Annotated in this window: 116 protein-coding genes and 2 tRNA genes (2 of these 118 running past the window's edge); 49 read left to right on the forward strand and 69 right to left on the reverse strand. The window is 68.1% G+C overall.

Features of this window, described 5'->3' with window-relative positions; translation table 11 throughout:
- The 4 genes from C5B91_RS07660 to C5B91_RS07670 all read right to left on the reverse strand — a co-directional run.
- Positions 1-1,135 carry the 5' portion of an alkaline phosphatase PhoX gene (locus tag C5B91_RS07660; protein ID WP_115819753.1) on the reverse strand. It extends 1,028 nt beyond the left edge of the window, so only the first 1,135 of its 2,163 coding nucleotides appear in the window; its start codon is at positions 1,133-1,135; the stop codon falls past the left edge of the window.
- 85 nt (positions 1,136-1,220) lie between these two features.
- A complete protein-coding gene (locus C5B91_RS07665; protein ID WP_049913677.1) occupies positions 1,221-1,703 on the reverse strand; it encodes a hypothetical protein in 483 nt (160 codons plus the stop codon).
- A gap of 174 nt (positions 1,704-1,877) precedes the next feature.
- Positions 1,878-2,048, reverse strand: a complete 171-nt coding sequence (locus tag C5B91_RS22360; RefSeq protein WP_004976399.1) for a hypothetical protein — start codon at positions 2,046-2,048, stop codon at positions 1,878-1,880.
- Positions 2,048-3,121 (reverse strand): aldo/keto reductase, encoded by a 1,074-nt coding sequence (locus C5B91_RS07670; protein WP_008096529.1) that lies wholly within the window; start codon positions 3,119-3,121, stop codon positions 2,048-2,050. Before C5B91_RS07670 ends, C5B91_RS22360 begins: the two co-directional genes overlap by 1 nt.
- 174 nt (positions 3,122-3,295) lie before the next feature.
- Here C5B91_RS07670 and C5B91_RS07675 point away from each other — a divergent pair, with 174 nt between their 5' ends.
- On the forward strand, positions 3,296-5,473 hold the full coding sequence (locus C5B91_RS07675) for a GH32 C-terminal domain-containing protein (protein ID WP_115819752.1): 2,178 nt from the start codon (positions 3,296-3,298) through the stop codon (positions 5,471-5,473).
- A gap of 13 nt (positions 5,474-5,486) precedes the next feature.
- Here C5B91_RS07675 and C5B91_RS07680 read toward each other — a convergent pair whose 3' ends face one another.
- A complete protein-coding gene (locus tag C5B91_RS07680; RefSeq protein ID WP_115819751.1) occupies positions 5,487-6,776 on the reverse strand; it encodes a glycoside hydrolase family 68 protein in 1,290 nt (429 codons plus the stop codon).
- 228 nt (positions 6,777-7,004) lie between these two features.
- On the opposite strand from C5B91_RS07680, the gene C5B91_RS07685 reads away from it, so the two are divergent.
- The 3 genes from C5B91_RS07685 to C5B91_RS07695 all read left to right on the forward strand — a co-directional run bounded on the left by C5B91_RS07685 (position 7,005) and on the right by C5B91_RS07695 (position 8,565).
- Positions 7,005-7,922 carry an acyltransferase gene (locus tag C5B91_RS07685; RefSeq protein ID WP_008096526.1) on the forward strand — a complete coding sequence of 306 codons (918 nt, stop codon included), beginning with the start codon at positions 7,005-7,007 and terminating at the stop codon, positions 7,920-7,922.
- A 116-nt stretch (positions 7,923-8,038) separates the two neighbouring features.
- Entirely contained in the window at positions 8,039-8,335 is a 297-nt protein-coding gene (locus C5B91_RS07690) for a hypothetical protein (RefSeq protein ID WP_008096524.1), read from the forward strand.
- A 50-nt stretch (positions 8,336-8,385) separates the two neighbouring features.
- Complete coding sequence (locus tag C5B91_RS07695) at positions 8,386-8,565, forward strand: hypothetical protein (protein WP_004976393.1); 180 nt, start codon at positions 8,386-8,388, stop codon at positions 8,563-8,565.
- Positions 8,566-8,579: 14 nt separating this feature from the next.
- Here C5B91_RS07695 and C5B91_RS07700 read toward each other — a convergent pair whose 3' ends face one another.
- Positions 8,580-8,759, reverse strand: a complete 180-nt coding sequence (locus tag C5B91_RS07700; protein ID WP_049913676.1) for a hypothetical protein — start codon at positions 8,757-8,759, stop codon at positions 8,580-8,582.
- Positions 8,760-9,308: 549 nt separating this feature from the next.
- Positions 9,309-9,379, reverse strand: a tRNA-Gly gene (locus C5B91_RS07705).
- Between the two features lie 317 nt (positions 9,380-9,696).
- Between C5B91_RS07705 and C5B91_RS07710 the strand changes: the two genes are divergently transcribed.
- Positions 9,697-10,527 (forward strand): NAD+ synthase, encoded by an 831-nt coding sequence (locus C5B91_RS07710; RefSeq protein WP_008096520.1) that lies wholly within the window; start codon positions 9,697-9,699, stop codon positions 10,525-10,527.
- 30 nt (positions 10,528-10,557) lie between these two features.
- On the opposite strand, the gene C5B91_RS07715 is transcribed toward C5B91_RS07710, so the two are convergent.
- Entirely contained in the window at positions 10,558-11,253 is a 696-nt protein-coding gene (locus C5B91_RS07715; RefSeq protein WP_115819750.1) for an enoyl-CoA hydratase/isomerase family protein, read from the reverse strand.
- Between the two features lie 60 nt (positions 11,254-11,313).
- Here C5B91_RS07715 and C5B91_RS07720 point away from each other — a divergent pair, with 60 nt between their 5' ends.
- Entirely contained in the window at positions 11,314-11,991 is a 678-nt protein-coding gene (locus C5B91_RS07720) for a hypothetical protein (RefSeq protein WP_004041762.1), read from the forward strand.
- A 78-nt stretch (positions 11,992-12,069) separates the two neighbouring features.
- A tRNA-Thr gene (locus C5B91_RS07725) sits at positions 12,070-12,141 on the forward strand.
- An 88-nt stretch (positions 12,142-12,229) separates the two neighbouring features.
- On the opposite strand, the gene C5B91_RS07730 is transcribed toward C5B91_RS07725, so the two are convergent.
- Complete coding sequence (locus tag C5B91_RS07730; protein WP_115819749.1) at positions 12,230-13,216, reverse strand: pectinesterase family protein; 987 nt, start codon at positions 13,214-13,216, stop codon at positions 12,230-12,232.
- A 171-nt stretch (positions 13,217-13,387) separates the two neighbouring features.
- Between C5B91_RS07730 and C5B91_RS07735 the strand changes: the two genes are divergently transcribed.
- Complete coding sequence (locus C5B91_RS07735) at positions 13,388-14,710, forward strand: MFS transporter (RefSeq protein ID WP_008096516.1); 1,323 nt, start codon at positions 13,388-13,390, stop codon at positions 14,708-14,710.
- 29 nt (positions 14,711-14,739) lie between these two features.
- Here C5B91_RS07735 and C5B91_RS07740 read toward each other — a convergent pair whose 3' ends face one another.
- The gene (locus tag C5B91_RS07740) at positions 14,740-15,351 is read right to left on the reverse strand and encodes a class I SAM-dependent methyltransferase (protein ID WP_008096515.1); all 612 of its coding nucleotides are present in this window, start codon (positions 15,349-15,351) and stop codon (positions 14,740-14,742) included.
- Positions 15,352-15,497: 146 nt separating this feature from the next.
- Entirely contained in the window at positions 15,498-16,109 is a 612-nt protein-coding gene (locus C5B91_RS07745) for a metal-dependent hydrolase (RefSeq protein ID WP_172795736.1), read from the reverse strand.
- A 98-nt stretch (positions 16,110-16,207) separates the two neighbouring features.
- Between C5B91_RS07745 and C5B91_RS07750 the strand changes: the two genes are divergently transcribed.
- A complete protein-coding gene (locus C5B91_RS07750; RefSeq protein WP_049967411.1) occupies positions 16,208-16,825 on the forward strand; it encodes a hypothetical protein in 618 nt (205 codons plus the stop codon).
- A gap of 41 nt (positions 16,826-16,866) precedes the next feature.
- Positions 16,867-17,520 (forward strand): TrkA family potassium uptake protein, encoded by a 654-nt coding sequence (locus tag C5B91_RS07755; protein ID WP_008096513.1) that lies wholly within the window; start codon positions 16,867-16,869, stop codon positions 17,518-17,520.
- 294 nt (positions 17,521-17,814) lie between these two features.
- On the opposite strand, the gene C5B91_RS07760 is transcribed toward C5B91_RS07755, so the two are convergent.
- The 3 genes from C5B91_RS07760 to C5B91_RS07770 are packed head-to-tail and all read right to left on the reverse strand — an operon-like array spanning position 17,815 to position 20,429.
- On the reverse strand, positions 17,815-18,681 hold the full coding sequence (locus tag C5B91_RS07760; protein ID WP_049967412.1) for a phosphate ABC transporter ATP-binding protein: 867 nt from the start codon (positions 18,679-18,681) through the stop codon (positions 17,815-17,817).
- A complete protein-coding gene (locus C5B91_RS07765; RefSeq protein WP_004976378.1) occupies positions 18,678-19,376 on the reverse strand; it encodes an ABC transporter permease in 699 nt (232 codons plus the stop codon). The genes C5B91_RS07760 and C5B91_RS07765 overlap by 4 nt, the downstream gene beginning before the upstream one ends.
- Positions 19,377-19,400: 24 nt before the next feature.
- Positions 19,401-20,429 carry a substrate-binding domain-containing protein gene (locus tag C5B91_RS07770; protein WP_115819748.1) on the reverse strand — a complete coding sequence of 343 codons (1,029 nt, stop codon included), beginning with the start codon at positions 20,427-20,429 and terminating at the stop codon, positions 19,401-19,403.
- A gap of 231 nt (positions 20,430-20,660) precedes the next feature.
- On the opposite strand from C5B91_RS07770, the gene C5B91_RS07775 reads away from it, so the two are divergent.
- Positions 20,661-21,137, forward strand: coding sequence for a PIN domain-containing protein (locus C5B91_RS07775; protein ID WP_115819747.1), 477 nt, complete (start codon positions 20,661-20,663; stop codon positions 21,135-21,137).
- Between the two features lie 23 nt (positions 21,138-21,160).
- On the opposite strand, the gene C5B91_RS22365 is transcribed toward C5B91_RS07775, so the two are convergent.
- The 12 genes from C5B91_RS22365 to C5B91_RS07830 all read right to left on the reverse strand — a co-directional run bounded on the left by C5B91_RS22365 (position 21,161) and on the right by C5B91_RS07830 (position 29,191).
- Positions 21,161-21,337: a hypothetical protein gene (locus C5B91_RS22365; RefSeq protein ID WP_008096505.1), complete on the reverse strand. Its 177-nt coding sequence runs from the start codon at positions 21,335-21,337 to the stop codon at positions 21,161-21,163.
- 194 nt (positions 21,338-21,531) lie between these two features.
- Positions 21,532-21,951, reverse strand: coding sequence for an ACT domain-containing protein (locus C5B91_RS07780; RefSeq protein ID WP_115819746.1), 420 nt, complete (start codon positions 21,949-21,951; stop codon positions 21,532-21,534).
- 150 nt (positions 21,952-22,101) lie between these two features.
- Positions 22,102-22,734, reverse strand: a complete 633-nt coding sequence (locus C5B91_RS07785; RefSeq protein WP_115819745.1) for a non-canonical purine NTP pyrophosphatase — start codon at positions 22,732-22,734, stop codon at positions 22,102-22,104.
- 54 nt (positions 22,735-22,788) lie between these two features.
- On the reverse strand, positions 22,789-23,067 hold the full coding sequence (locus tag C5B91_RS07790; RefSeq protein WP_004976371.1) for a DUF5808 domain-containing protein: 279 nt from the start codon (positions 23,065-23,067) through the stop codon (positions 22,789-22,791).
- A 65-nt stretch (positions 23,068-23,132) separates the two neighbouring features.
- Positions 23,133-24,791: a bifunctional N(6)-L-threonylcarbamoyladenine synthase/serine/threonine protein kinase gene (locus C5B91_RS07795; protein ID WP_049967415.1), complete on the reverse strand. Its 1,659-nt coding sequence runs from the start codon at positions 24,789-24,791 to the stop codon at positions 23,133-23,135.
- A 33-nt stretch (positions 24,792-24,824) separates the two neighbouring features.
- Positions 24,825-25,130 carry a 30S ribosomal protein S24e gene (locus C5B91_RS07800; RefSeq protein WP_004976369.1) on the reverse strand — a complete coding sequence of 102 codons (306 nt, stop codon included), beginning with the start codon at positions 25,128-25,130 and terminating at the stop codon, positions 24,825-24,827.
- 68 nt (positions 25,131-25,198) lie between these two features.
- Positions 25,199-25,738 (reverse strand): GTP-dependent dephospho-CoA kinase family protein, encoded by a 540-nt coding sequence (locus C5B91_RS07805; RefSeq protein WP_008096497.1) that lies wholly within the window; start codon positions 25,736-25,738, stop codon positions 25,199-25,201.
- Positions 25,739-25,740: 2 nt separating this feature from the next.
- Positions 25,741-25,938: a transcription elongation factor subunit Spt4 gene (gene spt4 / locus C5B91_RS07810; RefSeq protein WP_004041779.1), complete on the reverse strand. Its 198-nt coding sequence runs from the start codon at positions 25,936-25,938 to the stop codon at positions 25,741-25,743.
- Positions 25,938-26,510, reverse strand: a complete 573-nt coding sequence (locus C5B91_RS07815) for a DNA-directed RNA polymerase (RefSeq protein WP_008096490.1) — start codon at positions 26,508-26,510, stop codon at positions 25,938-25,940. Before C5B91_RS07815 ends, spt4 begins: the two co-directional genes overlap by 1 nt.
- Before the next feature lie 7 nt (positions 26,511-26,517).
- Positions 26,518-26,886: a hypothetical protein gene (locus tag C5B91_RS07820; protein WP_008096489.1), complete on the reverse strand. Its 369-nt coding sequence runs from the start codon at positions 26,884-26,886 to the stop codon at positions 26,518-26,520.
- A gap of 22 nt (positions 26,887-26,908) precedes the next feature.
- Complete coding sequence (locus C5B91_RS07825) at positions 26,909-28,144, reverse strand: translation initiation factor IF-2 subunit gamma (RefSeq protein ID WP_049913674.1); 1,236 nt, start codon at positions 28,142-28,144, stop codon at positions 26,909-26,911.
- Between the two features lie 237 nt (positions 28,145-28,381).
- The gene (locus C5B91_RS07830; protein WP_115819744.1) at positions 28,382-29,191 is read right to left on the reverse strand and encodes a DUF6517 family protein; all 810 of its coding nucleotides are present in this window, start codon (positions 29,189-29,191) and stop codon (positions 28,382-28,384) included.
- Between the two features lie 126 nt (positions 29,192-29,317).
- On the opposite strand from C5B91_RS07830, the gene C5B91_RS07835 reads away from it, so the two are divergent.
- Positions 29,318-30,301, forward strand: coding sequence for a DUF5787 family protein (locus C5B91_RS07835; protein WP_199514370.1), 984 nt, complete (start codon positions 29,318-29,320; stop codon positions 30,299-30,301).
- Positions 30,302-30,325: 24 nt separating this feature from the next.
- On the opposite strand, the gene C5B91_RS07840 is transcribed toward C5B91_RS07835, so the two are convergent.
- The 5 genes from C5B91_RS07840 to C5B91_RS07860 form a co-directional block, all read right to left on the reverse strand.
- On the reverse strand, positions 30,326-30,508 hold the full coding sequence (locus C5B91_RS07840; protein ID WP_233514253.1) for a hypothetical protein: 183 nt from the start codon (positions 30,506-30,508) through the stop codon (positions 30,326-30,328).
- 73 nt (positions 30,509-30,581) lie between these two features.
- Positions 30,582-30,794 (reverse strand): hypothetical protein, encoded by a 213-nt coding sequence (locus C5B91_RS07845; protein ID WP_115819742.1) that lies wholly within the window; start codon positions 30,792-30,794, stop codon positions 30,582-30,584.
- Entirely contained in the window at positions 30,791-31,615 is an 825-nt protein-coding gene (locus C5B91_RS07850; protein ID WP_049967418.1) for an MBL fold metallo-hydrolase, read from the reverse strand. Before C5B91_RS07850 ends, C5B91_RS07845 begins: the two co-directional genes overlap by 4 nt.
- 50 nt (positions 31,616-31,665) lie before the next feature.
- The gene (locus C5B91_RS22630) at positions 31,666-32,277 is read right to left on the reverse strand and encodes a hypothetical protein (RefSeq protein WP_233514252.1); all 612 of its coding nucleotides are present in this window, start codon (positions 32,275-32,277) and stop codon (positions 31,666-31,668) included.
- Between the two features lie 50 nt (positions 32,278-32,327).
- The gene (locus tag C5B91_RS07860) at positions 32,328-33,749 is read right to left on the reverse strand and encodes an ATP-binding protein (RefSeq protein ID WP_115819741.1); all 1,422 of its coding nucleotides are present in this window, start codon (positions 33,747-33,749) and stop codon (positions 32,328-32,330) included.
- Positions 33,750-34,097: 348 nt separating this feature from the next.
- On the opposite strand from C5B91_RS07860, the gene nasA reads away from it, so the two are divergent.
- The 6 genes from nasA (at position 34,098) to C5B91_RS22370 (ending at position 40,700) form a co-directional block, all read left to right on the forward strand.
- A complete protein-coding gene (gene nasA, locus C5B91_RS07865; protein ID WP_008096478.1) occupies positions 34,098-36,212 on the forward strand; it encodes an assimilatory nitrate reductase NasA in 2,115 nt (704 codons plus the stop codon).
- Between the two features lie 58 nt (positions 36,213-36,270).
- On the forward strand, positions 36,271-36,903 hold the full coding sequence (locus C5B91_RS07870; RefSeq protein ID WP_008096476.1) for a molybdenum cofactor guanylyltransferase: 633 nt from the start codon (positions 36,271-36,273) through the stop codon (positions 36,901-36,903).
- Positions 36,904-37,168: 265 nt separating this feature from the next.
- Positions 37,169-38,923: a nitrite/sulfite reductase gene (locus C5B91_RS07875; protein WP_115819740.1), complete on the forward strand. Its 1,755-nt coding sequence runs from the start codon at positions 37,169-37,171 to the stop codon at positions 38,921-38,923.
- 2 nt (positions 38,924-38,925) lie between these two features.
- On the forward strand, positions 38,926-39,105 hold the full coding sequence (locus C5B91_RS07880) for a hypothetical protein (protein WP_008096472.1): 180 nt from the start codon (positions 38,926-38,928) through the stop codon (positions 39,103-39,105).
- A 130-nt stretch (positions 39,106-39,235) separates the two neighbouring features.
- Positions 39,236-40,369, forward strand: coding sequence for a thiolase family protein (locus tag C5B91_RS07885; protein WP_008096471.1), 1,134 nt, complete (start codon positions 39,236-39,238; stop codon positions 40,367-40,369).
- A gap of 160 nt (positions 40,370-40,529) precedes the next feature.
- Positions 40,530-40,700: a hypothetical protein gene (locus C5B91_RS22370; RefSeq protein WP_004976349.1), complete on the forward strand. Its 171-nt coding sequence runs from the start codon at positions 40,530-40,532 to the stop codon at positions 40,698-40,700.
- A gap of 50 nt (positions 40,701-40,750) precedes the next feature.
- Here C5B91_RS22370 and C5B91_RS07890 read toward each other — a convergent pair whose 3' ends face one another.
- The 3 genes from C5B91_RS07890 to C5B91_RS07900 all read right to left on the reverse strand — a co-directional run bounded on the left by C5B91_RS07890 (position 40,751) and on the right by C5B91_RS07900 (position 45,910).
- Entirely contained in the window at positions 40,751-42,658 is a 1,908-nt protein-coding gene (locus tag C5B91_RS07890; protein ID WP_049967422.1) for a cation:proton antiporter, read from the reverse strand.
- A 129-nt stretch (positions 42,659-42,787) separates the two neighbouring features.
- A complete protein-coding gene (locus C5B91_RS07895) occupies positions 42,788-44,788 on the reverse strand; it encodes a long-chain fatty acid--CoA ligase (protein ID WP_115819739.1) in 2,001 nt (666 codons plus the stop codon).
- Between the two features lie 213 nt (positions 44,789-45,001).
- The gene (locus C5B91_RS07900; protein WP_004976346.1) at positions 45,002-45,910 is read right to left on the reverse strand and encodes an MBL fold metallo-hydrolase; all 909 of its coding nucleotides are present in this window, start codon (positions 45,908-45,910) and stop codon (positions 45,002-45,004) included.
- Between the two features lie 82 nt (positions 45,911-45,992).
- On the opposite strand from C5B91_RS07900, the gene C5B91_RS07905 reads away from it, so the two are divergent.
- The 3 genes from C5B91_RS07905 (at position 45,993) to serS (ending at position 49,498) form a co-directional block, all read left to right on the forward strand.
- A complete protein-coding gene (locus tag C5B91_RS07905; RefSeq protein WP_049913673.1) occupies positions 45,993-46,253 on the forward strand; it encodes a hypothetical protein in 261 nt (86 codons plus the stop codon).
- A 140-nt stretch (positions 46,254-46,393) separates the two neighbouring features.
- On the forward strand, positions 46,394-47,962 hold the full coding sequence (locus C5B91_RS07910; protein WP_008096466.1) for a DASS family sodium-coupled anion symporter: 1,569 nt from the start codon (positions 46,394-46,396) through the stop codon (positions 47,960-47,962).
- Positions 47,963-48,115: 153 nt separating this feature from the next.
- On the forward strand, positions 48,116-49,498 hold the full coding sequence (serS, locus tag C5B91_RS07915; RefSeq protein WP_008096464.1) for a serine--tRNA ligase: 1,383 nt from the start codon (positions 48,116-48,118) through the stop codon (positions 49,496-49,498).
- 111 nt (positions 49,499-49,609) lie between these two features.
- Here the strand turns inward: serS and C5B91_RS07920 are convergent, their stop codons facing one another.
- A complete protein-coding gene (locus C5B91_RS07920) occupies positions 49,610-49,963 on the reverse strand; it encodes a nuclear transport factor 2 family protein (protein WP_008096462.1) in 354 nt (117 codons plus the stop codon).
- Between the two features lie 112 nt (positions 49,964-50,075).
- Here C5B91_RS07920 and C5B91_RS07925 point away from each other — a divergent pair, with 112 nt between their 5' ends.
- Positions 50,076-50,573 carry a DUF367 family protein gene (locus tag C5B91_RS07925; protein WP_115819738.1) on the forward strand — a complete coding sequence of 166 codons (498 nt, stop codon included), beginning with the start codon at positions 50,076-50,078 and terminating at the stop codon, positions 50,571-50,573.
- A gap of 39 nt (positions 50,574-50,612) precedes the next feature.
- Here C5B91_RS07925 and C5B91_RS07930 read toward each other — a convergent pair whose 3' ends face one another.
- Positions 50,613-51,389, reverse strand: coding sequence for a hypothetical protein (locus tag C5B91_RS07930; protein ID WP_115819737.1), 777 nt, complete (start codon positions 51,387-51,389; stop codon positions 50,613-50,615).
- 137 nt (positions 51,390-51,526) lie between these two features.
- Entirely contained in the window at positions 51,527-51,889 is a 363-nt protein-coding gene (locus C5B91_RS07935; protein WP_115819736.1) for a DUF5518 domain-containing protein, read from the reverse strand.
- Positions 51,890-52,100: 211 nt separating this feature from the next.
- Here C5B91_RS07935 and C5B91_RS07940 point away from each other — a divergent pair, with 211 nt between their 5' ends.
- On the forward strand, positions 52,101-53,078 hold the full coding sequence (locus C5B91_RS07940) for an NOG1 family protein (protein WP_049967425.1): 978 nt from the start codon (positions 52,101-52,103) through the stop codon (positions 53,076-53,078).
- Positions 53,079-53,223: 145 nt separating this feature from the next.
- Here C5B91_RS07940 and C5B91_RS07945 read toward each other — a convergent pair whose 3' ends face one another.
- The 4 genes from C5B91_RS07945 to C5B91_RS07960 form a co-directional block, all read right to left on the reverse strand.
- The gene (locus C5B91_RS07945) at positions 53,224-53,961 is read right to left on the reverse strand and encodes an SIMPL domain-containing protein (RefSeq protein ID WP_115819735.1); all 738 of its coding nucleotides are present in this window, start codon (positions 53,959-53,961) and stop codon (positions 53,224-53,226) included.
- A gap of 90 nt (positions 53,962-54,051) precedes the next feature.
- The gene (locus tag C5B91_RS07950) at positions 54,052-55,356 is read right to left on the reverse strand and encodes a TIGR00341 family protein (protein ID WP_004976337.1); all 1,305 of its coding nucleotides are present in this window, start codon (positions 55,354-55,356) and stop codon (positions 54,052-54,054) included.
- 42 nt (positions 55,357-55,398) lie between these two features.
- The gene (locus C5B91_RS07955; RefSeq protein WP_008096451.1) at positions 55,399-56,121 is read right to left on the reverse strand and encodes a 5-formyltetrahydrofolate cyclo-ligase; all 723 of its coding nucleotides are present in this window, start codon (positions 56,119-56,121) and stop codon (positions 55,399-55,401) included.
- An 84-nt stretch (positions 56,122-56,205) separates the two neighbouring features.
- A complete protein-coding gene (locus C5B91_RS07960) occupies positions 56,206-56,868 on the reverse strand; it encodes a helix-turn-helix domain-containing protein (protein ID WP_115819734.1) in 663 nt (220 codons plus the stop codon).
- 479 nt (positions 56,869-57,347) lie between these two features.
- Here C5B91_RS07960 and C5B91_RS07965 point away from each other — a divergent pair, with 479 nt between their 5' ends.
- The gene (locus tag C5B91_RS07965; RefSeq protein WP_008096448.1) at positions 57,348-57,680 is read left to right on the forward strand and encodes a hypothetical protein; all 333 of its coding nucleotides are present in this window, start codon (positions 57,348-57,350) and stop codon (positions 57,678-57,680) included.
- 139 nt (positions 57,681-57,819) lie between these two features.
- Positions 57,820-58,437 (forward strand): GTP-binding protein EngB, encoded by a 618-nt coding sequence (gene engB, locus C5B91_RS07970; protein ID WP_115819733.1) that lies wholly within the window; start codon positions 57,820-57,822, stop codon positions 58,435-58,437.
- A gap of 45 nt (positions 58,438-58,482) precedes the next feature.
- Here the strand turns inward: engB and ddh are convergent, their stop codons facing one another.
- Together ddh and C5B91_RS07980 are read right to left on the reverse strand one after the other, a co-directional pair.
- Positions 58,483-59,409 (reverse strand): D-2-hydroxyacid dehydrogenase, encoded by a 927-nt coding sequence (gene ddh, locus C5B91_RS07975; protein WP_049913693.1) that lies wholly within the window; start codon positions 59,407-59,409, stop codon positions 58,483-58,485.
- 351 nt (positions 59,410-59,760) lie between these two features.
- Positions 59,761-60,993, reverse strand: coding sequence for an NUDIX domain-containing protein (locus C5B91_RS07980; protein ID WP_115819732.1), 1,233 nt, complete (start codon positions 60,991-60,993; stop codon positions 59,761-59,763).
- Between the two features lie 60 nt (positions 60,994-61,053).
- On the opposite strand from C5B91_RS07980, the gene C5B91_RS07985 reads away from it, so the two are divergent.
- From C5B91_RS07985 to C5B91_RS07995, 3 genes are all read left to right on the forward strand, one after another.
- A complete protein-coding gene (locus tag C5B91_RS07985) occupies positions 61,054-61,548 on the forward strand; it encodes a metallophosphoesterase family protein (RefSeq protein ID WP_049967429.1) in 495 nt (164 codons plus the stop codon).
- Positions 61,549-61,667: 119 nt separating this feature from the next.
- A complete protein-coding gene (locus tag C5B91_RS07990) occupies positions 61,668-62,423 on the forward strand; it encodes a coenzyme F420-0:L-glutamate ligase (protein WP_115819731.1) in 756 nt (251 codons plus the stop codon).
- Between the two features lie 33 nt (positions 62,424-62,456).
- Positions 62,457-63,443: a 5,10-methylenetetrahydromethanopterin reductase gene (locus C5B91_RS07995; RefSeq protein WP_115819730.1), complete on the forward strand. Its 987-nt coding sequence runs from the start codon at positions 62,457-62,459 to the stop codon at positions 63,441-63,443.
- Here the strand turns inward: C5B91_RS07995 and C5B91_RS08000 are convergent.
- Positions 63,397-63,633 carry a hypothetical protein gene (locus C5B91_RS08000; RefSeq protein ID WP_008096430.1) on the reverse strand — a complete coding sequence of 79 codons (237 nt, stop codon included), beginning with the start codon at positions 63,631-63,633 and terminating at the stop codon, positions 63,397-63,399. The two genes, C5B91_RS07995 and C5B91_RS08000, sit on opposite strands and share 47 nt — an antisense overlap.
- 154 nt (positions 63,634-63,787) lie before the next feature.
- Here C5B91_RS08000 and C5B91_RS08005 point away from each other — a divergent pair, with 154 nt between their 5' ends.
- Positions 63,788-64,102, forward strand: coding sequence for a zinc ribbon domain-containing protein (locus C5B91_RS08005; RefSeq protein WP_115819729.1), 315 nt, complete (start codon positions 63,788-63,790; stop codon positions 64,100-64,102).
- Positions 64,103-64,213: 111 nt separating this feature from the next.
- On the opposite strand, the gene mutL is transcribed toward C5B91_RS08005, so the two are convergent.
- Positions 64,214-65,902, reverse strand: a complete 1,689-nt coding sequence (gene mutL, locus C5B91_RS08010) for a DNA mismatch repair endonuclease MutL (protein WP_115819728.1) — start codon at positions 65,900-65,902, stop codon at positions 64,214-64,216.
- On the reverse strand, positions 65,899-68,643 hold the full coding sequence (gene mutS, locus C5B91_RS08015) for a DNA mismatch repair protein MutS (protein ID WP_115819727.1): 2,745 nt from the start codon (positions 68,641-68,643) through the stop codon (positions 65,899-65,901). The genes mutL and mutS overlap by 4 nt, the downstream gene beginning before the upstream one ends.
- 186 nt (positions 68,644-68,829) lie before the next feature.
- On the opposite strand from mutS, the gene C5B91_RS08020 reads away from it, so the two are divergent.
- From C5B91_RS08020 to yciH, 6 genes are all read left to right on the forward strand, one after another.
- Positions 68,830-69,786: a MoxR family ATPase gene (locus tag C5B91_RS08020; RefSeq protein ID WP_049967434.1), complete on the forward strand. Its 957-nt coding sequence runs from the start codon at positions 68,830-68,832 to the stop codon at positions 69,784-69,786.
- A gap of 5 nt (positions 69,787-69,791) precedes the next feature.
- Positions 69,792-70,814 carry a DUF58 domain-containing protein gene (locus C5B91_RS08025; protein ID WP_049967435.1) on the forward strand — a complete coding sequence of 341 codons (1,023 nt, stop codon included), beginning with the start codon at positions 69,792-69,794 and terminating at the stop codon, positions 70,812-70,814.
- A 61-nt stretch (positions 70,815-70,875) separates the two neighbouring features.
- The gene (locus tag C5B91_RS08030) at positions 70,876-73,173 is read left to right on the forward strand and encodes a transglutaminase domain-containing protein (RefSeq protein WP_115819726.1); all 2,298 of its coding nucleotides are present in this window, start codon (positions 70,876-70,878) and stop codon (positions 73,171-73,173) included.
- A 52-nt stretch (positions 73,174-73,225) separates the two neighbouring features.
- On the forward strand, positions 73,226-74,503 hold the full coding sequence (locus C5B91_RS08035) for a hypothetical protein (protein WP_115819725.1): 1,278 nt from the start codon (positions 73,226-73,228) through the stop codon (positions 74,501-74,503).
- Between the two features lie 147 nt (positions 74,504-74,650).
- Positions 74,651-75,688, forward strand: coding sequence for a hypothetical protein (locus tag C5B91_RS08040; RefSeq protein WP_115819724.1), 1,038 nt, complete (start codon positions 74,651-74,653; stop codon positions 75,686-75,688).
- 66 nt (positions 75,689-75,754) lie between these two features.
- On the forward strand, positions 75,755-76,048 hold the full coding sequence (gene yciH, locus C5B91_RS08045; RefSeq protein ID WP_004976316.1) for a stress response translation initiation inhibitor YciH: 294 nt from the start codon (positions 75,755-75,757) through the stop codon (positions 76,046-76,048).
- 124 nt (positions 76,049-76,172) lie between these two features.
- On the opposite strand, the gene C5B91_RS08050 is transcribed toward yciH, so the two are convergent.
- The 8 genes from C5B91_RS08050 to C5B91_RS08085 form a co-directional block, all read right to left on the reverse strand.
- On the reverse strand, positions 76,173-76,523 hold the full coding sequence (locus C5B91_RS08050; RefSeq protein WP_115819723.1) for a rhodanese-like domain-containing protein: 351 nt from the start codon (positions 76,521-76,523) through the stop codon (positions 76,173-76,175).
- On the reverse strand, positions 76,524-77,087 hold the full coding sequence (locus tag C5B91_RS08055; protein WP_008096409.1) for an NUDIX hydrolase: 564 nt from the start codon (positions 77,085-77,087) through the stop codon (positions 76,524-76,526).
- The gene (locus C5B91_RS08060) at positions 77,084-77,587 is read right to left on the reverse strand and encodes a DUF5809 family protein (protein ID WP_115819722.1); all 504 of its coding nucleotides are present in this window, start codon (positions 77,585-77,587) and stop codon (positions 77,084-77,086) included. The genes C5B91_RS08055 and C5B91_RS08060 overlap by 4 nt, the downstream gene beginning before the upstream one ends.
- 24 nt (positions 77,588-77,611) lie before the next feature.
- Positions 77,612-78,100, reverse strand: coding sequence for a DUF5810 domain-containing protein (locus C5B91_RS08065; protein ID WP_008096406.1), 489 nt, complete (start codon positions 78,098-78,100; stop codon positions 77,612-77,614).
- Between the two features lie 233 nt (positions 78,101-78,333).
- On the reverse strand, positions 78,334-78,681 hold the full coding sequence (locus C5B91_RS08070; protein ID WP_008096404.1) for a HalOD1 output domain-containing protein: 348 nt from the start codon (positions 78,679-78,681) through the stop codon (positions 78,334-78,336).
- A gap of 161 nt (positions 78,682-78,842) precedes the next feature.
- Entirely contained in the window at positions 78,843-82,055 is a 3,213-nt protein-coding gene (locus C5B91_RS08075; RefSeq protein WP_049913692.1) for a bacterio-opsin activator domain-containing protein, read from the reverse strand.
- An 82-nt stretch (positions 82,056-82,137) separates the two neighbouring features.
- Positions 82,138-82,626 (reverse strand): ribosomal protein S18-alanine N-acetyltransferase, encoded by a 489-nt coding sequence (gene rimI / locus C5B91_RS08080; RefSeq protein WP_115819721.1) that lies wholly within the window; start codon positions 82,624-82,626, stop codon positions 82,138-82,140.
- A gap of 166 nt (positions 82,627-82,792) precedes the next feature.
- Entirely contained in the window at positions 82,793-84,757 is a 1,965-nt protein-coding gene (locus C5B91_RS08085; protein WP_008096398.1) for an aconitate hydratase, read from the reverse strand.
- A gap of 304 nt (positions 84,758-85,061) precedes the next feature.
- Between C5B91_RS08085 and C5B91_RS08090 the strand changes: the two genes are divergently transcribed.
- From C5B91_RS08090 to C5B91_RS08110, 5 genes are all read left to right on the forward strand, one after another.
- A complete protein-coding gene (locus C5B91_RS08090) occupies positions 85,062-85,535 on the forward strand; it encodes a deoxyuridine 5'-triphosphate nucleotidohydrolase (protein WP_004976305.1) in 474 nt (157 codons plus the stop codon).
- Between the two features lie 403 nt (positions 85,536-85,938).
- Positions 85,939-87,177, forward strand: coding sequence for a proteasome-activating nucleotidase Pan2 (pan2, locus tag C5B91_RS08095; RefSeq protein WP_008096396.1), 1,239 nt, complete (start codon positions 85,939-85,941; stop codon positions 87,175-87,177).
- A gap of 107 nt (positions 87,178-87,284) precedes the next feature.
- A complete protein-coding gene (locus C5B91_RS08100) occupies positions 87,285-87,758 on the forward strand; it encodes a pyruvoyl-dependent arginine decarboxylase (protein WP_049967440.1) in 474 nt (157 codons plus the stop codon).
- Positions 87,759-87,851: 93 nt separating this feature from the next.
- Positions 87,852-88,700, forward strand: coding sequence for a sensor histidine kinase KdpD (locus C5B91_RS08105; RefSeq protein ID WP_008096392.1), 849 nt, complete (start codon positions 87,852-87,854; stop codon positions 88,698-88,700).
- A 148-nt stretch (positions 88,701-88,848) separates the two neighbouring features.
- Complete coding sequence (locus tag C5B91_RS08110) at positions 88,849-89,232, forward strand: DUF5811 family protein (protein WP_004976300.1); 384 nt, start codon at positions 88,849-88,851, stop codon at positions 89,230-89,232.
- Positions 89,233-89,450: 218 nt separating this feature from the next.
- Here C5B91_RS08110 and C5B91_RS22375 read toward each other — a convergent pair whose 3' ends face one another.
- On the reverse strand, positions 89,451-89,891 hold the full coding sequence (locus tag C5B91_RS22375) for a hypothetical protein (protein WP_199519524.1): 441 nt from the start codon (positions 89,889-89,891) through the stop codon (positions 89,451-89,453).
- Positions 89,892-90,175: 284 nt separating this feature from the next.
- Here C5B91_RS22375 and C5B91_RS22380 point away from each other — a divergent pair, with 284 nt between their 5' ends.
- On the forward strand, positions 90,176-90,337 hold the full coding sequence (locus tag C5B91_RS22380; RefSeq protein WP_008096390.1) for a hypothetical protein: 162 nt from the start codon (positions 90,176-90,178) through the stop codon (positions 90,335-90,337).
- A 29-nt stretch (positions 90,338-90,366) separates the two neighbouring features.
- On the opposite strand, the gene C5B91_RS08120 is transcribed toward C5B91_RS22380, so the two are convergent.
- On the reverse strand, positions 90,367-90,690 hold the full coding sequence (locus tag C5B91_RS08120; RefSeq protein WP_115819720.1) for a hypothetical protein: 324 nt from the start codon (positions 90,688-90,690) through the stop codon (positions 90,367-90,369).
- Between the two features lie 73 nt (positions 90,691-90,763).
- A complete protein-coding gene (infB, locus tag C5B91_RS08125; protein WP_049967442.1) occupies positions 90,764-92,566 on the reverse strand; it encodes a translation initiation factor IF-2 in 1,803 nt (600 codons plus the stop codon).
- Between the two features lie 195 nt (positions 92,567-92,761).
- Between infB and C5B91_RS08130 the strand changes: the two genes are divergently transcribed.
- Complete coding sequence (locus tag C5B91_RS08130) at positions 92,762-93,007, forward strand: PRC-barrel domain-containing protein (protein ID WP_008096388.1); 246 nt, start codon at positions 92,762-92,764, stop codon at positions 93,005-93,007.
- A gap of 18 nt (positions 93,008-93,025) precedes the next feature.
- Positions 93,026-93,484: an NOB1 family endonuclease gene (locus C5B91_RS08135; RefSeq protein ID WP_008096387.1), complete on the forward strand. Its 459-nt coding sequence runs from the start codon at positions 93,026-93,028 to the stop codon at positions 93,482-93,484.
- Positions 93,485-93,523: 39 nt separating this feature from the next.
- On the opposite strand, the gene C5B91_RS08140 is transcribed toward C5B91_RS08135, so the two are convergent.
- Both C5B91_RS08140 and C5B91_RS08145 read right to left on the reverse strand, forming a co-directional pair.
- Complete coding sequence (locus C5B91_RS08140; protein ID WP_008096386.1) at positions 93,524-94,261, reverse strand: CPBP family intramembrane glutamic endopeptidase; 738 nt, start codon at positions 94,259-94,261, stop codon at positions 93,524-93,526.
- Between the two features lie 329 nt (positions 94,262-94,590).
- Complete coding sequence (locus C5B91_RS08145; protein WP_008096385.1) at positions 94,591-95,883, reverse strand: hypothetical protein; 1,293 nt, start codon at positions 95,881-95,883, stop codon at positions 94,591-94,593.
- Between the two features lie 72 nt (positions 95,884-95,955).
- Between C5B91_RS08145 and C5B91_RS08150 the strand changes: the two genes are divergently transcribed.
- On the forward strand, positions 95,956-96,489 hold the full coding sequence (locus C5B91_RS08150; RefSeq protein ID WP_008096384.1) for a hypothetical protein: 534 nt from the start codon (positions 95,956-95,958) through the stop codon (positions 96,487-96,489).
- Between the two features lie 33 nt (positions 96,490-96,522).
- Here C5B91_RS08150 and C5B91_RS08155 read toward each other — a convergent pair whose 3' ends face one another.
- The 4 genes from C5B91_RS08155 to C5B91_RS08170 form a co-directional block, all read right to left on the reverse strand.
- The gene (locus C5B91_RS08155; RefSeq protein ID WP_115819719.1) at positions 96,523-97,206 is read right to left on the reverse strand and encodes a TVP38/TMEM64 family protein; all 684 of its coding nucleotides are present in this window, start codon (positions 97,204-97,206) and stop codon (positions 96,523-96,525) included.
- Positions 97,203-97,907: a PHP domain-containing protein gene (locus tag C5B91_RS08160; RefSeq protein ID WP_115819718.1), complete on the reverse strand. Its 705-nt coding sequence runs from the start codon at positions 97,905-97,907 to the stop codon at positions 97,203-97,205. The genes C5B91_RS08155 and C5B91_RS08160 overlap by 4 nt, the downstream gene beginning before the upstream one ends.
- Positions 97,904-98,602 (reverse strand): CDP-alcohol phosphatidyltransferase family protein, encoded by a 699-nt coding sequence (locus tag C5B91_RS08165; RefSeq protein ID WP_049967445.1) that lies wholly within the window; start codon positions 98,600-98,602, stop codon positions 97,904-97,906. Before C5B91_RS08165 ends, C5B91_RS08160 begins: the two co-directional genes overlap by 4 nt.
- Positions 98,603-98,729: 127 nt before the next feature.
- Positions 98,730-99,365: an N-acetyltransferase gene (locus C5B91_RS08170; protein ID WP_115819717.1), complete on the reverse strand. Its 636-nt coding sequence runs from the start codon at positions 99,363-99,365 to the stop codon at positions 98,730-98,732.
- 114 nt (positions 99,366-99,479) lie between these two features.
- Between C5B91_RS08170 and C5B91_RS08175 the strand changes: the two genes are divergently transcribed.
- On the forward strand, positions 99,480-99,977 hold the full coding sequence (locus tag C5B91_RS08175) for a DUF5812 family protein (RefSeq protein WP_115819716.1): 498 nt from the start codon (positions 99,480-99,482) through the stop codon (positions 99,975-99,977).
- Between the two features lie 57 nt (positions 99,978-100,034).
- Here C5B91_RS08175 and C5B91_RS08180 read toward each other — a convergent pair whose 3' ends face one another.
- The gene (locus C5B91_RS08180) at positions 100,035-100,376 is read right to left on the reverse strand and encodes a hypothetical protein (RefSeq protein ID WP_049967448.1); all 342 of its coding nucleotides are present in this window, start codon (positions 100,374-100,376) and stop codon (positions 100,035-100,037) included.
- A gap of 127 nt (positions 100,377-100,503) precedes the next feature.
- Between C5B91_RS08180 and secF the strand changes: the two genes are divergently transcribed.
- The 3 genes from secF (at position 100,504) to C5B91_RS08195 (ending at position 103,457) form a co-directional block, all read left to right on the forward strand.
- A complete protein-coding gene (gene secF, locus C5B91_RS08185; RefSeq protein WP_049913667.1) occupies positions 100,504-101,367 on the forward strand; it encodes a protein translocase subunit SecF in 864 nt (287 codons plus the stop codon).
- Positions 101,364-102,941 carry a preprotein translocase subunit SecD gene (gene secD, locus C5B91_RS08190; protein ID WP_115819715.1) on the forward strand — a complete coding sequence of 526 codons (1,578 nt, stop codon included), beginning with the start codon at positions 101,364-101,366 and terminating at the stop codon, positions 102,939-102,941. The genes secF and secD overlap by 4 nt, the downstream gene beginning before the upstream one ends.
- Before the next feature lie 285 nt (positions 102,942-103,226).
- Positions 103,227-103,457, forward strand: coding sequence for a hypothetical protein (locus C5B91_RS08195; RefSeq protein WP_008096372.1), 231 nt, complete (start codon positions 103,227-103,229; stop codon positions 103,455-103,457).
- A 67-nt stretch (positions 103,458-103,524) separates the two neighbouring features.
- Here C5B91_RS08195 and rnhB read toward each other — a convergent pair whose 3' ends face one another.
- From rnhB to C5B91_RS08210, 3 genes are read right to left on the reverse strand one after another with little or no spacing between them, the layout of a single operon-like run.
- Complete coding sequence (rnhB, locus tag C5B91_RS08200; protein WP_008096369.1) at positions 103,525-104,172, reverse strand: ribonuclease HII; 648 nt, start codon at positions 104,170-104,172, stop codon at positions 103,525-103,527.
- Between the two features lie 26 nt (positions 104,173-104,198).
- Complete coding sequence (locus C5B91_RS08205) at positions 104,199-104,828, reverse strand: hypothetical protein (protein ID WP_115819714.1); 630 nt, start codon at positions 104,826-104,828, stop codon at positions 104,199-104,201.
- Between the two features lie 39 nt (positions 104,829-104,867).
- Positions 104,868-106,151: a tRNA pseudouridine(54/55) synthase Pus10 gene (locus tag C5B91_RS08210; protein WP_008096365.1), complete on the reverse strand. Its 1,284-nt coding sequence runs from the start codon at positions 106,149-106,151 to the stop codon at positions 104,868-104,870.
- A gap of 193 nt (positions 106,152-106,344) precedes the next feature.
- On the opposite strand from C5B91_RS08210, the gene C5B91_RS08215 reads away from it, so the two are divergent.
- Positions 106,345-107,322, forward strand: coding sequence for a DMT family transporter (locus C5B91_RS08215; RefSeq protein WP_008096363.1), 978 nt, complete (start codon positions 106,345-106,347; stop codon positions 107,320-107,322).
- A 149-nt stretch (positions 107,323-107,471) separates the two neighbouring features.
- Here the strand turns inward: C5B91_RS08215 and C5B91_RS08220 are convergent, their stop codons facing one another.
- Positions 107,472-108,068: a twin-arginine translocation signal domain-containing protein gene (locus C5B91_RS08220; protein WP_115819713.1), complete on the reverse strand. Its 597-nt coding sequence runs from the start codon at positions 108,066-108,068 to the stop codon at positions 107,472-107,474.
- A 100-nt stretch (positions 108,069-108,168) separates the two neighbouring features.
- A protein-coding gene (locus tag C5B91_RS08225; protein WP_008096359.1) for a DUF4112 domain-containing protein crosses the window boundary here: on the reverse strand, positions 108,169-108,364 show its 3' portion. It continues 380 nt past the right edge of the window; the window shows 196 of its 576 coding nt (coding positions 381-576); the start codon falls outside the window, past its right edge; it ends in the stop codon at positions 108,169-108,171.

Consider the following 108,364-nt stretch of genomic DNA (forward strand, 5'->3'; position numbering starts at 1 on the left):
AGGCGGCCCGGCCCATGACGTAGTACTTGACGGGTTCGGGGGTCTCGGCGGCCGGTTCGCGGAAGTCGACGATGTAGCCGTAGCGGTACGGGTTCGGGTACACGTCGCCGATGGGCGTCAGGTCGTTGCCGTCGGCGGATTGGTTGACCGGCTCTGCGCCGAGGTAGTACGCGAGGAGTTCGACGCCGGCGACCGCCCAGTAGCTCTGGACGAACCACGAATCGTCATCGTAGTAGTCGTCGACCGCGGACTGAATCTCGGTCGGGTTCGGTCGGTTCCAGAACTCGTGTGCGCCGCGGAGTCCCTCGCCGGTGCCCTTCTCGACGATGTCGCTCACGGTCGCGGTCAGCGAGACGCGCGGGTGGGCGTAGTTCTCCTCGGCCGACAGCATCGTGTTCCACGGGCTCAGGTCGCCGTAGCAGTTGATTCGCGTCCCGCCGAGTTCGCGGAGCGCCTCGGTGTTCGCGAGGTTCAGCGCGTTTTTGAGGTCGGCCTCCCACGAGCCGTCGTCGTCCTGACTGAGTGGAATCCGCGAGACGTTGCCCGGACTCGCCTCCCAGTTGGTAAACAGATAGCCCTCGGTTCCCTCGTCGTTCGTGGCGACGAACTGGTTGCAGTCGGGGGTGTAGCCGGCGTCGGCGTACTTCGACCCGCTGAACTGGCCGCTCGTGATGTTCGTCCCGTCGGGGGTCTGTGGGACGCCGAGGAGCTCCGACCCGCCGTTGATGGCGTCGCCTTCGCGGGCCAGCATCTCGTAGTCGCCGGCGGCGGACCGGACCGCGCGCCGCTCTTCGTTCGTCTCGGGCGTCGATAGCTCGTCGAAGTCGCTCTCGCCGTCGAACGAGAACTGGAAGCCGGAGAAGTAGCCGATGGCCGCCTTGTCGTAGGGCGCGGGGTTCTCGCGGTCGGGGTGCTGGAGGCTGTAGAGGAGCGACCCGTCGTCGAAGACGAACGGCCCCGTCACCTCGGCCCCGAACGCCGTCGTCGAAAAGCGCTTGAGCTCCCCCCGCACGAGCGGTGCCCGCGGCGTGTTCGGGTCGTCGGGTTCCGCCGCCTGACCGACGCCTGCCACGCTCGCTCCCAGCGCGGCGGCGACGGACGATGCCATGAGAGTTCGTCGAGTGAAGTCGACCATGCGACCGAAGAAGCGAAACCGGCCCCCGTGTAGGTTTATATGACAACAGGGTTGCAATACTGTCCGGAAGAGAGCGGTCTGTTGATTATATATCGGTCCTGACTTGACACCCGACCGACGCGTCGTCCGCGACGGAGTTCCCCTCGCGTTCGAGCGCCTCGACTCCCTCCCGAATCTCCTCGGCCCGTCGTCGGACGGCCGCGGCGTAGCGCTCGATTCGCGCCCGTTTTTTGCCGTAGAACGACGCCACCCAGTCGGCGTCGGCGTAGGGTTGCGTCAGAAAGTACGCCGCGAGCGTATCGCGGCCCGCTTGGATGACTTCGGGCGGCACGCCGCGGTCGCCCGTTCCGGCCTCGACGAACCCGTTCACGTCGAAGTACACGTCGGCGTAGAGCGCGGCGGTGTCAGGGTCGTCGAACTCGCGGCCCGCGTGGTCGGGGGCGCGGAAGCCGTACCGGCGACCGTCTCCGTCCGGGTCGTCGTACTCGACGATGCGGACGCCCAACGGGTGGGTTCTGTACGCGCGCTCCGACTGCCTCTCGGTGGGATGGGATGCTGAATTCGACATGTTCGAGCGGGTCGGCCCGGCGCGAGCGCGCCGCGGCGACCGTACCGGTCGAGTTCGGCGGCGGCGGTGTAGTAGGCTGCTAAGTGCGATATATATCGAAAGGGAGCCCTCGTGAGCGTCAGAAGTGAGTCGCGACAGAACGGAACGTCACCGAGGTCGACCGCGGACGCGCCGTTAGCGCCCGTTTCGGACGTAGTCCACAGCGCCGACGACGCCGGTGAGGAGCGTCAGCGCTATCCAGCGACCGGCGTCGTCGCCGCGCTTCTTGGCGTCGAGGCTGACCAGCCACGCGAGCGCGACGTGGGCGACCGCGGTGACGCCGAGGAGGGTTTTCAGGCGACCCATCAGGCTTCGTTGCGCGCGCCTTTCGCGACGCGCTTGTCGAGGCCGGCCGCGCGGATGTCGTCCCCGTCGACCGACGAGCGGAGCGCGTCCATGCCGTCGAAGCGGTCGATGCCGAAGTTGTCCGCGTACAGTTCCTCGACGCGGGTTAGCTCCTCGTCGGTGAGCTTCGGCACGTCGGAGGCCTTCGCCCACTCGTCGATGTCGTCTTTCGTGCGGAACGTCGGCGTGACGGCCGCGGTCTCGTCGTAGCCGAGGAGGTAGGCGATGGACGCCTGCGCCATGGTCCGCTCGCCGTCGCGTTCGAGGAAGCGGAGTTGTTCGAGCTTCTCCCAGCCCGTCTCGTACCACTCGTCGGGGCGGAAGCCGCGGTGGTCGCCGGAGCCGAGTTCGGTCTCGGGGCGGACCTGCTCGTTCAGGAGGCCCGAGGAGTGCGGCACGCGGGCGATGAGGCTCGTCGAGGAACCGGTCTCGCGGATGGTGTCGAGGAAGTGGTTTCCCACGTCCTGTTCGAAGGCGTTCCAGACGATTTGGAGCGCGTCGAACTCCTCTTCGATGGCCATGTCGCCTTCGGCCAGCCAGCCGATGGAGGGGCCGAGCGCCCAGCCGGTGGCCTTGATGAGGCCCTCCTCTTTGAGTTCGTCGAGGGCTTCGAGCACGTCGGGCGTGACTTCGTCGACGTTCGCGTTGTGGAGTTGCAGGAGGTCCACGTACTCCATGTCGAGGCGTTCGAGGCTCTTTTCGGTCGCCTCGCGGACCCACTCGCCGGTTATCTCCTTGGGGAGTTCGCCGTGACCGGCCTGCGGGTTGTTGTAGAAGTCGTAGCCGATTTTGGTGGCGACGGTGACCTCGTCGCGGTAGTCGGCGAGCGCTTCGCCGACGACCTCCTCGGAGTGGCCGTGGCCGTACACGTCGCCCGTGTCGAAGAAGTCGATGCCCCGGTCGATGGCGTGATGGAGCATCTCGATGGAGTCTTCGTCCGAGCGGTCGCCCCACCAGTCGGTCCCGACGACCCACGCACCGAAGCCGACCTCGCTGACTTCGATTCCGGAGGTGCCGAGTTCGCGGTAGTGCATGGCCGGCCCTACGGATTGGGGCGACTTATTGGGTGTGTTTTGTTTCCGTCTCGTGGGAATCCCCGGCGTGGGCGGCGCTCGCGTCCCGCGCTCGGCCTCCGGGCGCTGTGTGAATTTGCTCGCCACCGAGTGAATCCGCAGATTCATGCACGGTGATGCCGAACCACGCCAGCAATGGACGTGATCCCGGTTCGAGTCGGATTTCTCTTCGCGACCGAACTCACGGAGGAACAGCGAGTGGCGTTCGAGTGGGCCGAGTCGATAGCGAGCGTCGAAACAATCTCCCTCGACGCCGTCGCAACCGGGGAGACCGACCTTTCCGAGTTCGACGTGCTGTGGTGGCATTCTGACCGCCACGTCGACGCCGACGTGCGTGCCCTCGCGGCCGAGTGTGTGCCCGCACTGGACGCGTACCTCGCCGACGGCGGCGGACTCCTCCTGACGCTCAACGCCCTCTCGGCGGTCGACGCGCTGGGAATCGACCCCGTCGCGCCCGACGCGGTCGGGACCGAGAACTCGCCGCACCCGACCGGACTGCTGACGAAGTCCATCCACGCGGACCACCCGCTGTTCGACGGGTTCGATACGCTGGGCGTCCACCTCCAACCACCCGAAGCGCCGCGCCCCTTCGCCCGGTACGAACACGTCCTCCCCGAGAACGGGCAGGTCCTCGCCAGCACGCTCCACGGCGACGACTTCCTCGTCGCGCTCAAGTCCGTCGTCGCGTGGGACCGCGGCGCGGGCGCGGTCTACGGTATCGGTGCCGAAGTCGCCTTTCTCACCCACCACGGCAACGACTTCGAGACGATGGGCGCGAACGAACACCTCCTCCGCAACGCGCTCGCGGTCCTCGGCGGCCCCGCCCACCGCAGACCGGCGTTCACCGACCGCCCCGCCGACGCCGAGGGGTTCGCCGCGATGCGCGAGCGACTCGGCGACGACCATCTCCGACCCCGGTACCACCTCGCCGGCCCCGCAAACTGGCTGAACGACCCGAACGGCGTCATCCAGCACGACGGGACCTACCACCTGTTCTACCAGTACAACCCCGGCGGACCGTTCCACGGGTCGATTCACTGGGGCCACGCGACCAGCGAGGACCTCCTGCACTGGACGGACCGACCGGTCGCGCTCGCGCCGGACCCGGACGGTCCGGACCGCGACGGCTGTTGGTCCGGGTGCGCCGTCGTCGACGACGAGGGCGTGCCGACGATTATCTACACGGGCGGCCGCGACCACCACCAGCTTCCCTGTCTGGCGACGACGAGCGACCCGCTGCTCCGGTCGTGGGACAAAGCGCCCGACAATCCCGTCATCGAGACGCCCCCGGACGACCTCGACATCCTCGGGACCGACGACTGGGCCGCGGAGTTCCGCGACCACGCCGTCTGGAGGGTCGGCGACGACTGGTACCAGCTCATCGGCTCCGCAATCGCGGCGGTCGGCGGCGTCGCGCTCCTCTACCGCTCGCCCGACTTGCGCGAGTGGGAGTACGTCGGCCCGCTCCACTCCGGTAGCGAGGGTCACGGAACCGTCTGGGAGTGTCCGGAACTCCTCGACTTCGGCGACCACCAACTGCTGCACGTCTCGAACTACGAGGACGTGCGCTACTTCGTCGGCACCGCCGACCTCGACGCCCCGGAGTTCGCGGTCGAACGCGAGGGCCTGCTCGACTACGGCGACTTCTACGCCCCGCAGTCGACCGTCGTCGACGACGGCCGGACGCTCGCGTGGGGGTGGGTCAAAGAGACCCGCGGCGTCGACGCGCAGTGGCACGCCGGCTGGTCCGGGTTGCTCTCGCTCCCGCGCGAGCTTTCGGTGAACGCCGACGGCGAGTTCCGACAGCGACCCGCCGGAGAACTCGCCACCCTCCGCGGCCGTCACGTCGAACTCGACGCGAGCGCGCTCGACGCCGACGAGCACGCGTCGCTCGACCTCTCGGGCAACGCCTACGAACTCGCCGTCGACGTCGCGGTCGACGGCGACGGGGCGTTCGAACTCGGGCTGTTCGAGTCGCCGGCGCTGGGCGAGCGGACCGTCCTCCGGTACGACGGCGACCGCGTCACGGTCGACCGCGGGCGGAGCACCCGAGCCCACGACGCGGACCGAGAGCCCCGCTCGATGCCCGTCGAAGGCGAGTCGGTGTCGCTCCGCGTGTTCGTCGACTGTTCGGTCGTCGAGGTGTTCGCCGACGAGCAGCGCTGTCTGACGACTCGGGTCTACCCGACGCGCGCGGACGCCGACGGCGTCTCGGTCACGGTCCGACGCGGCGAGGGCGGCGGTCGGGTCGACGTCCGCTCGCTCGACGCGTGGGAACTCGACGCGACGTTCGAGGCGCGAAAACGAGAGTGACCGCCGCGTTCGTTCAGTAGTCGCCGCCGCGAGTGGCGTCCCCGTCTCGCTCCCACCACGGCGTCGGGAGCGTTTCGCGGGGGAGCGGCAGGTGCCCGTGGCCGAGCGTCCCGAGGACATCCGTCTCGTCGCCGTCGAGAGCGACCCGGACGGTCGGCGCGAGCGTGCCGCCGAACCGGCGCTGCTGTTCTTCGGGTGGGAGGAGTCCCACGTCGTCGAGGCTCGGTCGGTCGTAGTCGAAGTAGTTGAAGAACGACGAGACGAGGAGGTCGTCGCCGTGGTCGTAGACGAGCCACGAGTACGCCTGGAAGGGCGCGCCTTTCGGGTTCGTGAGAACCATCCCGTGGCCGTTCAGGGGTTCGTAGTCGCCCGCGAGGTCGTCGGCGACGAACCCGTAGAGGGCATCGTAGCCCGTCAGGCCGGGCGCGAACGTGTGGACGTGGCTGGAGACGAACAGGTGGTACGTCCCGTCGCGGACGACGAGGTGCGGGCGCTCCAGTTCCTGATTGACGCAGACGGCGTCGAGAAGCGGCGGCCGGAGTTCGAAGTCGGTCGGGTCGCCCGTCGGCGAGTGGGCGATGCCGACGCTCCCGTTGAACTCCTCCCAGACGGGGTCGTCGCACTCGCCGGCACCCTCGGGGACGGGCGTGTTCGCCTCGAAGAGGAGGTACGTCTCGCCCGACGCGGGGTCCTCGAAGAACCACGGGTCGCGGAAGGTGTATATCATCCCGCGCGACTGGTCCTCGCGCTCGTACCAGTCGCCGTCCGGCGTGAGGATGATTCGGTGGTCCCACGACCCCTCGATGCTGAATCCGGCGTCGTCGGTGCGGACGGTCCCCCCGGTGGCGACTGCGATGCGCTGGGTGTAGGTCAGTTCCTCGGCGCCGTCCTCTCCGGCCGCGGTGTAGTAGAGATAGACGTCGCCGCCGTCGCCGTCCGGGTCGTACATCGCCGACCCGGCCCACTGACGCTGGCCGAGCGCGCCGCCGTCGAAGACGACGCCGCCGGTGGTCCACTCCTCGCCGTCCCGGGAGTAGAAGTAGCGAATCGTCGCCACGTCGTGGCGCTTGCCGGGGAGGAGGTCCGCCGACGACGTCAGCGAGAAGACGACGCGGTAGCCGTCGATTTCGGCGACGGAGCCGTCGCGGTTCCGGAGGAACCACGTGTCCCAGATGTGCAGGTCGTCGTCCAGTCGCTCGTCCGGGGGGTAGATGACCGGCGCGACGTTCGAGTCGTCGCGGCGGAGGCTTTCGGCGTGTTCCCGCGTCCACGCCGGAATCCCTTCTCTGAATTTTTCACTCATTATCGTGTAAACTCGGGCAACTGTGATAGGTTTCACCATTCGTGTCACCCATCGGAGAGACGCCCCACTCGGTCCGTTTCGGGTTCCGTTCGCCACTAGCGACGGGCCGAACCTGTCTCATCAGACACGCACCAGACGCCCGAAACCAGCTAATATTGCCCGGAGGAGGCCTGACGCGGGGTTCGCACAACCGAATCCCTTTGAATCTCGACGGCTTACGACGGTGCAATGACGAAGGTCCACGTTTCGCTTCCGGCGGACGCCGAGGAAGGCCTCCAGGCGTTCATCGACGAGGTCGACGGCCGCCTCGCCTCGGACGAAGACACCTGCACGGTCGTTCGGGACACCCTCGTCGACCTGTTCGGCGACCGCGAGGCGTGGGAGCGCTGGCAGAACGGCAAGCCTGTCTCGCCCGCGACGCGGGTCCGACTGCAGGGGTACGACCCTTGCAACGCGACGCTCGAAGCCGAGTACTACGCCGAGAAGGACGACGAGAAGTTCAAGCGCTCGAAGCACCTCCAGTGGCTCTGGCGGCAGTTCGACGCGACGCCGATGGCCGACAACGTCGCCTTCGCCCTCCGATTCCGACAGATGCTCGCCAACCACCTCTTCGAGGAGGCCGGAGACAGCCTCCGCATCTTCAAGGGCGTCACCTTTTCGTACGGCCACAACATCTCCGTCGGCGACAACACGGTCATCCACGACGACGTGCACCTCGACGACCGCGGGAAACTCACCATCGGCGACCGCGTCTCCATCTCCGACAGCGTCCACATCTACAGCCACTCCCACGACACCGTCGACCAGACCGAGGTCAGAAACTACCACACGACCGTCGGCGACGACGCGCGCATCACCTACGACGCGATGGTGAACGCCGGCGTTTCGGTCGGCGAGAACGCCATCGTCGGGGCCCGGTCGGTCGTGCAGGGTGACGTGCCCGCCCACCACATCGCAGTCGGCTCGCCCGCCAAGAGCGTGAAAGTAAAGCCCGGCTTCGAGGACGCGGCCGAACCGCTCGACGTCGGCGGCGAGCGCCGCGCCGACGAGCGCGAGATTCCCTACGAGCTCCCCGACGACCTCGACGCCTTCGACGAGTTCGACCGCGACCTCGACGGACCGGTGGATTCTCACCGACGCGAGTAACTCCTTTTTCAGTGCGAGACCGCCGCGCCGGCATCGCCCGCGACCACCGTCGAGAGCGTCAGCAGACCCGTTCGACCGAAGAACCGATATAGCATGCTAACGTAAGTCAATGTGTGATGGACATCTGGGGTTGGATCGTCGTCTACGCCCTCGGGCTGACCCTGCTCCAGCTCCTGGTCTATCGGTACCTCGTCAACGGCGGTGAGCCGACGATGGGCGAGGGGGCCGGTCGGGACTCCGCCCGGACGGACCGCTACGCCCACCCCGAAATCGCGGCGTCGTTCGACGACGGCTCGCAGGCCGGCGTGCAGACGACGCCGACGGGCGAGCGCATCTGCCCGAACTGCGGGGTCGAAAACGAGGCCGACACCACCTTCGACCTCTGCTGGAACTGCACCCGACGGCTCCGGTGACGACTCGCGGCCGAGCCCGTTTTACCAGCCCTCGACTAACTACGCGTATCATGGCCGACGACGACGAACTCCACGGCGAAATCGACGCGCTGGCCCGCGACATCGAGCGGGCGATTCTCGAATTCGACTCGGCCCTCGAACGCCACGCGATGCTTCGGCAGACCGCCCGTGAGCCAGTGTTTCGCTCCGAATCGCCGGAGCTCGACGACGTGCAGAACCTGTTTTTCTGAGCCGGTGAGGCGGGTTACTGTTCGAAGAAAGTGAGCAGCAACGCGACGGCGATGTAGACGCCCGCACCGAGCAGCGCGAGCGGGGCCGGCTGACCGGTCCAGCCGACTGCGTCGGTGTACATCTGGAACGTGAGTAACAGCGCGAGCACCATCAGCCAGCGCCGAATCGACAGGAGGGCCGCTTCGATTTCCATGTCGTTCCGTTCGAACAACTGTCAGTAAAACCGGCTGTTCGCCGACCGGGAGTCCCGCGAGCGACGGTAGGAAGCGAGCCGACCGGGACTGAGCAAACCGAAGGTTTGCGAAGGTTGGTCGGCAAACGACCGCAGGGAGTACCGTGAGTGAAACGAACGGTACGTCGGTGAGACTCTGTCTCACCGGAAATGCGCCGACCGGGAATTGAACCTGAGCCAGACGTTCCTCCTCGCGTTGCTCGTCGGCTGCGACTGGCAGGGTTCAGATTCCCTGCGAATTTCGTCTCACTACGTTCGACAGAAATGCGCCGACCGGGAATTGAACCTGAGCCAGACGTTCCTCCTCGCGTTGCTCGTCGGCTGCGACTGGCAGGGTTCAGATTCCCTGCGAATTTCGTCTCACTACGTTCGACAGAAATGCGCCGACCGGGAATTGAACCTCACTCGCAACGCTCCGCGTTGCTCGCTGCTTCAATTCCCTCGGGGCGTATCTCTTCACGCCACGGGACTCGGAGCCGTTCGGCTCCTCGTCTGGTTCCGTTCAGAAGATGCGCCGACCGGGAATTGAACCCGGGCTCCGAGCTTGGGAAGCTCGTGTCCTACCACTGGACCATCGGCGCGCTTCGCTTGCGCCCCTGACTCGACCTCGCTCCGCTCGGTCGACCATCGGCGCTCATTGCATTCGCCCCGTGGCTGACTTCACTTCGTTCAGTCACCCATCGGCGCTCACATTCTTCGCCCCGCGCGTTGTCTCACTCCGTTCGACAACACATCGGCGCGCTTCGCTTTGAACCGCTTTCCGAAGCAAAAATCCGTAGATTGCGGGGGCACTTGAACGTAGCGCTTCACCCCATCACAGCCCCGCGAAAACTGGACGGCCGTCCATTGTTTTCGCGTGACACGTGACTATTTGGGCCCCCGGTCCCAACCGGCGCTCATGACATCCGTCGACGTTCTCTCGGAGGACGCCCCGTTCGACCTCCTGTTCTCCGAAGCGGAACTCGAAGCGCACCGCGAACACATCACGACCTTCATCGAAGACACCGTCGAGGCCGCCGGAGCCGACGGGGCCGTCCTCGGCCTGTCCGGGGGCATCGACTCGACGCTCACCGCCTTCCTCGCCGTCGAGGCGCTCGGAAAGGAGAATCTCCACGGGCTCGTCATGCCGAGCGTGGCGAACGCCGAGGACATGATGAGCGACGCCGAGGGGGTCGCCGAGATGCTGGGAATCGAGTACGACGTGGTCGAGATTCAGCCCATCGCCGAGACGTTCTTCGACACGTTCCCCGAGGCGGCCGACGACCGCATGGCCGCCGGGAACGTCTACGTCCGCACGCGGGCGGTGCTCAACTACTTCGTCGCCAACCACGAGAACCGCATCGTGCTCGGGACGGGCAACCGCGCCGAGGCGATGACCGGCTACTTCACGAAGTACGGCGACCAGGCGGTCGACTGCAACCCCATCGGGAACCTCTACAAACAGCAGGTCCGCCAGCTGGCCGCCCACGTCGGCGTGCCGGAGGAACTCGTGTTACAGACGCCCTCGGCCGAGATGTGGTCCGGCCAGACCGACGAGGGCGAACTGGGGCTCACCTACGACGCGCTCGACGCGATTCTCGCGCTCCACGTGGACGGCCCGCTCTCGAAGTCCGCGACGGTCCGCCACCTCGGCGTGACCGAAGCACAGGTCGACCGCGTGGTCGACCTCGTCGCGGGGAGCGCCCACAAGCGGTCGATGCCGCCCGCGCCGTCGGCGCTCGACGTGTAACCAGCCGTCGAATCGCTCCGTTCGCAGCACTCACTTTTCGCGCGACGCCGCGATGTCGTCGACGTTCGCCCGGTGAAGCTCGGCGAAGCCGGCGGCTTCGCGTTCGAGTCGCGCCTCCCGCCCGTCGCGGTCGCGCAGTCGTTCCTTGATGATTCGGAGCGACCGATGGTCGTTGTCGGCCATCGAGGCCGCGACCGCGCGCGGGTCGTCGACGATTCGGGAGACGAGGCCCATTCGGAGCGCCTCGTCGGCGTCGACGACGCGACCCGAAAGCGAGAATTCGAGGGCGTGACCCTCGCCGACGACCCGCGGGAGGCGGACGGTCCCGCCCCACGCGCCGAACAGCCCGAGTCGGACGCCCGGTTCGCCGAGGGTCGCCCGCGGGGTGGCCACCCGCACGTCGCAGGCGAGCGCGAGTTCGACGCCGCCGCCGCGGGCCGCGCCGTCGATGCCGGCGACGACGACCGATTCGGCGGCTTCGATGGCGTCGGCGACTCGTTGGCCCCGTTTTGCGAACGCCTCGGGGTCGTCGAGGTCGGCGACGCTGTCGAGGTCCGCGCCGGCGCAGAACGCCGGGCCGCTCCCCCGGAGGAGGACCACCGGCGCGTCGGCCTCGATGACCGCGGTTTCGAGGGCGTCGAGGTCGGTCGGTCTGAGCGCGTTCCGCCGCGCCGGGCGGTCGATGGTCACGACCCGGAGGTCGCCGTCGTCCGTCGTCCGTATCATACGCCCGTTGTGCCGTGGTTTTCCAAAGGTCTTTGCCCTCCCAACCGTAAGTCTCGGCCGATGGACGACGCCGTGCGAGCCCGCGAGGCCGCGCGCGAGGCCCTCTCCGATATCGAGCCCGAGGCCCTCCGTGCGGCGCTGGACGAACGCCTCGACGCCGCCTCCCTGACGCCGGCAGTGCTCACGTTCGTGAGCGCGCGGGCCGTCGAACCGAAGGTCGACCTGAACGGGATGGCCTCCCGCGCGGCCGGAGTGCAACTCATCTACGAGGGCCTCCGGCTCACCCGGTCGCTCGCCCACGACGAGCCGTGGACGCATCTCGAGAGCCCCGAGGAGGACACCGACGCCGACCTCGACATCCTCGCGGCGGACGTGCTCGTCTCGCGCGGCTTCTACCTCCTCGCTCGAACCGAGGCCGCCGACCACGCCGTCGAGACGGTTCGCGCCTTCGGCCGCGACCAGACTCGCCGCCGCTCGGCAGACGAAGCGGCACGCCCGAAGCTCGACGGCGAACTCGAAGTGAACATCTGCACGCTCGCTGTCGTCGCCGGCACCACGGCCGTCGGCTCGGCCCCGCCGACCGCCCTCGTGGAGTACGCCGCCGGGCTGGCCGATACCCACGACGGCGACTTCCCCCCGGCCGACGAGACCGTCTCCGAGGGGACCGTCGAGCGCATCGCGGCCCTCTACCGAGGCGGCGGTGGCGACGACGCGGTTACCTCCGCGGCGGACCGCTAATCGACATACGCTACCACGGTTCCGGGTCGGTTCGAATCGAAACCCCTAAAGAGTAACCCGGACAACCAAGGAATGCCTGCCTGGGTAGCTTAGCGGTAAAGCGCGTCCTTGGTAAGGACGAGACCCCGGGTTCAAATCCCGGCCTAGGCTCTTCTCGAAATCCAACTGTTGAGAGAGGCGTCTCGTCGCCGAGCAGTTGTTGGATTCCAGTTGAGACTGACACGTCTCACTCGCACGCTCATTCCTCCCAGTCCCACCACTCTCCACGACTCGCAGAACCCAGCACGTTCGCCTTCGCATACCGCCCAGCCTCGTCCTCGGTCAACGCCGTCGCCCACGAGACCCGCTCGCCCTCTGCACCCGGGCCTCGACTGTCGTACTCCGCGTATTCGACCGTCTCCTCGGCTTCCGGGCGCGACCAGTTGTGCCAGCCGGCGGGGATGACGTGCGAGTCCATCCGCGCGCGAATAAACGCGGTCCGGGCGTGATTCCGCCACGGCCGGCCGAGATACACCTCGGAAACGTCGGGGTCGGCGGTCAGTTCGCAGTCGAGAAAGACGAAGCCGAAGGGCTCGTCCGCCGGCGTCGAGGCCGCCGTCACGTACGAGTCGGCTTTCGAGTGGACGCGGCAGTCCTCGAAGACGGCGGTCGCACCGCCGAAAATGAAGTCGGTCGTCCCCTCGACGTAGCAGTCCGAGAAGTACTGGCACGCCCCCTCGCCGGCGGCGTAGATGGTGTCTTGGTGGCCGAGGAAGCGACAGTTCTCGAAGACCGCCCGGTCGGCATCCACGTGGAGCGAAACGGCCTGTCCGACCGGGCCGGCGCTGTTCTCGACGGTCAGGTCGCGGGCACGGAAGTCGTTGCCGCGGACCTTCAGCGTGTAGGTGAAGAAGGTGCTGTTGCGCCCGCGGTCGATTTTCTCGAAGTGGTCGTCGTGGGTGATGACCGTCCCCTCGGCGCTCTCGCCGACGAGGGTGATGTCGGGGTTCCACGCGTGGACTTCGACCTTCTCGTCGTACACGCCGTCTCGGACGAGAATTCGGATTCGCTCCGGCGGGAACGACTTCGCACCGTCGATGGCGGCCTGAATCGTCTCGTAGTCGCCGGTGCCGTCCTTCGCGACGACGTAGTCGTACTCGTCGGGGTCGTCGGCCTCGGCGAGCGTACCGAGCAGTCCGACGGCGACGCCGAGCGAAATCAACGCGAGGATGAGAGGCGCGAGCATGGCACGTACGTAACGTGCCGCCGATATACGCTTGGGGGATAGCGGAGGAACTCACGGTCGGGCTGGGAACGGGAACGGGAACGGGAACGGGAACGGGCCACCGCTTACCCGCAGCACCCCACACGAATGTTCACGATAGACATTTACACGCACGCGATGTCGCACTGAGTCATGAGACGGCTTTCGCGGTTCGGACCGACCCGCGTCCGGTGGGCGCTCTGGGCGCTCCTGACGACGGGCTTTCTCCTCGTCAGCTTTCATCGCGTCACCTCGGCGGTCCTCGCCGACGACCTCGCGCGGACGTTCGACACGACCGGCGCGGAGCTCGGCATGCTCCACGCCTCCTTTTTCTACATCTACGCCGGCCTGCAGCTCCCGGCGGGCATCCTCGTGGACCGCGCGGGGTCGCGCCGAGTCGCCGCCGGTGGACTCGCCGTGATGGCGCTCGGCGTCTTCGGCTTCGCGCTCGCGCCGACCTACGGGGTGGCGTTCGCCTCGCGGGCGCTCCTCGGCCTCGGCGGGAGCGTCCTCTACACGGCGACGCTTCGATTCCTCGCCAACTGGTACCGGCCGAACGAGTTCGCCACGATGACCGGGTGGACCGTCGCCGCGGCGGGCATGGGCGGCGTGCTGGCGACGACGCCGCTCGCGGTCGCAATCGACTCGGTCGGCTGGCGTTCGGTCCTCCTCGGGGTCGGCGTCGGCGGCGTCGGCCTCGCCGTCGTGACGTACCTCGCGGTCCGCGACCGGCCGCGAGACGCCGGATTCGAACCCCTCGACGGCGTCCGCCCGCCCGCGTCGTCGGTCGAACTCGGGACGGTCGTCGAGAACACGAGGCGCGTCCTCCGCGAGGGCGAGACGTGGCTGATGGGGACGATGCTGTTTCTGGTCTTGGGCACGAACTTCACCGTCACCGGCCTGTGGGGCGTGCCCTACATCGCCGACCTCTACGACGTGTCGGTCCGGACGGCGTCGCTTTTCGTCTTCGTCGGTAACGTCGGCTTCCTCCTCGGGTCGCCCGTCCTCGGGACGCTCTCGGACCGCATCGGCTACCGCACCGAACTCATCGTCGCCTCCTGTGTCGTCTTCACCCTCGCGTACGGACTCGTGTTCCTCCTCGTGACGCCGCCGCTCCTCGTGGTCGGCGTCCTGCTGTTCTCGGCGCTGTTCGTCATGGGCGGGGCCGTCATCGCCTTCACGGTCGCCAAGGAGCGCCACGACGCCACCGCGAGCGCGACGGTCACGGGCGCGATAAACAGCATGGGATACTTCGGCGCGGCGCTGTTTCCGGCGGTGATGGGTCTCGCCCTCGACGCCTACTGGACGGGCGAGACGGTGGCCGGCGCGCGGGTCTACACGCCGACCGGCTACCGCGTCGCGTTCGGCATCGCCACCGCCGCGGGCGTCGTCGCGGTGTGCTGTGCGTACCTGCTCCATCGGCGGGAGTCCCGTGCCGATGCGGCCCCGTCGCCGACCGCGAAACCGACCGACTGAGCCGCGCGTTCGCCGAGAACATAGCCACCTCAGCCGTCGTACCGCGCTAACACGAACGGGTACTGGCTCCCCAGCTCGTCGTCCACGACGAACTCCGCTTCGACCGCGAACCCGGTCGAATCGAGCGTCTCGTAGGTCTCGTCGATGTCGGGGAAGCTCCAGCGCATCTCGACGCCGCTGTCGAGCCAGTCGGGGTTCGACCCGGTCCACGCCTCGCCGCCGACGGTCGAAAGCAGGGTGCCGCCGGGCCGGAGGACGCGGGCGAACTCCGCGAACACCCGCTCGTGTTCGGCCACCGGAACGTGGATGACGGAGTAGAACGCGCAGACGGCGTCGAAGGAGTCCGACCGGACCGGAAGCGCGGTCATGTCTCCCTGTGCGAACCGCGCCGCCGGCACGTCTCGGCGGGCGCGGCGCAGTTGCTCGCGGGAGAAGTCGACGCCGACCACGTCGAAGTCGGCCGCGAGGGCGTCCGTCACGGGCGTTCCCTGCCCGCAGCCGGCGTCGAGCACCCGCGCGTCCGGGTCGAGGGCGTCGGCAAGTTCGTCGAGCACCGCGGGTGCGTCGTCGCTCCGCTGGTCGAGGTAGTCGTCGGCAAGGCGGTCGTACGCATCTCTGACGGCGCATCGTTGGTCTGTCATTCTGGAACTCGGGTGAGTTCGACCGCGCGGCCGTCAGATAAGTGTCTTGTCCCGGTCGGCCCTCTCGCGGGCTGTCGGGTCGAGACGCAAGCGACGCTGAAAAAACGGAGAATCGGCGGTCGAGACGCCTCGAAAACGGGAGTCGCTTACCGGAGGTCGCGGACGAACCGCTCCGGCACGTAGTCGACGACGTGGTCGGGTATCGCCGCGACGGCGGTCTCCGCGATGGCGACCATCGGTTTCCGGAGCAGGACGTAGACGCCGGAGACGGCGACCGCGGCGATGACGAGCGTCTCCGCGAGGCCGTCGAAGGCGAGGACCGGCGGGACGGCAAAGGCGAGCGTCAGCGCGAGGTCCTCGGGCGCGCCGTCGTAGCGAATCAGGCGCTTCGGAGCGAGCCACCGGCCGTTCCAGTGGTCGTAGACGGCGCGCTCGGAGGTGCCGAGCCACGGCTTGAGTTCGAGGCCGCCGCCGAGCACGTCGGACGCGGAGTGGAGCGCGGCCGCCGCGAGGAACAGCGCGACGGCGAGCGTCGTGGTCGTCGGGTTCAGCGCGGCGACCGCTACCGCGGGCACGGCGAGCGCGCTGAAGTACACGGGGAAGTGGAGGGTCTTCCGGTGGCCCGCGTACAGATCGAAGTCGGGGAACAGGCCGCCGAGTGCGGCCGCGAGCACCGGGAGCATCCCGGCCTCGGGGACCAGCGCCCACACGGCGGTGCCGAGGACGACACCCGCGAGGGCGTGAGTGGTGGCCATCATCGATGGGGCGTATGCAATCTGGAGGAAAAACGATGTCGGTGGTCGTGCTAGCTAGACTCACGGTCGAATTTAGGCTGCTCAGGTCGTAGCACACCGCGATGGTCCCCAGTCGAATCGAGCGACTCGCGGGGCGGGCGATTCAGGCCATCATCGTGTGTATCTTCCTCGTCGGTCTCTACACGCGGAACCTGAGCGTCACCGTCAACGCCGTGCTCGCGCTGGCGGCGACGTTCCTCCCCGCGGTGCTCCGCCGCGACTGGCAGATTCGACTCCACCCGCTTCTCGGCCTCTGGCTGGCGTTGGCGGTGTTGCTCCACGCCATCGGCATGCTCGGCCCGTACCACTACATCGACTGGTGGGACCACGTCACCCACACGCTCTCGGCGACCGTGGTCGCGGCGGTCGGCTACGTCACCGCGCGGGCCGTCGACGAGTACACCGAGACCGTCTACCTCCCCGACCGCTTCATGTTCGTCTACATCCTGCTTTTCACGCTCGCGGCCGGCGTGTTCTGGGAGGTACTTGAGTTCGGTGCGCGACTCGCCGCCGACGCCGTCGGCTCGGAGGCCGTCCTCGTTCAGTACGGTCTCGACGACACTATCGTCGACCTCGTCTTCGATACGGTCGGCGCGGTGCTCGTCGCCCTCTTCGGGACGCCGTCACTCGCGGACACCATCGATTCGGTCACGGAGCGACTCGAACGGACTCGACCCTGACGGGGGCCATCTTTTAGCCATCCGGTGTGCATACTACTACCATGAAATTCGTTATCGTTGGCTACGGCCGCGTGGGCTCGCGGACCGCCCGCGTGCTCCGGGAGGAGGGCCACGACGTGACGGTCGTCGACAACAACGACAAGAAAGTCGACCGCGCCCGCGACGAGGGCTTCGAGGCGGTTCTCGGCGACGGCGGGACCGAAAGCGTCCTGCGGGAAGCGGGCGTCGAGGGCGCAGACGCCGTCGGCGGGCTGACCGGCGACCCGAACATCAACTTCGCGGCCTGCATGCTCGGAAAAGAGTACGACTGCCGGACGGTCATGCGCATCAGCGAGGACTACCGCCAGGAGATTTACGAGCGCTACGCCGACGACGTGGACGAGATTATCTACCCCGAACGCCTCGGCGCGGCCGGCGCGAAGACGGCGCTCCTCGGCGGCGACTTCAACGCCATCGGCGACCTCACCGACCAGCTCCGACTGACGACGGTAACCGTCCCCGACGGCGCACCCATCGTCGGCGACCACGTCGCCAACATCGACCTCGGCGCGGACGGTCGCGTCTACGCCCACGGCCGGGAGCGCGAGCCGATGACGATTCCGCTTCCGGGGACCGTCGTCGAACCCGGCGACCAACTCGCGCTGCTCACGGAGCGAAACGCGTTGGAACGGGTTCGGTCGAAACTACTCGGCTGACGCCGCGCCGACGTTCGCGGGTCGAAAGGCTTCTCTGCGGTGTAATTTGTTTCGGAAAACAGCGCCGTGGTGGCGGCGCCGCATGTCGTACCGGGGGAACCAGAACGACGATGGTGGTGGTGGTTTTCGTGCCGGGCGCGCCGGTGGGAGGATGGGAACTGAGGCCGAGTGCGCGCCCCATACTCGGGTACGTACGGGGAACCTTAAATCTGCGTCAGACAGGGGTCACACGCTATCTACGTGCAATATCTGCTGTTATACCGCGGTCGTTGCGCCCCGCCAATCGCCCCGCACTCAGTAGACGAGTTTCCCCTCGACGAACTGGCGGACCCGGTCGTCGTCCGGCGACCCGAACACCTCGTCGGTTGGTCCCGATTCGATACACGTCCCGCCGAGGATGACGGCCGTCCGGTCTGACACCCGCCGGGCCTGTTGCATGTCGTGAGTCGCGAGTGCGACGGCGATGCCGCGGTCCCGTGCCGCCCGCATCGCAGACTCGATGGCGGCGGTGTTCCGCGGGTCGAGGTTCGAGGTCGGTTCGTCCAGCAGTAACACGTCCGGGTCGGGTGCGAGCGCCCGCGCGATGGCGACGCGCTGGGCCTCGCCCGCCGACAGCGACCCGGCGTCACGGTCGACCTTGTCGAACATCCCGACGGTCCGAAGCGCCTTTTCGACCGTGTCCGACGGCTCGTCGCGGCCGAACAGCCCTTCGACCGCGTCGCGGATGCGAGCCGACCACGACCGGCGGACTCGGAGGCCGTAAGAGACGTTCTCTTCGACCGTCGTCGAGAAGAGACTCCGCGTCTGGAACGCCATCCCGATTCGCCGTCTGACCGCCAGTCGGCGCGCTTCGGGGAGGTCCCATACGTCGTCGCCGCCGACTTCGACCGTCCCCTCGTCGGGACGCTCGAACATGGCGAGCAGTCGGAAGAGCGTCGTCTTGCCCGTCCCCGAGGGGCCGACGACGGCGAGAATCTCGCCCGGTTCGACGGCCAGCGAGATATCTTCCAGCACCGCGCCGTTGCCGAAGCCGTGGCCGAGGTCGTGAGCCGCGAGTCGGGTCCCGCCGCGCCCCGCCCCGTTCGACGCCGGGTCGGACGCGGCTGGTTCGTCGGCCCCGCCGACACCGGACCCGTCGGTGCCGGGTCTCTCGGCCGTCATCGCCCCCTCCCGTTCCGTCCGGGGGTCCGGTCGCGGAAGCGCGCGCCGAGGGCGTTCACGCCGAGGACGAGCGCGAGCAGGATGGCTCCGAGCGCGATGCCCGTCTCGATGTTCCCCTTCCGCGCCTCGACGGTGATGGCCGTCGTGAGCGTCCGGGTGAACGACGTGCTGTCCGAGAAGACGATGTTGCCGCCGACGATGAGGACGGAGCCAACCTCGCTGATGGCGCGGCCGTAGGCGGCCAGAAGCGCCGTGACGATGCCGTAGCGCGCCTCGCGGACGACCAACAGGGCGACGTCCGTCGAGGTGCCGCCGGCGGCGAAGGCGGCGTCTCTGAGGTCCTGTGGAACCGACTGGACCGCCGACAGCGAGACGCTCACGAGGACGGGGAGCGCGAGAATGGTCTGCGAGAGAATCATCGCCTCGGGCGTAAACAGCAGGTCGAACGTCCCGAGCGGTCCCGAGCGGGACAGCGCCAAGAGGACGACGAGGCCGACGACGACGCTCGGAAAGCCCATCCCCGTCGAGATGACGGAGGTGACGACCGACTTCCCGTAGAAGTCGCGGAACCCGACCGCCAGCGAGATTGGGAGGCCGAGCGCGGCGCTCAGCGCGACCGCCGCGGTGCTCACGTACAGCGAGACGGCCGTGATGCTGACGAGGTAGGTGAGGTTCAGGTCGCCGAGGGCGAACACGGGCGGTGGTGGGGTCCGACCGGACTAAAAGTCCTCGGGGACGTGCTGTGTCACCCACGACTCGAACTGCGCGTCGGAGACCGACGCCGACGACGAGGCGTTCTCCCCGCCGTCGTAGTTCTCGGGGACGTACTGGCCGAACTGCGGCCCCTCCGAGAGCGCGTTGGGGAAGAACAACTGCGACCCGTTAGCCGTGTAGTTGCTGATTATCTCTTGGCCCTCGGGGCTCGTGAGGAAGCCGGCGTACGCCATCGCCAGCGAGTAGTTCACGTCGGGGTACTTCGCGGGGTTGACCGGGATGACGCCGTAGGGATTCTTCAGGATGGTCGGGCCGCCCTTGAGCGGGCCCTGGACCTGGATTTCGAGGTCGATGTTGTCCTGCGTCGCGAGGAACGTCCCGCGGTCGGAGAGCGTGTACGCGCCCGACTGGTCGGCCTGCACGAGCGTGTCGCCCATGCCTTTGCCGATTTCGCGGTACCACGTCCCCGACGGCTCGACGCCGGCGGCCTCCCAGATGAGCAGTTCCTTCTTGTTCGTCCCGGAGTCGTCGCCGCGGGAGACGAACGTCGCCTCGGCGTCCGCGATAGTCGCGAACGCGTCGGCCGCGCTCTCCATCCCCGAGCTGCCCGCGGGGTCGTCCGCCGGCCCGACGACGACGAAGTCGTTGAACATCACGTCGCGGCGGTTGACGCCGTAGCCCTCTCGGAGGAACTCGTCTTCCGCGCCGCGGGCGTGGACGAGAATCACGTCGGCGTCGCCGTTCCGCGCCGTCTCGATGGCCGCGCCGGTTCCCTGCGAGATGGTCTTCACGCGGGCGTTGAACTTCTCTTCGAACACCGGGTTCAGCGCGTCGAGCAGGCCCGTGTCGTAGGTGCTCGTCGTCGTCGCCAGCGTCAGTTCCTGCGTCGCGCCGCTCCCGCTTTGGCTCTCTTCGGTTCCTTCCGCACCCCCGCCGTTCGCCTGCGGAGGGCTCGTGTCGCCCGTGCATCCACTCAGTCCGAGAATCGCGCCGACACCGGCCGCCTGTAAGAAACGCCGTCGCTCTATCGCCATGCATTGTGGTTTGCCGAACGCGGATTAACTGTTTCCCACGCAACGTAATCACAAATCCTTTCAATATCAGTGAATCGTAATGATTCGAGTCCGAAACCGGTTGCGTCGGATTCTTTTCGACCCGTCTCGTGGTGACGGACATGAGTTGGGAGTCGCTTTTCGCTCGCGCCGCCGCCTACGAGACGACCGAGGCCGACATCACCGAGGCGCTTCGCGCCCGCCGAGGTGACGATGTCTGAGACGGAGCCCTCGCCCGCGCGGGTCGTCGCCGACGCCGACGTGCTCGCGGCCGACCTCCTCGCCGACGGCCCCGCCAGAGCGGCGCTCGACCACCTCCGCCGGCACTCGTGGACGACGCTCGTCGCCAGCGACCCGCTTCTCGACGACGCCGAGGCGGTCGTCTCGTCGCTCGCGGACGCCGACCTCGCGGCTGACTGGCGCGAGAAGGTCGAGTCGTGGGTCGAACTCGTCTCCCACCCGGACGGTGACAACCCCGCGCTGGCGTCGGCCTACCGCGGCGGCGCGATGCACCTCCTCACGTTCGACGACCGCCTCAGTTCGGCGCAGGCGGGCGCGGCGCTCGGCGGTCGCTTCCCCGTCAGCGTCCGACACCCGAAGGCGTTCGCGACGCTGTTCGCGCCGGAGAGTCTCTACGTCGAGGTCGAAGGCGGGTCGTACCCCGGTCCGGACCGCGACCCGCGGGCGTAGACGCCGGCCGCCCGCCCGACGGCTCAGTCGCCGTTGACGATTCGAGTCACCGCGAAGATGGCGAGAACGGTCACGAGACCGAAGGCGAGGGCGACGCCGAGGCTCCGGGAGGCGTCGCCGAAGAACACCGCGATGGCGGCGAAGACGGCGATGCCGTAGCCGCTCGCCGCGCCGGCGGCGACGACGTTCGCTCGGTTCATGCGTCTCCGTAGGCGCTCGCCGACCCTGAGTGTGAACCCCCGCGATTGTGGGGAGTGGCGGGAGCGGCTCTCGCGGGGCGTGTGCTGTCGATACCGTTGGAGGGGCCGATGGCGAGCCCGACGGGCTCGTCGTAGTCGGGGAACATCGTGGCTAATGTGTCACCGCCGAACGTATCAACCTGTTTGCTTGCGAACTAGTTTCGACAGTAGTTCCCGTCGTCGGTGGTCCCGGCGCGCTCGACGGTACAGCCGAGCGATTCGAGTTTCGCCGCGGCCGCCGTTACGTCGTCCTCCCGGACGAGCACGTGGTCGGTCGAGTACGCCGACAGCGCGAATATCGAGATGTCCTCTTCGGCGAGCGCGCCCGCCACCTGCGCCAGAAAGCCGACGAGTTCGAACGGCAGGACCATCTCGAAGGAGAGTCGCTTCCAGCCCCGCTCGACTTCGACGGCGGACGCCTCGTCGACGCACTCTTCCTCGACGACGACGGTCGTCTCGTTCTTGTCTCGAATCGTCGCGAAGGCGTCTGGGTCGCCCCGCTCGGCCTTGACGACCGCGTAGGTCGCCGCCGAGACGATGACGGTCCCGCCCTCGAAGAAGTCGCTCGGGTCCATGCGGTTCGGGGTTGCGCCGGCGAGGTAAACGTAGCGGTCGGTGGGGTGGTCGTGGCGGCTCCCGCTCACTCGGTTCGTCCGATGGCGGACGCCTTACTGACGTTCGACGAACTTCCGTCGGACGCTTCGCGCCCGACGGCGTTTGCTTCGCTACCGCTCGGCGTACCACGTCGCGAACTTCGCTAACGCCCGCCCGCGGTGGGAGATGCCGTTTTTCTCCTCGGCGCTCAGCTCCGCGAACGTCGCACCGTCGTGCTCGAAGATGGGGTCGTAGCCGAAGCCCCCCTCGCCGCGCGGCGGGACGATGCGGCCGTTGACGCTCCCCGTAAACAACTTCACCGGGAGCGTCTCCGTCTCCTCCGCGTCTTGTTCCGCGCCGCGGGCGGCCGCCACGGTCCGGTCGTCGCGGTCTATCGGGTCCGGACTCGCCTCGAAGGCCTCGCCGTCGCAGTACGCGAGGACGCAGCGGAACGAGGCTCGACGGGGCTCGTCGAGTTCGGCCGCGGCCAGCCGGTGGACTGCCTCGACGCCGAGGGTGTCCTCGACGTACGAGGAGTACGGGCCGGGAAAGCCCTCGAAGCCGTCAATAAAGAGACCGGCGTCGTCCACGAGCACCGGTTCGTCGGCGTAGCGGTAGGCCTCACGCGCGCCGTGCGCCGCGATGGGACCGAGCTCGGACGCCTGTACCTCGGTGTAGTCGAAGTCGAGTTGGGTCACGTCGTCGTCGAGGTACGAGAGCGCCTCGCGGACCTTCCCCGCGTTCGTGGTGACGTATCGGAGCATGCCCGCCCCTCCGCGGGCGGACGTGGAAAAGTCGTCGGTGTCGGTCGCTTCGCCTCAGTCGACGATGACTTCGACGGGGCCGTCGTCGGCCTCGGCCTCTTCTTCGGACTCTTCCGCCTTCTGTCGCTCGTTCCAGAGGAGGCCCCCGGCGACGAGGAGGACGACCCACGACCGCCAGCTCGCGAGATTCAGGGTGTAGCCGATGCCGAAGGGCTTCTCGACCAGCATGCCCTTACCGGGCTGCCAGTACGACGAGAGCAGTCGGCCGGCGCTCGGGCGCTCGAAGTTGTACGGGATGCCGAAAAGCGTTCCGCGCTGCGGTTTGTCTGCCATGTGAGACGAATACGCCGGCTCGGGATAAATCGTTTTGGCCTTCCGACGAGTTCGGTCGCGGCGACCTACCGGTACCGACCGCGGGATTCGACCTCTCGCAACCGGGCGATGACCTCCTCGGAGCCGACGGCTTCGTAGCCCGCTTCGAGCGCGTCGATGAGGGGCTCGGCGTCGTCGGCGGTCCCCTCGACGCTCTGGGCGAACACGTGGAGGTCCATCGCGTGGTCCTCGACGTGGCCCGTGTGGAAGCCGAGACCGAAGTCGATGAGGTACACGCGCCGTTCGCCGCCCGGTCCGGTCCCGACTCGGATGTTCCGCGTCGTCGGGTCGCCGTGGACGATACCCGCCTCGTGGAGGCGCGCGAGATACTCGCCGACGATGCGGACGGCCTCGGGGTCGAGTCGCTCCGCGAGGTCCGCGTCGCCGACTCGCTGGAACGCGATGACGCCGTCGACGGGGTCCACGTCGCGGACGACGGGCGTCCGGACGCCGGCGCGCCGGGCGTCGCTCGTCAGCCGCGACTCGGCTTTCGTCCGCTCGCGGCGGAGTTTGTCGTCCAGTTCCGGGTGGCGGTACGTCTTCGGGACGCGCCGCTTGACGACCTCGTCCGCGCCGATGTCGACGGTCGCTTCGGCCCCGCGAATCGCGCCGTCGTCGGTGTAGGCGCGCGCGACCGACTCGTCCGCGCCACGCCACGTCACTTCGACCTGGTCGGGACGGAAGTTCGGGTCCACGGTCGATTTCTCGACCGTGAGCGTGTCGCCCGCGGCGAGCATCCGCGCGCCGAGCACGGCTATCATGCCGGCGTTGTCGCGGAGGAACCGCGGTTCGGGCGCGTGGAACTTCGCGCCGCGCTGGTCGCACATCTCGGCGAGCATCTCGCGCAGGCGGGCGTTCTGGCCCACGCCGCCGCCGAGGACGAGTTCGTCTGTCCCCGTCAGCGACAGGGCGCGCTCGGCCACCTCGGTGAGCATGGCGAAGATGGTCTCCTGCAGGCCGGCGCAGATGTCTGGCACGGGCGTGCCCGCGTCCGCCTCGTCCTTCGCGGCGCTCATGATGCCTGAAAACGAGAAGTCCATCCCCTTGACGACGTACGGCAGTTCGACGTAGTCGCCGCCCTTCGCGGCCTCTTCGACTTTCGGGCCGCCGGGGTGGGTCCAGCCGACGTGACGGGTGAACTTGTCGATGGCGTTGCCGACGCCGGTGTCCATCGTCTCGCCGAGGACGCGGTAGCGGCCGTTGTGGTAGCCCAGCAGGTGGGCGTTCGCGCCCGAGGCGTTCAGACAGACCGGCGAGTCGAAGCCGGACTGGTAGCGGCCGATTTCGAGGTGCGCGACCATGTGGTTGACGCCGAGTAGCGGTACGTCGAGCGTCTGTGCGACCGAGCGCGCCGCAGTGCCGACGATGCGGAGACACGGGCCGAGCCCGGGTCCGCGGGAGAACGCGACGCCGTCGACGACGGGGCCGTCGCCGTCGTGTCGCTCCGCGGCGTGCGCGAGCGCGGTCTCGACGACCTCGGGGATGGCGGTTCCCATGTGCTCTGCGGCCTCTCGCGGGTGGATGCCGCCGCTGTCGGGCTGGTACGGGTCAGATTCGATGAAGACGTGGTCGGCCGCGGGGTCCGGCGTCCGCCCGGTTCCGGAGCGGAGCGCGTCGGGGTCGTCGGTCTCGAAAACCGCGGCGCTCGCGGCCCACGCTGTACCTTCGATTCCGAGAATGCGCATCGAGTGTGAAGAAACGGCGGTTCGAAGCCGGGACTACGCCTCTTCGGCTTCGACTTCGGCGTCGGTGATCTTGTTGCGCTCGAGCATGTGCTCCTGCTCGACGTCGCGCGCGAATTCGGGGCTCTCGTAGACCTTCGCGTAGCCCGCGGTCTTGCGCATGCCGAACTTCGTGTCGAGTTCGTGGACGACGACCTCGTCGGAGTCCTTGTTCAGCTTGGCCGCGAGCGAGTCGCGAACCGACAGACGCGAGGGCGTCGCTTCCTCGTGGACGATCTCGAATCGAACGTCCGTCCGGTGCAACATGGGGTTCTCCTCCTCGGAGATGATTTCGATATCCATGGTTCAGTTACCAGTAATTCCCCCCGAAGCAAGTAAAAGGATTTCGAAGGGACGAGCGCGCCCGCGTCTCAGGCGTCGATGGGCGCGACCACGGCGTCGAAGTCGCCGTCGAACTGCGCGAGGAGGTCCCGCATCTCGGTCTTGGCCGCGTCGGTGACGGTCACGCGGACCATTCCCTCGTCGGGCTGGCCGTAGACGACGGTCGAGCCGACGGGCGCGGCGAGCACCGCCGGGAGTGTGGCGAGGTCCTCTTCGCCCTCGACGAGGAGCGTCGTCGGCTCGTCGGCGTCGAGCGCGGCCACGAGCGCGGCCACGAGGTCGACGGAGACGGTTCCCGGTTCGTTTTCGACCTCGACGAGACGGCCGGTCTCGACCGCGCGGCGAATCTCCTCGCCGACGGCCTCGCGCTTCGTCTTGCCGTCGACGACTGCCACGTCCGGCGGGCGACCGGCGCGGCGGAGGTGGAAGGTGACGACGTCGCCGACGGCGACGAGCGGCGCGCCCGCGTCCTCGCTGGATGCGTCTGCGAGGAGGTCGTCGGCCTCGGTGTACACCGGGCCGAACGGCTCTTTGAACGCCGCTCGAAGCGCCGTCGGCAGGGTGAGCATCCTCAGCGGACCTTCAGCGCGTAGCCGCCGGGCTCGGTGACGTTCATCTCGGTGGCGATTTCGCTGTCTTCGGGGTGGGTGATGACGACGTAACCCGCCCAGTCCTCGGTGAGACTGCTCGACCCGCAGTTCTCGCACGTCTGTTTGTCCGGGTCGTTGACGAAGTGGCACTCGCGGCAGGCGAGACGGGGCTTCGCCATCAGTTACCCTCCGCCGAAGCCTCGCTCTGCTGGCGCTTCGATTCGAGCCAGCCGTGCTTGCCGAGCCCCGGCTGTTTGGCCGTGAGGCCGATCTTCGAGTCGCGCGGGTTGCGCTCGTCGATGCTCTTGGTGACGATGCGTGCGCGAACCTCGTCGTCGACGGCGAGCGTCTGGTTGGACTCGGTCGACGCGAGCTGTTGGTTCTCGCCGTCGTAGGCGAGGTATTCGTCGGATATCTGCGAGACGTGGAGCAGCCCGTCGACCGGCCCGATGCCGACGAAGGCACCGAACTCGACGACTTCGACCACGATGCCGTCGACGACCTCCTGCATGTCGGGGTCGTAGGTGATGGCGTCGAAGTCGGCCTCGTAGTAGACGCCGGGGCGGCTGGGCAGCACGGTGCCCTCGCCGATGTCGTTGACGTTCACGACGCTCACGACGCTCCCCACGTCCTCGTCCATCCGTCCTTCCAACTTGTCCTGCAACAGTCGCTTGACCCGCTCGGGCGTCACGTCGCCCAGGTGTCGGGGTGGGACTTCGACTGTATCTTTGAGTCGTACCCGTTTGTACATAGTTTCGTTAAGGTTCCGTGATTGCCAGCGTGGCGTGCCCCCGGATGCCGACGACGGGAATCCCGCAGTCGAGCACCCGGTCACGGAGGGGCTTGTCGTTCGTGACGACGTAGTCGACCTCGCCCGATTCGGCGAGTTCGACGACCGCGTCGTCGGCGTACGATTCCTCGGTTTCGACCGCCCGGCACCGGGTCGCCAGGTCCGCGCCCACGCTCGCCGCGACGCCTTCGGTCCCGCTGCCCGTCGAGAGCTTCTCCAGCTCGTCGAGGACGGCTGTGGGGACCACGAGGTCCGCGTCGGCCGCGAGCAGCCGGTCGAGTTCGTCGAACACGCGAACGTCGAGCTCGACCGGCATCATGAGCGCGTTCGTGTCCATGACGACTACGGTGGCGGTCACGTCACTTGAGCGTCCCGATACCGATGAGCCGCCAGCGGGCGCCCACGCGGCGGTTGATGGCTATCTTCGCGCCTTCGGCGGCACAGACGGGGCGCTTGAGCGAGACTTCCGCCTCGCCGCTTCGCGCGCTCGTCACCGCGCCGACGGTCGTCGCGGTGCCGACGGTGAGCATCAGGGGCTCGCCGGTGGATATCTCGTCGATACCCTCGTCTTCCTCGCCGCCGACGACGCGGTCGAGCAGTTCGACGTCCATGGTGAACTGCTCGCGTGTCGGCGGGAGCGTGCCGGGCTCGCCGGCGACCTGTCCCGCGAGCGCGTCGCCCTTCGTGAAGCTCGGGTCGAGACCGGTCCCGACGCCGCAGAGACCACCGGGCTGGACTTCGTCGACCATGTTGCCGCCCGCCTGTAGCGAGCGGACCTCGGTCGTGATGGAGCGCCATTCGGTCTGGCCCTCCTCGTCGACCTCGCGGCCGGGGCGAAGTTCGAGTTCGTCGCCCTCCTCGAGCTTGCCGGCGACGACGCTGCCGCCGATGACACCGCCCATGAGTCCATCCCAGGTCGTCCCCGGGCGGTTGATGTCGAAGCTGCGCGCGACGAACATCCGGCTGTCTTCGGTCTCGTCGCGGTCGGGCGTCGGAATCTCCTCCTCGATGGCCTCGATGAGGAGGTCGAGGTTGACCTCCTGCTGGGCGCTGATGGGGACGATGGGCGCGTCTTCGGCCACCGTTCCCTTCACGAACTCCTTGATCTGTTCGTAGTTGTCGAGGGCGCGCTCGCGGTCGACGAGGTCGACCTTGTTCTGCGCGATGACGATGTTCTCGATACCGATGATATCGAGCGCCATCAGGTGCTCTGCTGTCTGGGCCTGCGGCACGTCCTCGGTCGCGCTCACGAGCAGGATGGCGCCGTCCATGATGGCGGCACCAGAGAGCATGGTCGCCATGAGCGTTTCGTGGCCGGGCGCGTCGACGAACGAGACGGTGCGGCGCACTTCGGTCTCTTCGCCGTCTTCTGTCTCCTCTTCGACCGTGTAACACTCCGGCGCGTCAACGCCGGGAATCTGACGGAACGTCGCGTCGGCGTACCCGAGTCGGATGGAGATTCCGCGCTTCATCTCCTCCGAGTGCTGGTCCGTCCACGAGCCGGACAACGCTTGAACGAGCGTCGTCTTTCCGTGGTCGACGTGACCGACGAGTCCGATGTTCACCTCCGGTTGTTGTGGGTTTTTCGTCACCATTGACCTCCTGAGAGTAATCTTGCGTGAACTTGGCTCCGAACGACTGATAAAGGTGCTGTTCTCGGACCGGGGCTGCTGTGGCTACGTCGGGCGGTCACACACCGCGCGCGGCGATTCAGCGGCGTCTCCCGCTCCCGGCGCTGCTTCGGAAAATGGTTCGTCGTGCCCCCCAGCACGACGGTTCGTAGACCGATTCGAGTAACCCCTCGAACGGCTATCGGCTCCGGAATCCGTCGGTTATTCGACGCCCTTGACGAGCGAGCGAAGCTCGTCTCGGTAGGCGTCCGGCGTGAGTCCGAGGTCGATGTCGACCGAGACCTCGATGGCCTCGGTCGGCTCCTTGGTCACGCTGAGTTCGATGTTCTCGCCGGGGTGTGCGCCACCCGCGACGAGAATCGCCCCGTCGTGCTCCCAGACGGCCAGCATCCCGCTGACGTCGAACTCCTGTCCTTCGATTGTGAACTCCTTTTCGTCCGTGAACGGGAACGTAATCGTATCGAAGGAAATCGTCGCCCCGTAGTCGGTAACGCGCGCCGAATCGCCGGTATCGACCGTCGTCGACCGCGTGTCGGTCTGTTCGATGTCCGTGACGCCAACGTCCGATAACTGCGTCTCGTAGTGTTTCCGCGCGTGCTTCTCGACCAAGTCGACGACCGTTCCGCGGACCGTCTCCGGGAGGTTCGACAGGCTCGGGTCGAGCGTCACGCGCGTCGCGAAGAACAGCGAGAACTGCCCCTCGGCCTGCCCGAGCGTCTTCTCTTTCAGCGTCTCGGAGAGGTCCGTGTCTTCGTACACGACCGTCTCGAACGCCGCGGAGACGCTCGCCGGGCCGACCGACCGCTCGAACGCCGGGTCGAGAGAGTGTCCCCCGATGTACTCCCAGCCGCCGGCTTCGAGCGCCCCCTTCGGAACCTTCGGCGGTGCCCGCGCGGCGCTCGCGGTCGTTCCGGAACTACAGCCGGCGAGACCGGCGAGCCCCGCGCTGGCCGCGATACCGAGGTACGTTCTCCGTCTGATACTGTGGGTTGCGTTGTCTTCCCCCTTCATCGGTCAGTACTGCCTCGCTCTGTTTCAAATAGGTATCTCCCCGAAAATCAAATGCGAGAACATAGACACGACGGGTCGACCGCTCTGAGAGCGAGCTTTTTGCCGCTCCATCCCCGACCGTACCACGTGCCCGCTCCGGTGTCGTCGCCCTCGGAGTTCGCCTTCGAACTGGCGCTCTGCGCCCAGCTCGAACAGACGACAGACTGGCTGCCCGCGCGCCAACTCGGCGCGTCGGTCGCCTCGCCCGGGAGCCGCATCATCGACGTGTGCGCCGTCGTTCCGGGCCCGGAATTCGACGAACGCGCCCGCATCACCGACCGCGCGATTCCCGCGGCGGCCATCGAGAGCGACGTGGGGGCCGGAAGCGCCGTCTTCTGGCGCGACGGCTTCGACTGCCACCCCGGCCGCGCCCGCCGCGCCACCGACCGCGCCGTCGAGGTCGGCTTCTTCGAGTCCGAGCGCCGCCGGAGCAGGGAGTACGTCCGCCGCGCCGCCCGCTATCCCGACGACTGGTTCTCCCGGCTCGTCGGCATCGAGAACAAACCCGACCTCGGCAGTCCCGGCGACCTGCTCCGACAGCTCCGCCTCGACGTGAGTCTCGCGGTCTTCGACGAGGTGATTCTCGCGACTGAGAGCTACGTCACCGGCGCGCACCTCAACCGCATCCCCGAGGAAGTCGGCGTCTGGCGCTTCGACCCCGACACCGGCGACCGGGAGGTGGTCCGCGAGCCTCAGCCGCTCTCGCCCGGTTCGACCGGCGTCGAACCCGTCGAGTACCACTCGCTACACACCGACGTGGCGCTCGTCTCGCCCGCGGAAAAGCGAACCGCCCGCCTTCGACTTGCCGAGCGCGCCTACGGGAAGGGGTGGCGCGCCTACGACCTCCCCGCCTGCGCCCACGCCCGCGTCGACGCCGACGGCCGCCCGGTCTGCGCCCACTTCGACCGCGTGGTCGACCCCGGCTCCGAGTGCGGTGCCGACTGCTCGGCGTTCGAGGCGGCCGACCCGCCCGAACTTGACCGCGACGGCCTCCGCGAGTCGCGGACGGGCTGGGTCGTCGACCCGGCCGGCGCGGTTCGCAGACAGTCGGGACTCGACCGGTACTTCTGACTCGGCCGGTCTCTCGCCGGGTCGCTACTCGTTCCGCTCGTCGGAGTAGTGCCAGCCGAGCGTGGCGACGACGCCGAAACCGACGACGAACACCGCACCTTCGACCCAGTTCGGCTCGCCGGACCACGAGGCCACGAGGAACCAGACGACACCGGCGACGACTGCCAGCGGCGTGCTGTATCGGAGCGCCGCGAGGATATCGGTCACAACCGTCTCGACGCGCTCCGGTCGCAAAACCGCACCGCACCGGACCGCCGGACGGTCGGTTCGCTCCCGACTCTCACTCGGCGTCGGCCCGCCGCTCCATGTAGTTCCAGTAGGTGACGAGCCCGACGCCGATGACGATGATGAGGGCGAACTGCACGGCCGCCCCGAAGAAATCGAGGCGGCCCGTGTCGACGTACGTCAGGAGGAAGTTCGTTGCGGTCGCGACGACGCCGGCCAGTATGAGATATCTGAACGCCTTGTCTCCGACGATAGTTCGGAGCTTCACAGGTCGTACACCTCGCCGTCGACCGCCAGCGGCTCTTCGAACGCCTCGTCGGCGGGGTAGTAGTGCGCCACATGGACCAAGCGAGTCTCGTCGGCATTCAGTTCTTCGCCGAGCGCGATGGCTCCCTCGCGGGTCATGTGCTTCGTGCCGAAGGTCCGCGCGACCCCGTTTTCGTCGTAGTCGTCGCCGCCGATGGGGTGGTACTCGCAGACCGACGCGGGGACGATGGCCTCGGCGAGAAGCAGGTCGGGGTTCCGGAGCACGTCGCGGGACTCCTCGGGGATGGCGTAGGTAGAATCGCCGGATAGCGAGAGCTTCGCACCCGTCTCGGGGTCTTCGATGGCAACGCCGTAGCAGACCAGCGGCGGGTGGACGACCGGCACGAACGTCACGTCGAGGCCGCAGGCGCGGAACGACTCGAACGGCGTCTGGTCTTCGACCGAGATTCGGTCGAGGTAGGAGAACTTCGAGCGAATCGCGTCGGCGACGCTCTCGCCCGTGACCGGGTCGACCTCGTCGGCGGCGTGGACCGCGAGGTCGTCGAGGAGGCGGTAGACGTTCCCGAGGCCGTCGAGGTGGTCGAAGTGGATGTGGGTGACTAAGGCCTCGTCCGGCAGCGGCACGTCCTGCGTGAGAAACTGGTGGCGGAAGTCCGGGCTGAAGTCGACGAGGAGCGACTCGCCGGTCCGCTCGTTTTGGACGTGGACCGAAAAGCGCGTCCGCTCGATGCCTCGCTCGCGGGCCGCGAGGCAGGTCTCGCAGTCGCAGCCGACGGTGGGCGTGCCGGTCGTGTCGCCGGTCCCGAGGAGGGTCACGCGCATTGACTCAACCACGGGGGCGGCGAGGTATAAACGTGGCCGACCGCGGCGAGTCAGGACCGGTATATCTGCCGGAATTCGACCAGGGGGTGGAACGTCCCCGAGAGCGCCGCCGCTTCGAACTGGAAGCTCGCAGTAACCGTGCGCGGAACCGCCGAGACGAGCGCCTCGAATTCGACGGACGGCGTTCGCGTTTCACCGCTCCGATTCGGCCACACCTCGTAGCCGAGCATCACTCGCCTCGCCTCCCCGTCGTCGTATCCAATCCCCCGGCTGATGTCAGCTAACGACTCGACGCCGAGTCGCTCTCGCGCCGTCGCCATCGCCTCGGCTCCCGCGACGGTCCCGCCGACTCGCGTCACCCACGATGATGCCGGTTCCCGCTCGTATACCGGCTCTTTCGTCGTTCCCGACTCGTTCACGTGCTTGCGATAGCCGGTGCGTCGTCGAACCTCCGCAGCATCCGGATAGTAGTCGTACTTCGAGGACGCTCGGTAGTCGCGCGAGATTGTAATCGGGTCCCCAGCGGCGGGCGCAGGATTCGGCTCAGGTTCGGGAAGGGGCGTCGCGGTGGACGGGTCGAGGTCCGATGTACACCCGGAGAGCGCCGTGAGAACCCCGCCCGCCGCAATCGCCCGAACGAATCGGCGTCTGCTGGAGGGCATCGGCTCGCCGTTTGCGGCCCACTAGTAAATGCTTTGTCAGAAAGACGGCGTTACTGCGCCGCGCCGGCGTCTTTCTGCGTCTCGCCTTCGTGTTCGTCCGCGTGGCCGTCGTGGTCGTGGCTGTGGTCGTGACCGTCGTCGGACCCCGACCCCGCGACGAGTTCCGACGAGTCGGACATCATGTCGAGGTTCTTCAGGTTGTCGCGCTCTTCGAAGTCGGCGACGGCCTCGAGCAGGTCGTCCTGTGTGAGTTCCATCCGCTCTTCGGTGAGGGCTTCGAGGACGGCCTCGCGGAGGACGAGTCGGAGGTCGGAGCCGGTGAGGCCCTCCGTCACGTCGGCGATGGCCGAGGGGTCGAACTCGTCGATGTCCATCCGGTTCGTGATGACCCGGAGGATGTCGGCGCGCATCCCGCGGTCCGGCTTGGGGAAGTTGACGATTTCGTCGAAGCGCCGCCACGCCGCCGAGTCGAGCTGGTCGGGGTGGTTGGTCGCGCCGATGAGGATGACCTCGTCGCGAATCAGCGAGATGTCGTCGATGCTCTTGAGCAGCGTGTTGACCGCGCGCTTGAGCGCCGCGTGCTCGTCCGACCGGCGGGTCTTCGCCACCGAGTCGAACTCGTCGATAAAGAGGATACACGGCGACAGCCGCTTTGCGACCTCGAAGGTCTTTTCGACGTTCTTGGCCGTCTCGCCGAGGTACTGGCTCGTAATCATCGAGAGCTTCACCTCGACGAACGGGAGGCCGAGCTCGTGGGCGAGCGCCCGCGAGACGGTGGTCTTGCCGGTCCCCGGCGGGCCGACGAAGAGGATTTTCCCGATTTCGCGGAGGCCGATTTCCGCGAGGTACTCGCGGTGCTCGATGGCCTTCATCAGCTTGTGAATCTCGCCTTCCTGGTCCGTCGTGAGCACGAGGTCCTCGAGGGTCATCTCGATTTCCTCGGGCGCGCGGACCTGCACGAGGTCGAGCATCTCGGCGTCGTCCTCGTCGTCGAAGTACTCGTCCAGCAGGCTGTCTATCCACACGCGGTCGGCGTGAATCGGCCGGGTCTGTTCTCTGGCGTCCGCGTGGGTCACGTCCACGTCGTCCCGGTCCTCGACCGACTTCGCGACCGTCGGATTCGTCACGAGCCGGTCGTAGTCGGCTCGTTTGACGAACCACTCCAGCGCCATCTCGGGCTGCGTCAGAGAGAGGCGGCCGGAGAAGTCCTCGCGCTGGGTAAACATGAGGTCGGAAATCGCGTCCCAGGGGTGTTCCACGCCGGTCGCCTTCCGCGCGATGGACTCGGTCACGACGAGCGGTCGCTCGATGCCGCCCATCGACGAGTCGTCCTCGTCGCCGTCGTCCTCGGCGTCCGCCCAAAAGACGCGTCGATACCGCGGGGGAAGGTCGTTTTCGTCAAGCGTTCGGTCGTCGGTGTAGAGGTGGGCCGTCAGCAGAAACTCGACAACCTCGAGCGCCCGTTCACTCATCCTCCAGAAATTGCCCGGGGAGACGCATAAGAGCGTCGGAGCGCCGCCGCTGGTGCGCGCGACCGAACTTCCCCGATGACAAGGAACTCGGCGCGACTCCACCGTACAACGTTAATTTCAGAAAAATAATTCAAAAACATATCCGAAAATGGATTGATTACGCGATTATATTCCTTTTATATGCTTGTATATTGTCTCTTTCTTCAGAATAACCGGGTAAAATAACCTTTCTTAAACGATTAGGGTTTTATGGTTATCTTCCGCCACTGTGAGCCAAGATAGTGAAATGATATTCACGAATGGACCGAGATGCCCGCCCAAATGCGGTACATTCTCGACGAATAGCCGGTGGTGAACCGCGTGGCGAAACAAGTCCCGACGACCTGCATGCGCTGTGCCGTGGGCTGTGGACACGTCCACCTCGGCTCCGACACCTCGTACGGGCTGGACGCGGTTCGGGGGGACCCTTCACACCCAGTGAACAACGGGCTGGCCTGCGGTCGCGGCATCCGCGAATCGGCCGACCCCGACGGGTCGTGGCTCACGCGACCGCTCGTCAGGGAGAACGGGGAGCTCCGGCAGACCTCGTGGTCTGACGCGCTCGCGCGCGTCGGCGACGCCATCACCGACGCGATGGCCGACGACCCCGACGAGGTCGCCGTCCTCGGCAGCGGCCAACAGACGAACGAGGCCGCCTACGCCCTCGGGAAGCTCGCCCGCGGCGGTATCGGCACCCGAAACTACGACGCGAACACGACGCTCTGCATGGCGAGCGCGGTCAAGGCCTACTACCGCGCCTTCGGGAGCGACGCGCCGCCGCCGACCTACGACGACATCCCCGAGGCCGAGACGCACCTCGTCTGGGGGGCGAACCCGGCGGTCGCCCACCCGGTGATGTTCCGGTGGATTCGGCAGTCGGCCGACGACGGCGACCTCGTCGTGGTCGACCCCGTCGAGACGAAGACCGCGGCGGTCGCCGACGACCACGTCGCCATCGACCCCGGCGGCGACCTCGCGCTGGCGCAGGCGGTCCTCGGCCACCTCGTCGAGACCGACCGCGTGGACGACGCGTTCGTCGAGGGGTACACGGAGGGATTCGACCGCGTCGTCGACGAACTCTCCCCGGTCGAAGAGGCGGCGTCCGAGGCCGGCGTCTCGCTCGACGAAGTCGAGAAACTGGCGTCGCTCCTCGACGCCCCCACGCTCGTCTACTGGGGCATGGGCGTCAACCAGAGCGTCCGCGGCACCGCGACCGCCGGCGCGCTCGTGAACCTCTGTCTCGCCTCCGGGAACCTCGGCCCCGGCTCCGGCCCCTTTTCTCTCACCGGACAGGCGAACTCGATGGGCACTCGCGTCGTCTCCTCGAAGGGGACGTGGCCCGGCCACCGACCGTTCGAACACCCGGACCACCGCCGGACCGTCGCCGAGGCGTGGGGCGTGCCCGTCTCCCGCCTCCCGGACGACAACGGACCCGGTCCGGTCGGCATGTTCGAGTCGTCGCCGTCGGTCGTCTGGACCGTCGCCACCAACCCGCTCGCCGGGTTCCCGGACGCGACGGCCGCCCGCGAGGTCCTCGAAGACTCCTTCCTCGTCGTGCAGGACGCCTTCCGGTCCGAGACCGTCGAACTCGCCGACGTGGTGCTCCCCGCGGCGACGTGGGGCGAGTCCGAGGGGACCACGATGAACATGGAGCGGACGGTCTCGCGGGTCCGCCCGGCCACCGAGACGCCGCCGGGCGTCAGGCAGGACCTCGACATCATCGCCGACGTGGCCGCCCGCGTCTCGCCCGGACTGCTCCCGAGACCGTCGGTCTCGCCGAGCGACGTGTTCGACGAGTTCGCCGCCCTCACCGCGGGTACCGACGCCGACTGCTCGGGGCTCTCGTACACGCGACTCGACGGCGAGCGCGCCGTTCGCTGGCCCGCGCCGGACCCGACGAGCGAGGGCGGCTACCGCTACTACGACGACGCCGACGGGGAGGCGGACGACCCGACGTGGTCGTTCCCGACGCCGTCAGGCAAAGCGCAGTTCAGCGCGCTCTCGGGGTCGTCGCTCCCCGAACCCGCCGACGAGTCGTACCCGCTGACGCTTACGACCGGCCGCGAGGCCGACGGGTACAACACCGGGGTCCGCACGCGCAGCGACACGCCGGACGAGCCGGTCGCCCGCGCGCACCCCGACACAATCGACGCGCACCGCGACGCGGTCGCCGACCCCGAGGGCGACCGCCGAACCACCGTCGTCTCCCGTCGGGCGTCGGTCCCGGCGACGCTCGACCCCGACGACGCCGTCCCGCCGGGACTCGTCTGGCTCTCTATCCACCACCCGATGACTAACCGACTCACCAGCCCTGCGGTCGACCCGCAGTCGAACGAACCGAACTTCAAGCAGTGCGCCGTCCGCCTCGAACACCCCGAGACGACCGCGTCCACCGACCTCCTCGCGGCCGAGGTGAGCGACTGATGGCGCTCGTCGCCGCCGGCGGACGGCCCCGCGAACTCGAACGCGCCGCCGCCTGAGAATGGCCGACGAGTCGCACCCACACCTCGACACCGGCCGTGCGGGCATCATTCTCGCCGGCGGTCGGTCGACTCGATTCGGCGGCATCGACAAGGCGACAGCCACCGTCGGCGGCCAGCCCATGATTCATCGGGTCGCCGCCTCGCTCGACCCCGTTGTCGACGAGCTCGTCGTCAACTGCCGCGCCGAACAGCGGGACGCGCTCGCCGGCGCGCTCTTGGACTTCGACGTCCGGTTCGCGGAGGACGCCCATCCCGACCGGGGGCCGGTCTTCGGCCTGCGAACCGCGCTGCGTGCGACGAGCGCCGAGTACGCGGCGGTCCTCCCGTGCGACATGCCGCTCGTCCCGAGCGGGTTCATCTCGCATCTCTTCGGCCGCCTCCAGGGCGGCGCGGGCGTCGTCCCGCGGGTCTCGGAGACGACCCAACCGCTCCCCGCGGTCATCCACTGCCGCGCCGGCGTGGTCGCCTGCACCGACACCATCCGAGCCGGTGACGACCGCCTACAGGCCGTGATGTCCGCGCTCGACGTCACCGTCCTCGACGACCGCGAAGTGGAGGCTCACGCCGGAACGCACGCGTTTCACAACGTGAACTCCTTCGACGACTTGCGCGCGCTCACCGCTCGTCGGTGAACCGCGTTCGAGTCACATACCACATTATCGTCCATTATGGTCTGTTTAGATTATCCAATAATCAACCGATTATCTGCGCAGATTATGACCTTATATTCGGAATATTCGGTTATAGACTGGACGAATCTGTCTATGAGGGTCTATTTCTAAATATTCTCAACGAATACTCTTATCAACCTCTGTCGAGTCGTGTTATCACGAAACATGACCAAGTTCGCAAACAAACGCACAGGAATAGTGGATAATTGCCCACTGGTGGTCGGAAATGGCGAGTAAAAAGGAAGCGTGGAAGTCGGAGCTCTACGGCGACGCGGTCCGCGAGAAGATCGAGGAGTTCGCCGAGCAAGGCGTCGACGCCATCCCCGAAGACGAGCGCGACAAGTGGTTCACGCGCTTCAAGTTCTGGGGCGTCTTCCAGCAGCGGACGGGTCAGGACTCGTACTTCATGATGCGGCTGACGAACGCCAACGGCGTCCTCGAACCGGGGCAGCTCCGGGCCATCGGGGAGGTCGCGCGCGACTACGCATCCGGGCCGGTCGAGAACCCCGAGTTCGGCGACGCCTGGTTGGACCTGACGACGCGCCAGTCGATTCAGCTCCACTGGCTCGAACTCGAGGACATCCCCGAGGTCTGGGAGAAGCTCGAAGCGGCGGGCGTCTCCTCGCGGTCCGCCGGCGGCGACACGATGCGGAACATCACCGGCTGTCCGGTCGCCGGCCGCGACAAACACGAACTCGTCGAGTCCCAGCCGCTTCTCGACCGCTTCCAAGAGGACCTCCGCGGGAACGACGCCCTATCGAACATGCCGCGGAAGTTCAACATCAGCGTCACCGGCTGCCGGGAGGGCTGCGCGCAGGACTCGATAAACGACGTGGGGCTCGAACCCGCGAAGAAGGAACTCGACGGCGAAACCGTCACCGGCTTCAACGTCCGCGTCGGCGGCGGCCTCGGCTCCCGAAAGCCGCGCGTCGCCCGCGACCTCGACATCTTCGTCGCCGACGAAGAACACGCCTACGAGGTCGTCCGCGGCTTCGTCGAACTCTACCACGAACACGGTAACCGCGACGTTCGAGCCCGCGCCCGCAGTCGCTTCTTCGTGGACGAGTGGGGCACGGAGAAGATTCGCGACCTGCTTCAGGAGGAGTACGTCGACTTCGAACTCCGGTCTGCGGGCGAGAACATCCGCGGCGAGTACACCTACAACGCGGGCCGCTCGGAGTCCGCGGGGAAACACGACCACGTCGGCGTCCACGAGCAGGCCAACGGCGACTACTACGTCGGCCTCAGCGTCGCAGTCGGCCGGCTCACCGCGTCCGACGCCATCGAACTGGCCGACATCGCCGACGAGTACGGCTCCGGCGAGGTCCGGCTCACCCGCCGGCAGAACCCGCTTCTGATGGACGTGCCGGAGGAGAAGCTCGACGGCCTGCTCGCCGAGCCACTCCTCGGCAAGCACACGCCCGTCCCGAACCCGTTCCAGCGCGGCACGGTCGCCTGCACCGGCACGGAGTTCTGCTCGCTCGCGCTCACGGAGACGAAAGCCCGGACCGCCCGGATGCTCCGGTGGCTCCGCGACAACGTGGACGTGCCCGACGACGTGAGCCAACTGAAGGTTCACTACTCCGGCTGTACCGCCGACTGCGGGCAGGCGAACACGGCCGATATCGGCCTGTTCGGCATGCGCGCCCAGAAGGACGGCGAGATGGTCGAGGCCATGGACATCGGCGTCGGCGGCGGCATCGGCGAGGAGCCGTCGTTCGTCGAGTGGGTTCGACAGCGCATCCCGGCCGACGAGGTGCCGGGGGCCATCGCGTCGCTCGTGGAGGCGTTCGCGGAGCGCCGCGAGCCCGGACAGACGTTCCGCGAGTGGGTCGAAGCCGAGGGGACCGAGGCAGTCACCGAGTACTGCGTCCCCGAGGAGACGGACTTCGAAGCGCCGTACATGCACGACGCCAAGCAGTCGTGGTACCCGTTCGCCGAAGAGGAAGCGAAGGCCGAACAGCCGGTCACGAGCGACTGAGTATGACCGAACGCATCGCATCCGACGACCCGGCGGACGCCCCCAGCGCCGACGACGCGGGCTTCGAGCACGCCTCGGCGGACGTCGCGCCGGAGCTCTTCCCGGCGGAGCCAACAGTCGCCGACGCGGGTACCGGCGGAATCCCCGGTCGGCCGGACAGCGACTCCGCCACTCGTTCCTGACGCTCCGAGACTCGGTGCCGTCGTCTCCACTTTCACCGTTTTCTCGGCGTTTTTCGACCCGATAAACAACTCGTTACGACAAATAGTGAGTTCTAAACTATTTATGGTGTTCGAACCCCGATGGTGTGCCATGCCAGAGCCAGTCATCGCGGCCGCGTACCGCACGCCGTTCGGCAAGGCGGGCGGCGTGTTCGAAGACGTTCGAAGCGAGGACCTCTCGGTCACGCTCATCGACCACATCCTCGACGAACACGACGTCGACCCCGACGACGTGGAGGACCTGATGTGGGGCGTCGCCCAACAGCGCACCGAACAGGACAACAACGTCGCCCGCGTCATCGCGCTCCTGTCGGAGCTCGGCGAGGGGACGCCCGCGACGAGCATCAACCGCTGGTGCGCCTCCTCCATGCAGGCCATCATCTCCGCGTCCGACGCTATCGCCGCCGGCAACCGCGAGTGTATCGTCGCCGGCGGGGTCGAGAGCATGTCCCGCGTGCCGATGGACGGTGACTCCTACCAGCACCTCCACCCCGAGCTGAGCGAGCAGTACAACATCTTCCAGTTGCAGATGGGGATGACCGCCGAGAAGGTCGCAAACGAGCACGAGGTCTCCCGCGAGGCCCAAGACGAGTTCGCGTTCCGGAGCCACCAGCGCGCCGCCGAGGCCACCGACTCGGGCCGCTTCGACGACGAAATCGTCCCGGTCGAGACGGCCGACGGCGTCGTCACCGAGGACGAGGGCATTCGCCGCGACACCTCGATGGAGATTCTCGGCGGCCTCGACCCCGCCTTCTCGGGCGACGGCTCCGTCACCGCCGGCAACTCCTCGCAGATAACCGACGGCGCGGCCGCGGTCCTCGTCACCAGCCGCGAGTTCGCCGACGAACACGGCCTCGACGTGCTCGCCTCGGTCGGCACGAACAACGTCGCGGGCGTCGACCCGACGGTCATGGGCATCGGCCCGGTCCCGGCCACCCGCGGCCTCCTCGACCGCGCCGGCACCGACATCGACGACTACGGCCTCGTCGAGATCAACGAGGCGTTCGCCAGCCAGTGTGAGTACTCCCGCCGCGAACTCGGCATCGACGCGGACAAACTCAACGTCAACGGCGGCGCAATCGCCCTCGGTCACCCACTCGGAGCCTCCGGCGCGCGCCTGCCGGTGACGCTCATTCACGAGATGCAGAAGCGCGACGTGGACCGCGGCCTCGCGTCGCTCTGTGTCGGCTTCGGCCAAGGTGCGGCAATCGAGTTCAGTCGGTAGTCGGCACCGCGTTTTTTGGACTGTTTTTGACGGGTGAATCGAGGGAAACCGACGCACGACGCGTCGTTCGTCTCTCGCAGGTCTCGGCCCCGCTAACGCTCACGAACGTACATGCGCCTTTCGTCACGTTCATACTCCGGAAGTCGAGAATAACGCGGTGATGAATCTCACGACGACCGTACTGTCGGGGGCATTCGCGGCGCTGGCGGCCGCGGGGGCCGCCTCCGCGGGGTTCGTTCCGAGGCCCGACCTCGGCGCGCCCGTCTGGTACGTCCTCGTCGCGCTCACCGTCGGCTACTGGGCGGTGTTCGTCCGCTGGGCGCGGCGCTGACCGGTCGGAGACGGCGTGAAAACCGAACGGGTCGCGGGCGTCGAGAGCCGCTACTCGGGGTTGACTAACTCTTCTGCGTCCCGGACGGCCTCGCGCTCGCCGATGATGGTGATGCGGTCGCCCTCCTGGAGCGTGAACTCCGCGTTGGGGACCGTCGTGTCGCCGTTCCGCGAGACGAGCGTGACGAGACAGCCGTCGGGCAGTTCGGGTCCGACCTCGCGGATGGTCCGGCCGATGAGCTTCTCGGCGGTGACTTCGACCTCCTGAACGTCGCCGGAGCGGCCGATTTCGCCCATCCAGTTCGACATCGACGGGCGCTCGATGTAGTTGTCGAGCGCCTGCGCCGTGGCGATGGTCGACGAGATGGTCCGGACGCCGAGTTCTTCGAACGCCTCGACGTTGTCGGGGTTGTTCGCCCGCGCGAGGACGCTCTCGGGTTCGAACTTCGAGTTCGCCAACTGCGCGACGAGCAGGTTCACGTCGTCGTCGCCGGTGGCGGCGACCACGAACTTTGCGTTCGCGGCCCCCGCGGAGCGTAAGACGCTCGTGTCGGCTCCGTCGCCGTGATGGACGGTAAAGCCCATGTTCCGGGCCGTCTGGACTACTTCTTGGTCCTCTTCGATGAGGACCACGTTCTCTCCGCGGTCTGCGAGGCGTTCGGCGAGCGCACGGCCCACTTTCCCGCCTCCGATGATGAGTACACGCATTGGGATGACGTCGAGGTATTCTGCGATCTGACGAGCGAGGCCGGCCTCGAAGACGACGGTCGTCAAGATGACGAGAAAGACCGTGCCGACGAGAACCGAGGCGCTCTGGTTCAGCGCGGCGGCCTGCTGGGCCATTCCTTCGGCCGCGAGCCGCGTCGCCTCCTCCTGGAGGGCGATGGCGAACAGCGAGGCCACGGACGCGGGGATGATGCCGCGCGGGCCGACGAAGCTCATGAAGAGCTTCTCTTCTCTCGTGAACCGGTCGCCGCGCGCCGAGATGAAGACCAACAGCGGTCGAATCACGAGCGCGACGGCGGCGACGACGGCGAGGCCGCCGACGCCGAGGTTCAGGAGGTTCTGGAAGTCCAACAGCGCCGCGAGGGCGATGAAGACGAACGACAGCACGAGCAGCGTGATGTCGCCTTTGAACGCCGAAATCTCCTCTTCGTACGGCACGTCCGCGTTGCCGAGGAGGATGCCGGCGGTCGCCACCGCCGCGATGCCGGCCTCCGTGGCGACGTAGTCGGCGGCCGCGTAGGACACGAGCGCGCCGGCGAGGACGAGCAGACGCGCGTTCTGCGGCGCGTTACCCGGCGAGAGGTCGACGTACCGAAGCGCGTAGTACAGCGACCCGGCGACGATTGCGCCCACGACGACGCCGACGCCGAGTCGCTCGGCGAACAGCGTCACGAGAGCGTCGGGACTACTGACGCCTTCGAGGATTGCCTCGAAGATGACGACGGCGACGATGGCCGCCGTCACGTCGTTGACGATGCCTTCCGTGTCGAGCGCCGCGCCGACCCGGTCGCGGACCGGGACGACTTCGAGAATCGGCGCGATGACCGTCGGCCCGGTCGCGACGAGGAGCGCGCCGACGAGGAACGACACCGCCCACGGCGCGCCGAGCGCGTAGCGGACGACGACGCCCGTCGCGACGAACGAGATTATCGCCCCGACGGTGACGAGTCGGAACGTCGCGGCGGGCGCTTCCCGTAGCTTGTCGATTCGAAGGTGGAACGCGCCTTCGAACACGATGATAGCGACCGAGAGACCGACGATGGCCTGTAGTGCGTTCCCGAACGAGTCGGGAGAGATGACGCCGAGGACCTCCGGACCGAGCAGGATACCCGACGCGATGAGGAACACGACGCTGGGGACCTGAAACCGGTCCGAAAGCACCTGCGAGACCACGCCGATGCCGATTATCGCGGCGACGAGCGGGATGAGGTTGGCCCCTCCTGCTGCGGCCACTTATATCGCCTCCATTGATTCGGTCCATGTGACGACGGAAGATAAGTCCACACATCTCGGGCGGTATCTCCGCGGAGTTGGGGATACGTTCGGCGAAAAGGCGACTGGGGACGGTTCAGCTGTCCGATTTCACTGGGTCGCGGCCCGCCCGCCACCCCGCCGCTCTTCGCTCCGGCGGTCCTCGTCGTAGATGAGGGACACCTCGTCGGCGTAGCGATCGAGGATGTTCCGGCGCTTCTTTTTCATCGTCGGCGTCATCAGGTCGTTGCCCTCGGTGAACTCCTCGGGCACGACGCGGAACTGCTTGATTCGCTCGTAGGACTCGAAGTTCTCGTTGGCCGCCTCCACCTCAGCCTCGATACGCTCGTACACCCGGTCGTCGCGGCAGATGGCTTTCGGCTCGTCGGGGAGGTCGATGCCCTCCTCGTCGGCCCACTTCCGCAGACCGTCGAAGCTCGGGACGATGAGCGCCGAGACGAACTTGCGGCCGTCGCCGAGGACCATGCACTGTTCGACCACCGGCGAGGAGGCGAACGCGTCCTCGATGGGGCCGGGCGCGACGTTCTTCCCCGTCGAGAGGACGAGAATCTGCTTGGCGCGCTCGCGGAAGGCGATGTAGCCGTCGGGTCGGAGTTCGACCACGTCGCCGGTGCGGAACCAGCGCTCGCCCTCGTCGTCCTCGACGAACGCCGCCTCGGTCTCTTCGGGGTTGTTCCAGTAGCCCGCGGTGACGTTCGGCCCGCGGACGAGCAGTTCGCCGACCTCGCCGCCGGCGTCGCCGAGTTGGTCGCCGACGACGGTCGTGTCGAGTTTCGTCTCGACGTTCCGAAGCGGGTAGCCGATGGTTCCGATTTTCGGCTCCTCGGGGGGGTTGACCGAGATGACCGGCGACGTTTCGGTGAGGCCGTAGCCCTCGTAAATCGGCAGGCCCATCGCGTGGTAGAGCGCGCACAGCTCCGCCGAGAGGCTCCCGCCGCCGCTGATGAAGAAGTCGAGGTTGTCGCCGAGCGCCTCGCGCACCTGTCCGAACACGAGCCGGTCGGCGAGGCGGTGTTTCGCGGTGAGCAGGTAGCCCGGCGCGTCGGTCGTGTGGTACGCCTGCCCGACGCCGACGGCCCACTCGAAGATGCGCTTTTTCGCGGGCGACTCGCTGGCCTGCGCCCGAATCGCGTCGTAGAGCTTCTCGTACACGCGGGGGACGCTCGTCCCGGTCGTCGGCCGGACGAGCTGGAAGTCCTCGCGGAGCGTGTCGGGGCTTTCGGCGTAGGCGACGGCCGCGCCCGCCGCGAACATCATGAAGTGGCCGGCCATGCGCTCGAAGACGTGCGCGAGCGGCAGGAACGACAGCGCCACCGAGTCGGGGCCGATGACCGGCGTGTCGCCTTTGTCCGGGCGCGGGCCGAAGCGTCGATAGCTCTCGTTGACGTTCGACCGGAAGTTCCAGTGGGTGAGTTGGACGCCCTTCGGCTGGCCCGTCGTCCCCGAGGTGTAGATGAGGCTGGCGAGGTCCTCGGGCTCGCGCTCGTCCAGCCACGACTCGTAGGCCGCCTCGTCGTACACTTCCTCGCCGCGGCGGTAGAGTTCGCCGAGCGTCAGCACGTCGTCGCGGTCGTCGTGGCCCTCGTACTCGTCCACGACGACGATGAAGCGCAGGTCGAGTTCGTCCTCGACGGCGAGCACGCGCTCTAACAGCTCTTCGTTCTCGACCACGGCGGCGTTCGCGCCGGGGTCGGAAAGCAAGTACTGCACCTGTCGCTCGGACGACGAGGTGTACACCGTGGTGACGACGCCGCCCGCGCCGAGGACGGCGAAGTCGGTCTGGGCCCACTCCATTCGCGTGTGCGAGAGGATACCGACCCGGTCGCTGGTCTCGATGCCGAGGTCGCGGAACCCGGCCGCGAGGCGACGGACGATGCCCCGCATCTCCTCGTAGGTCAGGTCGGCGTAGTCGCCGTCGGGGGCCGCCGGAACGACGCCCTCGGCGACCAGCGACCGGCGGTAGACGCCGCCTTTGTACCGCTGTGCGACTCGCGTGGCGTTCCGCGACGCGCTCGATTCGAACATCCGTGGGAGGGTCGTCCGCTCGATGACAGGGTCGTCGAACGCCGCCTCCGCGTCCCGCCAGTCCATGCTCTGTTAGTAATGATTCAACATTTAAAACTATGTACGTTCGGTCTGTTGAAACCCCGCGATACCGCGGGGAAACACCGATTACGAACCCGTTCGCGCCGCTTTTAGATGTCTGATGTCGGTATCAGCGCGCCGCTCGCGCCGGTAGGTCCGTCCAATCCGTCCGAGCCACCTGAATCGCCTGAATCGCCCGGACCACCCGACCCGCTCGTGTCACTCGTCGTCGCCGATGTAGTCGAGGTAACCGAGCACGCCGCGGGTGTTCAGGCGCTCTTCGTCGTGGGCTTTCCGCTCGCCCCACACCTCGGCCATCTGGGTGTGCTCGACGAAGTGGTCGATGACGGCCTCGTCGTCGCCGAGTTCCGCGCGCTTCTGTCGGATGGCCTCGACCCACTCCACGAGGACGCGCTTGTACTCGCCGGCGAGGTCGCTGTCGTAGGGCTTCGGGCCGAAGTGGCCGAAACAGACCGTCTCCGGGTCGATGTCCTCGATAGTGCGCACGTCGTCGAGCGCCTTCTGGAGGTGGAACTGCGAGGGCGGCGAGGTCTGTCGGAGCGTCCGCGACTTCGGCTCCCAGATGCCCAGTGCGTCGCCGACGAACAGCACATCGTCGCCGTCGTCGTGGAACATCACCTGATGCGGCGCGTGGCCGGGCGCGTGATGGACCGTGAGCGTCCGGTCGCCGAGGTCGATCTCGTCGCCGTCGGTGAGCCCCTCGACGCGGTCCTCGTCGATTGGGTGCGGTTCGTCGTAGAACTGCCACTGGTCTTCGACGGCCGCTTTCGTGCCCTCGATGAGCCGCGACGGGTCCACGAGGTGCGGCGCGCCGATTTCGTGGGTCATGACGGTCGCGTCGGGATAGCGCTCGGCGAGGTAGCCCGCGCCGCCCGCGTGGTCGAGGTGGACGTGCGTCGGCAGGATGTACGCGAGGTCGTCGACGCCGACCTCGTCGAGCATCCCGAAGACGTGTTCTCTGTCGGCGGCGATGCCGGTGTCGACGAGCGCCGGTTTCTCGGCGTCGACGAGGTAGACCGAGCCGTACTTCTCCACCTCGTACATGCCGCTGTCGACGTAGTAGAGGTCCGTGCTGTCCGGGACGGGTTCGACGTCGCCAATAGCCATAGTTGACGGCCGTCTCCGGGGAAGAAAAGCGTTCGGTCGCCCGACCCCTACGTTGATTACGGGCGACCGCAAAGCCGTCTCCATGTCCGAACAGGGTGGCGAACCGCTCCCGGACGTCGACATCACTGACATCTCGCCGATGGCGTGGCGACTGCTCAGAGTGGCCGCCGACTACAACCAGCGGGCCGTCGAGCGCGCCGTCGACGACCTCATGCAGGCGCACATCTCCATGCTCGAATCTGGGAGCCGTGGTCTCTCACGGTCGCGCCGCCGCGCCCTGCTCACGCTGTACACCGCGGAACTCGACGACGAACAGGTCCGAACGCTCGTCGAACACTTTTAAATCGCGTCGGGACGCGACGCTGAGGCTCGCTTCTGTCTACCGATTTCGACGGAACGACGGCTGTCGACGCCGATATACCGCCATTCACTACCGTATTGAAAATAATTAAGTAAGACTATCGTTAGAGATAGCTTGTATCAATGATACGCGGTGTTACAAAGACTGCTCGCGGACGATTCGCCGTCTTCACGCTCGCCCTCGTCGCGTCCCTCGTGCTGGCCTTCGGGCCGTCGCTTGAGGGGCTTTCGACGCGGGGTCAGTACGCATTAGCGACCATGGTGTTCGCCGGCATCCTCTGGGTGTCCGGCGCGCTTCCCCTCGCGGTGACGGCACTGTCGATACCGGTGTTGCTCACGGCCTACGGCGTCTACGGCGACATCGACCCGGCGCTCGCCGGCTTCGCCGACCACCTCATCTTCCTCTTCATCGCCGGCTTCATGCTGGCGAACGCGCTCCAGAAGTACAACATCGACCGCCGCATCGCGCTGTGGCTCATGGCCGTCATGGGGTCGTCGCCGCGGCGGCTCATCCTCGCCATCATGCTCGCTACGGCGTTCCTGTCGATGTGGGTCTCGAACACCGCGACGACGGCGATGATGACGCCCATCGCGCTCGGCGTCCTCGCGCAGGTGCTCGGTCGCGAGGAGGTCTATGAGGCCGACGCTGCTGAGGGCTCCTTCTCGAACATGCAGATAGCGACGCTCCTCGGCACCGCCTACGCCGCGAGCGTCGGCGGGGTCGGCACCCTCATCGGCACGCCGCCGAACGCGGTCGTCGCCACCCAACTCAACGCGCTTCTCGGCTACGACATCGGCTTCGCGGAGTGGCTTCTCGTCGGCCTCCCAATCGTCGCCATCACCCTCCCAATCGTCTGGTACCTCCTCACGTTCCGCTTCTTCCCGCCCGAGATCGACGACGTGGAGGGTGCCCGCGAACAGGCGCGCCAGTACCTCGCTGACGAGGGCGCGCTCTCGACCCGCGGCCGCCGCGTCGCGTACATCTTCGCCGCTACCGCCGGGCTGTGGGTGCTCGGCGGCCTCGACCTCGCGTTCGAGAACGTCCTCTCGGACCCGGTGTTCAACACCCTGTTCGGCACCGGCGAGGGCATGACGCTCCTCGGCGTCGAGGGCCATCAGGGCCTTCTGTACTACGTGATGGTCGGGATGGTCTCCATCCCGGCACTCGTCCTCGCGGACACGATGGAGTGGGACGAACTGGCCGACATCGACTGGGGGACGATTCTCCTCTTCGGCGGCGGTATCTCGCTGGCTGACGCGTTCGCCTCCACGGGCGCGACACGGTGGCTTGCCGAGGCCGTCTTCGGCTCGTTGACCGGCGCGCCTATCGTCCTCGTCGTCGGCGCTATCGTGCTTCTGGTCATCTTCCTCACGGAGATGACCTCGAACACCGCGACAGCGACCATCATCGTCCCCGTGCTCATCGGCATCGGGAGCGTCTTCGCGGCGACGCTCGGCCTCTCCGAGGTTTCCGCGGCGGTGTTCCTTGCGGTCAGCGGGGCCATCGCGGCCTCCTTCGCGTTCGCGCTCCCTGTGGCGACGCCCCCGAACGCCATCGTCTTCGGGAGCGGCCACATCAAGCAGTCCCACATGATGCGGGCCGGGACCGTCCTCAACGTCGTGATGACCGGCGTGCTGACCATCCTCATCTGGTTCCTCTTCCAGTTCGTCTGGCCGGCGTTCCTCTGGTAGTCAGTCTGTCGGCTTCCGACCGACGCGGCCGCTCTCCCCGCGGATTCGTGGCGTTCCTCCGACGCTGATCTGTTGCGTTCGCCCGCCGCGTTCTCGTCCCCGTCCCTCGGCGATGCGATACGATTTTCCCGCCCGCCCGGAAACCACAGCCCAATGATTGACAGGCAACTGCTCCGCGACGAACCGGAGCGAGTTCGCGACGCGCTCGCCGCCCGCAACATGGAGGGCGTGGACATCGACCGCGTCCTCGACGTGTACGACGAGTGGCGCTCGCTGAAGGCCGAGGGCGACGACCTCCGCCACGAGCGCAACGAGGTCAGCCAGAAAATCGGCCAGCTGAAGCAAGAAGGGAAAGACGAGGAAGCGCAGGAGGCCATCGACCGCTCGGGCGAACTCAAGACGGAGCTACAGGAGCTCGAAGCCCGCGCCGACGAACTCGAAGCGGAACTCGACGACGCGCTCATGGAACTGCCGAACCTCCCCCACGAGTCGGTTCCCGTCGGGGCCGACGAGGCCGACAACGAGGAGGTCCGCCGCGTCGGCTTCGACGACCTCCGCGAGCTTCCCGACGAGGTGACGCCCCACTACGACCTCGGCGAGGAACTCGACATCATCGACGAGGGTCGCGCGGCCAAGACCACCGGCTCGGGCTTCTACTTCCTGAAAGGCGAGGGCGCGATGCTCGAACACGCGCTCGTCCAGTTCATGCTCGACGTGCACCGCGAACAGGAGTACGTCGACCTCTTCCCGCCGATTCCGGTCAAGACCACCTCGATGGAGGGCACCGGTCAGCTTCCGAAGTTCGCCGAGGACGCCTACCGCATCGGCGGCTCGGAGACCGAGAACTACGAGGACGACGACCTGTGGCTCTGTCCCACCGCGGAGGTCCCGGTCACGAACATGTACCGCGACGAGATTCTCCTGAAGGACGACCTCCCGCTGAAGCACCAGGCGTACACGCCGAACTTCCGCCGCGAGGCGGGCGAACACGGCACCGAGACCCGCGGTATCGTCCGCGTCCACCAGTTCAACAAGGTCGAACTCGTCAACTTCGTCGAGCCCGAGGAGTCGTACGACCGGCTCGAAGCCCTCGTCGACGAGGCCGCCGAAGTGCTCGACCGCCTCGGCCTGCCGTACCGCGTCCTCTCGCTTTGCACCGGCGACCTCACCTTCGCGTCGGCGAAGACCTACGACCTCGAAGTGTGGGCCCCCGGCACGGAGTCGGACGACGCCCCAGAACAGGGCGGCCGCTGGCTCGAGGTCTCGTCGGCCTCGAACTTCGAGGACTTCCAGGCGCGCCGCGCCGGCCTCCGCTACCGCCCCGAGCGCCACGAGTCGGCGGAGTACCTCCACACGCTCAACGCGTCGGGCACGGCCGTCGGCCGCGTCATGGTCGCGCTGCTCGAATACTACCAAAACGAGGACGGCACGGTCGACGTGCCCGAACCGCTCCGGCCCTACATGGGCGGCCGCGAAGTCATCGAGGGCCACGAGCCCGTCGGCGAGGCCGCCGTCGGTGCCGGGAAGAAAGACTGAGCGACTGACGCGCGCCTCACGGCCTTCTGTCCTCTCCTCTCCTCTCCTCTCCTCTCCTCTCCTCTCCTCTCCGCCCCTTTCTGTTCTCTCTTCCTCCCGCGACGCACGCCGTCAGTTCGCCGTCGACGACTTGACGAACGTCTTCAGCTCCGAGAGCTTCCCGTCGTGGGCACGGAACCGGTCGAGAAAGACGAACAGTTCGTCGCCGTCGCGGTCTTCGAGGTGGCCGCGGACGACGATTTCGTCGTCGGACTTCGACTGGATGTAGCGCTCGATGACGTGTCGCGTGTCCTTTTGCGGCCTGTCGTCCCGCATGAACGAGACGAACTCCTCACGCCCCGAGAGCGTCATGTCGCCGCGGTGCTGGACGAACCCCGGTTGGAGGATGTTCCGAAGCATGTCGTATCCGTGGTGGTCGAGCGCCGTGTAGTACTGCCGGGCCAGATACGTCGCGTCGGGATGCACGCCCTCTCTTCGTCGGCCGACCGGAAGTATCCGACGCCGGCCCTGCCGTCGGACTCCTCGCGCGCGCCGCCGCGTTCGGGACGCTTTTCTCGGCCAGTCGCGTACCGCGGCTGTGGACCTGCACGTTCGATACGAGGGCGACGACGACCCGAAGAAGTGCACGGCGAAGAAGCTCGAACGCTTCGACATGGCCGCCCTCCACGGCTCCGACCGAGAGACTCCCTACGGCGTCGTGCTCAATCCCCACGCCGACAGGGCGCTGTCGCCCGCCGACGCGGACACCGGCGCGCTCGTCGCGCTCGACTGCTCGTGGGAATCGGCCGGCGAGGCCATGTTCTCGCTCCCCGGCGAGCACCGCGCGCTCCCCTATCTCGTCGCCGCCAACCCCGTGAACTTCGGCCGCCCGATGCAGCTGACGACGGTCGAGGCGATAGCGGCCGCCCTCGTCATCTTCGGCGAGAAGAAGCGGGCCGAAGACATCCTCTCGAAGTTCAACTGGGGCCACACGTTCCTCGAACTCAACGAGGAGCCGCTACGCCGGTACTCGGAGTGTACGGACTCGACCGAAGTCGTGGAGATTCAGCGGGAGTACCTCGAACGCGGCGAGTAACACTCGACCGCGGAGCGGCGAACCGCGTCGAGTACGCCTTCAGAGTCGACTCGACGTCCAGTTGAGCGCGACGGTCGTCCCGGTGTCGACGCGCTCGGTCGGCGTCACCTGAATCACTCGCGCCCACGTCCCGCCGCTCGGCGCGGTGTAGTTCATCCCGCCGCAGTAACAGTCGACTTCGAGCGCGGGGTCCTCCTCGTCGTGGCCGTCGTACGGATAGCCGGTTCGAGACCACGCGCTCCAGTCGATGGTCTCGCCGTCGTGGCGCGCGACGAGCGTGACTTTCAGCGGTTCTCCGACGGTCGTCGTCCCGTAGTGGATGTCCTCGCGGTCGGTACCGACGGTATCGAGCGCCTGCGGCGACTCGGGGAGCAAGTCGACCTGCGAGAGGTCTTGGGTGTCGTACGTCTTCGTCGCCTGCACCTCGGCGTCGTCCGGCGCGCGGTACACCTCGGTCGTAAACGGGAGCGACGAGTCTTCGAGTCGAAAGCCGAGCAGCACCTCGTCCGAGGGGACCGACGTCGCTTCGACCAGCGTCGGGTGTATCTCCTCGGGGTTCTCGACGAAATCGGCGGCTTCGAGCCCGCTTTCGGTTGTTTCTTCCGCCTGTTCGGTCGTCTCGTTCGCGGTCGTCTCGTTCGCGGTCGTCGTGGTCTGCGTCTCGGTCGCGGTCTGTGTCTGCGCGTCGGTCGTTTGCGTCGTCGGGTCCGAGTCCCCGGACGAGCTACATCCAGCGAGACCGGCGAGACCGGCGACGGCGACGCCGCAAATCGATTGGAGGGTTCTTCGACGGGTGTGCGTTGGCTCCTTACCCATGGCCGTCGGGTGTGGTCCCGCTCCCTTAGAGACCCGCGACCGTTTACGTGAGATAACGGACTTAGCACCATGCTAAACCCCGTTTTTTGGGACTATCGCGTTCGGGGAGAGTCCGAGTCGCGGCCGCGTTCGTCTGACTATCCTTTCACCCACGCGCCGACGGCCCCGGCGATGGCGCTGTCGATTGCGAAGATAAGCGTCAGCACGATGCCCGCGACGAGGACGCCGACGCCGCCGAGGAGCCCGCCCAGCGGCCCGCCGGCGAGTCCGAGAAGGCTCCCGAGCAGGGCCGCGAGGAGCGTCACGACGATACCAGAGATGGACCCCGCGACGAGGCCGTTCCACGCGCCGTTGCCGAGCGTGCCGCCCGCGAGGTAGCCCGCCGCGAACCCCCCGAGCAGGCCCGCCCCGATTTGGCCGATGAGCGGGAGCGCGAGCCCGCCGATGCCGACGACGACGATGACGACGAAACCGACGGCGACAGCTTTCCAGTCAGTCATGGGTCGACGTAGACCTCGGGCGGGCAAGAACTTCGTGGCGGTCGCGGGGGGTGTTCGGCCGCTCGCTCACGTCCGCGTCCGCGCGTCGGTCGCCCGCGACCCCCTCGCTTCCGGTCGAACCGTGCGTGAGACCTGCACGGCGAATCCACCGCTCGAAGCGCCGAGCCCCAAACGGACGCGCTTTTACGGCTCGGCCATGTAGCGGACTGCAATGATTTTCGAGTCTCTCCCGACCACGCCCCGGTCGGACGAACTCATCGACAAGGCCTTCTCGCGGGCCGCGCGCACGGGGCGAGCGAAGCAGAACAAGTTGGAGGCTCAGCAGTCGATGCTCCAGACGGCGTCGAACATCCTTTCCGACAACCTCGAAAACGTCGTCGTCGAGTGGCCCGACTTCGGGACGGTCGACCCCTTCTACTACGAGCTCGCCGACGCCATCGTCGACGTGGACGAGGTCCGAAAGAGCCTCTCGGAAGTGATGTGGGCCTCCCGGCAGGTCGACAACATCGCCCGCGAGTACCAGCCGAAGCTCCGCAAGACCGACGCCGACCTCGCGCGCAAGCACCGAAAACAGGCGTTCGCCCGCATGGCGAGCGTCGTCGAAGAGGTCGAAGACGACCTGCTCCGCATCGGCGAGGCGCGCGACGCCCTGAAGGACCTCCCCGACATCCGCCCGGACGAACCGGCAATCGTCGTCGCCGGCTACCCGAACGTCGGGAAGTCCTCGTTCGTCAACGACGTGACCCGCGCGTCGAACGAAATCGCCCGCTACCCCTTCACCACGAAGGGCGTCCAAATCGGGCACTTCGACCGCGACCGCATCCGCTACCAGATTATCGACACGCCGGGGCTGCTCGACCGGCCCGAAGACGAGCGAAACGACATCGAGCGACAGGCCGTGAGCGCCCTCGAACACCTCGCGGACGCCGTCATCTTCGTCGCCGACGCCAGCGGGGCGTGCGGCTACCCCATCGAGTCGCAGCTCGAACTCCGCGACGCCGTGAAGGCGCGCTTCGAGGAGCGCGACATCCCCGTCCTCACCGTCTGTAACAAGAGCGACCGCTCGACCGACATGGACGCGGACCTCTACATGAGCGTCGAGACGGGCGAGAACGTCGAGGCCGTCCTCGACGCCGCGGTCGAGGCCATCGGGTTCGAACCCGACATCCCGCCGTCGCGCAACGAGTAAGCGACTCGGGACTTTTCCGGTGCTGTCGTTCTGTCTTGCCGCAACGCCTCGACGAGAGCTGTGGCTACGGGGTAGCTGTCGGAGAAATGGGGGTGCAGGTTAGTCGAAACCGGGAGTTCGGTCTCGGTCCGCGGGGCGCGGTCGCTTACTCGGCTTCGTAGACCATCTGGACGGTCGCCGAGACGGTCACGGGGCCGGGCGAGAGCTCGGTCGAACCGGACGAGGTGCGGGCGGCGTCCTCGGCGTAGGCGACCGGGTACGGCCCGGGCGAAGCGCTGCCGCCGACAGTGGCGGTGTGGACGCCCGTGACGGTCAGGTCGGCGGCGCTGGCGACCGCGTCGGCGTCGGCCTTCGCGGAGTCGACGGCGCGGGTCAGGGCTTCTTCGCGGAGTTCGGCGCGCTTCTCGTCGGTCAGCGTGAAGGCGACGCCGCGGATTTCGCTGGCACCGGCACCGACCGCGAGGTCGATGACCTCGCCGGCGCGGTCGGGGGCGACCTCGACGCGGAGGGTGTGGGTGGCGCGGTAGCCGAGGAGGTCGCGCTCCTGGCCGCTGTAGTCGTACTCGGGGTAGATGTTGAAGCCGGTCGTCTGGATGGCGTCCTCGGCGACACCGGCGTCGGTGAGGGCGGCGCGGACGGCGGCCACGTCGTCGGCGACGGTGCCGCGGGCTTCGTCGGCCGAGTCGGCGGTGGTCGTCACGGCGATGGAGACCACGGCGAGGTCGGCGTCGGCGGTCACTTCGCCGGTGCCGGTCGTGGAGATAGTCGTCGCGTTCGTCGCGTCTACGCCGCCGTCGGTCGTCGCCTGCAGGGGTGCCGAGAGGCAGCCAGCGAGGAGGACGAGGCCGACGAGGAATATCGGAGCAATCGTGCGTCGTTGCATACCCACCGTACGTCGGTTCAGCTATTCAAGCCGCGCTAGAGACAAAGAGCGACTGTAGCCTTCGAAACGGGGGACGGGACGCCGGTCGCCCTACTCCACGACGGCGACGTAGCGCACTTCGACGTCGATTTCGCCGGTGGCCCACGGCGACAGCGGCTCGGGGGCGACGGCGTTCACCCGCCTCGTGAGTTCGCGTTCGACCATCGGCGGGTCGGAGGCCGGGTCGTAGCCGACGGTCACGACGACGCCGTCGGGCTCCTGTAGCGGCCCGCTGTCGTACTGCAGTTCCATCGACAGTAGTCGGGCGTCGGTTCCCGAGAGTGCGTCCTCGATGGCGTCGCGCGCGTCGCCTTGGAAGTCGGCGTTCCGGTAGGTCGTGTAGGTGACCGCGCCGAGGAACGACGAGAGGACGAGCAGTCCGACCCCGATGACGGCGATGCGGAACAGGGCGGCTCGCCGGGCCTCGTCGCGGCGAATCCAGCGCTCCGGCCGGTAGCCCTGCTGCCAGAGGACGCCGATGGCGACGAAGTTGACGGAGAGGATGTTGACGAGGACGAGGATGGCCGAGCCGACGACGGCCTCGGGCGCGCCCCACGCGATGCCGATGCCGACGACGGCGGTCGGCGGGACCAACGCGGCGGCTATCATGACGCCGACGAGCGCGGTCGAGACGCCGGAGGAGAGCGAAATCGCGCCGGCGGCTCCCGCGCCGAGCGCGATGACGAGCGACAGCACGTCGGGCGCGAGGCGCTCGTCCACCTCGGGAATCGACAGGACCTCCGCGGACGACAGCGGGACCGCCCCGGTCTGTTTGAGCAGGAAGGCGAAGACGGCGGCCGCGCCGACCGCGAGGACGCCGCCGAGCGCCTGCAGGCGAACCCCGCGGCCGAACATCTCGTCATCGTCGACGACGGTGCCGACGCTCGCGGACATCGCGGGGCCGACGAGCGGGGCGATGACCATCGAGCCGACGACCACGGCCGGCGAGTCGAGAAGCAGGCCCGCGGTGGCGACGAGCGCCGAGATAACCGTCATGAGCACGTAGGTCGAAACCGACGGCGCGAGGTCCGCGGCCTTCGAGGCCAGTTCCTCGCGGGCGATGCGGTCGCCGTTCTCGTCGTCTTCCTCGTACTGCTCGCGCAGTTGGTCGAACCGCTTCGACGCGACCGTCTCGGCGGCGACGACGACAGTGTAGGCGTCGCGCTCGACGCCCGCCTCGCGGAGTCGCGCCAACACCGGCTCGACGGCCTCCTTGGGGACCGGGAAGGTGACGACGGCGACGAAGCCGCGCCCGGACGTCTCCTCGGAGACGGCGTAGTCCACGCCCTCCTCGTCGAGCGTCCGCAGGACGGCCTCGCGCTTGCCGGTCGGCACCAACACCTGTACGAGTCGCACGGCCTCACGTCGGCCCGGGCGGTGAAATAAGCAGGGGCTCGGTTACTCGGCTGATTCGTCGCGCAACCGCCGGAGGACGGGCATCTCGTCGAGGCGCTCGTCGGGGAGCGCGTCCCAGTCGATGCCCGTGGGCCTCGGATGCGAGGTCTCGGTTCGGACCAACCGTTCGGGAGTGACGACGAGGTCCATGGGCACGTCGTGGGCGTCCGGCTCCGGCAGGTCGTCGCGGACCTGTCGCTCGTGGACCGTCGTCGCCACGGTCGTCTCGTCGGTGACGGCCCCGAGACCCCGCAACACCGCGTATTCGAGGTCGCTGAACCCCTCGCCCTTCCCGATGCGAGCGCCCGCCTCGGAGACGGCGACCGACCCCGAGACGACGAGGTCGACGGGCGGCAGGGCGTCGGGGCCGACCGTGTCGGCGTAGGTCTCGACGTGGGAGACGGTCGGCGCGCTGTCGAGGTGTTCGTCGTCGATGCGCGCGGGGTCGAGTTCGTAGAAGCACTCCTCGTCGCGGAGTCGCGGGACGGCCATGTAGACGGTCTTGCCCTCGCGGAGCGCCCGTCGCCTGACGGGGAGTTGCGGGGCGTCCGGGTTGGCCTTCACGGCGTCGGCGTCGGCCCACTCGGGCGTCGCCGCGAGTCGCTCGGCGGCCGCGCTCGCGTCGGCGAAGTTCGGGATGCGGCCGTGCGGCGGGAAGGGAAACCGGGCCGCGCCCGACGATTCGAGGTCGTCCCACACCGTCGTTCGGAGCGTCGCTTTGTCCATCGCGTCGCCGTCGCGTACTCGCGGCGGACCAATAGCTCCCCCGTTCGTGTCGCGGGCGAACGGCGTCTCGGCGCGAGCAGTCGCCTACGAGAGGTCCGCCGCCGACTGCGACAACAGCACCTTCCGCAGGACGGTGTCGGCCCCGCGGCGGACGCGCTCGGAGGCGGCCTGCGGGCTGATTCCGAGTCGCTCGGCGACCTCGCTGAGCGTGGTCTGACGGGGGACCTCGAAGTAGCCCTCCGAGACAGCGGTGACGAGCGCCTCCTGTTGTTCGTTGGTGATATCGAAGTTGTAGACGCCCGGTTCGCCTTCCGCGAGGGTGTAGATGCGCTCGACGTGGAATTCGAGGTTCTCCTCCTGACAGCGGTTGTGGAACTCGGTCAGCCCGGTGTGGTCGTTGAACCGGAGGCGGAACGTCCACGGGTCGTTGCCGTGGGCTTCGAGAATCGTCGCCTCGCTGTCGGTGAGAATCCGGGTCAGACTCGACGTGGTCCCACCCCAGCTGACTCTGTACAACACGCGGTTTTCGACACGGGCGACCGCGGTCAGCTCGTCGACGATACTGTTGTCTCGGACGGCGCGTTCGAACGCCTCGAAGTCGGTGCCGCGCGCCCAGAAGAACGGCATGACCTCACCGCCGGTCGGGACGACGCGCTCTAGCTCGATGTGGACACCGTTCGACACGGCGGTGACCCTCCCGAGGTCGAAGCTCTCCGAATCGATCGTCAACTCGACGATTACGGCCATTACTGGCTGTCATTTCGCCGCCGCCGTATTGAACTCTCTTGTCGAAATACTGTCAGAAATCGGGTGCTGGGTTGTTCAGGGAGCCGGTATTTACGCTATTCAGCTCGTACTCCGGGCGAAATACCCCATTCGTGACCAGATTCGGTTCATAACATGTACCGGAGGTTTCCCGAGTGGCTACTTCAATGACCGGACTGTGAAAGCAGAAAGAGAATGCTGACTTGCTAGCTATGCTCCCTCGGGGACGTAGTTGTGAACGCACACAGACATCGACAGCCGTACGCCGTCAAACCGCGCCGTGGTGGCGCAGAGGCGTACGGACGTGTGATTGACGGGTCACGCTCTCGACGGTACCGGTATCGGGTGGTGTCCACCGGGTGCCCAGAGCGGGGCCTTCCGGCGACTCGCGGGAGACGCTTTGCCTCGGCGTCTCGCGCCCGTCGCGCGACGCCTGTTCGGATCCAACGGGGGTTGTGCCGATGGTAGCCGCGGCGTCCCCCCGCCTCGACGAGGCGTTCGACGCCCTCGGAAACGTCCATCGGCGACGGTTGCTGATGGGTCTTCGCCGACGGCGGCACGCGCGCCTCGAAGCGGCAACGCGGGACGCGGCCGTTGGTGGCGGCCGCAACCGCGACCGACTGGAGGTGGAGCTGTTCCACGTTCATCTCCCGAAACTCGCCGACGCCGGCTTCGTCGAGTGGAACCGTCATCTCGGTTCCGTCGCGCGCGGCCCTCGATTCGACGAAATCGAGCCGCTGTTGCGATTTCTCGACGAGAACGCGGGCGAGTTATCGGCGGGCGGTTGTGACTGACGCGGCCGCCTCATTCACGCGTCGTCGGCGAGTCGTCGTGGGGGCGACTCGCCCGGAGACGTGATTTTTTCGGCGTCGACGCCCCGGAGCGCGGCGTCCGTACCGTCCTCCTTATCCGTCGCGGCGGCGAACCGCCGGTATGTTCGAAGACCGACCGAACCGCGACGAAATCGTCCTCGTCGGGCGGTCGAACGTGGGGAAGTCGACCCTGATGCGAGAGCTGACGGGTCACAGCAAGTTCACGACGGGTAAGAAGCCCGGCGTCACCCGCAAACCCAACCACTTCGACTGGAACGCGGAGAAATTCATGTTCACCGACCTCCCCGGGTTCGGCTTCATGTCCGGCGTCGACCGCGACACCCGCGAGGCAATCAAGACCGACGTCGTCCAGTACATCGAGGAGAACGCCGACGACATCCTCGCGGCGGTCCTCGTCGTCGACGGGAAGAGCGTCATCGACATCATCGACCGCCACACCACCGAAGACTCCATCCCGCACGACGTGGAGATGTTCTTCTTCCTCGACGAACTCGACATCCCGACCGTGGTCGCGGTCAACAAGATGGACAAGGTCGACGACCGCGACAAGCGCCTGAACGACCTCTGCGACCGCCTCGGCCTCTTCCCGCCGTGGAAGCAGTGGCGGAACGTCATCGCGCCCATCACGGCCAAGCGCGGCGACATCTCGCACCTCGAAGACGCCCTGCGGTCGCACCTCCACGAGCAGGGCCGCGACGACCTGTTCAAGTTCCTCTGAGCGGCTCGCCCTCGCTTCGAACCCCTCGGCTCGACCCCGGCGAACTCACACCACGCGGTTCGTGAGCGGGTCGCCGGCGGCCATCTTCTCGACGTTCTCCCGCACGAGCGCCGCGATGTCCTCGTGGTACTTCCCCGTCGCGGCGCTCACGTGCGGCGTGACGAGCACCTCGTCGAAGTTCCACAGCGGCGACTCCGCGGGCAGCGGCTCCTCGGCGAACACGTCGAGCGCCGCACCCGCGACATCGCCGGCGTCGAGCGCCGCCACGAGGTCGTCCTCGTCGACGACGGGCCCGCGCGCGACGTTCACGAGGTAGGCGTCCTCGCGCATCGCCTCGAACGCCGGCGCGTCGACCATGCCTGCTGTCTCCTCCGTCAACGGCATCGCCAGCACCACGAACCGCGCGTCGGCGATAGCCTCGTGGAATCGGTCGGGCGTGAACACGGTCGAGACGTTCTCGACCGGGTCGCCGGAGCGCCGGACGCCGACGACCTCCATGCCGAGGACGGCCGCGCGGTCGGCGACGCCGCGCCCGAGAGTTCCCAGACCGACGACGCAGACGCGCTCGCCGTCGAGGGTGAACGGCTCTTTGTAGCGGGGCAGGTCCCACTCGCGGTCGCGCTGGGCGTCGCGGTAGGCGTGGAGGCGGCGGGCGAGCGTCAGCATGTAGGCGACGACCGTCTCGCCGACCGTCGTCCCGTGGACGCCGGTGCTGTTCGTGAGCGCCGTCCCGGCCGCCTCGTAGGCGTCCACGGGGAACTCGTCGTAGCCGGCGCGGACGCAGTGGACCCAGTCGGCCTCGACGAACGCGTCTCTGTGGCCGAACGAGACGACCGCGTCGCCCGGGCCGAACGCCTCGCCCTCGTCGACGAGTTCGACCGGAGCGTCGGAGTTCGAAAGCGCCTCCACGAACAGGCCCGGCGGCATCACGCGACCGACCGACTCGTCGACCGCGATGCGTTCGATGTGCATGACTGAGGGGTCACCGCGGCCCACGAAGGAAGTTGCGCCTTCGGCGTCGGTCTCCGGTTTCCGGTGTCCGACGAGAGCCCGTTCGGCCCCAGCGGGTGGCCCGCCGCGAGAAGCGCGTACGCGACGCTCCGGGGCGAATTAGTTCGGAGCGACCGAGCGCCGGGTCGTCAGTAGTTGGTGGCTCGGATGAAATCTATCATCACAAGGGGCTGAGTGGGGGTAACCTTCGTCATCGCCACCGAGTCGGAGTCCGGGGCGGACGGTCAAGAATCCACCCTTTTCGGCCCACTGGGTGGCGATGGGACGGTGACAACGGTGCCGGTGGTCTCCAGATGGGTTAGCGCCTCCACCTCAGTCGTCCCACGCCGCCAGCGCGGCGTGTTCGGCCGCCACCGCACCGATTCCGTCCGCGTCCAGCACGCCGGATTCGGTGACGACGCCCGAGACCAGGTCCGCGGGGACGACCTCGAAAAGCGGATTCTCGGTTCCTATCGCGGCCTTTCCGTCGTACAGCGCGCCCGCGCTCTCGCCGACGAAGCGGTCGTCGCCGCGAACCTTGTCGCGGGCGCAGACGGCCAAGACGGGGACGTCGGCGCGGGCGGCCGCGAGCGCCACGGGGAGGCTTCCGGCCTTGTTGACGACGCCGCCGGACGCGAGCACCGAGTCGGCCCCGAGGAGGACGGCGTCGGCTTCGCCGCCCGCGACGAGTCCGGGGAGCGCCGCGTCGGTCGTCAGCGTCACGCTGAGCCCGCGACGGGCGAGTCGCTCCGCGACGCCGACGCCCTCGCCGCCCGGTCGGGACTCGGAGACGAGGACACTCGCCTCGGCGGCTTCGAGCGCCGCGAGGACCGTCCCCGACCGCGAGAGCGTGGCGATTCGGTCGAACCCGCGCTCTCGGACGAGTTCGGCGGCGCGGGCGGCCGCCGAGTCGTCCGCCTTTGCCGCGGTGTCGATGGCCCCCTCGGCCCGTCGGCGGACCGATTCGGGGTCAGTCTCCGAGTCGGCCATGACGCGGTTGACGCGGTTCTCGACGGCGGCCATGCTCGGGCGGGCGTCGCGAAGTCGCCGGGCGACCGACGCGACCGCGTCCCGCGAGTCAGCCTCGGCGGCGGCGTCGCGCAGGACTTCGAGCGCCCGGAGCGAAATCCACGCCGACCCGTGGGTCTCGTCGTCGGCGACAGTCTCGACCGCGGGTGCGACCCGGCGGTAGGCCGTCCACAGTCCGGGGACCGTCTCGCGGTCCCGAATCGCGGTCGGGTGGACCCACTCGACCGCGGCGAGTTCCTCGCTCGGGTCGGCGTCGCGGCTCCGCGCGTCGAACAGGAACGGGTGGACGGTCCACTCGCGGCCCTCGTCGGCGACGGAGACGGGCGCTCCCGCGCGGACGAGGTCGGCGTCGGCCTCGCGGACGCCGAGTTCCTCGTCGAGTTCGCGTCGGGCGTCGCGCTCGGCGTCGTCGGGGTCACCCTCGACGTAGCCCGAGACGCCGGCCCAGCGGCCCTGGTACGTTCCGACCGCCTCGCTCCGGCGGGCGAGGAGGACGCGGCCGCCGTTTCGGAGGAAGACGGTGACGACGTGTGGCATATCCAGACTTACGTCCGCGACTGACAAAACGACTATTCTGGCAGGTCGCGTGGTGTCGGTATGCGACTCGCTATCCTGAGCGACACGCACGTTCCGGGGCGAGCCGACGGACTTCCGGGCTGGGTCGAAGACCGGGTCCGCACGGCCGACCTCGTGATTCACGCGGGCGACTTCGACTCGCCGGACACCCTCGGCCGCCTCCGCGACCTCTCGGCGCGGTTCGTCGGCGTCCGCGGGAACATCGACCCGCCGGCCATCGACCTCCCGTTCGTCGAGGTCGCGGAGGTCGACGGACTCACGTTCGTCGTCACCCACGGCACGGGCACGAGAACGGGCTACGAGTCCCGCGTCGCCGACGTGGTCAGGGACGCCGCGGGCGACGGCGCGGTCGGCGTCGCGGGCCACATCCACGAGGTAGTCGACGAAGTGGTCGACGGCATCCGCGTCCTCAACCCCGGCACGGCGACGGCGGCCAACCCCGGCGACGACGCCACGATGATGGTCGGCTCGGTCGTCGACGGCTCGCTGTCGGTCGAGGTCGTCCGCGACGACTGAACCCGGCGCAGTCGGCGTGTCGTCGCGTCCCCGAACCGCTTTCCGGTCGACCGCCTGCGATACCGGCCCGGTTCGCCAGCATCCCGTCGTTTTTCACCGCCCTCGCCTTCCGACTCGGTATGGAGCTGTTTCCCGTCCCCGACGTGCCCGAGGTCCGCGAGGGCGACGACCTCGCCGCCCTCGTCTCGGAGCGCGTCGACCTCCGGCCCGACGACGTGGTCTGTGTCGCCTCCACGGTCGTCTCGAAGGCCGAAGGGCGGTTCGCCGACCTCGACGACTTCCCGGCCGGCCCGCGGGCGAGAGAACTCGCCGCCCGCCTCGCCGAACTGACCGGCGACGAGAAGGACCCGCGGTTCGCGCAGGCGGTCCTCGAAGAGAGCGTCGACCTCGTCATGTCGGAGCCGTTTCTCCTGACCGAGACGCGGTTCGGCCACGTCGGCGTCAACGCCGGTATCGACCGCTCGAACGTCCCCGACCACGACCTGCTGTTGCTCCCGAAGCGACCGACCGAGTCGGCCGAGCGCATCCGCGCCGGCGTCGACGCCGATCGGGTAATCGTCACGGACACCTGCGGCCGGCCGTTCCGACACGGTCAGCGCGGCGTCGCCATCGGCTGGGCGGGGCTGAGCGCCTCGCGCGACTGGCGCGGCGAGGCCGACCGCGACGGCCGCGAACTCGGCGTTACCGTCGAGAGCGTCGTGGACGAACTCGCCGCGGCCGCGAACCTCGTGCAGGGCGAGGGCGACGGCGGCACGCCCGTCGTCGTCGTCCGCGGCTTCGAGTGGGGCGACCACGGCGAGAGCGACGTCCACTTCCGCGACATCGACGGCGACTTCGTGCGACAGGCGCTCCGCGAGTGGCGCTACGACCCCTGACGACTCGACCCCCTAACATCTCACGCTCACACCATGCTCGGACTCGAACTCACCCCGGAACATCCCGTCGACGACCTCGTCGAACTGGGCACGCAGGCGGAACGCGAGGGCTACGACTCCCTGTTCGTCTCGTGTCACTACAACAACCGCGACCCCTTCGCAGTCCTCGCGCGGCTCGCGGCCGAGACCGACGACATCCGCCTCGGCCCCGGCGTCGCCAACCCCTACGAGCTACACCCCGTAACGCTCGCCGGCAAGGTGGCGACCGTCGCCGAGGCATCCGGCGGCCGCGGCCTCCTCGGCATCGGCCCCGGCGACCCCTCGACGCTCCGCAACCTCGGCCTCGAAGACGAGCGCGGCCTCCGCTCCGTGCTGGAGGCGTTCAAGGTCGCACAGCGGCTCTGGGACGGCGAGCGCGTCACCCACGACGGCACGTTCGAGGCGACCGACGCCGGCCTCAACTTCGAGGTGCCCGGCGAGGTGCCGGTGTACGTCGGCGGCGAGGGCCCGCACATGTGTCGCATGGCCGGCAAGCACGCCGACGGCCTGCTGTTCAACGGCTCGCACCCCGACGACCTCGCGTGGGCCAGAGAACAGGTCGATATCGGCGTCGAGGACCGCCCCGACTCGCGCGGCGAGTTCTCCCTCGCCGCCTACGCCAGCGTCTCCGTCTCGGAGGACGAGGCGGCGGCCCGCGAGGCCGCGCGCCCGCCGGTCGCCTTTATCACTGCGGGGGCGGCCCCGCCGGTCCTCGACAGACACGGCATCGACGCCGACCTCGCGGGTGACATCGGCGAAAAGATTTCCGCCGGCGCGTTCTCCGAGGCGTTCGGCCTCGTCACGCCGGCGATGATAGACGCCTTCTCGATGGCCGGCACGCCGGACGACGTGGCCGACCGGATGGACGCGGTGCTCGAACACGCTGACGGCGTCGTGGTCGGGTCGCCGGTCGGCCCCGACCTCGAAGAAGCGATTACTCTCGCTGCGGCGGCCTACCGGTCGACGAGCCGACGCCGATAATGCCGAGTTCCGCGCCGATTGCGCCGAGGGCGAGGTAGGCGAACATGCCGACAGCGAAGAGGATGAAGACGTTGCCGAAGAGGAAACTCACCGTCGAAAGCGGGTCGCTCAGCGCCACGTCGGCGAAGGTCACCACCAGTTCGAGGACGCTCGTGAGGAGCGCGATGACGAAGTCCGTGAGTGTTGCCATGCGCGACTCTCGGGATTCGGGGGTATTGATTGTGTGGGTTTCGCACGGCGCTCGCTCGGTCCGGCGAGCCGCTCGCCACCCCGCGGTTCGTGGCGGCCGTCTGCGGCGTGGCTCGGTCGGCACCGATAAGGACCGCGCCCACGGACGCTGAGTCATGCCGAACCGCTCGCTCGACGACTTCGCCGGCGGCGACGACGAAGCGGCCGACGACTCCGATTCGGTCGATACCGTCGCGTCGGCCGCCGACCCCGAACCGACCGGCGCCGCGACTTCGGCCGACGAACCGGCTACCGCCGACGATGTTGATGGCACCTCCGATTCGGACGACGCCGACGGCCGCGACGTGAGCACCCTCGCCACCTACCGGTGGACGCCCGAAGCCACGGCGTGCCCGCAGTGCGGCGAGTCGGTGCGAAAGCGGTGGCTCGACGGCGACGAGTACGTCTGTCTGGACTGCAAGGACTGGTAGCGGCCGGGCGCAACGAGCCGGTAACTATGTCGTAACCTTCTCTGCACCGGCTACTGCGCCACTTCGCACGACAGCGTCCGGGTGGCTCGGCAACGTTGTGCCCGTCGAGCGCTATCCGAGCCGACCGCTTCGCCGGCCGAACCCGCGGACGAACGTCTCCTCGTCGATGGCGAGCACCGTGGGTCGGCCGTGCGGACAGGTGTAGGGCGTCTCGCACGACCCGAGTCGCTCGACCAGTCGCGCGGCCTCGTCGTCTGTGAGGTCGTCGCCAGCTTTTATCGACGGATGGCACGCGAGGTCTTTGAGGAGTTCGTCCCGCGGGTCGGCGTCGTCGCCGGTGGCAATGTCGGCGACCACGTCCGCGAGCGCGTCGGGTGCGAACGGCCGGCCGAGCGGCGCGGGCACGGCCTCGACGCGGTAGGTGCCGCTCCCGCTCCCACCGCCGAACTCGGCGACGCGGAAGCCCAGTTTCTCCACGAGGTCGCGGTTCGCGTCGAGGAGCGCCGCGTCGGTCGGCGACAGCGAGACGGTCGCCGGCGGGTCGACGGGGACGGCGTCGATACCCGCCGACTCGACCGCCTCGCGGAGTCGCTCGTAGTTGATGCGCTCGTGGGCCGCGTGCTGGTCGACGACGAGGAGTTCGTCGCCGGCCTCACAGAGCAGGTACAGGCCGCGGAAGCGCCCGATGACGCGGCGGTCGTCGAACACCGACGCGGCCTCGACGGGAGCGAGCGAGCTATCGAGGTCCATCGCCACCTCGCCGCTCCGCCGGAGGTCGGCCGTCGAGAGCGCGTCGCGGACGCTCGCTTCGACCGCGTCGGCGACCGCGTCGGCGTCTCTGAACCCCACCTCGTCCTTCGCGGGGTGGACGTTGTGGTCGACCCATCCGGGCGGTAGACGGAGTCGGACGACGCCGACCGGTTCGCGCCCGTCGGGCAGGAGCGTCCCGTAGCCGTCGGCGACCGCCCGGCGGAGTCGCGGTTCGGCGAGGGCGCGGCCGTTGACCGAGACGTGGACGTGGTCGCGTCGGGAGCGCGTCACCTCCGGGTGACAGAGCGCGCCGTCGACTTCGACCGTGGTCGTCTCGCCGGCCGCCGAGACCTCCCGCGACGACTCGAACGTCGAGGCGTGGCCCGCGGCGTCGCGGCCGTACACCGCCAAGAGCGCGTCGGCGAAGCGGTCGGTGCCGGGCGTCGCGAGCGTCTCGCGGCCGTCGTGCCGCAGGCCGAACCGCACGTTCGGCCGCGTGAGCGCGTAGCGCGTGACGACCGCCGAGACGCGGGCGAACTCGGCTTTCGGCGACGCGAGCGACTTCTTCCGCGCCGGCCGGTCAGAAAAGAGGCCGGTCACTTCGACGGTCGTCCCGCGCGCCCGACCTGCGGGTGAGACGGTCTTGCCGTGTTCGCCGTCGGTCGCGTTCTCGGCACCGTCGACGACTCGCGTCCCGCGCGGACCGCCGTCGTTCGTCGTCAGTTCGAGGCGGGCGGCGGCCGCGGCGATGCTCGGGAGCGCCTCGCCCCGGAAGCCGAGCGTCTCGACGGTTTCGAGGTCGCCGGCCGCCGAGAGTTTGCTCGTCGTGTGTCGTTCGACCGCGAGCGCGGCGTCGGACTCGGCCATTCCGCGGCCATCGTCGGCGACGCGGATTCGGTCGGTCCCGTCGCCGTCGACCTCGATTTCGACGGTCTCCGCGCCGGCGTCGAGGGCGTTTTCCACCAGTTCGACCGCGACGCTCGCGGGGCGGGCGACGACCTCGCCGGCGGCGATTTTCGAGCGCGTCCCCGGGTCGAGTCGGCGAATCATTCGAGCTTCCCTTTGAGGTCGGAGAGGAGGTTCAGCGCCGCCAGCGGCGTGGTGTCCGCGAGGTCGACCTCGCGGAGCGCCTCGGCGACGGCTTCGAGTTCGGGGGTCGGCTCGGCCGTCGCGGTCGTCGCAGTTGCTCGGCTCGGATTCTCGGTCTCTCGGTGGCCGTTCTCCAACCCATCGACGTAGGCCGCGAGCGTGCCGTCTTCGGCCGCCGCCTCGGACTCGCCGTTCGCGGCGGCGACGCCGTCTACCGCTGTGCTCTCGGCGTCGGTCTCGGTTTCGTCAACGAGGTCTCGCGCCCGCTCGACCACGCTCGCCGGCACGCCGGCCAACTGCGCCACTTCGACCCCGTAGGACGACGAGGAGGGACCGTCGGCGACGCTGTGGAGGAACGTGACCTCGCCGTCGCGCCGCGCGGCGGTGAAATGGAGGTTGAACACGCCCTCGCGGTCGTCGGCCGCGTCGGTGAGGTCGTGGTAGTGGGTCGCAAAGAGCGTCGTCGCGCCGACCTCGTCGTGCAGGAACTCGGTGGCCGCGCGGGCGATGGCGAGGCCGTCGGCGGTGGAGGTGCCGCGGCCGACCTCGTCGAGGAGGACCAGCGAGTCGCCGGTGGCGTTGTGGAGGATTTCGGTCAGTTCGCTCATCTCGCGCATGAACGTGGACTGCCCGCCTGCGATGTCGTCGGACGCGCCGATGCGGGTGAACACGCGGTCGAGGACCGGCAGTCGGGCCGACTCTGCGGGGACGAAGCTCCCGACCTGCGCGAGGACGCAGACGAGCGCGACCTGCCGCATGTACGTGGATTTCCCGGACATGTTGGGGCCGGTGACGAGTGCGACGCTCCCCCGCGGGAGGTCGGCGGGGTTCGGGACGAACTCGTCCTGTGCGCGCTCGACGACGGGATGTCTGCCGGCGTCGATGTGGATGCCACCATCGCCGACGCCGCCCGCGCGGAACTCGGGGCGGGCGTAGTCGTTCGCGACCGCCACGTCCGCGAGGGTTCGGAGCACGTCGAGGTCGGCGAGGGCGTCCGCGACGGCCTGAATCCGGGCGGATTCGGTCGCCACGTCGGCGCGAACCTCGCAGAACAGGTCGTATTCGAGGGCGTCGGCGCGGTCCGAGGCGCGGAGAATCTCGTCTTCGCGCTCCTTCAGTTCGGGCGTGTAGAACCGTTCCGAGTTCTTCAGCGTCTGGCGGCGCCGGTAGTCGTCGGGGACGCGGTCGAGGTTCGGGTTCGTCACCTCGATGTAGTAGCCGTGGACCTGATTGTAGCCGACTTCGAGCGAGTCGATGCCGGTGCGCTCCTGCTCGCGGGCTTCGAGGTTCGACACCCACTCGCGGCCCGCCTCGGCGGTGCCGCGGATGTCGTCCAACTCGGCGTCGAAGCCGTCCGCGATGACGCCGCCTTCCGTAATCTCCTGCGGCGGGTCGGAGACGACCGCGTCGCCGACGAGGTCGCGCACGTCTTCGAGTTCGTCCAGCGAGTCGCGGAGGTCCGCGAGGAGGTCGGAATCGGTTCCGGCGAGCGCCTCGCGGACCTCCGGAACCCGGTCGAGCGTCGTCTTCAGGGAGCGCAGGTCGCGGGCGTCGGCGCGCTCGCGGGAGACGCGGGCGACCAGTCGTTCGAGGTCGTACACCGACGAGAGATGTTCTCGCAGGTCGGTGCGGGCGAGCGCGTCGTCGCAGAGGGCGTCCACGGCGTCCAGTCGGGCCTCGATTTCGTCGCGGTCGACGAGCGGGCGGCGGAGCCACGCCTCCAGTCGGCGACGGCCGAGCGCGCAGGCCGTCTCGTCGAGGACCGAAAACAGCGTGCTTCCGGCGCGGGCGCTCCGCGACTCGAACAGTTCGAGGCTCCGGATGGCCGTCGCGTCGAGTTGGAGGAACTCGCGAGGGTCGAACCGCGTGACGCGGGTGACGTACTCCAGTTTCGAGTCGCCCTGGGCGTACTCGGCGTAGGCGAGCGCCGCGCCGACCGCTCGGAGTTCGGCGTTCGACTCGACCACGGCGTCCGGCCGGGGCGCGTAGGCCGACAGCGTTTCGCGGGCCGCGTCGACGTCGAACGCCCCCGGTTCGAACGGCGTCTCCATCGGGTCGAACGAGAGGTCCGGGAGGTCGCAGTCGGGGCCGACGACGAGTTCGGCGGGCGCGAGTCGCTCCAGTTCTTCGAGCGCCAGCGCGCGGTCCGCCCCGGTGACGAGACACTCGCCGGTCGAGACGTCCACGACGGCGAGGCCGTAGGTGTCGGCGTCGGCGTCGCCGTCGCGGGTCTCGGCGTTGCCGCCGCCCCGAGCGACCGCGCCGAGGTAGGTCGCCCGCCCGGCGTCGAGCAGTTCCTCGTCGACGACGGTGCCGGGCGTGATGAGTTGGGTGACCGCGCGGTCCACGAGGCCGGACGCCTCCTCGGCGTCCTCGACCTGCTCCGCGAGCGCGACCCGGTAGCCGGCGTCGAGCAGGCGTTCGAGGTAGCCCGCGGCGTTGTCGATGGGGATGCCCGCCATCGGCCACGTCCCGGTGGAGTCCTCGCGCTGGGTCAGCGTCACCTCGCAGGTGCGGGCGACGGCCTCCGCCGCGCCGCAGAACGCCTCGTAGAAGTCGCCGACCTGAAACAGCACGACCGCGTCGTCGTGTTCCTCACAGAGGTCGGCGTACTGCGAGAGCATCGGCGTCAGGTCGTCCCGCACTTCCAGCATCTCCGGCGGCGCGCCGTACACCGCCTCCCGCTGGGCGTCCGCGTTCATACTCACAAGGCGGGCGGCCGAGCAATAAAAACGGCCGGGAACGACGCGGTCGGCGGCCGTTTGCCCGAACCACCGCCCGGACTGGGTCGTGCACACACCCAGCAAGGTTAGGTAGACTGAAGCAATAATAGCACACAGAGACCCGTCGTCCCTCTCGGCACGGTCGGCGGGTAATCCGGGATATCAATGACTGATGCACATGCAGACGCCGACTTCGACCCCGCGCTCTCGGTCGAGGCGGTGTCGGACCTCGCGACACGAATCTCCGAGAACGTCGAACGCGTCATCGTCGGCCACCACGACGCCATCGAAGACATCATCGTGGCGCTGTTCGCCCGCGGTCACCTCCTCTTGGAGGACGTGCCGGGCGTCGGCAAGACGATGCTCGCCCGCGCCATCGCCACCTCGATAGAGGGGGAGTTCGAGCGCATCCAGTTTACGCCCGACCTCCTCCCGTCCGACGTGACGGGCGTGAACGTGTTCAACCAACAGACGAGCGAGTTCGAGTTCCGCGAGGGGCCGGTCTTCGGGAACGTCGTCCTCGGCGACGAGATAAACCGCGCGCCACCGAAGACGCAGGCCGCCCTCCTCGAAGTCATGGAGGAGCGACAGGTCACGGTCGACGGCGTCACCCGCCGCGTCCCCGACCCCTTCACCGTCATCGCCACCCAGAACGACGTGGAACCCGACCGAACGTACGACCTCCCGCTGGCCGAACTCGACCGGTTCATGAAGAAGATTCACCTCGGCTACCCCAACGAGGCCGAGGAGACGGAACTGCTCGGCCGCGTCTCGGGACACCACCCCATCGAGTCGCTCGAACCGGTCGCGTCGGCCGGTGACGTGCGCGATGCCCGTGAGCGCATCCTCGACGTGACGGTGAGCGAACCGGTCCGCCGCTACGTCTCTCGGCTCGCGGCCGACACCAGAGCGCGCGCCGACCTCGGCGTGAGTCCCCGCGGCTCCATCGCCCTCGTCCGTGCCGCGCAGGCCCGCGCCGCCCTCGACGCCCGCGACTACGTCGTCCCCGACGACGTCCAGCGCGAGGTGCGGAGCGTCTGGGCCCACCGCGTCCGGACGACCGACGAGCGCTCCGGCCGCGACGTGGTCGAGCGGGCGCTCGATACCGTCGCGGTCGAGTGAGACCCATGAAGCTCACCCTCCGCGGCTGGGTCGCCGTCGCGGTCGTGGTCGTCGGCGTCGCCAACGCCGTCGCCTACGGCCCGCGGGCGCTCAACGCGGTCGTCGTTCCGGTCGCCGTCGGCCTCGTCGTCGGCGCGGTGCAGGTCTGGCGCGTCTCGCCGCCCCGCGTCGAGCGCGTCGCGCCCGACGACGGCTTCCCCGGCGAGACCCACACCGTCTCGCTCGACCTCGACGCCGACAGGCCGTTTCCGGCGACCACGACCGACGCGCTCTCGTCCGGTCTCGACGGCGACACCGCGGTCGACTCGGTCGTCGGCGACGGCCGCGTCGACTACGAGGTGACCTACCGCGGTCGCGGCCCGGCGACGCTCGGCCCGGCGACCGTCGTCGCCCGCGACATCCTCGGGCTGTTCTCGAAGTCGTTCACCGCCGGCGGGACGGCCGAAGTGCTCGTCTTCCCGCGGGTCCGGTCGCTCGGGGCGGCGGCCCGGCGAGATCTCTCGGCGCTCGCCGACGCGGGGCGCACCGACGAACGCGCCGAGTTCGACCGCCTGCGCGAGTACGTCCCCGGCGACCCGCTCCGCGACATCCACTGGAAGTCGAGCGCCAAGTCCGGCGACCTCATGGTGAAAGCCTACTCCGACCGGGTCACGGCCGACGCGGTTCGCGTCTCCACCGGCGCGACCGACGGCCACGAGGACGACGCGGCGGAGGCGGCCGCGACGCTCTGCTGTGCGCTTCTCGACGCCGGCGTTCCGGTCCACCTCACCTCGCCCGCGGGAACCGTGGAGGCGACGCCCGGCGACCGCCGGCGCGTCCTCGTCCACCTCTCGCGGCTCCGGTCGGGGTCGGTCCCCGACGAGACCGCCGAGGTCGTCGTCAGCGGCGACGCCGGGAAGACCCACGTCGCGCTCGGCGGCCGCGAGACCACGTTCGACCGCCTGCGCGCCGAGCGCGACGCGGTGGAGTCGTCGACTCCGACGAGTCGCGTCGGAACCCGCGGTGCCGACTCGGGGGTGTCGGCGTGACGGGTCCACGCGACCGTTCTGACGGGGCGAGACGCACCCCTGCGCGACCGGAGGTGCCGCGATGAGCACCGACACGAACCGGCGCGGCTCGGACTCGTCGCGGTCGGCCGCGAGCGCGTCGGCGTCAGCGACGAGGTCGGCGTCCTCCGCCACGAACACCGTCTTCGGCATCCCCGCCGACCTCCTCGCGACGGCGGCCTCGCTGGTCCTCGTCGGCGCGTTCCTCGCGGTCGTCTACGACATCACGAACGTCGTGGGTCGCCGCGACCAGTTCGTCCTCCTCGCCGCGGGGACGCTCGCCCTCGCGACCGTCGTGGGCTGGACGCTCCGCCCCCGCTACGCCCTCGGCCTCGCGGCCCTCATCGCCGCCGGCGGCTTCGCGGCGTACTTCCTCGCGCTCCCCGAGAGCCAAGTCGCGTTACTCTCGCCGGAGCGACTGCTGGCCGACACGTTCGCGCTCCTCAGCGGCCTCTCGGCGCTCCGACTCCTGTCGGCCGACGTGTGGGCGCTCGCGGTGACGCCCGGCCCGGTGTTCCTCGCGTGGTACCTCGCGATCCGCGGACGAATCGCGCCGGCCGTCGCGGTCGCCGGGAGCGGCCTCGGCCTGTTCGTCCTCACCACCGACGCGACGGGGACGCTCACGCTCCTCGGCGTCGGCGCGGGCATGGCCGCAGTCGGCTTCGACGGCATCGACCGCTTCGGGAGCGCAGGCGGCCAACTCGACGTGCTGACGGTCGTCCTCGCCGCGATGGTCGTCCTCTCGGCCACCGTCACGGTCCTTCCCGGCGCGGGCGGGTCGCCGGTCATCCCCGACGAGGGCGTGGCCGAACAGCCGACCGTCGAGGCCAGCCTCGTGAGCGCTGACGACCGCATCTCCATCGTCGGGAGCATCAGCCTCTCGCCGCAGGTCCGCTTCGAGGTCCAGAGCACCTCGCCGGACTACTGGCAGACGGCGACGTTCGACCGGTACACCGGCGACGGTTGGGTCAGAACGGGCGACACCCGCGACTACGAGGGCGGTCGATTGGCCGGCCCCGAGGGGCCGTCGCGCTTGGTCCGCCAGACCGTCACGCCGGCGACGCCGCTCGACTCCATGCCCGCGGCGTGGCGGCCCGTCGCCGTCTCCGGCGACATCGAAAACGAGACGCTCGTCACCCAGCAGGGGAACCTCCGACCCGACCGAGCCGTCGAAATCGGCGAGACCTACAACGTCACGAGCGCCGTCCCGCAGTACACCGCGGCGTCGCTCCGGCGGACGGGCACCGACTACCCCGACGAGATTCGCGAGCGGTATCTCGCACTCCCCGACAGCACGTCCGACCGCGTCCGCGACCGCGCCGCCGAGATAACGGGCGACGCGGAGACGCCGTACGACAAGGCCGTCGCCGTCGAGGAGTGGCTCGAAGCCAACAAGGAGTACTCGCTCCGGGTGTCCCGTCCCGACGGCGACATCGCCGAGTCGTTCCTCTTCGAGATGGACGCCGGCTACTGCACCTACTACGCCTCGACGATGGTGGTGCTGCTCCGCTCGGAGGGCGTCCCCGCGCGCTTCGTCACCGGCTACACGACCGGCGAGCGCGTCGACGGCGACCGCTACGTCGTCCGCGGCCTCGACTCCCACGCGTGGGTCGAAGTCTACTTCGAGGACACCGGCTGGGTCCGCTTCGACCCGACGCCCGCCGGCCCCCGGCAGGACGCGGAGTCGACCACCCTCAGCGACGCCCGAAACGAGGGTCGACTGGGCGTCGACACCAACGAGACGAACGCCGAGTCCAACGAGACCGAACAGCCCACGACGACCGCGAACGACACCGAGACGCCGACCGAAAACGGGTCCGAGCCGAACGGGACGCCCATCGACAGCAACGCACCGGGCCCCAACATCGACGAGCGTCTCGGCATCACGCCCACAGGCGACGGCACGACCGAGGAGGACGAGGACGGCGGACTCGTCCCCGAGATGCCGTCGCGGGAGACGATATTCGTCGGTCTCGTCGGCCTCCTCGGCGTCGTGGCCGGCGTCAGGCGGACCCGACTCCCGGCGCAGCTCCGGTTCGCCACCGCGGCGTATCAGCGGCGCACCGACTCGCCGGCAGACGACGTGTTCCGGGCGTACGACCGCCTCGAACTCGCTCTCGAACGCGACTACCGCCCGCGCCGCCCCGGCGAGACGGTCAGGGCGTACCTCGATTCGCTCTCCCGGGTCGGCGTGGACGAGCGGACCCGACAGGTCGGCCGACGCTACGAGCGCGCCAAGTACGGCGACGGCGTCACCCGCGCCGACGCAGACGAGGCCGTGGCCGCGGCGAACGCCGTCGTCCGCGCTCGTCTGCCGCTCGTCAGACGCTGGGCGGACTGAGCGGCGCGAAGAACCGCGTCACTTTTTCTGCGTGCGCTCGCACGAACGCTCAATGGCGACACGAGACGCTGTCTTCGCAGTCCTGTGTGCCGCCCTCTGCGTGCTCGCCGTGGTCGCCCCGACCGCGGCCGCACAGGAGGCGCCGGCGAGCGGTCCGGGCGTCGAACCGCTCGTCCAACAGGGCGTCGAACCGGACAGCACGCGAATCGTCGTCGAGGTCTCCGAGAGCGGCGACGCCCGCTGGGAGATTCAGTACTGGACCCGGCTCGACGACGAGAACACGACCGAGGCCTTCCAGTCGCTCCGAGACGACGTGCGGGCCAACCCGGACGACTACACCTCGGCGTTCGCGGAGCGCATCGCCTCGACCGTCGGGGCCGCCGAGAACGCCACCGGCCGGGAGATGGCTGCCACGAACGTCTCGGTCTCGGCGGACACGCGGTCGCTCCCCGATAGCTTCGGCGTCGTCTCCTACTCCTTCGAGTGGTCCAACTTCGCGGCGGTCGACGGCGACCGCCTCGTCGTCGGCGACGCCATCGAGGGCTTCTTCCTCGACAGTAGCTCCCGGCTCATCCTCTCGTGGCCCGACGAGTACGGCGCGGCGACCGTCGAACCAGCGGGCGACGAGACGCGAGAAAACACGGTCATCTGGCGCGGCTCCCAGACCGAGTTCGTCTCGGGCGAGCCGAACGTCGTCCTCGAACGCGGCGCTGGCGGCTCCGGAACGACGGTGACGGCGACGGCGACCCCGACAGACTCCGAGACGCCCGTCGCGGACGACGACCCGTTCCCGACGACGACCGCGCTCATCGCGCTCGTCCTCGTCGTCCTCGTCGGTGCCGGCGCGCTCTATCTCCGCTCGCGCGGCGCGCTTGGCGGCGGCGACGGCGGCAACGGCGGCGCAAACGTGGCCGGCGCGGCTGGCAGTACGGACGCCGGCGCGTCCACCGACTCGGCCGCCGCGAGCGCGGGCGAAGCCGACTCGGCGGCGGCCGACGACGCAGCGACCGCCGCGGCGAGCGCCGGAGCCGGTGCAGACGAACCCGACGACGACTCCAACGCGGGCGACGAGGACGGCGAGCCGAGTCCGCCGCCGGAACTCCTCAGCAACGAAGAGCGCGTCCTCCGGCTCATCGAGTCCCGCGGCGGCCGCATCAAGCAACAGGAGGTCGCCGGCGCGCTCGACTGGACCGACGCGAAGACGAGCAAGGTCGTCCGCGGAATGCGCGACGAGGGAACCATCGAGGGCTTCCGCCTCGGCCGCGAGAACGTCCTCCGTCTGCCAGAAGACGACGCGGACGAGGACGGCGGCGACGCGAACGGTGAATAAATATCTTACGACCGTTTAGGTCGGTGGTCGGTCCCTAATCGGAAGACAGCGGCGACCCGAATGCGACGCTCGAACTGCCGTTGACTGGGGTTGATTCGCGGGCACGACCGCACGTTTATATCGGAACGGGGTTCCAAAACGAGAGTGATGAGTCGACGAACCGCTGCGCTCGCCGTCGCCGCCGCCGTGTTGCTGGCGACGGTTGGCGCACCGCTCGCTCTTGCCGCCCCGGCCGGACCGATGGGACTGACGGCCACCGATGGCTCGGCCGCCGCTCCCGTCGCACAGACGACCGCGAACGACAGCGCGACCAACGACACGGCGGCCAACGATAGCGCCGCGTCGTCGGTGACGCTCCCCGGTCAGCGCCTGTCCGCCGTCATCGGCGTGCAGGGCTCCGAGACCGACGGGGAGCTCGAACGACGTACCTTCGAAGCGCGCTTCGCGAACGCGAACTCGAACGCCTCGAAGGCCGCGGTCGTCGCCACACAGGTCGTGACGGTGCGCGAGCGCCTCACCGAACTCGAACAGCGCAGGGACCGCCTCGAAGCCCAGCGCGAAAACGGCACCCTCTCGGAGGGCCAGTACCGCGCGCGGTTGACCCAGACGGTCGCCGACATCGAGCGCACCCGGAGCATGCTGAACCAGACGGCTGACGCCGCCTCGACGGTCCCCGCCGAGGAGCTCTCGGCGCGCGGCGTCGACACGGCCGAGCTCGATAGACTCCGCACGAACGCGAGCGAACTCACCGGCCCCGAAGTCGCCGAAATCGCCCGCGAAATCGCGGGGAACCCCGGAAAGGGAATCGGCCGCGACCGCGCCGAAAACGAGTCGGAGACCGACCGCAACGGGCGGCCGGACGAAGCGGGACGGAGCGATGCCCCGGGAAACTCGCGTTCTGAGGCGAGCGGCCGCGCCGATGACGTTCGTGAAGACGCCGGAAACGCGACCGACGCGACCGGCGTGACCGACGACGCGTCCGAGGGCTCGTCCGGCGATGGTGACCACGGCAACGCCCCGGAGACGCCGCCCGGAAACGACAAGCGGGCGAAGGACGCCGACGGGAGCGCCCCCGCGGTGACCACCGACGACGAGCAGTCCGACGACGACGGCACGACCACGACCGACGACGCGACGACGGACGACGAATCGGAAACGTCGTCCACGGACGACTCGGGCGCTTGAAGCCGGGGACGGCGACCCCGCCTCCCGATACTGTTTAATATCCCCATCCTGTAGGTCCACACTGTAATGTCGGAAGTCTGCTCGACGTGCGGGCTCCCTGAAGAGCTCTGCGTCTGCGAGGACGTGGCGAAAGAGTCTCAGGAGATAGTCATCCGCATCGACGAGCGCCGCTACGGAAAAGAGGTTACAGTCATCGAGGGATTCGACCCGAAGGACGTCGACATGGACAGTTTGTCGTCGGACCTGAAGTCGAAATTCGCTTGCGGTGGAACCGTGGAAGACGATTCCATCGAACTCCAAGGCAACCACCGCGGCCGCGTGGAGGACTTCCTCCGCGAAAAGGGGTTCAACGTCGCGTGACCGACCTCTGAATTAGCCCGCCGTCGAGATTTTTCGAAGCAAATCAGCGCACACGAGCCGTTAGTCCGCCAGTCGCCCGACCGCTCGTGTCCGCGGCCGCGTCACGCGTCAGCGACGCCGCCGCTCAGCGGCGTCCATCGCCGCGCCCGCCCTCGTCGATGCCCTCTTCGAGCGGGCCGGCCCACGCGTCGAGTCCGCCGGCCATGCTCTCGATACGGGCGTTTTCGGTCCCCTCGTAGGCCGAAAGCAGGCGGACGGCCTGCACGCTCGCCTCGCCCCGCGGACAGACGGTGACGATGCGCTCTGCGCCCGCGATGCGGTCGAGGTGCGAGACGAGGTCGGAAAGCGGGACGTTGATGCTCCCCGGCATGTGCCCAAGCGCGAACTCGGCCTCGGTGCTCACGTCGACGACGAGCGGCGGGTCCTCTCCGTCGAGGAGTTCTTCGACCGCCGCGGGGGAGATTTCGTCGACCATCTACAGCAGGCCCTCGTCGCGGGCGAGGAGGACGCCCTCGACGGTCGCGTCGTTCGTCGGCGGTTCGGTCGCTCGCCCGATGGCCTCCTCGACCGGCACGGCGCGGACCGAGAGGAACTCGTTGTCGTCGAGGTCGCGTTCGACCGGCGTGAGCCCCTCGGCGAAGACGAAGCCGCGGCGGTGGCGGAGGACGCCGGTCGAACACCACACGTCGCCGATGACCGACGCGGAGTCGGCGGCGAAGCCGGTCTCCTCGCGGAGTTCGCGCAGTCCGGCGTCGGTGAACGACTCTCCCTTCTCGACGACGCCCGCGGGGAGTTCGAACTGGGTCTGGCGGATGTTCGGCCGGTACTGCTCGACGAAGACGACGTGGTCGTCCGCGACGGCGACGACGACCACCGCGGTCGCCAGTTCGGCCCAGTAGTAGCGCTTCGTGGTCCCGTTGGGCTGTTCGACGAGGTCGTAGCCGCCGGTGAACCAGCCGGTCTCGTACTCGGTTTCGGATTCCAGCACGCGCCACTCGGGGTCGGGCAGGCGCTCGTGACGGCGGCCGTCGTCGGTCATCGGTCTGCTCCGGTCGCGTCGTCGTCGGTCTCGGCGGCGGCGTCGTCGGCCGCGGCCGCCTCGTCGCTCTCGGCTTCCTCCCCGAGGAGCGCGTCGCGGTAGACGCGGCCGAAGGCGTTGCGTCGGAGCGTACTGACGGCGGCGTCTCGCTCGTTTTGGAACGTCGTCGCCAGCACCGTCTCGGCGAACGGAACCGCGTGCCACGCGACGCGGTCCACGTCGGGGTTGCCGAGTTCGACGACCTCGTAGCGCTCGTGGGCCGCGCGCCAGTCGTCGAACTCGTCGCGCGTGCCGACGGAGACCGAAAGCGACTCGGCGAACAGCGCGTTGCGGACAGTCTCGATTACGTCGCCGGTCACGCGCGCTCGGTACTCCTCGCGGTCGAAGTCCATCGCCTTGGCCGTCTCGCGGACGACCACCTGTGCGGTCGGTCCGACGCGGTCGAAGGCGGCCTCGGCCTCGTCGAGCGACGCCGGAGCAATCGTCCCGTGGGTTTCCATCGCCAGTCGATTCGGGGCCCGGACTTACGACTCTTTCCTGTCCGCGTCGTCGTCGGCACTGTCGGCGTCGCCGGCGTCGTCACGCCCCGCGTGCTCGTCGTCGCCGGTTTCCTCGCCGTCTTCTCCCTCCTCGTACATCTCGCGGGTGAGCGACTGCGCCTCCTCGAAGATGCGCGCCGCGTCGCCAGACAGCGACTGCGACCCGCCGGAGCCGCCGAACTGCTGCGGCTGTCGGTCGGGGATGTCGTGGCCATGATTGTGGTCGTGACCGTGACCTCGGCCTCCCGTGCGGTCGACCGTGTCCTCGAACACCTCGTCGAACTCCCGTTCCTCGGCCAGGTCGGAGACGAGCGGGCCGAGCGAGTCGGCGTTCAGGTCGGCCCACTCGGGAGCGTGTTCGTCCAGCCACGTCTCGTGGTCGTCGCCGTGGACGATGGCCTGCAACGCGAGGTGGTTCGCGAGGTGCGTCTCGTCGCGCTGCGGCGCGTCGCAGACCGGACAGGCGTATCCCATGCCCTCCGGTAGCGGCTCTGTGTACCAAAACCCGTCGCACTCTCGCGTCGTGCTCTGTCGCGTTGCATCGCATCGCGCCGCGTCGGCGTCGTCGGTCGTCAAAGGAAATGTGGCCGCGTCGCCCGCGCGGTGGTGGGTGGGTCGCAGGCGACAGGTGGCTCTCGCGGCACCTCGTTCGGTGCCGCGTCGTGTGGTGGTGGGTGGTGATACCGATTCGTTCGTGTGTCGATGCGTCAGGCGGACTTGACGATGACCGTTCCGTCGGCCCAGACGGTCACGTCGCAGGCAGCGTACCGGAACCCGATTCGACCGCGCGATGGGACGACCGACCCGCGGGTGCCGCCGTCCGTCGCCGGTGTCCGCGCCAGCGGAGCGAACAGTTGGCAGAGCGCGTCGGGGTCGATAGTCTCGGACAGCGGCGGGAGGTTGACGGCGTCCACGTCTTTCAACTGGGCGGCCGCGGTGACGACGGTCACCGCGAGGGTGTCTCGTCCGCCCCAGTCGTGTCGGGCGACGACCTCGTCGGTCGCCCCCGTATTCCATCCCACATCGTTGCCCGGTAACACGCGAGTTTCGTCCATGGTTCGGTTCGCGTCGGCGCCTCGCCGACACCCGTGCCGACGACGCTCGTGGATATATCGGTCGCTGCTATCCAACTAGTGGTGGCGCGCGCGCCACCTCTAGGTACCTAGAACCGTAACTGAAAATCAGCTGGTATCGCTGGGTCCCATGTGGTATGGTATCATTCGAAGACGCGCTCGACCAGTTTTCGCTCGGCCGCGCGCAGGTGGTACTGGTAGGTCGGCGCGCTGATGTCGAACGTCTCGGCGAGCGTCTCGGCGGTGCTGCGGCGCGGCCACTCGTAGAATCCGGCGAGGTGGGCCGCCCGAATCGACTCGTACTGTCGGCTCGTCCACGCCTCGCGCATCTCGGCAGCGAACGTCTGCGGCGACTCGGTGCCGTCGTCCGTGGTCCGCCGCGACAGCAGACTCGTCCCCGGGTAGTTCGAGTCGAGCGCGTCGACGAACGAGCGGACCCGGATTCGTTCCGGCACCTCGGCGGTGAGCGTGGTCTGGGTCGGCGTCGCGTCGAGCGCGCGCAGGGTCGCCTCCGAGGCGTACAGCGTCTCGAACAGCGACTCCCGCGGGAGGCGGAGTTCGAACAGGGACCCCGAGTCGTCGGTCGAGACGTGGCGCACGCGCGTCGCGATGTCCCGCCCGGCGGCGACGACCTCTTCGGGTTCCGCGTCGCTGGCGACGAACGCGATGACGGAGCCGTCGGAGTTCGGGATGACGCCGCCGAGGCTCACCGCGCGACCGACGCGCCGGGCGAGCCGCGACAGCGACAACCGGTCGCCGCCGAGTTGTACCTGCACGTCCGTCCGGCGCTCGGTCAGCATGGCGTCGGCGCGCCCGGTGGCCGCGAGGGCGTAGCCGACCGTCTCGCCCAGGTCGGTGAGCAGGCCGTCGTCGTCGGCGAAGGCGTCCGGGTCGGTGGCGTGGACGACGAACAGCGCCTCCACCCGGTCGTCGGCGACCGCGGGGATGACCGCGATAGCGCGGAACCCGTAGCTGAGGGCGTCGCCGCGGTGGTCGGCCCACGCGGGGTCGTCGAGCACGTCCGCTATCACCTGTATCTCCCGGGTCTCCACGGCAGCTTCGAGCAGGGGAAACAGCGGTTCCGCGGACGCAACCTCTCCGAGTCGGTCGGCGTAGGCGGTGTCAGCGCCGTGGACCGCGTCGCTCGTCGGCCGGTACGTCTCGTCCACGTCCCTGGCCTCTGCGTGCCAGACGATGGCGTAGTCGTCGGCGTCGACGAGGTGCTTGGCCACGGCCGAAAGCGCCTCGCCGCGGGTCGGCGCGCGGATGAGCGACTGGTTGATGTTCCGGATGGTCGCGTTGATTCGGTCGAGTCGGGTGAGCGCCTCGTTCTGGGCCTCGAGCCGCCGGTCGCGCTCGCGTAGCTCCGCCTCGGCGTCGATTCGGTCGAGCAGTTCCTCGACGGTCGCAGAAAGCAGGTTCACGAGCTCCACGTCGACCTCGTCTGGCGCGACGGTGCCGGGGTGGCCGGTGACGAGGACGCCGTGACGACCGAGCGGCGCGGCGATGACGCGCTCGACGCCGTCGACGACGCCCCCGTCGGGCGCGATTTCGATCACGCGGACCTCGCCGGAGACGAACGCGTCCCAGACCCCGCCGCGGTCGAGGCCGCCCCCGACCGGCTTGTCGCCGAGGCCGGTTCCGGCCGCGCCGACGCGGACGAGGCTCGTGTCCGCCTCGTCGAAGACGAACAGCTCCGTCCGGGCGTCGCCAAGCACCTCGTCGCAGGCATCGACGGCGGCCCGGAGGACCGCCTGTCGGTCGGTCGCGCCCATCATCTCTCGGGTCCGGTCGTGGAGCGTCGCGAGCAGGCGCTCGTAGCGGTGTCGCTTCGTCACGTCGCGGAGGACGCCGACCGAGCCGACTTCCTCGCCGCCGACGACCAGCGGCGTCCGGTGGTCTTCGACTCTGACGACCCCCTCGTCGGGCGTCCGCAGGTCCAACTCCACGATTCCCTGCGAGGTCGACGCGAACGCCTCGTCGCTGCCGTCGGTCGCGCTCGCGTTCTCGGTGAGCAACGCCGTGGACGACCCGATGACGCGGTCGCGCTCGAGTCCGGTGAGGCGCTCGAACGCGGGGTTGACCGCCGCGAACCGCCCCTCGTCGTCCAGCGCGTACACCGCGTCGGCGACGGCCGCTAGCATCCGCCCGTACTGCTCGGCTTCGACCTCGTGTTCCAACTGTTCCGTGATGTCTGTGAAGTAGACGGACAGCCCCGTCTCTGAGGGGTACGCCCGAACCGCGTACCACGTTTCGAGGCGGTCGTAGTACTGCTCGAAGGTCGCCGGCTCCTGTCGCTCCATCGCTCGCTCGAACTCCTCGCGGAAGACGGCCGACTCGGGCACCGAGTCCCAGATGCGTGTCCCCAACACCGCCGCGGCTGACATCCCGAGGCCGTGTTCGGCCGTCGAGTTGACGTAGGTGACGCGCCAGTCCGCGTCGAACCCCATCACCGCCTCGTCCATCCGCTCTAAGACCTCCGAGAGGGCGCTTTTCAGCTCGTTCCGTTCGGTCGCCGCGCCGACGACGGCGGCGATGTTCTCCAAGAAGAGCACGTCGTCGTCGGAGAACTGCCCGCGGGCGACGCCGTGGACGGCGATGACTCCCCACCGGGTGTCGTCGCCGCCGATAGCCGCGCTCATTCCGCTTTTCGGTCCCGACGGGCCCGCGCCGGTCGCGTGCTCGAAGCGCTCGTCGTCGTCGAAGTCGTCGACGAGCGTCGAACGCCCGGACCGGTATGTCTCGACCGCCTGCGTCCCCCCGGCCGCGGCGAGTCCGTGGCCCCGATTCGCCGACCAGCCCGCGGCGGCGGCGACGCGGAACGCGCCGTCGTCGAGGCCCTCGAAAATCGTGACCGAACTGGCGTCGAGCACGTCGCGGACGCGACTCGCGGCGTGGTCGAGCGTCGAGTCGAGGTCGACGGCGGTCAGCGCCCGCGTTCCGATTTCGGAGACGACGCGCTGCTGTTCGATTCGGTCCCGGTGGCTCCGCGCGAGGGTGCACTCGCCGAGCGCCCGCTCGACGCGGAAGGCGAGCCACGACATCGTCTCGGGGTCGTCGTCGCGGACGACGTAGTCCGTCGCGCCGGCTTCGACCGCGCGGGTCGCGGTCTCCTGGTCGGCGGCCGCGACGACGACCGGAACGTCGATGCCCTGGGTGTAGATGTCGCGGACGAACGCCCCCTCGTCGCCGGCCGCCGTGGGGGCGGCCAGGACGATACAGGAGATGGCCGCCGGGGCGGAAACGAGTTCCGCGCGCGCCGCGGCGGGGGTGCGGACGTGCCGGACGGTCGTCGCTCCGTCGAGCGACGACAGCGACGAGTCGAGGGACGCCGCGAACTCGCCGTCGTCACTCACACAGAGCACGGTGGGGGACGGTAACACAACCCGTGTACGCGGCTCGTCGTGATAAGCGCTCCTTCGGCCGCGAGCGGTCCTGTCAGGCGCGCTGCCACTCCGCCACGTCGAGGACCATGATGTACGCGTCCTCGCCGTCGCCGTAGTAGCTCGGCACCCGGCGGGCGGGCTCGAAGCCGAGGCTCCGGTAGAGGCCGATGGCCGGCTCGTTCGAGACGCGGACTTCGAGCTTCACGACCGTCGCGCCAGCGATGGCCATCGCCGTCAGCGACTGAACGAGCAGCTGCCGGCCGAGGCCGTTCCCGCGGGCCTCCGGGCGGACCGCGAGGTCCTTCACGTGGCCGATGTCGTTGCCGTGGTTCGGCATCACGTCGGCGACGACGTAGCCGAGCACCTCGTCCCCGCGGGCGGCGACGAGGAACGCCGGCTCGTCGACGAACATCTCGAACGCGGAGTACGGCCACGGCTCGGAGAAACACGTCCGCTCGATGCGGAGCACGTCGAGGAGGTCCGCCCGGTCGACCCGCCTGACGACCAAGTCGCCGGCGAGCGCGTCGTCGAACGCCGTCACGCCCGGCGCTACGTGGTTGGCACGCAAAAGCCCGACGGCACGGGTGCGGACGGACGCGGAACCGACGCCGAGACAGACGCGCACGGGAGCGGGCAGTGCACTACTTCCGGCCGCGCGGTGGCCGCCGCTCGCCGGGCGAAAAAGTGAGAAGGTGTGTTGGTCGCGTTCAGTCGTCCGCGGGGGCAGCGCCGCCCTCGGCCTGCTGCTTCGTGAGGGGGAGCTTGCCGCCGGCGGTGAGGATACGACGCTCGCGCTCGGAGGCGTGCAGGTTCGCCGTCGCTTCCCAGTCGTCGTTCACGCGGATGGTGAACTCTTCCTGGCCGGATTCGACGGCTTCGGCAACGTCGTCGACGATCTCGACGTCGTCGCCCTGTTCGATCTTCGCGTAGGTCTCCTCGTCGATGGCGAGGGGGACGATACCGAAGTTGAACAGGTTCGCCTTGTGGATGCGGGCGAACGACTGCGCGAGGACGGCCTCGATGCCGAGGTACATCGGACACATCGCGGCGTGTTCGCGGGAGGAACCCTGACCGTAGTTCTCGCCCGCGACGAGGACGCCGGTGCCGGCATCCTTGGCGCGCTGGGCGAACGTCTCGTCGACGCGCGAGAGCGTGAAGTCCGAGAGGCGCTCGATGTTCGAGCGGAACTTGAGGATGTCGGACGTCGCCGGGATGATGTGGTCGGTCGTGATGTTGTCCTCCATCTTCAGGAGGGTCTCACCCGAGATGTGGGAGCCGAGGGGGTCCTGCAGCGGGACTTCGCCGATGTTCGGGCCCTTGATGAGCTCGTCGTCGATGGCGTCTTCGGCGTAGATGAGGTCCGTCTTCGAGCCGTTGTACTTGTCGGGGAGCTCGACGCCGGGGGCGTCGAGACCGAGTTCGTCGGCGAGGTCGCGCGGGTCGACGATTTCGCCCTTGAGCGCCGCGGCGGCGGCGACCTGCGGCGAGCAGAGGTAGACGTTGTCCTCTTCGATGCCCGAGCGCCCCTCGAAGTTGCGGTTGAAGGTGCGCAGCGAGACGGAGTCGGAGGCGGGGACGTGGCCGATACCGATACACGGACCACAGGTCGCCTCGGAGACGTTGACGCCGGCCGCCATCATCTCTGCCGTCCAGCCCTCGCGGGCGAGCATCTCGCCGGCCTGCTTCGAACCGGGCGCGACGATCATCTCGAGGTGCTTTGCGACTTCCTGGTCCTTGACCATCTTCGCGGCCGGGAGGACGTCCTCGTAGCCGCCGTTGGTACAGGAACCGACGAGGACCTGCTCGACCTTCTCGCCGGCGACTTCGCGGACCGGAACCACGTTGTCGGGCATCGACGGGCAGGCGATGAGCGGTTCGAGGTCGCCGAGGTCGATGACGATTTCGTCGGCGTATTCGGCGTCGTCGTCGGCCGTCAGCTCGATGTACTCGTCGCCGCGACCCTGGCGCTCGAGGTAGTCCTTGGTCTTCTCGTCGGTCTCGAAGAGCGACGAGGTGGCACCGAGTTCGGTCCCCATGTTGGTGATGGTGGTTCGCTCGGGCACGGTGAGCGATTCAGCACCGGGGCCGGTGTACTCGAACACCTTGCCGACGCCGCCCTTGACGGTCTCGCGGCGGAGCATCTCGAGGATGACGTCCTTCGCGGAGGACCACTCGGGGAGTTCGCCTTCGAGGCGGACGTTCACGACTTCCGGCATCTCGACGTAGTACGCGCCGCCACCCATGGCGACAGCGATGTCGAGGCCACCGGCACCGATGGCGAGCTGGCCGAGGCCGCCGGGCGTCGGCGTGTGGGAGTCCGAGCCGAGGAGCGTCTTGCCGGGCGCGGCGAAGTTCTCCTTGTGGACGTTGTGGCAGATACCGTTACCGGGGCGGGAGAAGTGGGCACCATATGTCCCGGCCGCGGAACGGAGGAAGCGGTGGTCATCCGTGTTCTTGAAGTCGAACTGGTAAGTCTGGTGGTCGCAGTACTGGGCGGCGAGTTCGGTCTGGGCCTCGTCGAGGTCGAGCGCCTCGAACTGGAGCCAAACCATCGTCCCAGTCGTGTCCTGCATCAGGACTTGGTCGATTTCGATTCCGATCTCCTCTCCGGGGGTGAGGTCACCCTCGACGAGGTGGTCCGAGAGAATCTTTTCCGTGAGCGTCTGTCCCATAACACCCGAACGTCGATGGTCCTCGGATATAAATCCCGCGTACTTCCCTATCTTCGAACGTGAACGATAGCGCCGTCTCGGGGTTTCTAGCGTCTAAGGGCCATTAAACTCCTTGTTGGTTCTCCCATGTGACTTGTCACCGCGGGGGCCGTCACCGCCCCAAATGGAGGGTGATTCGGTCCCTCTATCAGCTCGAAAACGGGGTGGTTTAGACCGCGTCACGACCCCGGTACCGACACCATCCCCGGGCCGCCGGCCGCCCGAGGTTCGGCACAGTTTTGCGCCCCCTGAACGGGGTTCGGATATGCACCGCGCTGGCTCGTTCGTCGCACAGCACATCTCGCCGGTCACGGCCGAACAGGTCCAACCGAACGGCGTCGACCTGACGCTCGAAGCGGTCCTCGAACAGGTCGAACCGGGCCGCCTCGGCCGCGAAGGGAAGACCATCGGCGAGCGTCGGCCCCTCGAGTTCGCCGACCCGGACGCCGAGACGTACCGACTCGACCCCGGCGGCTACGTCCTCCAGTACGCCGAGACGGTCCACATCCCGGAGGACCACGTCGGCTTCATCTACCCGCGGTCGTCGCTCATGCGGAACTCCTGTATGCTGAACACGGCCGTCTGGGACGCCGGCTACGAGGGGAAAGGAGAGGGGCTCTTGCAGGTCCACCACCCGGTCGAACTCGAACGCGGCGCGCGCGTGGCTCAAATCGTCCTCGCGGACGCGAACCACGACGGGACCTACGACGGTAGCTATCAGGGCGAGCGGACCCGCTGATGGTTCCGGTCGATGGCTCTCCGGAGGCATCGCTCGGCGGATAGTACCGAATGAATACCGACATCTCGATTTACGGGACGTTCTCGGCGATGACGAATTCCTTTCAAGTCGATGGGCGTCGTATCTGTCTTCGCGGAGGGCATGTCGGGCCGAAACGAGGGGCGACCTGTACACACCGAACCTCCGCAACTTCCTCCTTCCACATCTTCTTGAGTGCGCCCGTGTTCCTGCTGGACCTGTGTTCGCTTCGCGCGAGTCGTAGACACCGCCCGCGGGCCTTCGATTCGCCCGGCAGGCGAGCGGCCACGGTGGCGCTGTCACCTAAAACCGCTTCGAGCGGCGCACTCGTGTTCTCTGACCCAAAGGCACATTTACGCGCATGCCTAAGTGTGGCCAATCACTGATGTCACGGAGTCCATCTCTCCCGGAACGTCCTCATCTCGATCTGGACCCCGAGATGTCGGATGCAGAGCGCCTCTCTGCACTCCGCCAGCACTTCGAACGCATGGTCGACGTCAACCGCGAACTCGACCAGCGGCTCCAGAACGCCGACGACCGTCACGCCGAACTGGTCGACGAGGTCGACCAGATGAAGGCGCGAAACGAGGCCCTGAAGACGGCCTCGTACTACATCGCCACGGTCGAAGAACTGACCGACGACGGCGTCATCATCAAGCAGCACGGGAACAACCAGGAGGTCCTGACCGAATTCGCACCGAGCCTGAACATCGACGACATCGAACCCGGCGACCGCGTCGCCATCAACGATTCGTTCGCCGTCCAGACTATCCTCGACGACGAGACGGACGCGCGGGCGCAGGCGATGGAGGTCGTCGAGTCGCCGACGGTCACCTACGACGACATCGGCGGCATCGACGAGCAGGTCCGCGAGGTCCGCGAGGCGGTCGAACAGCCCCTCGAGAACCCCGAGATGTTCGAGGAAGTCGGCATCGACCCGCCCGCGGGCGTGCTCCTGTACGGCCCGCCGGGGACCGGCAAGACGATGCTCGCCAAGGCCGTCGCCAACGAGACCAACGCCTCGTTCATCAAGATGGCCGGCTCCGAACTCGTCCAGAAGTTCATCGGCGAGGGCGCGCGGCTCGTCCGCGACCTGTTCAAGCTCGCCGCCGAGCGCGAGCCGGTGGTCATCTTCATCGACGAAATCGACGCCGTCGCCTCGAAGCGCACGGACTCGAAGACCTCCGGCGACGCCGAGGTTCAGCGCACGATGATGCAGCTCCTCTCGGAGATGGACGGCTTCGACGACCGCGGTGACATCCGCATCATCGCGGCGACGAACCGCTTCGACATGCTCGACGAGGCCATTCTCCGGCCGGGCCGGTTCGACCGCCTCATCGAGGTTCCCAAGCCCGCCGTCGAGGGCCGCCGCCGTATCCTCGACATCCACACCCGCGACATGAACGTCGCCGACGACGTGGACCTCGACGCGCTCGCCGAGGAACTCGACGACTACTCCGGCGCGGACATCGCGTCGCTCACGACCGAGGCCGGGATGTTCGCCATCCGCGACGGCCGGACGGAGGTGACGGGAGCGGACTTCGACGCCGCGCACGAGAAGCTCTCGAACGTCGAGGAGTCCGGCACCGGCCCCATCTCGGGCTTCACGGACTACCAGTACTGAACCGGTCGGGAACCGGCGTCGCGGCGGTCGTCGACGCCTCCGCCTCACCCCGGCTTTCGAGCGCCACTATTCGTAACCCCCTTTTCCGCCGCCGCGAGAGTTCGGACATGAACACGATTCGCGTCGTCCGCGGGGTCGGCACCGCCCCCACCGAGATGGCGTCGTACGACGCCGCCCTCGCCGCCGCCAACGTCCACAACTACAACCTCGTCGCCGTCTCCTCGGTCGTCCCCGCCGACGCGACCGTCGAGGCGGTCGACGTGGCCCCCGACCTCGGCCCGGCGGGCAACCGACTGACCGTGGTGCAGGCCCGCGAGACCACCTCGACGCCCGGCGAGACGGTCGTCGCCGGCCTCGGCTGGGCGACCGGCTCCGGACCCGGCCTGTTCTACGAGGCGTCCGGCACCGACGAAGCGAGCGTTCGCGCGGCCGTCATCGACGGGCTCGAATCGGGCCGGAACCTCCGCGAGTGGTCGTTCGACGACGAGGACGTCGCGCTCACGACCGGGACCCACGAGGGCGACGGCTACACCACCGCCGTCACGGTCGCGGCCTACGGGCAGAGCGAATCTGTCTTCTAAACCGCCCGTGCGGTGACCGACGGACTCATCAGCTTTTGTGAGAACCCTTCCGGCATGAGTGGTGACGCGCCGTTCGGCCTGTCTCCCGGGCGAGTGGCGCTTATCTACGCCGCCTTCGGCTTCCTCTGGGTCGCGACGAGCGACAGTCTCGTAGAGGGACTCCCGAACCACGAACTCATCCAGACGGCGAAGGGATGGCTGTTCGTCGGCCTCTCGGCGCTGTTGGTGTACGCCCTCGTCAACCGGAGTCAGTCCAAACTGAACCGGACCTCCGAGCAACTGGAGTCGACGCTCGCACACACGAGCGTCCTCCATCGAATCCTCAGACACGACATCAGAAACGCCTGCACCGCCATCCTCGGCTACGCCGAACTCGTCGAGTCGAAAGGCGACGCGGGTTCGAACATCGACCCGGTCCAGGCGATTCAGGAGCGCGCGAACCGGCTGGTCGAAGTGAGCGACGAGGTCGCGCTCCTCCGCACCGTCGAACTCGCGGAGGGGAACGAGGTCGACGTCGACCTCTCCTGTGCGGTCGCGGACGCCGTCGAGGATCTCGAAATGGAGTACCCGGAGGTGCAGGTATCGGTCGCCTCGCCGGAGACGCTCGTCGTGCGGGCGCACCCGGCGCTCCCGCGCAGTCTCGCGGAGTTACTCGACAACGCCGTCGTCCACGCCGACTGCGACGAACCGGAGGTGCACGTCGGCGTCTGGAAACTCGGCGAAGTCGCCGGGGTTACCGTCACCGACAACGGCCCCGGTATCCCCGATGCCGAGCGCGACGCCCTCCTTTCCGGCTCGGAGACGCCGCTTTCGCACACCAGCGGCGTCGGCCTCTGGCTCGTCCGCGCCATCGTCGACGCCTCCGGCGGGTCGCTCGACATCTCGAAGCCGAAGGCCCACGGAACCGTCGTCACCGTATCGCTCCCGCGGACGGCGTCGTGACCGCGCCGCGACCGAGCCGAGACGGTCTCGTCCGCGTCGCGACGGTCTCGTCCGCGTCGCAACCGCGTCATCACCCGGTTTCGATCCGCTCGCCACATCACCGCCGACGACGGCTTTTTACACGTCCTTCCCGTATCGCAGACGACTGATGAACGGGAACAACCCATATGCGGGCGCTCCCGGCGTGGCTGGGGCCGGCCAGCCGTCGGCCAACCGAGAACTGACCGTCGAGCAGATGGACGCACTCCGGCGGGCCGTCGCCGGCATCGTCTCGCGCACCGAGTCGTACCTCCCCGAGGGGTTCGCCGTCGGCTCGGAGCTCTCGACAGGGTCGAACGGACCGCTGGCGACCGTGGCCGTCCACCCGCCCGTCGGCCACCCCGTCAGCGCCGGCTTCTCGCCGGACGCCGACGAACTCGATGCCGGACTCACCGACGAGGACCGAAACGAGGTCGCCCGCGGACTCGCCGCGACCGCGGCGTTCCAGGTGATGAGCGCCGTCGGCGACGACCTCACGCCCGCCGCGCGGTAACCCCGAACGACCCCCGTCGCCGTCGGGGCCCGAGTGGCCACTGACGCGAGCGCTCCGCTGACGCTCGTCGGCACCGACCGCGGCCCAATTTTTTGGCTCTGTTGAAACCCTCAGAGCTTGATACGTGTGGCGTGACACAGACAGCGGGTCTATGCATCACAGCGACCAGTTTAGTTCGACACACATTCTCTGAACCTATCGAGCAGTAGGCCTGCGAATCACCCAATACGTGGGTTATCGCGATTTGAAACAATGGGAGTAAGACGCCGATTCAGTGCTGCAACAACTCCAATAAGAATGAAGAGGCAACCACTGGCAATCAAGAGATACAGCCCCGGCTCGACTACATACCGCTCTACTGCGAAATAGCTCTGGAACACACTACCGAACACAACGAGTATCAGTCCGCCAGCACCGATGAGAACGACATCCGTCCGCCAGCTCCGGTAGTGTCCCAACACGACAGCCACAACGACGGTCATAACGAGGACGATAACAAGGAAGTCGATGTCTGAAAAACCGGCGTCCAAACCCGCTATGTATTCATCCGTGATGCCGACTGGCTGTTTCCGCACCCATGGAAGCCACGCACCGACGACCGCCAATACTGCAGCCACAACCGTCGCAGTAATATATGCAAATTTCTGCTTGGAGGACATATGTCAGACGAAACGCTGTTCGATTAAATGCTTTCCCTGTACTGAGCGATTCACTTTGTCACGTAGAGCGCCGAAGCGATGACCGACTTGCGCTCTGTATTCAGCACGCTTTCAACAAACTATCAGCGGCTGAGGGGTTCAACAGGGCCAATTTTTCGTCACTGCCGACTGGCACTCGCCGCGCTCGTTCTCTCGCTCCGCTTCGCGTGCAGTCTCGTCTCCGAGTTCTCTCGTCAGTTCACAACGAGAACAATACACTTCACGGAGGCGGTCGAAAGGGAAGTATGGTTTCGCTTTTCGGCTACGCGGACGAGATTGGCCCGACGACGCTCATCATCGTCGGCTTCCTGCTGTTTGTCTTCCCGGAACCGGCGACGTCGGCCCTCGGCGCGGGACTGATGCTGTTCGGCGTGGCGTACTGGTTCTGGGAGTGGAACCGACCCTGAGCGCGAGACGAGCGTGCGAGTGACCCCGCTCAGACGCTCCCGCGACGGCGGTTTCGACCGTCGTCGTCACGGACGCGAGACGTAACGCTGTCCAGTGTGACGACGGTCTCGGCGGTCGTACCCGACCCGCCGGCCGGACCGGTCACCGACCGCGGCGTCGCAACGAACAACCCGTAGGCGAGCACGGCCGCCGAGACGAGGCCGCTCGCCCCCACGACGAGTGAGCGGGGGAGCGGCGAGAGCGTGCCGACCGCCGTCCCGACGAGAAGTGGGAGCGGCAGTGTCGCGAGGATGGCGTCGTACCGCGTCGCTTCCGAGACGATGCTGTCGCTATGGGGTGTTCGTGTGCGCATGATACCACTCGGCGACGAGTACGAACGTGTGAATAGTAGTTATTTCGCCGGACGGCACGGTCCCGCGGGTCGCCTACTTCCCCCAGAAGGGGTCGCGGCGGCGGTGCTTTTCGAGGTAGCCGGACAGCGCCTCCAGTTCGTCGGTGGGGATGTCGTCGCGGAGTTCCTGTTCGAGAATCTTCGCGTGCTTCTCGGGGAGTTCGATCCAGAGTTCGTCGCCCTCGTCTATCTGCCGGCCGACCGTCGGACCGTCGATGGCGACGCTGACGCGCGACCCGGCGCGGGCGCTCGACACGTCCTCGCCGTTCTCTTGGATGCCCGATAGCTGGCCGACGCGGTTGGGCTCGCCGTCTTCCCACTTCACGACGTTCATGTTGTTCTTGATGGTCCCGGACATGATTTCGACGCCGACGACGGCGGGGTTGTTCTGCCGGAAGACGTGGTCCTGGAGGATACGGAAGCGACACGGGCGGACGATTTTGTCGAGAATCGTCTCCTGCTGGGCGCGTTTCATCTCGTCGACGTACTCCTCGTACTCCTCGACGAGCTGATAGATGACGTCGTCTTCGAACAGCTTCACGTCGTTCTTGTCGAGTTCGGCCTCGGCGTTCGAGAGCACGTCCACGTTGAAGCCGAGGATGACCTTGTGTTCGGGCTCGCGGGCGGTCGAGGCGACGGCCACGTCGCGCGGGGCGATGTCGCCGACCTCGGCGCGAAGGATGGGGACCTCGGCCTCTTGGAGGGCGTTCGCCATCGCTTCGAGGCTCCCGAGCGTGTCGGCCTTGACGACGACGCCCTCCTCCTCGGTGGTGACCTCGATGTCGGCGAGTTCGGCTTCGACCTCGCGGATGACCTCGTCGAGGTCGCGGTCGCCGACGACGCGGACCGGCGCGCCGGCCATCGCGTCTTCGAGGTCGGGGGCGGCGATTTTCACACCGGCCGCGGCACCGACCTCGTCGACCTTGTCGAACCGCTTTTCGGTGCGAATCTCGGCGTTCGGGCGGGGCTGGAGGAGCGCGCGGACCTCGGTGACGATAGGGTCGTTCGCGCCGCCGACGACGATGGTGTCGCCCGCGCGAATCGTCCCGTCGTAGAGAACCACGTCGAGGGTCGCGCCGAAGCCGCGTTCCTCCTTGACTTCGAGGACCGTCCCGGAGCCGGGGCCGGCCACGTCGATGGCCATCTCGTCTTTCATGTAGCGCTGGGAGAGACCCATCAGGACGCCCAGCAGGTCCGGAATGCCCTCGCCGGTGAGCGCCGAGACGGGGACGACGCCGATGTTGGACTGGAAGTTCTGGACGCGCCAGTAGAAGTCAGAGGAAAAGCCCCGGTCGGAGAGTTCGCCGATAATCTCGTACAGCTTCTCGTCGAGTTTCGAGCGGGCGCGCTGTGACTGTTCCTCGTAGGTCTTCTGGATGGGGGCCCCCTCTTGGGGGTTCCAGCCCGGCGTCGTGTCTATCTTGTTCGCGGCTACGATGAACGGCGTCCCCGTTCGTTTGAGGATGTCGATGGCCTCCTCGGTCTGCGGCTGGAAACTGTCGTTCACGTCGACCACGAGGATGGCGATGTCGGCGAGGGCCCCGCCGCGAGAGCGGAGGGTGCTGAAGGAGTGGTGGCCCGGCGTGTCGATGAACAACAGCCCCGGGAGGTCGAAGTCCTCGGGTTTGACCAGGCTGCCGGCCATCTGCGAGACGGTGTCTAAGGGGACCGCGGTCGCGCCGATGTGCTGAGTGATGGCACCTGCCTCACCCTCGCTGACGGCGGAGCCGCGAATCTTGTCGAGAAGACTCGTCTTCCCGTGGTCCACGTGGCCGAGGACGGCCACGATGGGTGTGCGAAGCGTATCGGATTGTGACGTCGAATCAGTGTCGGACATGGAGAATCGCCCCGGAGAAAGCTCTTACCGGAATCGAGTCGGTGACTCAAGTTAAGTCCATCGTCACGGGCGCACGACCCCGCGATTCGCCGTGTCGACTGTTCTCGCGGCTCATGTTCGGGTCCGGACTCGCTCGTCGGCCGCCCGTCAGACGTGCCCGTGTCGTTTATGTGAACCGGCGAGGAAGGGGTGTGTATGGCCGACATACTCGCCGAGAACCTCTCCGGAAAGGCCGTCATGGGGTCCGACGGGACGGAACTCGGGATGCTGTACAACATCACGATGGATCTGAAATCGGGCGAGCTTCACGACCTCCTCGTCCAGCCGAACGAGCAGGTCGCCCCGAGCCGCGTGGCGTTCGACCAGGACGACCGCGGTCGGTTCCGAATCCCGGTGAATCGCGTGCAGGCGGTCAAGGATTACATCGTCGTCCAACGGTAGTTTCAGGATAGATTCTCAATGCGGATTCTCGACGCTTCTGCGTTCATCAACGAGTACCACACCGACGACGAGACGGCCTCGATTCCCCTCGTCAAGGAAGAACTCACCGGCGAGCACGCCTTCCGGTTCGACGCGCTCGAAGGCGCGGGCATGCACGTCCACATCCCCGGACAGGGAACCGTGGACAAGGTGCTCCGCGCCGCGGGCGAGACCGGCGACCGCGACGTGCTCTCGGAGACCGACACGCGCCTCATCGCCGCCGCGTTCGAACTCGACGCGACGCTCGTCACCGACGACTACGCGATGCAGAACGTCGCCGAGCGGCTCAACGTCGGCGTCGAAGTCATTGCCCAAGACGGCATCGCAGAACAGCGGAGCTGGAAGTTCCAATGTCAGGGCTGCGGCCGCGAGTTCGACGAGAACAAAGAGCGCTGTCCCATCTGCGGGATGGAGCTGTCGCGGAAGAACCCGGCATAAGCCGGTCGACCGCTCGACTCGACTTTTCGTCGTTCTTTTTCAGACCATGCCGGTCGCCTGGGCGTAGCTCACGAGGAACTGGACCGCGTTGTACAGCCCGTGGACCAGCGCGGCGACGAGCAGGTTCCCGCTTTTCTCGTAGACGAGCGCGAGGACGCTCCCGAGGAGGAACACCATCCCCAGCGAGACGAAGGCTCCCTCGCCGGAGAACGACCAGACGTGAATCGACGCGAACACCAGACTCGACAGGACGACCGCGGGCGCGGGACCCCAGAGTCGGCGGAGTTCGCCGAAGGCGATGCCCCGGAAGATGAGCTCCTCCGCCGGGCCGACGAGGACGATAGTGACGACGGTGAGATACAGGAAGTACACCGGGTTCTCGCGGCCCTGCTGGGCGATGACGCTGTCGCCGCTCTGGATGCCGAGCGCGGACATCAGCGCCGACGCGCCGAGGTAGACGCCCATCACGGCGACGAACCCGCCCGCAATCCACAGGGCGTCGCGCGCGGTCGGTCGTTCGAATCGAATCAGGTCCCAGTCGTCGCGGGCGGCGAGGTAGCCCGCGCCGACGACGCCGAAGCCGACGAACTGTCCGGCGCTCTGTATCGCGCCGATGAGTGCGGAGTCACCCGGGAACACGCCGCGAGCGAGGCCGCCGGCGAGCGAGCCGAACGTCGCGCCGACGATGAGCGAGAGGGCGACGACGATGATGATGCCACCGTACGCTTGGAGGTGGTCTGCGGGGCTCGCAGACGCGCGGGCGGTGTCGTGTGCCATTGCCCTCCCCTTCGGAACGGGGTCGGATAACCGATTCGGGTCGATTCTCGTGATGCTGTGAAGTCACGTGAGTCTGCGTCGTTTGCGCCGTCTCGAGAGGAGAACCGGACTGCGGGAACCTCTCGAAAGCCCCCGCCGCGACGGCTCCCGCGGGCCGCCGCGGTCCTCAGCCTCCGGCCTGCGGTCCTCACCGCCCCGGGGTTCGCCCTCGCGGCGGCCCCTTTCAGTCCCGCCCCGTGGACTGTTCGGTGGTCGTCGCTCGTTGGTTGTTCTGTGGTCGTCGCAAAAGCTGGTTCTCGGCCGTGGTCGCCGTGAGCCTCTCGCTCCGACTACTCGACGACCAGCCGCGACTTCTCTTCGACCGCGTCGGCCTCCTCGAAGTCGCCGCCGCCGAGCAGGCCGCGGGCGGCGCGTTTGCCCCACTCGACCGCCGGCTGGACGAACGCGTCCACGCTGGCGAGTTCGCCGTAGAGAACGCAGGCGGCCTCCATCGCGTAGAGCAGTTCGCCCAGTCCGTGCTCGTCCACGCGGTCGAGTTCGATGCGGACGTTCGGGCGGTCGGCGGCGACGAGGCTCGCCTCGGTCGCCTCGAACTCGGCGTCGAGCAGTTCGCCGAGCGACGAGCCGCCGAGGTACGCGAGGCCGTCGAGGTCGGTCTCGGGGATGGCAACGTCCTCGCGCTCGGTCGCGCGGACGAGCGTCACGAGCTTGTCGCGCGGGCCGGCGCGGTACAGTTGAAGCTGGGAGTGCTGGTCGGTCGCGCCGAGCGCCCGCAGGGGCGTCTGGCCGAGGCCGTCCTTCCCGAGCGACTCGGCCCACAGCTGGGCGAACCACTCGGAGAACGTTTCGAGCGACTCGGCGTAAGGCATCATCGCGTTCTGGTGCATGCCGCGCTCGGCGAGGGCGTAGGAGACCGCGCCGTAGGCGTACGCGGGCGAGTCGAAAAGCGAGTCCGACAGGCGCGCTTCCTGTGCGGCCGCGCCCTCTAGCACCGCCTCGATGTCGTGGCCGCAGAGGGCGGCGGCGGCGAGGCCGACCGTCGAGAGCACCGAAAAACGGCCGGGGACGCCGTCCGGGACGGGGAGCGACGGGAGGTCGTGCTGGTCGGCGAGGTCGCGGAGGTTGCCCTCCTCGCCGGTCGTGACGAACGTCCGGTCGGCCCAGTCGACGCCCGCGTCGGCCATGGCTTCCTGCACGACGAGGAAGTTCGCCAGCGTCTCGGCGGTCGTGCCGGACCGCGAGACGACGTTGACGACGGTCGACGAGAGGTCCAGCGAGTCGAGGAGGCGCTCGACGGCCTCGGGGTCGACGTTGTCGAGGTAGTAGGCGTCAACGTCGCTTTCGAGGGCGTCGGTGAGGGTGGCCGCGCCGAGGGCGCTGCCGCCGATGCCGACGGTGACGACCGCCGAGGGGTCGTCGAACCGGCTCACGGCGTCGCGAATCGCCGCGGGGTCGGTGCTGTTCGGGAGGTTCAGCGATTCGTAGCCGTGCTCGCCGGCTGCTCGGCCTCGTTCGATGCGGTCGTGGGCGGCCGCGACGCGGCCGTCGAGTCGTTCGAGCGCCTCGCGCGAGACGCCGTGGGCCGACGCCGTGTCGAGGACGTTCCCGAGATCTACCTGCATACAGGATGCCGCGTCGCCCGGCGTCAAAACGACACCGGTCGCTTTAATCGCGGCCGCTCCCAAGGGCGACCGATGGCAGACGACTACGGCGGCGTCGTCGGCGCGTTCCCGTACGCCTTCCGGCACAGCGAGTCGTGGCTGTTCAAGTGCTACGTGCTCGTCGGTGCCCTCGCGACGGGTATCGTCTCGTTGTTCGTCGCCTTCGGACTCGTGGTCCTCATCGGCGCGACCGCCGGCGTCCCCGGCGGCTCGCTCACCCTCTCGCGGTCGTTCTACGTCCTCGTGGGGCTGTTCGTCGTCGCGCCGCTCGTCGCCCCGGTGCTGTTCGTCGCCCGGCGACACCGCCGAACCGGCTCGGAGCCGCGGTACGACCTGAGCCTCGCGCTCGCTGGATTCGTGTTCATGGCGTCGGTGTACGTCGGGCTCGTCGCGTCGGTGCCGGCGGAGCTTCAGACGCCGGCGGAGCCGTTTACTGTGGGTCCCGTGACCGTCTCGGCGCTCGTTCCCGTCGTCCAACTCCTCTACGACCTCCCCGCAATCTACGGACTCGTCCCGCCGGTCGCGTGCGCGGTCGGAATCTACGGCATTCACCGACTGCTCCGATAACCGTCGCCGACTCGTTCTCACCTGACTCCGTTCTCACCCGACTCTCGCCGCCAACTCGTCGCGGTAGCGGTAGACGACCGCCGAGGCGACGACGCCGACGCCGACGAGGAGCGCCACTTGCCCGTAGTTCGCCGCGCCCGCGTTCTGCCCGGCGGCCGCCGCGAGGGCGAACGTCGGCAATCGCCCGACGGCGACGAGGACGACGAGCGTCCGCAGTCGAAGCGGTGAGAGCCCGGCGAGCGCACAGAGCGCGTCGTCCGGGAACGACGGCAGGAGAAACAGGACGAATAGCCCGGCGACGCCCCGGCGGTCGGCGAAGCCGTCGAACCGCGCGAGCGTGTCGTCGGCAACGAGACGCTCGACCGCGGGCCGGCCGAAGTGCCGGGCGAGCAGGAAGACGACGGCGCTCCCGACGACGACGCCGACCATGCTGTAGGCCGTCCCGGCGACCGTCCCGAACAGGTAGCCGCCCACGGCCGCGAGCGCTTGCCCGGGAATCGGCGCGAGAATCACCTGCAGGGTCTGGACGCCGACGAACGCCAGCGGCGCGAACGGACCGGTCGATTCGACGGCCGAGCGGACCCACGCCGGGTCGGCGAGCCGCGGGGCGAACGCGGCGACGCCGACCGCGACGGCCGCGCAGGCGACCGCGACGACCCCGACTCTGGCGAGCGCCGCGTTCCGCGCGGCGGGCGAGGCAAACAGGCGGCGGGTCACAGGAACGAGGCGGTCTTGAGCCGGGCGTTCAGCGCGTACTTCCGCAGGTACTGGCGGGCGGTCGTTCGCGTCCCCCGCGCGACGGTCCGCCCGGCGCGAACCCCGGCTAGGATGGCGTCGGTCGTGACGCCGCCGTCCGCCGCGACCGAGACGGCCGTGTACGCCTGCCCGACTAACGCGGGTCGGTGCGCGTCGCTTCCACCCGTGCCCGGAAGGTCTTCGCGGCGGGCGTAGCGCCGCGCCTGCCCGTTTCTGAACCCGGTGAGCGTGTGCGCGTTGTACACCTCGACGGCGTCCACGCCCCGAATCGCCCGACGGGACGCACCGTGGCGGAACGTCTGAAACGGGTGCGGTACGACCGCGAGCCCACCGGACTCGCGGACCGCCCGCGCCGTCTCGGAGAGCGGTCGTCCCGTCGCCGGCGGGTCGTCGACGCCGAGCGCGAGGAGGTGACCGTCGGCCGTCGAGACCTCGACTCCGGGGACGACCCGGACGCCGTATTCGTGGGCGATGTCGAACGCCCGCGGGAGCGACCCGACCGAGTCGTGGTCGGTGATGGCGACCGCGTCCAGGCCGACCGCTGCGGCGCGGGCCAACACCGCCTCGACCGACATCTCGCAGTCGTAGGAGGCGTCGGTGTGGACGTGGAGGTCGACCGCGAGCGTCCGCGCCTCCCGCGGGCTCTGCGTCCGACCGCTCATACCACGCCGAACTCGAGCGCGAGACAGCCGACGACCGTCAGGACGCCGGCGACGCCGACGAGGAGGTGCCCCGCGTCGGTCTTGTACGCCTTGTAGTCGGAGGTCATGAGCGGGCAGACCGCCACGATGGTCGCGCCCGCGACCCAGCCGTTCCACGGCGGGACGAACTGGAGGAGGAAGTAGTTCGCCAGCACGACGAGGTGCGTGTGGACGACCGTCGTTCCGCGGTAGTACGAGGTCCCCGAGTCGTCGCCGAAGCCCTCGCTGTTGTGGCGGATGAGTCGCAGGCCGCCGAAGGTGAGGACGACGAAGCCGACGACGGCGCTCACGACCGGGTTGGGCGCGAGCGCGACGTGGTACAGGAGCGCCGCCGACACGAGGTACGCGAAGATGTCGATGAAGGAGTCTATCTGTCGGCCGAACGCCGAGGCGGTCCCGGTCTTGCGGGCGTAGTAGCCGTCGGCCTTGTCGAAGGCGAAACCGACGAGGACGGCCACGATGGCCCAGTTCGGCTCGCCCGACACGAACAGTATCGCGCCGACCCACGCCCAGAAGAGCGCGCCCAGACTCAACCAGTCGGCGGCCCCGAGCCGCGAAATCATGTTCTCCCCCGTCGATGAGCGCACGACCTCGCTCGCCCGCGCGTCGACCGCGTCCAGCCTCCCGCGAAGTGCTGACCTGAGTTCGTCCGTCATGCCTGTCTGTCCGACACACTCGACCGATTGAGTATAAATTTAACCGCTATAGTATATATAAATCAAATATCTATATATCAACGTTCCCGAACGGAGCGCTCGGGACGGAACTGAGCGCTCTGTACCGCTATGAACGGGGTTTGACGCGCCGCCGTCGCAACGGTCCGGCCCGGTAGTACGCCCGGGTTCGGACGACTCGAAAGCCGACGCTCTCGAAGGTCCACTGCGACGGTCGGTTGTCGCGGGCGACGAGCGCGTGAACCGTCTCGGCCCCCCGCTCGCCGGCGACCGCGACGGCCCGCGAGACGAGCGCGGTGGCGATGCCGCGGTTCCGCGCCTCGGGCGCGACGAACACCCGGCGGACGTAGCCGCCGGGAAAGGTCACGTCAGTTTCCAGCGGGTGGACGTGGTACGTCAGGCCGGGGTCACCGAGGAAGAGGTAGCCGACGAGGTCGGAGTCCGCGACTTCACCGTTCTCACCACCCTCGCCGTCTCTCTCGCCTCTCCCGGCGTCGAACGCGCACACCGCCGTCTCGTCGCCTCTGAGCTCGGAAAACGCGTCGTAGCGGGCTTCGAATCGCCGAGCCACCTCGGGTTCGAGCGCGCGAATCTCGACGCCCGCCGGGGGGCCGCGGCCGACGTCCGCCGCGTCGGCGTCCGCGACGTACTCGTCCATCTGCGTCGCCGTGAGTCCGCGAGCCTTGAGCGCGTCGTAGACGCGGTGGGCCGTCTCGGTCCGGGTCAACCGCCAGAGCGCGGGCATCGTCAGTCGCGTCGAAGCGCCGCGAGAAAAGCCCACCGTCGCCGTGGGTACAGGTGGCACACGCGGTCGAACGCGCCCGAAACGGGGAAAAGCCCCGGTGGCTTACACCGGGTGATGACCGAGTCCGAGTCCGAGTCCGAGACCGAGTCCGAGCGAACGGGAACGTTTCTCGTCACCGCCGCCGACGGGGAGTCGGCCGTCCTGAAGGATGTTCACTCCGGGCAGGTTCACGCGCTCTCGTCGAACCCCGGTGTCTCCGAGGACGAAGCCGTCCGGGGGACTGTCGCGCCCGACCCGCCGATGAACGTCTCGTGGCAGCTCGTCGAGGTCGACTCGCGCTGGACCGTCTCCGTCGAGCGCTCCACCGAGTCGCCGACGACGAACTCCCGCGACATCGCCGCGGACAACCCCGACGGCGAACTCGTCCGGGAGGAACGCGCCGGCACCGGCGAGATTCACGTCCTCTCGGTTCCCGACGACATGACCGAACAGGCCGTCGACGACATCCTCTCGGACCGCGAGGGGCTGCTCTCGCGGGCCGCCAGACTCGACGTGAACCGCGTCGAAGTCCGCTCGCAGCCGGGTGTCGTCGCGGTCCGCTACATGCCCTGAGTCGGGTCTTTTCTGCCCTCCGCTCGCTCGTCTGCTTCGCTCCCGCTCTCGCTCTCACTACCGCTGTGTTCCGGTCGAGGAGACGGGGCCGTCCGCGCTCTGGACGCACCACCCGCCGTGGACGCTCCCCTCGCGCTCGACGAACTCGACGGTCGTCTCCTCGCCGATTCCGGCCGCGTCCGCCGGGTCGAGCCTCTCCACTCGGAGCGTCAGCGTCAACGCGTCGCCGCAACAGCCCACGTCGAGGAACTCCTCCCACTCGTCGCCCGCCGCGGCGTCCTCGTGGACCCGCTGCAGGTAGGTCACGAAGTGGTCGGTGGTCAGCTGGTCGCGGCCCCACGCGCTGAGTTCGTCGGGAACGGAGACGACCACGCGGGTCGCCGTCTGGTCGGTCGCCATACCTCACGATTGTCGGCCAACGATTATGGGCCTGTCGCGGGTTCGCCGCGCGCCCGTCAGACCGTTTTACGGCCGAGGCCGTCCGCGGATAAGAAACCTTATTCGGCACCGCTCAGGACCGCAACCCATGGTTGAGTTTACGGTACCGGAGGTAGACTACACCCGGTACACGAATCGCCAACTCGTGGCCGTCCCCCTCGCGGTCCTCGCGGTGGCCCTGCTGGTCATCGGAGGGTGGTACGTCGCGACTGGCGCGCCGGTGAACCCGGGCGTTGATTTCACCGGCGGGACCGAACTCCGTATCGCAACGGATGCCCCGCAAAGCGAGGTCGCCGCGGCCTTCGACAGTCAGCCCGAATCGATTCGTTCCGTCGCGGCCGACGGAACGTACGTCGTGACCTTCCAGTCCGGGAGCGCGACGTCGAGCGAACTCCAGACGCAGGCCGAAGACGCCGGCTTCGAAGTCCGGTCTATCGACGCGGTGTCGGCTAACTTCGGCTCCGAGACGCAACTGCTCGCCCTCGGTGGCCTCGCGGTCGCCTTCGCGGGCATGAGTATCCTCGTGTTCGCCATGTTCCGCTCGTTCGTCCCCTCCATCGCGGTCGTCATCTCGGCGTTCTCCGACATCGTCATCCCGGTGGCGCTGATGAACCTCCTCGGCATCGAGCTATCGCTGGGGACCGTCGCCGCCCTCCTGATGCTTATCGGGTACTCGGTGGACTCGGACATCCTCCTGAACAACCACGTCCTCCGACGGTCCGGTGACTTCTACGAGTCCACCGCGCGCGCCATGCGCACCGGTGTGACCATGACGCTCACGTCCATCGCGGCGATGATCGTCATGACCATCACGGCGACGCTGTTCGGCATTCAGCTGCTCGCCGCCATCGGAACGGTCCTCGTCTTCGGCCTCACCGCCGACCTGATGAACACCTACATGCTGAACGTGACCCTCCTTCGCTGGTACAAGTTCGAGGGGGTGGCCCGATGAGCACGCTCCGCGACAACTGGCGGGTCATCTTCCTCGTCGTCGCCGTCCTGCTCTCGACGTTCGCCCTCTTCTCGCCGACCATCGGGGGGCAGACCCAGGGCCCCATCGCCGATGACGACGGCGCGACGAACCTCAAGTTCGGCCTCCAACTCGACGGCGGGACGCGCATCCGCGCGCCGCTCGTCGGCGTCACGGCCGAGGACGTCGAGTTCGAGGGCGATTCCGACCGCGTCGTCGAGCGACAGGTCGCCGCCCAGTTGGATGGTGCCGACGCCGCAGACGTCATCGCCCGTGTGGGCGCGGAGTCCAACACGGTCGAAGTGACCATCGAGAACGCCACGACCGACGACCTGAGCGCCGCGCTCGACGCCGCGGGCTATCCCCACGGTGAGGTCAGAGACGGCGTCACCGAGACGACTCGCGCCGAGACGGTCCGCGTCCTCCAGTCGAAAATCAACGAGGCCGGCCTCTCCGGCGGGACGGTCCAGCAGGTGACCACGGCGACGGGCGAGCACTTCATCCTCGTCGAGGTGCCCAACCGAGACCAGTCCGACGTCGTCGACCTCGTCGGCGAGCGCGGGACGGTCCAAATCGACATCTACTACCCGACCTCGCAGAACGGCACGCGAACCTACGAGACGCGCGAGGCCGTTCTGACGCAGGCTGACTTCACCTCCATCGGGACCGCACAGGAGTCCCAGGCCGGGAGCGGGGCCTTCGTCCCCGTCTCCGTCCGGGACGAACCCGCACAGGAGTTCCAGTCGGCGGTCGTCGAGACCGGCCTCGCCCAGAACGGCGGGACCCGGTGTACCTACATGGAAGACGGCGGACAGAACACGACCGAAGGCTGTCTCCTCCTCGTCGTCAACGGCGAGGTCGTCAACGCCTTCGGAATGAGCGGCGGGCTCGCCGACACCATGCGGTCCGGCGAGTGGGCCGGCGCGCCGAGCTTCCAGCTCCAGACCCGCAACACGTCCGAGGCCCAGGAAATCGCAATCAACCTCCGCGCTGGCGCGCTGCCGGCCAAGCTCGACCTCTCGGGCGAGGACAGCGGCACCTCGTCGTACATCTCCCCGAGCCAGGGTGAGAGCTTCAAGTTCAACTCGCTCATCACGGGTATCATCGCGGTCCTCGCGGTCGCTGGCGTCGTCTTCGTCCGCTACGGCAAACCGCAGGTCGCCCTGCCGATGATCGTCACCGGCCTCTCCGAGGTGTACATCCTCCTCGGGTTCGCCGCGGCCATCGGCTACCCGCTCGACCTCTCTGTCATCGCCGGCTTCATCGCCGTCATCGGGACGGGTGTGGACGACCTCATCATCATCGCCGACGAGGTGATGGCTGAGGGCACGGTGAAGTCGCGGAAGGTCTTCCAGTCGCGGTTCCGCCGGGCCTTCTGGGTCATCGGCGCGGCCGCCGCGACGACTATCATCGCTATGAGCCCGCTCGCCGTGCTCTCGCTTGGCGACCTGCAGGGCTTCGCCATCTTCACCATCCTCGGCGTCATCATCGGCGTCCTCGTCACCCGCCCGGCGTACGGTGATATCCTCCGAATCCTCCTGACCGAGGACCGCTGAGGTCGACCCGTTTTCGACCGACGCTCTCTTTCACTCGTCCGTCACGCGTCCAGCGCCGCGAGCGGACGACCCCGCCCGCAGGCCACCGTCGAAATTCTCGCAGTTGATACCTCTCCGACCGCTCAATCGTTCCCCATGTCAGAATCGGGTGGCGGCGACGGTTTCGGTCGTCCTCATCGGGACGTACTCGCCGACAGAATGATATAGACTGTCTATAAAATACTGACCGAACCGGCAACCGACCAACCGCCGCCCGTCGGTACTCACGGTGCACGCACTCCACTCATGGAAGACACGCCACTTCGACGCGACGACACGGACGCGACGACCCGGCCGGACGCTCCGCGACGCTCCGCCTCCGCGGACGACGAGGAGTTCGTCGCCATCGTCGCCCCGTACGAGGACGCACCAGACGAGTGCACCATCTTCCCCGCAGGACTCGCAGAAGACGAGTTGCTGACGACGTGGCTCTCCGCGCAGGAAGGCTCGTACGTCGCGCTCGCCGAGATGCGGTGAGCCGTCCCCGCGACTCGCCCTCGAACCACCGACCCTCCACTTTTTCGACCGCCGGTCCCGCGACGCCTCAGAAATCGCCCAGCGACGACTGTTCGTGTGCGGCCATGAGGTCGGCGCAGGTCGACCACGACTTCCGCGCGCAGTCCGGGAGAATGCCGTGTTCGCGGACGTACTCTCGCAGGAACTTGCGGGTCGTCCCGTCGCTCGGGTAACCGCTTCCGACCTCGCCGTACGCCGCGGCAATCTCCTCGACCCGGCGGTCGCGTTCGACCTTCGCCACGATGCTCGCCGCGCCGACGATGGCGTGTTCGTCGTCCGCGCGGTGCTGGGCGTGGACCTCGACTTCGACGCCCGCCTCGGCCACCCCCTCGCGGACGCGGCGGCCGAATCTGGACTCGCTCACGTCGCCCGCGTCGCAGACGAGTTCGTCGGCGTCGACGGCGACCTCGGCGGCGGCCTCGACCTGCGCCCGGACGGTCAGCAGGTTCATGTTCGTCTCGGGGTCGTCGATGGTCTCGGGTTCGACGAACGCGACCCCGACTTCCACGTCGTCTCGGTCACGGAGTTTCGCGGCGAGTTCCTCGCGGCGCTCGGGAGCGAGTCGTTTCGAGTCGGCGATTCCGTCCGGGAGGGCGTCGGGGTCCCCTCGGACCGCCGCGGCGACCATCGGACCCAACACGGGTCCCTTTCCGGCTTCGTCGACGCCGATGTGCATACCTCGTCGGGTGTCGCGGGCGAGAATTAGAGATTGCGGTCCGCGACGACGCCGGCCCAGCCAGCGAGTGCCGGGCTGCCCACAGTGAGAGCCGTGACGCTCAGCACGGACGCGAGGGAGTGTGTGTTCACGTGGATTCCGAAGACGAGGACCGCGGCGAGGGACGCGGTCGTGAGGGAGAGCGCCTGCTTCGATTCGCCAACCGCTCGGGAGAGAACCGGCGTGGCTAACGCGCTCGCAAGCGAGAACAGTCCGCCGAGAACGACGTAATCGAGAATCTGCGAGCCGCCGCCAGAGGACCAGACCTGATACACTGTCTCCTCGTATTCCACGTAGTACTCACCCTGTCCGAGTGCGATGGTGTCGCTGTAGAAGAACTCGGGTGCGCCCGTTCCACGAAGGACAACGGTCGTGGACTCGGCAGCCTCGCCGATTCGTTCGTGCGCAGTCGTCACCACCTGCCGGGCGGGTGGGGAGAGCGAATCACCGCCGCGAAAAACCGCACCGTCAACGCTCTCGGCCTTTTCGGGAATCGAGTCTTCGACAGTCACGTAGTGGTCGTACTCCGGGGCTCCGGGCGCGGGAACGACGACAAACGCGGCAGCGACGAGGGCGACCGCGAACACCAGACGAGCCACACCGAGGATGGAGGGCATCGCCTCGGAAGAATCACCCTGCCGACAAGTGCCTTCCCCTCAGTCTTTGAAGAACTCGTCGTCCTCGAACGGTTCGTCCTCGCCTTCGACTGCGATGACGTCGAGCGCGGTGACGACCGCGCCCGTGTCGAGGATACCGGCGAGACTCGGGTTGGTTCGGCCCTCGTCGCCCGAGACGAGTTCCTTGATGTAGAGACCGCCCTCGCCGTGGACTTCGACGGTCGCGTGGCGCGCGTCTTCGAGGTCGCCGGTGGCGTCGTAGACGTGGCGGGTGCGGGTGATGCTCGCGCGGCGGTGGTCGACGCGGTGCGGGGTGTACTGCTCGATGGTCGCGCCGGTGAGTTCGTCCAGCGCGGCCTGCAGGTCCTCGTCGGTCACGTCGTCGTCGAATTCGACGGCGGCGCGGTACTCCTTGCTCGCGTCGAGTTTCTTCACGCGTTCGACCATGTCGTAGGTGGCGAGGCGGAGCCCCTCGACCTCGATTTCGCCCTCGGCCATCGCGTTGATATCGCCTTCGAGCTGTTCCACGTCGATGGAGCGGCGGCGGGGCTCCATGATTTCGACGACGAACGGCCGGCCCGTGCCGAGCATGAGCGCGTCCACGTCCTCGCGGCCCGCGCCGTGGAACTTCGCGTCGACGCCGTCCATCACGTCCATCACGACGGGGGCGACGAAGCCCTCGACGCTGTCCTCGTAGAGGTAGCCGGAGCCGCCGCAGTAGTCGCAGGGCTCTTTGCCCTTGTAGCCCGAGCCGTCGCACTCGCGGCAGGGCCACTCGGTCTGCGGGATATCGCGCGCGAGCTTCCGGTAGCGCCCGTAGACGAACGCGGAGTTGAGCTGCGCCTCGACGGCGTCGGCTTCGATGTCGAGGAGGAACTGCACGTCCGGTCGGGTGAAGTCGACCTCGGTGCCGGTGAGTCGGCCCACGCGCTTTCCGACCTCGCGGTTGAACTCGGATTTGAACAGTTCGCCGGCGTCCTCGGGGAGGCCCGCCCCCTCGCGGAGCAGTAGCTCGTTTTCCTCGACGAGCGGCGGCGCACGGGTTCCGACTTGATACGTCTCGACTTCCACGTCCTCGATGGCCTCGGCGCAGCGTTCGGCCCACGCGTCGAACTCGGCGCAGGCCCCCTCGCAGACCCAGCAGTCCTCGGTTTCGACGGCCTCGTAGGGCTCGTCCGCGTCGAGGGCGGCGGCGACCCGGAGCGACTTGCCCCGCTCGGCGTTCGTCAGCCCGAAACTGCGCTCGGCGAAGGCCCGGCCCAGACAGGCGTCGCAGACCGGCCCGCTCTCGGCGAGCGCTCGCGCGTCCTCAAGGATGCTCATGTTCGGTCTCTATCGGGGCGCGCGTAACTAGCTTACTTTGTTCGTCGCGTCGCCGCGGCACGGCTTGTCGACGTACATCAGACCAGCGATGTTTGTCAACACGACCCGAGTGGAGTGCTATCTCGGCTCCGAGAAATTTGATGTACGGCGGCGTGGTAGCCGCTTCAACACCTGGGTCTACGGTCGATATCTCGTGTCTATCAATACGCAAACGAATCGGACGCTCGCACTGTTCGCGACCATCGCGGTCCTCTGGGGAACCTCGTTTATCGCCATCGAGGTCGGTCTCGACGTCCTCCCGCCCGTACTGTTCGCCGCCCTCCGATACGACGTGGCCGGCGTGGTGCTGTTCGCCTACGGCCTGCTCGCGGCCGAGGACTGGCGGCCCCGCGGCCGCGACGAGTGGCTCGTCGTCCTCGTCGGCGGGGCGCTCCTTATCGGCGCGCACTTCTCGCTCCTGTTCTCCGGCCAGCGGTACGTGACGAGCGGCGTCTCGGCCATCGTCATCAGCCTCGCGCCCGTCCTCACGCCGGTTTTCGCGTGGCCGATGCTGCCCGAAGAGCGCCTCGACGGATTCGGCTTCCTCGGAGTGTTTCTGGGGTTGGCCGGCACGGTGGTCATCGCCCTCGCGTCCGGGTCGGTCGGCGGCCAACTCCTCGGCGTCGTCCTGCTCCTTCTCGCGGCCGCGGCGTGGGCGTTCGGCTCGGTGCTCGTCAAGCGCCTCCCCGGGAACCCGCCCGTCGTTCCGATGCAGGCGTGGATGATGCTCCTCGGCGCGGGCATGCTCCACGTCACGAGTCCCGTCCTCGGCGAGCCCGGCCTCGCGAGCGTGGCGTGGTCGCCGGTCGTCGTCGCCGCGTTGCTGTTCTTGGCCGTGCTGTGCAGCGCCGTCGGCTTCATCGCCTACTTCGTCCTGCTCGACCGCATCGGGGCGGTCGAAATCAGCCTCGTCAACTACGTCACGCCGGTCGTCGCCGCCGTCACCGGCTGGGCGTTCCTCGGCGAGCGCATCGGCCCCGTCACCGTCGTCGGCTTCGCGCTCATCCTCCTCGGCTTCGCGTTCATGAAGCGCGACGCGCTCGGCCCGCTGGGTCGTCGTCTCGGCGTCCACGTCGGTCTCGTCGCGCCCGAACCGGCGACCGACCCGGACGGCCTTCCGGCCGACGACTGAGCGGCGTTCCGTCGCCGACCATCCGGGAGTATCGCAGCGCTATCGGGGTCCCGTTGCTCCGCGACAGCGCGAACGTCGAACCGCTTTCGAGTCGAAAAAAGCCTCGTCGCGTCCGACGCCGGTGTCCGCGTCGGCGTCGGCCGTCGTTCTCAGTTGCTGGTCTCGTTGTCCGACGACGTGGTCGTCTCGTTCGTCGTCGTGACCGTCTCGTTGGCGGTCGTCGTCTCCGTGACCGTCTCGTTGGTGGCGGTCCCGTTCGTGGTCGTCTCGTTCGTCGTCGTGGTCTCCTCTGCGGCGACCTCGTGGGTCGCGAGGACTTCTTCGGCACCCGCGCGGCCGACCCAGACAACCTCGACCGTCGAGCCGCTCTCGGCGGACTCGATTTTGAGGAAGTTACCCACCGAGACGGGGTAGTCCTGCCCCTCCTCGCCGTCGGCGACCCACGTCGCGGTGCGCTCGTCGTCGACGGTGACGTAGACCTCGCTCGTCGCCTCGTCGGTAATCTTCTCGCCGTCCATGTGAACCACGCGGAGGACGCCGCTGTTGGTTCGGAAGGCGAGTTCGGGGTCCGGGACCTCGGCCGGCTCGACGTCGGTCGTCGTCTCGCCCGCCGTGCCGTTGCCGGTCTCGTTACCTGTCTCGTTGCCCGCAGTCGGCTGCGACCCGGAGCCACCGCCCATACATCCGGCGGTGGTGAGGAGGGCTCCTGTCGCGGCGGCGCTCTTCAGGAAGGTTCGTCGTTCCATACGCCATGATTTGCAAGCCCGTATATATGTCTTGTAGTTTACAGTTTGGGAGTAGATAACGACTCACACGGCGGATTTCTTCGTTTCGAGAAATGGTAACTTACAACAGTCCAACCTGTCCGAGCACCCACAGGGCGACGAGCGCCGTGGTCGCGCCGAGCGCGACGAGCAGGACGGTAATCGCGGCGACCGCGGCCAAGAGGAAGCGCCGGTCGGCCTCCGCGGCCGCGGGGGAGGCGTCGTCGTACCGGGCTTCCAACAGTCGGACGTTCCGGGCGTTCGCCTTCCACGCCGCG

Source organism: Haloferax sp. Atlit-10N, from assembly GCF_003586325.1.
GTDB classification, from domain to species: Archaea; Halobacteriota; Halobacteria; order Halobacteriales; family Haloferacaceae; genus Haloferax; species Haloferax prahovense.

Excerpts from the sequence above, each read along its gene's own strand:
- C5B91_RS22375 (WP_199519524.1), bottom strand. The coding sequence starts at position 89,891 with ATGTCCTCCAAGCAGAAATTTGCATATATTACTGCGACGGTTGTGGCT.
- C5B91_RS07790 (WP_004976371.1), bottom strand. The coding sequence starts at position 23,067 with ATGGCAGACAAACCGCAGCGCGGAACGCTTTTCGGCATCCCGTACAAC.
- C5B91_RS07990 (WP_115819731.1), top strand. The coding sequence starts at position 61,668 with ATGGAGCTGTTTCCCGTCCCCGACGTGCCCGAGGTCCGCGAGGGCGAC.
- C5B91_RS07740 (WP_008096515.1), bottom strand. The coding sequence starts at position 15,351 with ATGACAGACCAACGATGCGCCGTCAGAGATGCGTACGACCGCCTTGCC.
- C5B91_RS08210 (WP_008096365.1), bottom strand. The coding sequence starts at position 106,151 with ATGAGCATCCTTGAGGACGCGCGAGCGCTCGCCGAGAGCGGGCCGGTC.
- C5B91_RS22365 (WP_008096505.1), bottom strand. The coding sequence starts at position 21,337 with ATGAACCGAGCGAACGTCGTCGCCGCCGGCGCGGCGAGCGGCTACGGC.
- C5B91_RS07805 (WP_008096497.1), bottom strand. The coding sequence starts at position 25,738 with ATGCTCACCCTGCCGACGGCGCTTCGAGCGGCGTTCAAAGAGCCGTTC.
- secD (WP_115819715.1), top strand. The coding sequence starts at position 101,364 with ATGAGCACGCTCCGCGACAACTGGCGGGTCATCTTCCTCGTCGTCGCC.
- C5B91_RS07670 (WP_008096529.1), bottom strand. The coding sequence starts at position 3,121 with ATGCACTACCGCGAACTCGGCACCTCCGGAATCGAAGTCAGCGAGGTC.
- pan2 (WP_008096396.1), top strand. The coding sequence starts at position 85,939 with ATGTCACGGAGTCCATCTCTCCCGGAACGTCCTCATCTCGATCTGGAC.
- C5B91_RS07785 (WP_115819745.1), bottom strand. The coding sequence starts at position 22,734 with ATGCTCCGATACGTCACCACGAACGCGGGGAAGGTCCGCGAGGCGCTC.
- C5B91_RS22380 (WP_008096390.1), top strand. The coding sequence starts at position 90,176 with ATGGTTTCGCTTTTCGGCTACGCGGACGAGATTGGCCCGACGACGCTC.
- C5B91_RS07715 (WP_115819750.1), bottom strand. The coding sequence starts at position 11,253 with ATGATACGGACGACGGACGACGGCGACCTCCGGGTCGTGACCATCGAC.
- C5B91_RS07980 (WP_115819732.1), bottom strand. The coding sequence starts at position 60,993 with ATGCCACACGTCGTCACCGTCTTCCTCCGAAACGGCGGCCGCGTCCTC.
- rnhB (WP_008096369.1), bottom strand. The coding sequence starts at position 104,172 with ATGCACATCGGCGTCGACGAAGCCGGAAAGGGACCCGTGTTGGGTCCG.
- C5B91_RS07905 (WP_049913673.1), top strand. The coding sequence starts at position 45,993 with ATGTCCGAACAGGGTGGCGAACCGCTCCCGGACGTCGACATCACTGAC.
- mutL (WP_115819728.1), bottom strand. The coding sequence starts at position 65,902 with ATGATTCGCCGACTCGACCCGGGGACGCGCTCGAAAATCGCCGCCGGC.
- C5B91_RS08195 (WP_008096372.1), top strand. The coding sequence starts at position 103,227 with ATGGAAGACACGCCACTTCGACGCGACGACACGGACGCGACGACCCGG.
- C5B91_RS07935 (WP_115819736.1), bottom strand. The coding sequence starts at position 51,889 with ATGACTGACTGGAAAGCTGTCGCCGTCGGTTTCGTCGTCATCGTCGTC.
- infB (WP_049967442.1), bottom strand. The coding sequence starts at position 92,566 with ATGTCCGACACTGATTCGACGTCACAATCCGATACGCTTCGCACACCC.
- C5B91_RS08055 (WP_008096409.1), bottom strand. The coding sequence starts at position 77,087 with ATGACCGACGACGGCCGCCGTCACGAGCGCCTGCCCGACCCCGAGTGG.
- C5B91_RS07860 (WP_115819741.1), bottom strand. The coding sequence starts at position 33,749 with ATGAGTGAACGGGCGCTCGAGGTTGTCGAGTTTCTGCTGACGGCCCAC.
- C5B91_RS08110 (WP_004976300.1), top strand. The coding sequence starts at position 88,849 with ATGAACGGGAACAACCCATATGCGGGCGCTCCCGGCGTGGCTGGGGCC.
- C5B91_RS08170 (WP_115819717.1), bottom strand. The coding sequence starts at position 99,365 with ATGCCCGCGCTCTGGCGGTTGACCCGGACCGAGACGGCCCACCGCGTC.
- C5B91_RS07700 (WP_049913676.1), bottom strand. The coding sequence starts at position 8,759 with ATGGAAATCGAAGCGGCCCTCCTGTCGATTCGGCGCTGGCTGATGGTG.
- C5B91_RS07895 (WP_115819739.1), bottom strand. The coding sequence starts at position 44,788 with ATGGACTGGCGGGACGCGGAGGCGGCGTTCGACGACCCTGTCATCGAG.
- C5B91_RS07675 (WP_115819752.1), top strand. The coding sequence starts at position 3,296 with ATGGACGTGATCCCGGTTCGAGTCGGATTTCTCTTCGCGACCGAACTC.
- mutS (WP_115819727.1), bottom strand. The coding sequence starts at position 68,643 with ATGAACGCGGACGCCCAGCGGGAGGCGGTGTACGGCGCGCCGCCGGAG.
- C5B91_RS07995 (WP_115819730.1), top strand. The coding sequence starts at position 62,457 with ATGCTCGGACTCGAACTCACCCCGGAACATCCCGTCGACGACCTCGTC.
- C5B91_RS07820 (WP_008096489.1), bottom strand. The coding sequence starts at position 26,886 with ATGGACACGAACGCGCTCATGATGCCGGTCGAGCTCGACGTTCGCGTG.
- C5B91_RS08070 (WP_008096404.1), bottom strand. The coding sequence starts at position 78,681 with ATGGACGAAACTCGCGTGTTACCGGGCAACGATGTGGGATGGAATACG.
- serS (WP_008096464.1), top strand. The coding sequence starts at position 48,116 with ATGATTGACAGGCAACTGCTCCGCGACGAACCGGAGCGAGTTCGCGAC.
- C5B91_RS07720 (WP_004041762.1), top strand. The coding sequence starts at position 11,314 with ATGGACGACGCCGTGCGAGCCCGCGAGGCCGCGCGCGAGGCCCTCTCC.
- C5B91_RS07800 (WP_004976369.1), bottom strand. The coding sequence starts at position 25,130 with ATGGATATCGAAATCATCTCCGAGGAGGAGAACCCCATGTTGCACCGG.
- C5B91_RS07680 (WP_115819751.1), bottom strand. The coding sequence starts at position 6,776 with ATGAGTGAAAAATTCAGAGAAGGGATTCCGGCGTGGACGCGGGAACAC.
- C5B91_RS07930 (WP_115819737.1), bottom strand. The coding sequence starts at position 51,389 with ATGGGTAAGGAGCCAACGCACACCCGTCGAAGAACCCTCCAATCGATT.
- C5B91_RS07745 (WP_172795736.1), bottom strand. The coding sequence starts at position 16,109 with ATGATGGCCACCACTCACGCCCTCGCGGGTGTCGTCCTCGGCACCGCC.
- C5B91_RS08165 (WP_049967445.1), bottom strand. The coding sequence starts at position 98,602 with ATGACGGACGAACTCAGGTCAGCACTTCGCGGGAGGCTGGACGCGGTC.
- C5B91_RS08060 (WP_115819722.1), bottom strand. The coding sequence starts at position 77,587 with ATGGAAACCCACGGGACGATTGCTCCGGCGTCGCTCGACGAGGCCGAG.
- C5B91_RS08120 (WP_115819720.1), bottom strand. The coding sequence starts at position 90,690 with ATGCGCACACGAACACCCCATAGCGACAGCATCGTCTCGGAAGCGACG.
- C5B91_RS07710 (WP_008096520.1), top strand. The coding sequence starts at position 9,697 with ATGACATCCGTCGACGTTCTCTCGGAGGACGCCCCGTTCGACCTCCTG.
- C5B91_RS08150 (WP_008096384.1), top strand. The coding sequence starts at position 95,956 with ATGGCAGACGACTACGGCGGCGTCGTCGGCGCGTTCCCGTACGCCTTC.
- C5B91_RS07900 (WP_004976346.1), bottom strand. The coding sequence starts at position 45,910 with ATGGCTATTGGCGACGTCGAACCCGTCCCGGACAGCACGGACCTCTAC.
- C5B91_RS07755 (WP_008096513.1), top strand. The coding sequence starts at position 16,867 with ATGAAATTCGTTATCGTTGGCTACGGCCGCGTGGGCTCGCGGACCGCC.
- C5B91_RS08130 (WP_008096388.1), top strand. The coding sequence starts at position 92,762 with ATGGCCGACATACTCGCCGAGAACCTCTCCGGAAAGGCCGTCATGGGG.
- C5B91_RS08220 (WP_115819713.1), bottom strand. The coding sequence starts at position 108,068 with ATGGAACGACGAACCTTCCTGAAGAGCGCCGCCGCGACAGGAGCCCTC.
- C5B91_RS07735 (WP_008096516.1), top strand. The coding sequence starts at position 13,388 with ATGAGACGGCTTTCGCGGTTCGGACCGACCCGCGTCCGGTGGGCGCTC.
- C5B91_RS07690 (WP_008096524.1), top strand. The coding sequence starts at position 8,039 with ATGGACATCTGGGGTTGGATCGTCGTCTACGCCCTCGGGCTGACCCTG.
- C5B91_RS07795 (WP_049967415.1), bottom strand. The coding sequence starts at position 24,791 with ATGCGCATTCTCGGAATCGAAGGTACAGCGTGGGCCGCGAGCGCCGCG.
- C5B91_RS08090 (WP_004976305.1), top strand. The coding sequence starts at position 85,062 with ATGCACCGCGCTGGCTCGTTCGTCGCACAGCACATCTCGCCGGTCACG.
- secF (WP_049913667.1), top strand. The coding sequence starts at position 100,504 with ATGGTTGAGTTTACGGTACCGGAGGTAGACTACACCCGGTACACGAAT.
- C5B91_RS07880 (WP_008096472.1), top strand. The coding sequence starts at position 38,926 with ATGACCGAACGCATCGCATCCGACGACCCGGCGGACGCCCCCAGCGCC.
- C5B91_RS22630 (WP_233514252.1), bottom strand. The coding sequence starts at position 32,277 with ATGCCCTCCAGCAGACGCCGATTCGTTCGGGCGATTGCGGCGGGCGGG.
- C5B91_RS07960 (WP_115819734.1), bottom strand. The coding sequence starts at position 56,868 with ATGGCCGTAATCGTCGAGTTGACGATCGATTCGGAGAGCTTCGACCTC.
- C5B91_RS08050 (WP_115819723.1), bottom strand. The coding sequence starts at position 76,523 with ATGGTCGACGAAATCTCCCCCGCGGCGGTCGAAGAACTCCTCGACGGA.
- C5B91_RS08205 (WP_115819714.1), bottom strand. The coding sequence starts at position 104,828 with ATGCCCTCCATCCTCGGTGTGGCTCGTCTGGTGTTCGCGGTCGCCCTC.
- C5B91_RS07875 (WP_115819740.1), top strand. The coding sequence starts at position 37,169 with ATGGCGAGTAAAAAGGAAGCGTGGAAGTCGGAGCTCTACGGCGACGCG.
- C5B91_RS07775 (WP_115819747.1), top strand. The coding sequence starts at position 20,661 with ATGTCTGAGACGGAGCCCTCGCCCGCGCGGGTCGTCGCCGACGCCGAC.
- C5B91_RS08025 (WP_049967435.1), top strand. The coding sequence starts at position 69,792 with ATGAAGCTCACCCTCCGCGGCTGGGTCGCCGTCGCGGTCGTGGTCGTC.
- C5B91_RS22360 (WP_004976399.1), bottom strand. The coding sequence starts at position 2,048 with ATGGGTCGCCTGAAAACCCTCCTCGGCGTCACCGCGGTCGCCCACGTC.
- spt4 (WP_004041779.1), bottom strand. The coding sequence starts at position 25,938 with ATGGCGAAGCCCCGTCTCGCCTGCCGCGAGTGCCACTTCGTCAACGAC.
- C5B91_RS07885 (WP_008096471.1), top strand. The coding sequence starts at position 39,236 with ATGCCAGAGCCAGTCATCGCGGCCGCGTACCGCACGCCGTTCGGCAAG.
- C5B91_RS07730 (WP_115819749.1), bottom strand. The coding sequence starts at position 13,216 with ATGCTCGCGCCTCTCATCCTCGCGTTGATTTCGCTCGGCGTCGCCGTC.
- C5B91_RS08030 (WP_115819726.1), top strand. The coding sequence starts at position 70,876 with ATGAGCACCGACACGAACCGGCGCGGCTCGGACTCGTCGCGGTCGGCC.
- C5B91_RS07910 (WP_008096466.1), top strand. The coding sequence starts at position 46,394 with ATGATACGCGGTGTTACAAAGACTGCTCGCGGACGATTCGCCGTCTTC.
- C5B91_RS08020 (WP_049967434.1), top strand. The coding sequence starts at position 68,830 with ATGACTGATGCACATGCAGACGCCGACTTCGACCCCGCGCTCTCGGTC.
- C5B91_RS08040 (WP_115819724.1), top strand. The coding sequence starts at position 74,651 with ATGAGTCGACGAACCGCTGCGCTCGCCGTCGCCGCCGCCGTGTTGCTG.
- C5B91_RS07665 (WP_049913677.1), bottom strand. The coding sequence starts at position 1,703 with ATGTCGAATTCAGCATCCCATCCCACCGAGAGGCAGTCGGAGCGCGCG.
- C5B91_RS07830 (WP_115819744.1), bottom strand. The coding sequence starts at position 29,191 with ATGAAGGGGGAAGACAACGCAACCCACAGTATCAGACGGAGAACGTAC.
- C5B91_RS08135 (WP_008096387.1), top strand. The coding sequence starts at position 93,026 with ATGCGGATTCTCGACGCTTCTGCGTTCATCAACGAGTACCACACCGAC.
- C5B91_RS07985 (WP_049967429.1), top strand. The coding sequence starts at position 61,054 with ATGCGACTCGCTATCCTGAGCGACACGCACGTTCCGGGGCGAGCCGAC.
- C5B91_RS07940 (WP_049967425.1), top strand. The coding sequence starts at position 52,101 with ATGATTTTCGAGTCTCTCCCGACCACGCCCCGGTCGGACGAACTCATC.
- C5B91_RS07750 (WP_049967411.1), top strand. The coding sequence starts at position 16,208 with ATGGTCCCCAGTCGAATCGAGCGACTCGCGGGGCGGGCGATTCAGGCC.
- C5B91_RS08065 (WP_008096406.1), bottom strand. The coding sequence starts at position 78,100 with ATGGGATACGCCTGTCCGGTCTGCGACGCGCCGCAGCGCGACGAGACG.
- C5B91_RS08140 (WP_008096386.1), bottom strand. The coding sequence starts at position 94,261 with ATGGCACACGACACCGCCCGCGCGTCTGCGAGCCCCGCAGACCACCTC.
- C5B91_RS07850 (WP_049967418.1), bottom strand. The coding sequence starts at position 31,615 with ATGCGCGTGACCCTCCTCGGGACCGGCGACACGACCGGCACGCCCACC.
- C5B91_RS08160 (WP_115819718.1), bottom strand. The coding sequence starts at position 97,907 with ATGAGCGGTCGGACGCAGAGCCCGCGGGAGGCGCGGACGCTCGCGGTC.
- C5B91_RS07945 (WP_115819735.1), bottom strand. The coding sequence starts at position 53,961 with ATGCAACGACGCACGATTGCTCCGATATTCCTCGTCGGCCTCGTCCTC.
- C5B91_RS07760 (WP_049967412.1), bottom strand. The coding sequence starts at position 18,681 with ATGACGGCCGAGAGACCCGGCACCGACGGGTCCGGTGTCGGCGGGGCC.
- engB (WP_115819733.1), top strand. The coding sequence starts at position 57,820 with ATGTTCGAAGACCGACCGAACCGCGACGAAATCGTCCTCGTCGGGCGG.
- C5B91_RS07965 (WP_008096448.1), top strand. The coding sequence starts at position 57,348 with ATGGTAGCCGCGGCGTCCCCCCGCCTCGACGAGGCGTTCGACGCCCTC.
- C5B91_RS07815 (WP_008096490.1), bottom strand. The coding sequence starts at position 26,510 with ATGTACAAACGGGTACGACTCAAAGATACAGTCGAAGTCCCACCCCGA.
- C5B91_RS07695 (WP_004976393.1), top strand. The coding sequence starts at position 8,386 with ATGGCCGACGACGACGAACTCCACGGCGAAATCGACGCGCTGGCCCGC.
- ddh (WP_049913693.1), bottom strand. The coding sequence starts at position 59,409 with ATGCACATCGAACGCATCGCGGTCGACGAGTCGGTCGGTCGCGTGATG.
- C5B91_RS07780 (WP_115819746.1), bottom strand. The coding sequence starts at position 21,951 with ATGGACCCGAGCGACTTCTTCGAGGGCGGGACCGTCATCGTCTCGGCG.
- C5B91_RS08180 (WP_049967448.1), bottom strand. The coding sequence starts at position 100,376 with ATGGCGACCGACCAGACGGCGACCCGCGTGGTCGTCTCCGTTCCCGAC.
- C5B91_RS08175 (WP_115819716.1), top strand. The coding sequence starts at position 99,480 with ATGACCGAGTCCGAGTCCGAGTCCGAGACCGAGTCCGAGCGAACGGGA.
- C5B91_RS07685 (WP_008096526.1), top strand. The coding sequence starts at position 7,005 with ATGACGAAGGTCCACGTTTCGCTTCCGGCGGACGCCGAGGAAGGCCTC.
- C5B91_RS07955 (WP_008096451.1), bottom strand. The coding sequence starts at position 56,121 with ATGGACAAAGCGACGCTCCGAACGACGGTGTGGGACGACCTCGAATCG.
- C5B91_RS08000 (WP_008096430.1), bottom strand. The coding sequence starts at position 63,633 with ATGGCAACACTCACGGACTTCGTCATCGCGCTCCTCACGAGCGTCCTC.
- C5B91_RS07770 (WP_115819748.1), bottom strand. The coding sequence starts at position 20,429 with ATGGCGATAGAGCGACGGCGTTTCTTACAGGCGGCCGGTGTCGGCGCG.
- C5B91_RS07870 (WP_008096476.1), top strand. The coding sequence starts at position 36,271 with ATGGCCGACGAGTCGCACCCACACCTCGACACCGGCCGTGCGGGCATC.
- C5B91_RS08005 (WP_115819729.1), top strand. The coding sequence starts at position 63,788 with ATGCCGAACCGCTCGCTCGACGACTTCGCCGGCGGCGACGACGAAGCG.
- C5B91_RS22370 (WP_004976349.1), top strand. The coding sequence starts at position 40,530 with ATGAATCTCACGACGACCGTACTGTCGGGGGCATTCGCGGCGCTGGCG.
- C5B91_RS08035 (WP_115819725.1), top strand. The coding sequence starts at position 73,226 with ATGGCGACACGAGACGCTGTCTTCGCAGTCCTGTGTGCCGCCCTCTGC.
- C5B91_RS08100 (WP_049967440.1), top strand. The coding sequence starts at position 87,285 with ATGAACACGATTCGCGTCGTCCGCGGGGTCGGCACCGCCCCCACCGAG.
- C5B91_RS08085 (WP_008096398.1), bottom strand. The coding sequence starts at position 84,757 with ATGGGACAGACGCTCACGGAAAAGATTCTCTCGGACCACCTCGTCGAG.
- C5B91_RS08145 (WP_008096385.1), bottom strand. The coding sequence starts at position 95,883 with ATGCAGGTAGATCTCGGGAACGTCCTCGACACGGCGTCGGCCCACGGC.
- yciH (WP_004976316.1), top strand. The coding sequence starts at position 75,755 with ATGTCGGAAGTCTGCTCGACGTGCGGGCTCCCTGAAGAGCTCTGCGTC.
- C5B91_RS07825 (WP_049913674.1), bottom strand. The coding sequence starts at position 28,144 with ATGGTGACGAAAAACCCACAACAACCGGAGGTGAACATCGGACTCGTC.